This window comes from Rheinheimera sp. A13L (assembly GCF_000217935.1).
Classification (GTDB): domain Bacteria; phylum Pseudomonadota; class Gammaproteobacteria; order Enterobacterales; family Alteromonadaceae; genus Pararheinheimera.
On the sequence record NZ_AFHI01000011.1, the window covers coordinates 1 to 109,660 of the forward strand.

Consider the following 109,660-nt stretch of genomic DNA (forward strand, 5'->3'; position numbering starts at 1 on the left):
CCTGCGGGTTGGTTTTTTTTATGGGCGTTAAGCGTCGGTCAGCTTTGTGCGCTGTTAATCAGTTTTCTGCTGTAATCGTGTTGAGGCTGTTCAAAGACTTGATTGGTTGGACCGTAATCCAGTGCTTTGCCCTGATGCAAAACCAGCATGCTGTCGCTGATATGTCGTACCAGACGCAGATGATTGGTGATCAGCAGATAAGATAAACCAGTAGTTTGTTGCAGTTCCAGCAGCAGATTGACAATCTGAGCCCGTAACGAGGGGTCTAAGGCTGTTAAAGCTTCATCCAGTATCAGCAGCTTCGGATCCATAATAAGAGCTCTGGCAAGCGCTACACGCTGTAATTGCCCCCCTGAGAACATATGAGGATAATAGGCGGCGTGTTCTTCCATTAAACCAAGTTGGTGCAGGGTTTGGTGGATTTTTTGCTGTCGTTGTTCTTCGTCCAGTGCTGTGCTGTAGCGCAACACATCATCGAGCATCTGTCCTACTTTATGGTGGGGATTCAGCGAGCGGGCAGGGTCCTGAAAAATATAGCGGATCACATGATTGTATTTTTTATGGTCGCTGATAGTGACGGCCTGACCTTCCAGCAGTATTTCACCGCTGTCCGGGCTTTCTATACCCACCAGCAATTTAGCCAGGGTGCTTTTACCTGAGCCTGTTTCTCCGACTATAGCCAGCGTCTGGCCCGGATATAGACTAAAGCTGATATCGGACAAAGCCTGAACGGTTTTACGACCAAAGATACCCTGAGCCTTCTGATAACTTTTATATAGCTGCCGGATCTCGAGTAATGGAGCTGTCATGATTTTTTACCCTGCAATGGAAAATGGCAACTGAAGTAGTGATTTTGCAGACGCTCCAGCACAGGGGTTTTAACACATTCCTTACGGGCATTGGGACAACGTGGCCCCAAACGGCAGCCTATAGGCAAATGCTGTAAGGTCGGAATGCTGCCATGCAAGGCGTACAAAGGTTGTTTACTGGCCAGTTGCGGCTGGAATTCAGGCACACTTTTGATCAGTGCATCGGTATAAGGGTGAAAAGGAGACTTTAAAATAGCCGCAGTTTCACCTGCTTCAACCAACTGGCCACAATACAATACGCTTAAGGTCTGAGTATTGCGGGCCACAGTTTCAAGCTCGTGGCTGATTAATAGTATCGACATACCTTTGAGCTGATTAAAGCTGGCTAATAAGCGAAACAACTGCGCCTGAGTGGTACTTTCCAGCGCTGTTGTAGGTTCATCAGCAATCAGCAGCTTCGGCTTTTTGGCAATAGCCATAGCGATCATGATTTTCTGACAGACCCCTTCAGGTAACTGGTAAGGGTAGGAGTTCAAAATAGTCTGGTGATCTCTGATCCCTACTTTGTGCAGCAGTGCTATGGCTTTTTTACGCCGCTCAAAAGGGCGGCCCCACCAACTGCCAGTCAGCCCAGAATCCGGAATGGCTTCAAGCAACTGATCCCGAATAGGGGCTGTCGGGTCCATGCTGCGGCTTGGCTCCTGATAAATCATGGCTATATCGCGACCAATAATTTTGCGCTGTTCTTCATAAGATAAACGCAATAAATCCTGGCCCGCCCAGCTGAATCTGTCTGCTGTGATATGCCATCTTTTATTCAGTACACCCACTATGGCTTTGGCAATTAAGCTTTTGCCTGAGCCGGATTCGCCCACCAAACCACGAATTTCGCCTTCACGTATGGTCAGGTTCACTTTATCTACAGCACGAATTAAGCCTTCCGCGGTTTCCAGCTCTATCGTCATGTTTTTAATATCAAGCAAAATCATCAGTTTTCCCGCCGCTTTGTCATCGCTGTGCGTAAGCCATCGCCGACCAGATTCACCGACAGTACAGCAGCAAAAACTAAAAGACCAGGCAAGGCTATGGCCCAGGGGGCCAGATAAATCAAATCCAGCGCATCAGCGATCATCACACCCCATTCAGAAGTGGGGGCCTGAGCGCCTAAGCCCAAAAAGCCCAGGGCTGCGACGTCAAGGATGGCGGTCGACAACGCCATAGTGGCCATCACAGTAATATGTTCCCAGATATTGGGTAAGACAGCATAACGTAACACCTGCCAGTTTGAGGCGCCGTCCAGCCGGTAGGCCGCGACATAATCTTGTTTTAAGGTGTCTTGTATCGCATTACGAATGCCGTGCACAAATTGGGGCAGCAGCGCCAGCATAATGGCCCAGGTGGTGTTCCAAAGCCCTGGGCCTAACACCGCCACTATAATAATGGCCAGCAGCAGAGAAGGGATAGTCAGAGCCAAATCCAGCACATGGTTAAAAATACTGGATTTCAGCCCTTTGCTCATGCCAGCCATAGCGCCTAAAGCCAAACCCATCAGTAAAGACCCTATCACTGTGATCAGGGCGATGCCAAAGGTATAAGTGGCCCCTTTCATCAGCCGCGACATTAAATCACGGCCTAAATCATCAGTGCCAAAAGGATACTGAACTAAACCTTGCTCACTCCATGATGGTGGCAGCAGCAATAAATCAGAATTTTGTAAATAGGGGCTATGGGGCGAAAGAAGTGGCGCAAAAATCGTCAAAAGTAAAAAGAATACAAAAATGACCAGGCCAAAAACCGCAACATGCTGGCGTTGAAACTGCTGCCAGAGCTGAGTTAAAGGTCCGCGGTTATGTTCCTCAAAATACAGCCGGAATTTTTTCATCTTAAGCTTTCCTGGCCAGAGGATTAAACAAGGTATGCAGTATTTCAGTCAGCATATTCACCACTATCACTAAACAGGACACCACTAATAAGCCCCCCTGAATAGCGGGGTAATTACGCTGATAAATACTGTCCAGTAACCACTGGCCTATACCTGGCCAGGAAAAAATGACTTCGGTAATCATCGCCAGTGTGATCAAAGTACTGAATTGCAAACCAATCTGACGGATCACGGGTAACAAGGCATTACGTAAACCATGATGATACAGCACCTGAGCCCGGCTTAAGCCTTTAGCGCGAGCTGTTTTAATATAACTTTGTTCCAGCACCGCCAGCATCGAATCCCGGGTAAAGCGGATCATCACAGTAGTGGGATAAGTGGCCAGTACTATGGCGGGCAACAACAAGTGCCGAAGAGCATCCTGGGTAGCTTCTGATTTATAGGGGATATCAGAGAGCCAGATATCCGGCAACATAAAACCCGTTGTTGTAGGTATATCAAACAAGACATTAATGCGTCCTGCTGTAGGTAACAGGCCAAGGGTCAGAGAAAACAGCATGATAAGCAATAATGCCCACCAGAAAATAGGAATAGAATAAGCGACCAGCGTAATGCCGGAGATCAGTTTACCGAAAAAGCTGTCGGCTTTGACTGCGGCAAATAAACCCAAAGGAATTCCCAATACAAAAGATAAAATCAGCGCATAACTTGCCAGCTCCAATGTGGCTGGAAATACTGCAATAATTTCAGCTAAGACAGGCTGTTGGCTGGAAAAAGACAGACCCCATTCACCAGCCAGAATACGATGGACATACCCCAGATACTGCATAATCACAGACTGATCCAAAGCGTAATACTGAATTAGCGCTTGCTGCTGCTCAGGATCAATGCTGGTCAGGCCTGAAACATTATTCAGCACTTCGCCGGGGAATAAATAACTTAAACTGAAAGCCAGCACCGTCAGGGCAACAAAAACAAAAGCTATTAAAAAAGTGCGGCGTAAAAAGTAGTGCAGCATCATAAGGACTTTCTCGCTGCGGCCATGGAAATACCACCATAGGGGTTAATGGTGACCCCGGTAATTTTGACACTTTTGGCCTGAAAGCGCTTGGAGTGCGCAATACTGACCAGCGGCATTTGCTCATCAAGATAAAGCTGAGCTGTTAAATAAAAACTGCGTCTTTGCTTAATATCTGCGGTCAGCAGGGCCTGGTTAATCAGATTGTCAAAATTCGGGTCGCACCAGTTGGCTCTGTTACTGCCAGACTCTGCAGCGCTGCAACTTAACAGCGGCCGGAAAAAGTTATCAGGATCTGCGTTATCAGCCGCCCAGCCAATCAGCACTGAATCATGCTCAAACTCGGAAAGTTTGCGCCTGAAACTGTTCCATTCAAAAGAAACAATAGAGGCTTTGACGCCAATTTTTGCCAGGTCGGCTTGCATCAGTTCTGCCATTTTTAACGCATTCGGGTTATACAAACGTTGTACCGGCATAGCCCAGATGTCCATGCTAAAGCCTTTAGGGTAACCGGCTTGCGCCAGCAACTCTTGGGCTTTGATCGGATCATATTGCTGTTCAGGCAAGTCATGGTAAAAAGCCCATGAGGTGGGGGGAAGCAAAGTCTTCGCTTTGTCGGCATAGCCAAAATACACTGCGTCCAGAATGGCGTCTTTATTAATGGCATAAGCTAAGGCTTTGCGCACCAGTACATTATCAAAAGGTGGTTTTTGGGTATTAAAAGCCCAGAAACCAACGTTCATGCTGATCTGACTTTGCACTTCAACATCAGGCCGCTCAGCGATGAGTTTCAGCTCGGCATTGCGGGGGTAGGCCACTACATCACATTCATGAGTCAGTAATTTTGCCATACGTTTGGCGTTATCCGGCACTAAGTCAAATACCAGCTGAGTCAGTTCCACTTTGCCGCGCCAGTATTCAGGATGACGGTAATAACGGATAAACTGATTTTTTTTATACTCTTTAAAGAAAAATGGTCCAGTGCCTATAGGTCTTTGATCCAATAATTCCGGCTGATTTTGTTGCAGCAACTGTTCAGCATATTCAGCAGATAAAATAGCAGCAAAGTCAGTGGCGAGATTGGATAAAAATGAGCTGTCAGGGCGGCTGAGCTCAAAGCGCACTGTGTTACTGTTTTCTGCTACTACGGCTTTCACCAGGGATCCCCAGTCGACACTCTGAAAATAAGGATAAACGGCTCCACCAGTGGCATGGTAAGGATGATCCGTCTGGGTGATACGATTAAAAGTAAAAGTGACATCCTTGGCGTTTAAGGTTCTGCTGGGCGAAAAGAAAGCGGTGTGATGAAACTGCACATCAGGGCGCAAGGTAAACCAGTAGGTTTTGCCATCGTCACTTAAGCGCCATTGGGTTGCCAGAGCGGGTAACAGTTCACCGCTTGCCGGGTCTATATCCAGCAGACGGTCGTAGAGTTGCTGACTGATAGCATCAATGGTGGTGCCCGAAGTGACCCGCTGTGGGTTAAAGCTCTCCGGAGAGCCTTCGGAACAATACACCATACCTTGCTGAATAGTTTCAGGAATATCAGGTTGGCAAGCGCTGAGTATCAACACAGAGCCACAGGGGACCATCAGGCTCAGTAAGGCTTTGATCATTGTTGGCTGTCCAGCAGTTTGTACTTTTTCATATAACCACGTAACTGATGATAGGTCAGATTCAGTGCTTCAGCTGTTTTCTTCTGATTAAACTGGTTAGCAGCAAGTGCTTGTTTAATCAGATCCATTTCAAAATTTTCAGACAAGACTTTAAAATCCTGCACCTGATTAAAATCAAAGGACGAAGCCGCTTTGACTAAAGCGGGCGGATTATCGCTGCTTTGTTCTCTGATAGCTACCACTGCGTTTTCTGCTGCTGGCCTGCGGTCTAAAGTACGAACGCGGTTCCGGGGACGGAACGGAGACTCAAAAGGGTCCAACTGAATATGATGCACTGGTACATAAGGGTTGTTGGTGCGATAGACACTACGTTCCACCACGTTTTTCAGCTCCCGCACATTACCTGGCCATTCATGCTCCAGCAAAATACGTTTGGCTTTTTCGCTAAAACCGCTGAACAACTCAAACCCCAGTTCCCGTGCCATATTGACGGCAAAGTGTTCGGCAAGAACCAGAATATCTTCCTGCCGCTCGCGCATCGGCGGCAGTGTGATGACATCAAAGGCCAGCCGGTCGAGCAAGTCAGCCCGAAACTCTCCTTGTTCAGCCATGGAAGGCAAATCCTCGTTGGTGGCGCAAATTAAACGTACGTCTACTTTGACAGAGCGACTGCCGCCCACCCGTTCAAATTCTCCGTATTCGATCACCCGCAGTAATTTTTCCTGCACCATAGCTGGTGTATTGGCTAATTCGTCCAGAAATAAAGTGCCGCCATTGGCCCGCTCAAACCTGCCTTCATGGCGTTTGGCTGCACCGGTAAAAGCGCCGGCTTCATGGCCAAAGAGCTCACTTTCCAGCAGATTTTCATTCAGCGCAGCGCAGTTTAAGGTTAAATAATTTTGATCCCAGCGCTGGGACAGGTAATGTAAGCGGGCTGCAATCAGCTCTTTACCTGTGCCCCTTTCACCAATGATCAGCACAGGTTTGTGCAAAGGTGCAATTTGGGACACCTGGTCCAACACGTTTAAAAAACTGTTGGACTGACCTATTAAGTTGTCTTGCTGAAAACTTCTGCTCATCAGGGCTCACGAAGTGGTGAATTTAACTAATAAGTAGTGTATTTCATAACGAAGGCTTGGCATAGCTTTTTTCGGACATAAATAAAATCAATATAAAACAATGGTTTAAAATAGTTTGGCAAGTTGGCAAGAAACCTGAATAGGTAATAGCGAATCCAACAAGTCATTAAGAGGTAAATAGTATGGGTATCTTCTCTCGCTTTTCAGATATCGTAAATTCCAACATCAATGCTTTATTAGATAAAGCAGAAGATCCGGAAAAAATGGTCCGCCTGATCATTCAGGAAATGGAAGACACACTGGTTGAAGTACGTTCTACCTCAGCCAAAACCATTGCAGAGAAAAAAGAACTGCAACGTGTAGTGTCTAAATTAGAAGCTGAAGTGGCCGATTGGCAGGCAAAAGCTGAACTGGCTTTAAGCAAAGAACGTGAAGACTTAGCCCGGGCTGCCCTGATTGAACGTCAGAAAGCAGCAGACCAGGCCGCAGCAGTCGCTGCCGACATTAGTCATTTAGATGAGCATGTCAGCAAGTTACAAGACGAAGTGGGTCAGTTGCAGGACAAGTTAGCAGATGCCAAAGCTCGTCAAAAAGCGATGCTGATGCGTCAGAAAACTGTGTCATCCCGTTTGGATGTGAAACGTAGTCTGGACAGCAACCGTTTAAACGACGCTATGTACAAGTTTGAACGTTATGAGCAAAAAATCGATTCACTGGAAGCTCAGGTTGAATCGTACGATTTAGGTAAAAAAACCTTAAAAGATGAGTTTGCAGAATTGGCTTCATCTGAGAAAATCGATAACGAATTGGCTGAATTAAAAGCTAAAATGTCTAAAAAAGATAACGCCTGATACTCAGGCGTTGTAGGAGCTAAAGATGGAAATTAGTGAGGTCATTGGTATACCGTTCATCCTGTTCATGATTTTTGTCGCGCCACTGTGGGTCTTTATGCACTACAGAAGCAAAAACAAAATTGGTGAAGGTTTGGGTGACAGTGAACTGGCTCAACTGAATGAGTTATCTCATCGCGCCGAGAAAATGGCGGACCGCATCAAAACGCTGGAAGCGATTTTAGATGCGGAGTCACCGAAGTGGAGAGAAAAACATGACTAAAATACGCAAAGAGCTGTTGCGGGATGACCGCAACGGCAAACTGGCCGGGGTCTGTGCAGGTATTGCAGACTACTTTGGCTGGGAAGTGTGGTTAGTTCGGTTGATTGTGGTCACTTCGGTGTTATTAGGTTTAGGCGGTTTGTTACCTGTATTGTACGTGGCGGCCTGGTTTATTCTGGAAAAAAAATCAGTGTATGAAGCCAAAAAAGGTGTCACAGAACCTTCGTACGATGAACGTCCGGTTGAAGTGAAAACCCGGGTATGGCAACGCGGTGAGGCGCCAAAATCAGCTGTGCATCATCTGGTCAATCAATTTAACAGTATGGAATTACGTTTACGCGACATGGAAACTCATGTCACCTCTGCTAAGTTTCAACTGAACAGAGAAATAAGTAAGTTATAGTGAGTCTGCTCACAGACGCCACATAGGAACACTGCATGGATTGGTTAAAAAAGGCGCGCTGGCATTCAGAACAACTGACACAGCGGGCCTTTCACCGTCAGCTCAGACTGGGAGTCACAGGCTTAAGTGGTGCAGGAAAAACTGCACTCTTAACCGCACTGGTGCACCAACTGACCCAAAGTCATTCGTCTCATTTACCCTTTTTCTCTGTAATGCAAAAGCGTTGGCTGGGTGCTCGTATTGATGACAATCAATTGCCGCAGCTTCCCCGTTTTGGCTTTGAGAAAAACTTAAGTTACCTGCAGCAACAACCGGCCTGCTGGCCCCCATCTACTGTTGGCTGGAGTCAGTTGACCTTAGCATTACGTTATCAGAGCGAATCCAGCTTACGTGCCCGCTTTCAGGATTATCAGGAAACTGAACTGGTACTGGTGGATTATCCGGGTGAGTGGCTGCTGGATTTACCCATGTTGCAACAGAATTACCAGCAGTGGTGTGAACAAAGCTGGTTGCTGTTTGCTCAATCCCATAGGGCTGCCACCGCAAAGGGCTTTAAACAGCGGCTACAGACTATTGATTTAAATGATACGTCAGTGCTGGCAGTGCAGGAGTTGTGCGCTGACTACAGCACCTTACTAAAGCAATTCCGTGAAGTGGCTGGGGCTTATTTAAATCAGCCGGGCCGACTATTAGTACCTGGTGAATTTGAAGGCACCCCTTTGCTGCAATTATTGCCCTTGTTACCTGAACAGCTGGCACAAGGTGGGGCTTTGGTGGAGCTGATGCAAAAACATTTTGCCAGCTACCAAAGCAAAGTGATTGAGCCTTTTTACCGTCAGTACTTTTCAGGTTTAGACCGTCAGGTGGTGCTGGTTGATATTTTGGGCGCACTGAATGCTGGTGAAGCCGCGCTTTTAGAGCTGAAACAAAGTTTATTGCTGATTTTGCAAAGTTTTGATTATGGCCCTGAACACTGGCTGCGGCGTATTTTTAAACCACGCATCAGTAAAGTGTTATTTGCGGTCAGTAAAGCCGACCACGTCACACCGGATCAGCATCAGGCGCTGACATTATTATTACAACAGCTGTTGCTGCAACATCTGCAGAGCGTGAAATTTCAGCTGTGTCCGTACGAAGTGATGGCGATAGCGGCTATCAAAGCCAGCGAAGCAGGTTTTGTGAAACAGAATAGCCAGCAGCAGCCTTGTTTACGTGGTATCAGTGCAACAACAGGTGAAGCGCTCACCTATTATCCAGGCGACGTGCCACGTTATTGGCCTGATCATCAGCTGTTTACCGAACATCATTTTGAGTTTCAGTCCCTGGCTCCCTTGCCATGGCCTAAACAGCAAATGCTTGGGCATATCCGTTTGGATCATCTGCTCGAGTACTTGTTAGGAGATAAACTGACATGACCGATCTAAAACAAGCCAAAACCTTTAAAGAGGCCGATTTTATTGGCTCTGATGCGGTTTCAGAACTGCCTCTGACCAAGGCAGTACAATTTGAGCTGGCAGATTTTGTGGTTGAGCCACAAGTCGGGCCGGAACCATCAAAACGCAAGCCTGTGTCCGCGCTGCTATGGGCTGGCGTCAGCAGTCTGCTGTTGTTAGTGGCTATCGCTTTATACAGCGCCCTGACCAGTATCCAGCAGGCTTTTACAGCGCCAGGTATCAGTACTGTGCTGGAAGCCTTATTTTGTGTTGCTTTATTAACTTTAGGCGGCTTGCTGCTGCTGCGTGAATGGCGTTTATGGCGGCGTTTAGCAAAAACCAGAAAGTGGCAACAAGCACATCAGCGTATTCATGCCAGTATTCAGTATGGTGAAGCTGAACAGCTGTGTCTGGATATCGCCGCCGTTTTACCTGAATCAACACAGCAGGATGTGGCAGACTGGAAAGTACAAAAACAAACAGAACACAGTGATCAGGAACTGCTGGATTTGTTTGAATTAAAGGTGCTGAGTAAAGCCGATGCCCGTGTGCGGCAACAGATCCATCAAGCCTCTGCCGACACTGCTATGGCTGTGGCTGTCAGCCCTTTTGCTTTAGCAGATATGTTGCTGGTGCTCTGGCGCACCAGTAAATTGTTACGCCAGATGGCAGAAAGTTATGGCGCTTCTTTGGGGCAATTGCGTAGCCTGCTGTTGATCAAACATTTGTTTGCCGCTTTATTGTGGGCGGGCAGCTCAGAACTGGCGCTGGATTTAGGCTCAGATCTGATAGGAGCTGAACTGACCAGCAAATTATCCATGCGGGCAGGGCAAGGCTTAATAGCAGGTATGCTGGTCGCCCGCTTAGGTTTAGCTGCGCAGCAGTTGTTACGGCCTTTGCCTTTGGCGCAAAGCCAAAAGCTAAGTTTGTTGGATTTAAGTAAAGCCTTAGTGCGGCGTCTGCTGGGCAAAGCTGCTTCTTTGTCAACTTAACGTTACATCTGTTGTTGTTTTTGTTAAAACTGACGGTGCTGCTTCAGACCGTCAGATGTCTATATGCCTTGTCGCTGATCTGCCTGCTCGGTATAAAAAACTCATAAAAAATAAAACAGTAGTAATGACAGGTGTTTTTATGAGTAAGCAGCAGTACAGTCATCCTGATACGGTATGTATTCATGCCGGAAAAACAGGTTTAAATCCACACGGCGCCTTAGCCACTCCTTTGTATCAGACCTCCACTTTTGTATTTGACAGTGCCGAACAAGGCGCAGCGCGTTTTGCCGGAGAAGAGCAGGGTTATATCTACACCCGTTTGGGTAACCCAACCACAAGAGAGCTGGAATTAAAAGTCGCAGCGCTGGAGGGCATGGAAGATGCGGCAGCTACTGCCACTGGTATGGGGGCAGTGGCTGCTGCCACTATGGCCTTTTTACAGCAAGGTGATCACCTGATCGCCAGCAAAGCGATTTATGGTTGTAGTTTTGCACTCTTTAACCATCAGTTTGCCCGTTATGGCATAGACGTCAGTTTTGTCGATATGACAGATCATCACGCCATCAAACAGGCGCTGAAAGCCAACACCAAAATGATTTTTGCGGAAACACCAATTAACCCGACTCTGACCGTGCTCGATTTAGACTTTATTGGTCAGTTTGCTAAACAGCACCAACTGCTCTCAGTGATTGATAACACCTTCCTGACGCCTCTGCTGCAAAGACCAGCTGACTATGGCATAGATCTGATTTTGCACAGTGCCACCAAGTACCTGAACGGCCATGGTGATGTAGTGGCAGGTATTATTGTTGGCAGTGCTGAACACATTACTCAGATTAAACTCACCACCCTGAAAGATATGGGCGCGACTATCAGTCCCCATGATGCCTGGTTGATTATCCGTGGCCTGAAAACCTTATCAGTGCGGATGGAGCGGCATTGCCAGAATGCGCAAAAAGTTGCGGAATATCTCGAAGCGCACCCGGCTATAGGGCAGGTGTATTACCCGGGGTTAAAATCTCATCCCGGCCACAAGTTTATCGGCAAGCAAATGAAAGCCGCTGGTGGCGTTCTGGCCTTTGAGCTCAATGGCAGTCTGGATGATGGCCGTTATTTTATTAATCAGTGTCAGTTACTGAGCCTTGCCGTCAGTCTCGGCGATGCAGAGTCACTGATCCAGCATCCGGCGTCAATGACTCATAGTCCTTATACGCCAGAAGAACGTCAAATGGCGGGTATTAGTGATGGCTTGATCCGTATTTCTGTAGGGCTTGAGCATGTCGAGGATATTATTGCTGACCTTAAGCAGGCACTGACATTAATGCAGCAAAAGCAGCAGAAGCCCCCCTTGTCGTTGTAACCATAGCTTTACAAAAACAGCAGAGTTGACGTTCACGTCAACTCTGCAATGGGTTAACAGCTGTTGTCCAATCCTCTAGTATCTGCCGCAACTAAAGGGTTCTGCCCATATAAAAGTGTTGAACAGGGTTCTATGAGTAAATCAAGCAAGTATGTATCGCATCAGTCGGATAAAGATGGCTTTATTCACTGGTCGGCTGAAGAAAACCAAATCTGGTCTGAGCTTATGCAGCGTCAGCTTTCCTGTATTGAAGGCAAAGCCTGTGACGAATATCTGGATGGCCTGAAGAAGCTGAATTTGCCTGTGGATCGTATTCCACAGCTGGCTGAAATTAATGAGGTATTAGAGCCAAGCACAGGCTGGAAAGTGACTGAAGTGCCGGCCTTGATTAGTTTTGATCGGTTTTTTCAGCTGTTAGCCAACAAAGAATTTCCGGTTGCCACTTTTATCCGCAGCAGGGAAGAGTTTGATTACCTGCAAGAGCCCGATGTGTTTCATGAAATATTTGGCCACTGCGCTATGCTGACTCATCCGGCTTTCGCTGAATTTACTCATACCTATGGCAAACTGGGCTTAGCCGCCAGCAAAGAAGACCGTGTGTATCTGGCGCGTTTGTACTGGTTTACTATTGAATTTGGCTTATTGAGCAGCAAAGATGGTTTACGTATTTATGGTGGCGGTATTTTGTCTTCACCAGGCGAAACTTTATACGCCATCAGCTCTGACGTACCAGAGCGCAGAGTGTTTGATGTAGTAGATGTGCTGCGCACGCCTTACCGTATCGACATTATGCAGCCTGTGTATTTTATGATTAATTCGATTAACGATTTATTTGATGTATCCCAACTGGATTTAATGGCTATGGTCCAACAGGCCCGTTCCCTGGGTTTACATGCACCTAAATTTCCGCCTAAAGAAAAAAAGGCGAGCTAAGCTCTGCCTATAACTGAGAACACACTGATGTCTGAATTAAAACAAGCCAAATGTGAAGCCTGCCGTGCTGATGCACCAAAGGTATCGGATGAAGAATTAGCCCAACTGATGCACCAGATCCCGGATTGGACCCCAGTGGCCCGTGATGGAATTTTACAGCTGGAACGTGAGTTTAAGTTTAAAAACTTTAAACTGGCCTGGGCTTTTCATCAGAAAGTGGCGCAGCTGGCTGAAGATGAAGGCCACCATCCGGCCTTGTTGCTGGAGTGGGGCAAGCTCACAGTGACCTGGTGGTCGCATTCGATCAAAGGCCTGCATAAAAATGATTTTATTTGTGCAGCGAAAACGGATGCGTTGTTAGTTTCTTAACAGCTTCTGTTGTAGGGGATGGGCTTGTCCCATCCCGTTTTCTCTCCTCTGCTACACACTGTCCCCACACTGTGCTCCCTTCCTGCCGCGATTCCCCATGCTACGTACAAAGTACGAAGCGGATGTGCATATTTCTTTACAAATAGTACTGGTCTGCCTGAGCCTCTTTACCGTATGATTAAGATTAAGCAAAAGCTTGAGGTGGTTTTTTATCATGAGGTTAGAAATTCATTGCCAGGACCGACTGGGTATTACTCAGGAAGTGTTAAATATCCTGGTCAGCTATCAGTTGGATTTACGTGGTATTGAAGTGGACCCGATCCTAGGCCGGATTTATGTGTCGTTCCCGACTGTCGAGTTTGAAAAATTCCAGGAATTGATGGTGAAAATTCGCCGCATTCCCGGTGTCGACGATGTAAAAACTACGGCTTTTATGCCATCGGAGCGGGAGCACAATGAACTGACCACCTTATTACGCACTCTGCCGGACGGCATTATTGCGGTAGACACCCGTGCTAATGTGACCATTATTAATGAAGCTGCGCTTGAAGCTTTATCTATGGAGCGCAGTGATATTGAAGGACAGTTGCTGACCGCTATGGTCAAAGGTTTTAATTTAAGCCGCTGGCTGGAAAGTGATGATGTGCTGGCCCAAACCCGCAGGGTAGAAATTCAGAACAAACGCTTTATCGCTGACTTATTGCCTGTGTTGGTGCCGGGGGACGCGGGCAAAGATATTCTGGCCGGGGCTGTACTAAACCTGAAATCTGAAAGCCGTTTGGGTGAGCAGATGGTGGTGTTTAAAAAAGGCGATCAGGAAAGCTTTAATAATTTACATGCCCACAGCAATTTGATGCGCAAAGTTGTACGTGAAGCAAAGAAAATGGCTCAACTGGACGCCCCGATTTTGATTATGGGTGAAACAGGCACAGGCAAAGAAGTTCTGGCGCGGGCTTGCCATGCGGCCAGCAGCAGAACAGGCAAACCCTTTTTAGCAGTGAATGTGGCCGCTATGCCGGATTTAGTCGCAGAATCTGAACTCTTTGGTCATGGCCCGAACGCCTTTCCCGGCGCCAGCGAAGCAAAAAAAGGTATTTTTGAGCAAGCTAATAAAGGCACTGTGTTTCTCGATGAAGTGGGCGAGATGTCGCGTGAGTTGCAAACCAAGCTGATTCGCTTTTTGCAGGATGGCAGTTTCCGCCGTGTTGGTGATGAAAACGAAGTCAAAGTAGACGTGCGGGTAATTTGCACTACACAAAAAGACTTACCGGCTATGGTGCAGGAAGGCAAATTCCGTGAAGACTTATTTTACCGTTTAAACGTATTGACGCTGAACTTGCCACCGTTGCGTGAGCGTAAACAGGATGTTGTGCCTCTGGCCGAATTTTTTATCGCTCGTTTCGCTGCCCGCTTAGGTCGTAAAGCTCCGAAATTGACCGACTCCTGCGCACATTTTCTGCAGCATTACCCCTGGCCTGGTAATGTGCGTCAGCTAGAAAATGCTTTGTACCGGGCAGTGACTTTACTCGAAGGTTATGAGCTGGATAAAGAGCATATGCAGCTGCCAAGCTACACCAGTGACTTTGGCTATCTGGAAAAAGATTTTGATGGCACGCTGGACGAAGCAGTACGGAATTTTGAAGCGGACTTATTACGAAAACTCTATCCGGCTTATCCAAGTTCACGCCAGTTGGCGAAAAAACTCGGTTTAAGTCACACAGCTGTCGCTAATAAATTGCGCGAATATGGCATTAACCGTAAGAGCGTAAAAATTTAAATACGCTTTGTGTGATTTGCTCTACAAAGACCAGGCCCTAAAGCTCGTTTTAGGGCCTTTTTGTTTCTTATTTAAGCGAAAAGGCATTTTTGTCAGTTATTCTGTACAAAAATGCCCTTTTTTCGTCGCTCAGTCATCCGTGGAGTCTCTCTTCCATTTTTTTTGGGCAAGCGCAAGATAAGCACAAATTAGCCTGATTTTTTTCTGGAGATACTGATGTTTGACCCTATTAACCCTTTGGGTACCGATGGTTTTGAATTTGTTGAGTACACTGCGGCCACAGAGCAGGGTATTGAGGATTTGAAGCAACTCTTTAGTTCTTTAGGTTTTACTGAAGTTGCTAAACACCGCTCTAAAGAAGCCTGGTTATACAAACAAGGTGATGTGAATTTTATTGTGAACGGTCAGCCAAATTCTCAGGCTGAACAGTTTGCAGCTGAACATGGCCCAAGCGTCTGTGCTATGGCATTCCGGGTGAAAGATGCAGCCGAAGCCTTACAGCACGCTGTGGCTAACGGTGCTAAGGCCTACCAGAATCAGGTTGGCCCTATGGAGCTGAATATCCCGGCAGTGTATGGCATTGGCAGCAGCCTGTTGTATTTTGTTGACCGTTATGGTCAGAATTCTGTGTATGACGTTGATTTTAAATTCTACGATAACTGGCAAGCTGAAATGGCGAAAAACCAGGTGGGTTTAGAGGTAGTTGACCACCTGACTCACAATGTACGTCGTGGCAATATGGCGCTATGGGCTGGTTTTTATGAGCGTATAGGTAACTTCCGCGAAATCCGTTATTTTGATATTGAAGGCAAGCTGACAGGTCTGGTGTCTAAAGCCATGACTGCGCCTTGTGGCAAAATCCGTATTCCAATCAACGAGTCGTCTGATGATAAATCTCAGATTGAAGAGTTTATCCGTGAATACAAAGGTGAAGGTATTCAGCATATCGCCATGACCACAGAGAATATCTATGAAACAGTACGGACACTGCGTCAGCGTGGCATGGATTTTATGCCAACGCCAGATACCTATTACGAACGTGTAAACGCCCGTGTTGAAGGCCACACTGAAGATCTGGAACAGTTAAAAGAGCTGCGTGTACTGATTGATGGTGCGCCAATGAAAGACGGTATTTTATTGCAGATCTTTACCAAAACAGTGATTGGCCCTGTATTCTTTGAAATTATTCAGCGTAAAGGCAACGAAGGTTTTGGCGAAGGCAATTTCAAAGCTTTGTTTGAATCCATTGAAGAAGATCAAATCCGTCGCGGAGTACTGTAACTATGCGTAAGTGGGCGTCTTTTCCGGTAAAAGAAGGCGAAATTTCCCGTCAGGCTCATGCTGATTTTCCAGACAGAGCCATTTATGAACGTGAAACCGGCCGTAGTGGCTTTTTTGGTCCAGCCACCCATTTCCATCACACCCATGCCCCAACAGGCTGGAGTGACTGGGAAGGGCCGTTAAAACCACGTTTATATAACTTTAATGACATTGCAGGTAATCAAAACGTTTCACCCTGGCAGGTGCCCACGTTGCTGCACAATGCTCACTGTAAAATGCGTACCTGGCGTTTAACAGAGTCGATGGATTATCTGGTGCGTAATGCTGACGGTGACGAGCTGTTGTTTGTGCATGAAGGTGCTGCTGAACTGTATTGCGACTATGGCCATTTAACCTTAAAGGATGGTGATTATGTGGTGATCCCACGTTCCACCATGTGGCGTTTGGAGGTCACAGAGCCGCTGTTTTTGTTGCTGATTGAAGCGACCAACGATTCATACCAGTTACCAGAAAAAGGTTTAGTTGGTAATCATGCTATTTTTGATGCGGCGATGATCGACACACCAAAAATTGATGATGCTTTCAAAGCGCAGTACAGCGAACAGCAAAGTCGGGTGCAGGTAAAACGTCACGATCAGGTGTCGGTCATTACTTATCCATACAATCCACTTGATGCGATTGGCTGGCATGGCGATTTAACAGTGATGCGGATTAACTGGCGTGATATCCGGCCTTTAATGAGCCACAGATACCACTTACCACCCTCAGCGCACACGACTTTTGTCGCGCAGCGTTTTGTGGTTTGTACTTTTGTCCCTCGTCCTATTGAAAGTGATCCTGGTGCGTTAAAAGTGCCGTTTTATCACAACAACGACGATTACGACGAAGTGCTGTTTTACCATGCAGGCGATTTCTTCAGCCGCGATAATATTGAACGTGGCATGGTTACATTTCACCCTGCAGGTTTTACCCACGGCCCTCATCCTAAAGCTTTTCAGGCCGGTCGTGAGTACAAAAAGAAATTTACCGATGAAGTGGCTGTAATGCTGGATACCCGCGATGCACTTTTTGTAGGTGATGCGGCTTTAGCCACTGAAAACCCGGACTATGTGAATAGCTGGAAAATCAAACCGGCCACTCTGTAAGGATCAAAAATGAAGTTAGCAAGTTTAAAAAATGGTCAGCGTGATGGTCAGTTAGTAGTGGTTAGCCGGGACTTATCCCGTTGCATCGCTGTACCTGCTATTGCCGGCACTATGCAACAGGCGCTGGATCACTGGTCTGTGGCCGAACCACAACTTTCTGAAGTCTATCAGGCGCTGAATTCGGCTTCTGTGCAGGGTGAACAGAGCTTTGACCAGGCGCAGTGTGAATCGCCGTTACCACGAGCTTATCAATGGGCTGACGGCAGTGCTTATGTCAATCATGTGGAGCTGGTACGTCGTGCCCGCAATTCAGAAATGCCGCCAAGCTTCTGGACTGATCCTCTGATGTATCAGGGCGGTTCAGATGATTTCATTGGTCCACGCGATCAGATTGAAGTGGTCAGCGAAGACTACGGCATCGATTTTGAAGGCGAAGTGGCAGTGATCACTGATGACGTGCCCATGGCCATCAGTGCTGAAGAAGCCCGTCATAAAATCCGTTTGGTGATGTTGGTGAACGATGTGTCTCTGCGCGGTTTAATTCCAAACGAACTAGCGAAGGGCTTTGGTTTCTTTCAATCAAAACCTGCTTCGGCCTTTAGCCCTGTAGCTGTGACTCCTGATGAGTTAGGCGGCGACTGGTTAGATGCCAAACTGCATCTGCCTCTGGTATCGCATTTAAACGGCAAGCTGTTTGGTAAACCAAACGCTGGTGTTGATATGACCTTTGATTTTGGTCAACTGGTAGCTCATGCAGCGAAAACACGCAATTTAGGTGCTGGTGCCGTGATAGGTTCAGGTACAGTGTCGAATAAACAAGGCACGGATTACGGTACTTCTATTGATGAAGGTGGTTTAGGCTACAGCTGTATCGCTGAAATTCGTATGATTGAAACCATTCGTGATGGTGCGCCTAAAACCTCATTTATGAAGTTTGGTGATAGCATCCGTCTGGAAATGCTGGATGCTAAAGGCCAGTCGGTATTTGGTGCTATTGAGCAAAAAGTAGTGAAATACGGCGTTTAATTGACGTGATGAACTAAGCCGGTCGATTTCTCCGTCAGGGGACGACTGGCTTTTTTGTATCTGCTTTACAGGGTAAATCATAAAATGAAATTACATGGTTACTGGCGCTCCAGCGCCGCCTACAGAGTGCGTATTGCGCTGAATCTAAAAGGTTTGCAGGCGGAGCATTGTCCTGTACATCTGATTAATAATGGTGGTGAGCAGCATAGTGCGGGCTATCAGCTGTTGAATCCGGCACAACTGGTGCCTACCCTGGAAGATGGTGAGCTGAGTCTGAATCAGTCGCTGGCCATTATGCAGTATCTGGAAGACTGTTACCCGCACGCCCCTCTGTATCCGAAAGAACCAGAACAGAAAGCGGCTGTAATGGCTTTTGCGCTAGATATAGCCTGTGACATTCACCCTTTGAATAACTTGCGGGTACTGCAGTACCTGACTGGGCCTCTGGCGTTATCCGAAACACAAAAAATGCAGTGGATTAAACACTGGTTGGCAGTGGGTTTTGACGCGCTTGAAAAACGTTTACAGGCAAGGGCAGGGCTTTACTGTTTCGGCGATACTGTGACTTTGGCCGATCTGTGTTTAGTGCCTCAGGTGTATAACGCTATACGCTTTCAACTGGATATGACGGAGTATCCTTTAATCAACGCTATTTATCAGCGCTGTAATACGTTGGAGGCCTTTCAAAAAGCAGCTCCGGAGCAACAGGCTGATGCTGTTTAAGTCGCCTCAGCTTAGTGTTTTTGTTAATCTGGCTTTATAGAAATAGTCACAGAGTAAAGCGAAATGAAACTGCCAAAAAAACCTGTTAATGCAGTGCTGTTTTACATCGGCGCTTTAGGATTGTTGACTCAGGTGCTGGTTAGTTTTTACTTATTGACTCAGGGCCGTACCATGGAATGGCACTGGTGGTTTCACTGGATGGCGCCTACGCTTTGTTTATTGTGGGGCCTGATCCCGAGACTGCAATTGCAAAAAGAAGAGCAGGACAGGCGGCCATAGTGACCTAGCGTCCCGGTGTAAACATACCTTCAATGCGAACTTCACTGACCCCGTCTTTATTAAAGTGAAATTTGATTTGCGCCATATTTTTGTGAAAGAAGTACGGCGTATTATCAAACATCAGTACATAACCACCACGGGCTTTATCCTGGTATTTAGGATCGGTGTTTTTACTGAGTTTAAAACTGTGTTTTCCCACTGACCAGTCAAATCCTTGTAAAGGTTTGTTGATCCAATCTGTAACCCAGATTTGTTCGTCCTGATGCAAAACCAAGGCTAAGGTATATTTGGATGGCAACTCAGCAACTTCAACCACCTGAATACCAGCCTGAAATACTTCAGTACCATTTTGCTGTTTAAAGGAAAAACCAAACTGCAGGCTTTGTTTTGTTCCGTCCAGCAAGGTCAGCTGGCCTTGTCCAGGTACAGTAAAATAGGCCCATGTGGCGGGAACCCATAGCAAAAAGAGCAACATCAGGCTCGTTTTAACCATACAACACCTCAAACTCCATGTGAGACTTCAGTCAGTTAGCTTGTCAAATACAAAGTGAGTTCTTGACCAGGCTGTAAGTACTTATTTGTTTTAATATTATTCCATTTCACGATATCAGCAACTTTTACCTTAAAACGCAGAGCTATGCTGGCTAAGGAGTCACCAGGCCTGACTTTATAGGTCATGCTTTTTGCCGCAGCTGTAGTTTGTGGCTTTGACTCACTGTAGTAGGTCAGCTTTTGGCCTGGTTTCAATTGAGCTTTGGTGCCTAATTTATTCCAGTTGCTCAGTTGCTCAGTACTGACATTTAGCTTTTTACCTATCTCCCATAAGCTATCACCACTTTTAACGGTGTAAGTTTGCCCCCCTGAAACCGTTGTACTGGATTTTTTTGTCGAACGAGCGGCTACAACGGGTTCTTCAGGTTGTACTAAGCCTGGGATGGTCAACATCTGCCCAATCTTTAGCTGACTAGAACTCAAATTATTGGCGCGCTGCAGGGCTTTTACCGAAGTTTTATGCGCTGCAGCAATCTTACTTAAGCTGTCACCGGATTTTACTTTGTAGCGGCCAGTGGAAGCAACAGGGGCTACTTTTACTTTGGGTAAAGCGGCTATCTGCTGCTCTATATCATCAGCACTGCTAAAAGGTACCACCAATGGGTAACTGGCACTGGGTACTGTTGTGGTTTTAAAACCCGGATTCAGGCGTCTGAGTTCCGCGACTCTCAGGTTTAACAGATCTGCAGCTTTGACTAAATCCAAACCTCTGTTGATTTGGAGCACTTTGGTTTGTGGCTGATTAGCCAACACTGGCATAGGAATAGCGTATTTTTCCGGGTGTTTTAAAAGTTCTGCCAACGCCAGTAATTTGGGTATATAGCTGGTATTTTGTTTTGGCAAATTTAATGACCAGAAATCCGTTGGTTTTCCTTTGGATCTGTTGCGTTCAATAGCTTTAAAAACCCGGCCTTCACCTGCGTTAAAAGCGGCCACTGCACTTAGCCAGTCCTGATCAACATTACTGTACAGATACTGCAAATAATCCATAGCAGCGCGGCTGGACTCAATCACATCACGGCGACCGTCATACCAGGCATTTTGTTTTAAACCAAAATTGCGGCCCGTACCTTGAGTGAATTGCCAGATCCCCAGCACTCCGGAAAATGAACCCGCTTTAGGATTATAGGTACTTTCAACTATAGGTAGCAGTGCCAGTTCAAGTGGCATTTTGCGTCGTTCAAGTTCTGTGACTATATGGTACAAAAAGGGCTCTGCATTATCCGAAGCAGTTTTTAACAACTTTTGATTACGGATAAAAAAACGCTTTTGGCTTTCAATATCATCGTTGTCTGGCACAGCCAGCGTCATTTGAGCAGCGATACGTTGCCACAAATTATCGTATTGAGCTAATTGTGCATCAGGTTCTAATGGTGAATTATGTCTCAATAAGGCGTTGGCGACTTGCTGCGCTGTAGCCGCTTTGTCCTGAATGGGAGCATCAGAGGCTGATGTCTGGTATTGATCCTCAGCAGAGCCTGCTGTTTTATCCTGTGAGGTTGGAACGGCACAACTGGCCAGCAGTGCAGCCGCTACAGCGACAGATAATTTTTTCAGCATTCGCTTTTCCCAAAATCAAAAATCCGCTTTATGTTACCTGCTCAGTCTTCAAAAGCAAGGTTGTCGATCAAAATCGATCTTTGGCGAATCGTAACGCGGTGAACAGGTCCACTGCATTGTGTTGTTGCCAGCGGTGTTGTAATGCCGCATCTCCAGCCTTTAAAAAAGGGTTGATTTGCCGCTGTACAGCTAAGGGGGTAGGCAAGGTGGCTTGCTGTTGTTCCCTTTGTTGTTGACACCAGTGTTGATAGTCTGCAAGTTTTGTATTGTCCGGATCGGCCCAGCGGGCAAATTCCAGATTAGCTAAGGTATATTCGTGAGTGGCGTACACTAGTGTTTGATCCGGCAAAGTCAGAATACGTGACAAACTTTGCCACATCTGCGCTGCCGACCCTTCAAACAAACGACCACAACCAGCGTTAAACAACGTATCACCGCAAAACAGAACGGGCGCTGAATAGTAGGCTATATGACCCAGTGTATGACCAGGAAGTTGCATCACCTGAAAAGTTAAACCGAAATCGGACAGTTCAATCTGATCATTGTCCTGTAACCAGATATCCGCATAAGGGATTTTTTGCTGTTCTAACGCCGGAGCATAAACCACAGCGTCAGGCCAACGTTGTTTTAGTTCGTTGATGCCCCCTGTATGATCCGGATGATGGTGAGTGATCAGGATCACTGCTAATTGCAACTGCTGCTGTTGCAGGTGGCGCTGCACTACGGCGGCATCACCCGGATCGACAATCAAAGCCAACTCTGCTTGGCGCAGGCACCAAATGTAGTTATCCTTAAAAGCGGCTAGAGCAGTGATGTCTGGCATACATAATTTCCATAGCTGATGTTCTGATAAAGTGAAGTGTACCTGATGAAGCCTGCGTTAAGTTACCACAGTACAACAGTACCCCGACAGTGGCAGCAATTGCCGCAGGGCGAACTGATGGCTAAAGCTTTGGAAAAGCAGCTAAGTCAATGGTGGCCAAAAATTTTTGGTTATCATTTGCTTAAAGTGGGTAGCTTAAGCAGTGGTTTAGACACATCCGCCTGTAATATCAAGCACCAAATTTGTTTAAACGAACATCTGGAACAAGCTTCTGTCGTGGCTGACCCTGATGCTCTGCCTTTTCTGGAACACTCAATAGACGCTGTATTGCTGGCGCATTGTCTGGAATTTTACCCGGATCCTCACCATATAGTACGTGAAGCGCATCGAGTGCTGATGCCTGACGGCTACTTATTATTAAGTGGTTACAATCCATTAAGTAGCGCCGGATTACTGAAACTCTGGCCCGGAGTTAAACAGCAATTACCTTGGGCTGGTCGTTTTTTTACGCCGTCCCGCGTGAAAGACTGGTTGCATTTATTAGGTTTTGAAGTGATGTACGAGCAACGCTTTTTCTGGTCCAGTTTACTTGGGCAGCATAAACCTGACAGCCGCTGGCAAAAATGGTGTGAAACTTATCTGGGGTATTTTGGAGCGTCTTATGTATTGGTTGCACGTAAAAGAGTACTGCCTTTAACTCCAATACGGCCAAAATGGCAAAGAGCGCCCGCTTTTCAAACCGCAGTAAAAGGCATCAGCGCACGGCAAGAGGTCAATCAGGATTAAGGCGTTTTTGGCTGTTTTTGCAGCCACTGATCCAATTGATTAGCAAATTGTTGTTTATCCTGCGCTCCTAAAGGGGCAGGCCCTGAAAGTTGCACACCGCTGTTGCGCAGTTCTTCCTGCAAATTACGCATGGTGAGCCTGTCGCTGATATTGTCTGGCGTCAGTAACCTGCCTTTGCTGGTAATACAAAGCGCTCCTTTAGCAACAACAGCTGCGGCTAGTGGAATATCATTACTGATCAGCAAATCACCTGATGCTATACGTTCTTCGATATAACGGTCTGCTACATCAAAACCAGATTCAACCTGCACAGCTCTGATATAGGGACTGCGCGGAATTTGAAAGCTGTGATTCGCAACCAGATAGAGTGGGATCTGTCGGCGTTCTGCTGCTTTAAATAAAATTTCTTTTAATACTTTGGGGCAGGAGTCTGCATCAACCCAGATTGGCATCCTGATGCTCCTTTAATAGTTGTCTGGCTTGTTTGTGGCTTAATTTCATAAAAAACAGCAGCGGGTCGGCAATACCTGGTTGTTCGGCTTCAACAAAACCTAATTGGCGATAACACTGCACCGCAATTTGGTTGTTCTGATAAACAAATAACGAAAAATCCCGTTGTGGCTGCTGTTGTAAACCTTGCGCAATCAAACCTTTGATCAGAGTCTTGCTGTGGCCCCGACCTCTGCTCTCCGGATGCACCAGTAAACGGGCAAGATGATTACAGTCAAAACGATCGCAAAGTTGACCAAAGGCAACACGTTGTCTGTGCTGATACAGCCAGTAACTTTGTGTGCCCGGCAAATACAGTTGCTGTAAAAATTGTAAGGCTCTGATGGGGAACTGAAAGCCTTCACCACCCCACTGATCCAGACTTTGTTGTGATTCAAACCAGTTATGCAAATAAGCGGATTGCTCAGGCGTGACTGGGCTTAACTGGTAAGGAGCATGCTTCATAACTTGTCCTTCAGCGGCGTGATCTGGTATCCCTGCTGAGTGAGCTGCTGAATTAAACCCTGCTCACCGGCCAGATGCAAAGCACCAACCACAACAAAAACCGGCTTAGCCTTAGGTTCAGCGACCAGCAGTTTTACCCATGCATTGTTTCTTTTAACAATAAGCGTCTGATAAATAGCTGGGTAGTTTTTTAAATCGTCCAGATATAAGTGGTCTAACTGCGCCAAATCGCCGCTACGCCAGGCTTTTCGCATTGCATCGAAGTCTTCGCTGCTGTCTTTTAAATCATCCATGGTGCTTTTTATTAACGTTTCAGCGCCGCTGCTGTTCAGCTCTGTAATCACGTCCAGATGCTGTTGCATAGTTTCAAGGCCTGCTATTTTTTTACCGGATTTTTTGGCTTCATCCTGCAAAAAGGCATCGACTCCCGGTGCTGTGGCTCCCTGGGCTTGCAGTTGCGTTGTGGTCAGCATAATGGCGGCAAACGCAGGTTTAAAGCGGGTGATCTGCTCCAGTGGGATTTTATGCACTCTGCAGTAGTCAGCCAGTTGTTTTGCTAAAGGTGCAGAGAGGTGTTGCAGCAAGTTTTCACCTGAAGGATAAGAGTTTAAAGCGATCATTTGTTGTATGCCCGAGGGACTTGATAATTGCTCTAAATCTGTTTCCAGCACTAAAGTCTCACTCTGCTGCAGTGCAAGCAGGTATTCAGGTGGTAAAGGATAGTCCCGGGCACTTAGCATATGAACAGAGCCGGCCAGATAAAAAAGTTGTTTGCCTTTGCTTACTTTCCAGACGCCATCGGCTACTACAGTGCTGCTAAGCAGTAGAGTAAAGAAGAGAAAAATACGGGTCACTGCACAAAACCTCTGGTGTAAAACATCTGACTAATCAAAAGAGCCTACTTTGCCCCGTAGTTTTTTTCGTTCTTTGTGCTGAGTTTTTTGCTTCAGCCTGTCCATTCGAGCGCCAAAAGTGGGTTTAGTTGCACGCCGCTTTTTTGCTTCAAAACTGGCACTTTGCAGCAGTTGCATCAATTTAGCCACCGCATCTTCTTTGTTCATATCCTGACTTCGATGCGCCTGAGCTTTAATCACTATGACGCCACTTTTACTGATCCTGTCATCCGGATACTGCAACAGCTTTTGTTTAAACTCATCCGGCAGACTGCTGCGCTCTATATCAAAACGCAGTTGCACCGCAGTAGATACCTTATTGACATGCTGACCGCCGCTGCCCTGAGCCCGGATAAAACTGAATTCCAGTTCATCCAGATTAAGCTCAAGGCCAGCTTTGATCTCAACTAAAGTTACCACATTAAATCGTCCGGAATTTGATAGGCTGCATACGGATCATCTTCAGCCTGCACTTCGGCACTTTGACCTGTGTTATGCAGCACTACGATAGTTTCAGCTAAACGTTGCTGGATTTTTTCCGCCACTTTCACCGGGATCACATAATACTGGTCTGCAAGTTTTGCTATTGCTGCCTGGCCTTTGGTCAGTTCTGCATGAATACGGTTGCTGACGTACAAACGTTTTACCAGGCTGCCATCGGTAAAGTTAAATGCGGTTTCACCTTTATGCGTAATAGTATTGAGCTCAACCAGTTGTTTGACCTGAGCTGCCAGTGCTTTTTTATCCTGTTCGGCTTTACGCTGACGGTTTAATTCCTGATCGCGTTGCAATTGCTGCTGTCTGGCTTGTTCGGCGAGCACTGAAGCTTCATTGACCACTGTGCCATTTTTTCCAGCCTGCACCCGCTCTTTATGTTTTTCTTTTTTAATAGCTTTTAATTTTTTCTCATTGCCTAAACCGGCTTTGAGTAATTGTTCCTGCAGTGATTTACTCATAAAAAAGTCCTGTCGATCTGATGAGGCTATTGTTTCATGTTCCGGCCACGCTGCAAAGAGCAGAAGGCCAGACTAACTGCCTATGCCAAAAATGCGTTATGATAAGGCACTTTTATTGAATTTGTCCGGGACCTTATCTTGTTATTTCACGATCTTGCGTTAGACCCTCGTTTAGTCCGTTCTATCCAGCACCTTGGCTTTGCGCAACCAACGCCAATTCAGCAGGAAGCTGTGCCTGCCGCTATGACTGGCAAAGACTTAATGGTTTCTTCGCAAACCGGTTCAGGAAAAACTTTGGCGTATTTGCTGCCGATGATGCAGCGCTTATTACGCAGCAGACCTTTATCCAAACAAGATGCCCGGGCTTTAATTCTGGTGCCAACCCGTGAACTGGCGCATCAGGTGTATGCCAAATTACGTTTGTTTGTCGCGAATACGCCGTTAACCAGCGCTTTGATTGTTGGTGGTGAAAACTTTAACGAGCAGGAAAAAATCCTGAAGCGTCAGCCAACTATAATAGTGGCCACACCAGGGCGTTTTATTGATCACCTGCAGCATAAAACCTTTTTTATTCAGGGTTTGGAAATGCTGATTTTAGATGAAGCAGACCGGATGCTGGATTTAGGCTTTATGCCACAGCTCAATGAAATCAATAAAGCCGCTGATCACCGCTTGCGCCAAACCCTGATGTTTTCTGCGACTTTAGATCACGCCGAAGTCAATGAACTGGCGATGTCGTTATTAAAATCGCCACACCGAGTTTCAGTGGGCGCGTCTTATCAACAGCATGAAGATATAGAACAGCGCTGTTATTTTGCCGATCATTTGTCCCACAAAGAGGCCTTATTGGCTTATTTGTTAAAGCAGGAACAAATAAGCCAGCTCATTATTTTTACCGCAACTCGTGAAGATACCGATCGTCTGGCCAAAATATGTGACTCTTTAGGTTATCCGGCTGTAGGTTTAAGTGGCAAGTTAACCCAAGGCCAGCGTAATGCGGTAATGCAGGGCTTTTCTGCCAATAAACATCAGGTGCTGGTCACCACAGATGTCGCGTCACGTGGCCTGGATTTGTTGCAGGTCAGTCATGTGGTTAACTTTGATTTGCCTAAACATGCTGAAGAGTATGTACACCGTATAGGTCGGACTGGCAGGGCTGGTGCCAAAGGTATAGCTATCTCCCTGGTCGGCCCAAAAGACTGGGTCGCTTTTTGTGCCATTGAAAGTTTCTTGCGCCGTCCTTTACCTATGCAAAGTGTGGAATCTTTACCTGCCAAATTTAAAGGTGTGGATATACATGCACCGGTAAAAGCAGTGAAAAAAACCAAGCCAGTGGTGAGAAAAAATAAACTAAAAGCAACGGATACCACATCGGCAATCAAGGTCGCGCCTAAACCTAATTTTTATCAGGCAGGCGATGATGGCATGACACCAGTGAAGAAAAAGATCAAATAATTTACAGTAGTATGTTTTTTATTCGAAAAATAGTGCTACACTCAAGTCGTTACTTTGTAGATTTGTTCGACAGTTTTTATTGCAAGCAATTGTTTTGGCTGAAGAATTATTTAGAGTAACTGGAACGGCCAAAACCAGAAAAACTATTTTTCTGTTGGATTAGTAATAGCTATTGACCACTTTGTCAGGTTCACTGATAATGGGGTCGTAATATGTACTAGCTCGAATACGGCCGGTAATATTTAAGTCGCCAAACAATTGGCAAATTTAGTTAAAGTAAGAGAATGTTATGTCACAATTAATTTCCGGTACCGTTAAGTGGTTCAACGAAGATAAAGGTTTTGGTTTCATCGAGCGTGAAGGCGGCAAAGACGTATTCGTACATTTCCGCGCTATCAATGGCACAGGCCGCAGAACTTTAGTTGAAGGTCAACGCGTAACTTTCGAAGTTACTGAAGGCCAAAAAGGTCCTCAGGCTGAGAACGTAACTGTTACCGGTTAATAGTTTTCTGAAAAAGAGCCAACTTTAAGTTGGCTTTTTTTATATCTGAAATTCAGAGGATTGAATTTTAACTAATTGTTTTTATTGAATAATTTTAATTTGTTGTTGAGTGGTAGTCAGAGCTCTAACGACAACTGAGCCTGAGCTTCCTGCGCTTTTAATCCAACATGAATCCCCACCAACCGTACTTTTTTGCCATGACCCCTGTTCCAGGCTTGTTCCAGCAATTGCTTTAAACTGGCCATATCCAATTCCGGTTGTTGTTTCTCTACTGTGGTTTGCTGAAAATCAGCAAATTTGAGTTTAATGCCAATTTTCTGAATATGAGCACTAGCTTCACAGCGTTCAATACGGCGCCGAAGTTTTGGTAGCAACTCGGATAAACTTTGCCGACCGGCGTCCAGATCCGGTAAGTCTTCCGTATAAGTATGCTCAACAGCGACAGATTTTCGTGGGTAATCGTTTTGTACATCACGGCTGTCGCGGCCAAAACTACGCTCTATCAAGGTTTCTGCAAAACTTCCGAAGTGTTTGACCAGCATATGCAAAGGTGCGTTTTGAATATCGACACATTTGTATAAGCCTAAAGTGGCCAGTCGTTCAGCGGTTTTTTTGCCTACTCCCGGGATTTTATGTAAAGGCAGGAATTTGACGAAATCGCTGATTTTGTCAGGCGGTAACACAAATAAACCATCAGGCTTGTTTTCGTCACTGGCAATTTTGGCGAGAAACTTATTCGGCGCTACACCAGCTGAAGCTGTTAAACCAGTTTCAGCAAAAATGACCCGGCGAATTTCTTCCGCTATAAGGGTAGCGCTGCCTGAAAACAAAGCGCTGTCACTGACATCCAGATAAGCTTCATCTAAAGACAGTGGCTCTACCTTGTCGGTATACCGATGAAAAATGGCCTGAATTTGCAAACTGGCTTCTTTGTATTTTTCCATATTGCCGGGCAACAGCAGCAGGTGAGGGCAGAGCTTTAAGGCTTGTCCTGTAGGCATAGCAGAACGCACACCATAAACTCGGGCAGGGTAATTGCAGGTGCTGATCACGCCTCGTTCGGTGCGACTACCGCCTATGGCCAGCGGAATAGTACGCCAGTCTGGTCTGTCCCGCATTTCTACCGCAGCGAAAAAACAGTCCATGTCGATATGAATGATTTTTTTCATTTATAAAGCACTGTTGGTTTATACAGTTGTATAATTGACCAGTTTTTGCATTTTGTAAAGCCGGACACTGTTTATAATTACAGTTAATCATCTGACTCAACCGACCACTGCTTAGATATTTAATTTTGGATGTTTAGATGGCTATTTAATAGCTGCATCTTTAGTAGATTCCATGTAGAATGCTGCGCAGTTTTTTGTAAATAGTCTGGCCCTTTTGGCCCACTGGGAGCAAGCATGTTAAAGCGCGAAATGAACATTGCCGATTTTGATCCGGAATTATGGCAATCCATTACCAACGAAACCCAACGTCAGGAAGATCACATCGAGCTGATCGCTTCTGAAAACTATGCCAGCCCACGTGTATTGCAGGCTCAGGGTTCTCAGTTAACCAACAAATACGCTGAAGGTTATCCGCATAAACGTTATTACGGTGGTTGTGAGTACGTGGACGTGGCTGAAGATTTAGCTATCGCCCGTGCCAAAGAACTATTTGGTGCAGATTACGCAAACGTGCAGCCGCACTCTGGCTCTCAGGCCAACTCAGCGGTGTTTTTAGCTTTATTAAATGCAGGCGATACTATTTTAGGTATGAGTCTGGCTCACGGTGGTCACTTAACGCACGGTGCATCTGTTAGTTCTTCAGGTAAGTTGTACAAAGCTGTGCAATATGGCCTGCATCCAGAAACAGGTGTGATTGACTACGCCCAGGCTGAAGCTTTAGCACTGGAACACAAGCCAAAATTGATCATTGCGGGCTTCTCAGCCTATTCAGGCATTATCGACTGGCAGAAATTCCGTGAAATCGCCGACAAAGTGGGCGCTTACCTGATGGTAGATATGGCACACGTCGCTGGTTTAGTTGCAGCTGGTTTGTATCCAAACCCAGTGGCTGTGGCCGATGTTGTAACCACTACCACGCACAAAACTTTAGCTGGCCCTCGTGGCGGTTTAATTCTGGCCCGTAAAAACGAAGAGATCGAAAAGAAACTGAACTCTGCTGTTTTCCCTGGTGGTCAGGGTGGTCCTTTGATGCATGTCATCGCAGCAAAAGCTGTTGCATTTAAAGAAGCGCTGCAACCAGAATTTAAAGTCTATCAGCAACAAGTGTTGAAAAACGCTGTGGCTATGTGTGATGAAATGATCAAACGTGGCTACAAAATTGTATCTGGTGGCACACAAAACCATTTATTCCTGATGGATTTAATCGACAAAAACATCACGGGTAAAGAAGCAGATGCATGGTTAGGTCTGGCTCATATCACTGTGAATAAAAACTCAGTGCCAAATGATCCACGCTCTCCATTTGTGACCAGTGGTTTACGTATAGGTACTCCTGCTATTACCCGTCGTGGTTTTAAAGAAGCAGAAGCCCGTTTAGTCGCGAGCCTGATTTGTGACGTGCTGGACAGCCGCGGTGATGCTGGTGTGATCGACAAAGTTCGTGCACAGGTGTCTGAAGTCTGTGGCCGTCTGCCGGTTTATGCCTGATTGCCAGCTATGACTGAACAAAGATAGAGTGTTATGATGGCCGCCTGATGCGGCCATTTTTTTCGGAGAAATTCCGTGTTTTGTCCTTTTTGTCGTGCCGACGATACCAAAGTTATAGACTCCCGCTTAGTGGCTGAGGGGTCTCAAGTAAAAAGAAGACGTGAATGTGGTGCTTGCCACGAACGTTTCACTACTTTTGAAGCTGCCGAACTGGTGATGCCCCGTATTGTGAAACGGGACGGTTCCCGCGAGCCTTTTAACGAGGCCAAGTTACGCAGTGGCGTAATGCGTTCACTGGAAAAACGTCCTGTACCCACAGAACAAATTGAATCTTTGATCAGCAAAGTAGAAAGCTTATTACGTGCCACAGGCGAGCGTGAAGTACCAAGCCAATTACTGGGCACTCTGATTATGGATGAACTGGTGAAACTGGATAAAGTGGCTTACGTGCGTTTTGCATCAGTCTACCGCTCCTTTAAAGATATCCGCGAGTTTGGCGAAGAAATTGCCCGGCTTGGAGATAATTAAGTGAGTTTTACTGAACTCGATCAGCACTATATGGCGCGCGCTATAGAGCTCGCCTCTAAAGGCCGTTTTACCACAGCACCTAATCCTAATGTTGGCTCCGTGATAGTCCGGGATGGCGAGATAGTAGGGGAAGGTTATCATCGTCAGGCCGGCGGACCTCATGCAGAGGTGTTTGCCTTGCGTCAGTCAGAGCATCTTGCTTCAGGTGCTACTTGCTATGTCACTTTAGAACCCTGCAGCCATTACGGCCGCACTGGTCCTTGTGCTTTGGCTCTGGTAAACGCTGGTGTGAAAAAAGTGATAGTGGCTATGCTTGACCCCAATCCTTTAGTCGCTGGCAAGGGCATTCAAATTCTAAAAGACGCAGGCATAGAAGTGCAGGTGGGTCTTTTAGAAGAGAAAGCCCGTGCTTTAAATCCAGGTTTTTTAAGCCGAATGGAGCGGCAAAAGCCTTATATCCGGCTTAAACTTGCCACCAGTCTCGATGGTCGTATTGCGCTATCGAACGGCAAAAGTCAGTGGATAAGCTCAGCAGAGTCCCGTTCTGACGTGCAGATGATGCGTGCCCAGTCTCATGCTGTTTTATCGACTGCTACCACTGTGCTTGCTGACAATGCTCGTTTAACAGTGCGCTCTGAAGGTCTTGCTATACCCTCTTTGGACGATGGCTCCGTGCGTCAGCCAGTTCGGATTATTTTAGACCGCAGCCTTAAATTAACAGGTCAGGAGCTTTTGTTTTCACAAAATGGCCCCATAGTGCTGGTGCATGACAAGCAATTCAAACCTGCATTTGAGCATCCGCATGTGCGTTTTATTGCGCTTGATGCGGATGAGTCAGGACTGAGTTTAAATAAATTAATGCCTGTATTAGCCGCAGAAAATATCAATGACCTGTGGGTCGAAGCCGGTGCTGTGCTTGCAGGTTCTTTGTGGCAGGCAGGGTTGGTGGATGAATTGATTATCTATCAGGCGCCTGTGCTTTTAGGTGATAAAGCCAAAGCCATGTTGCAGTTACCAAACTACAGTGAGCTGTCAGAGGCACAATATTTTGTATGGACTTCAGTCGAGACACTGGGGCCTGATTTAAAATTAACAGCAAGGTTAGAACCATGTTTACCGGAATAATCGAAGCGACTGGTCGGGTGAGCGCTATTAAAGCGTCAGGCGTGGATTTAAAGCTGACTATTGAATCCGACAGTCTGGATTTTTCTGATGTCAAACTCGGCGACAGTATTGCCAGTAATGGCGTCTGTCTGACTGTCACGGCACTCAATGGTCAAAGTTTTGATGCCGATGTGTCTGGTGAAACCGTCAAACGCACTTTGTTTGGTCAGTACAAAGCTGGTCAGTTACTGAATCTGGAAAAAGCCTTGCTGGCAACAGGTCGCTTAGGCGGACATTTGGTTAGCGGTCATGTCGATGGCATCAGCAGCGTTGAAAAAATTGAGAAATTTGGTGAAGCCTGGCAAGTCTGGATCAAAATGCCAAAAGACTTAGCACATTACATCGCTGAAAAAGGTTCTATTACGGTGGATGGCATCAGCCTGACTGTCAATGAATTAAGTTCTACCGCTTTTCGTTTAACCATAGTGCCTCATACGGCACGGGAAACCACCTTGATGAGCTTCAAAGCGGGCAGTCAGGTGCATCTGGAAGTGGATTTAATAGCGCGTTATTTAGAACGTTTGCTGCAAGGCCGCGAAGGGGCGGGCAGTAAAGGCGTGACTATGGATTTATTGCAACAACGTGGTTTTTTATAACGCAGTAAGGCCCGGGGCCTGAGGTAAAGTATGCAACTGAATACACCAGCAGAAATTATTGAAGATATTCGTCAGGGCAAAATGGTTATTCTGATGGATGACGAAGACCGCGAAAACGAAGGCGATTTAGTGATGGCGGCTGAATACGTCACGCCTGATGCTGTCAACTTTATGGCCACTCATGGCCGTGGTTTAATTTGTTTAACGCTGACGAAAAAACGCTGTGAACAATTAAAATTGCCTCTGATGGTGGATAAAAACTTATCGCCATTTTCTACTGCTTTTACCTTATCCATTGAAGCTGCTGAAGGTGTCACTACAGGTATTTCAGCGGCCGATCGCGCTCGCACTGTCAAAGCCGCCGTAGCCCGTGATGCTAAGCCGACAGATATTGTGTATCCGGGGCATATTTTTCCTTTGATGGCACAAGACGGCGGTGTCTTGGTGCGCGCTGGTCACACCGAAGCGGGTTGTGACTTAGCGCGGATGGCGGGTTTAGAGCCAGCTGCAGTGATTGTTGAAATTTTAAATGAAGACGGTACCATGGCGCGTCGTCCGGATTTAGAAATTTTTGGTAAAAAACACGGCATTAAAATTGGCACCATTGCCGATTTAATCGAATACCGTAACCTGCATGAAACCACGATAGAGCAAGTGGCGAGTTGTCAGTTACCTACTGAATTTGGCGAATTTAATCTGGTCACTTTCCGTGACACTATCGACAATCAAATTCATTTTGCCTTGGTCAAAGGCGAGATCGAAGCAGAGCAGCCGACTTTAGTGCGGGTGCATCTGCACAATACCTTCAGCGATTTATTGTTATCCGACCGTGGCGCTAATCGCAGCTTCTCTTTGCACTGTGCAATGAAGCGTATTGCCGACGAAGGTGGCGTGCTGGTGCTTTTAGGCAAAAACGAAAGCAGCGAAGAGCTGGTTCAGATGGTGCAAAACTTTGAAGCCGAAGATAAAGGTGAAAAAGCCAAAACTGAACTTTGGAAAGGCACTTCACGTAATGTTGGGGTGGGTTCACAAATTCTGGCCAGTTTAGGCGTGAAAAAAATGCGCCTGTTAAGCGCGCCGAAAAAATACCACGCACTTTCAGGTTTTGGCCTGGAAGTAGTAGATTACGTTTCTGAGTAAACATATAAATGCCATGTATAGCCAAAGTAATTGATGTTGCAGCTAGGCGACAAGTGCACGAGATCCCGGGAGCATAGTTACCTATGTGACTGGGGCGAGCAGCGCGGTCAACAACGCTGCAGCTTCAAGTACGAAGGCGATAAAGATTTACTAGCCGTGAAATGGCTATCTTGTGTTATCATGGCGCCCGTTTTTTTGAATTCTGGTTTTTAAAACCATTTTTTTGCAGCTCAATTGCAATAAGGACCTCCAATGCAGGTGATTGAAGCCGGTTTAACCGCTAAAGGTAAAAAGTTTGCCATCGTTGTGGCCAGATTCAACAGCTTTATTGTCGAAAGTTTATTAGACGGTGCTGTAGATACCTTAAAGCGTGTAGGTGACATCGCTGATCAGGATATCACTGTGGTTCGCATTCCAGGCGCTTTTGAAATGCCATTAGCGGTACAAAAAGTAGCGGCCAGTGGTAAATACGACGCGATCATCGCCTTAGGTGCTGTGATCCGTGGTGGTACACCTCATTTTGAATATGTAGCTGGCGAATGCACCAAGGGTCTGGCTCAGGTGATGATGCAGCACAGTATTCCTGTTGCTTTTGGCGTATTGACTGTTGACAGTATCGAGCAGGCTGTTGAGCGTGCTGGTACCAAAATGGGCAATAAAGGCGCAGAAGCAGCGATGTCCTCGCTGGAAATGGTTAACGTTCTCTCTCAGTTGTAGGATTTGTTGATGAAACCTAATGCACGTCGTTTGGCCCGTTCTTTGGCCGTTCAGGGAGTTTATAGCTGGCAGGTCAGCAAGAACCCTATTGGTGATATTGAACAGCAGTTATTGCTGGAACAAAACACCAAACATCTGGACGTGGGCTATTTCCAGGATATTTTGCGTGGTGTGGCCGTAAATCATCCGGTATTGGATGAAGCCGTAAAGCCGTTTTTAGACCGTCCTTTTGAAGAAATTGACCTGGTCGAAAAAGCCATATTACGTGTCTCAGCTTACGAGCTGAAATACCGTCTGGATGTGCCTTACAAGGTGGTGATCAACGAGGCCATCGAACTGGCAAAAGCCTTCGCGGCCGATGACAGCCACAAGTTTGTCAACGGCATACTTGATAAAGCCGTTAAACGCCTGCGAACCGAATAAAAAATGGAGAGCCGGCGTAAGTCGGCTTTTTTATGGGTGAATTTGAGTTAATTCAACGTTGTTTTGCCGAAGCGGGCCGTAAACGCACGGACGTTGCCATTGGTATTGGCGACGACGGAGCTGTGTTGCAGGTGCGTGAAGGCTGTGATCTGGTGATCACCACCGACAGCATGGTCGAAGGCATCCATTTTTTCCCGGACGTCGATCCGCGCTCGCTTGGGCATAAATTGGTGGCAGTTAATGTCAGCGATTTAGCCGCTATGGGCGCAGAGCCGTGCTGGTTATCTTTAGCTTTAACTTTACCTAAAGTGGATGAAGACTGGTTGCTTGCTTTTGCCGAAGGTTTAAGTGAAACAGCGGATTACTACAATTGCCAGCTGATTGGTGGTGATACCACCCGTGGGCCTTTGAGTTTAACCATGATTGCCAAGGGTTTAGTGCCTAAGGGCAAAGCTATTACCCGTGCTGGAGCTCAGAACGGTGACTATCTGTATGTGACAGGCACTTTGGGTGATGCCGCTTTGGGTTTACAACTGGTGCAAAACAAAGTCGAGATCAGCAAAAAACACCGGGCTCATATACTGCAACGTTTTCACTATCCAACAGCCCGTGTCGCTTTAGGTCAGGCGCTGCGGAACATTGCAAGTTCAGCTATGGATATCTCTGATGGCCTTGCAGGTGATTTACCTCATATTTTACGTCGCTCCAAAGTAGGGGCTGTGGTGGATGTCTGCAAACTGCCGATGTCGCAAGCGTTAAAAGACAGCTGTAGTGCAGAGCAGGCCTTGAACTATGCCTTGTCAGGTGGTGAGGATTATGAACTTTTGTTCACTGTGCCGGAGAATCGCCGGGGCTCATTAGAAGTATTACTTTCTCCTTATGGTGTGCCAGTCACTTGCATTGGTCGTATTACAGGTGCAGTGGGTAAGCTGGACTTTAAGCAGGGCGAATTGCCCTTTGTTTACCAGCATCAGGGTTTTGAGCACTTTTAATGAGATCCACACAAAAATCCACCCCTAAATTTGATTTGAGAAAATGGACGCATTTTCTTGCTTTGGGTTTTGGTTCAGGTCTTGCGCCTAAAGCGCCTGGTACTTTTGGTACCCTTGCGGCCCTCCCTCTGATTTTTCTGCAATCCTTAGTGAGTCCTCAATGGGCCATGGTTTGGATTTTGTTTGCTTTTGTATTGGGTTGCTATGTCTGTGGACAAACAGCCAAAGATATAGGTGAGCATGATCATGGCGCTATCGTCTGGGATGAAGTGGCGGGTTATAGTCTGGCCATGTGGTGTATTCCGTTCGAATGGCAATATCTGCTGATTGGTTTTTTACTTTTCCGCTTTTTTGATATCGTTAAACCCTGGCCCATTCGGTTGCTGGATAAAAAAATCCACGGTGGTTTTGGCATTATGATTGACGATATGCTTGCTGGTTTCTTTAGCTGGCTGATCCTCTTCGCGCTGGTGCAGTGGCAAGCTTTTAGTTAATATAAATTTTTCCCTGCAACCTGGTGATCTGTGTGCGTTTTCCGCTCTTGGTTTTTTTAGCCTTTTTCTCTACTGCCAGCTTAAGTCAGGGCCCATCTGGTTCTATTTATGATTTTGATATTAAGCACTGGAACAGCGCTGATGGTTTGTCATCAAATTCCGTGCGGGCTGTCAGTCAGGACCAATTGGGTTATGTGTGGGTTGGCACTTTATATGGTCTAAATCGTTTTGACGGCCATCATTTTACCCAGTTCAGTACCAAAACCAGCCGCCAGCTTGCCAGTAATTCCATCAATAAACTTTTGTTGGATCAACAAGGCTATATGTGGGTCGGCACTAAAGCTGGCCTTTCTGGTTTTAACCCCCAAACTCTGAAGTTCGACCGTTACCCTATTTTGGCTGAAGTGACCTCTATAGTGCAGGTGGCGCCGGATGAAATATGGGTTGCTGCGGAAAATTTATTTAAGGTAAAACAAGGTAAAGTCAGCCGGGTGCAAAGCATTAAAGAATCTGTAGTACAGATTGAAATGGCAGGCGACTCAGTATTAATCAGCACCACTAAATATTTATATAAATTAAGCCCAGAGGGCGAAATTCAAAAAATCCCCTTACCTGACGAACTGCAACAACATCCGCTGTACGATTTAAGCTGGTTTAACGATACCTTGCATTTCGCCAGTGAGTCTGGTTATTTCCATCTGGATAAAAAGCAGCAGGTGGTTCGTTGTGATATTCACGGCGTGGATAATTCAGCTATTTATAAGTTGTTTAAAGACAGCTCAGGCAACGACTGGATCTCTGGTTATAACAAGTTGTATCACCGCCATGCCGGACAAGAGTGGCAACATATCAGTGCGGAAGAACTGGGCAGCTCGCCCTGGTTCAGTGATATTTTTGAAGACAGAGATCATAACATCTGGCTGGCGAGTTTCAGCGAAGGTTTATACCGTGCTTCTCCCGGCAAAATGCGCCGTGTGGTCGGTGTTGGCCAGCAGGATATGGTGGTGCGCAGTGTGCGCTATTCAGCGCGTTTAAATAGCCTTCTGGTGGCAACCCAAACCAATGTTGGCTTGTTGAAAGCCGATCAGCATTTTGTTGAGTTGGTGGATCATCAGTCGCTGGGCCAAAGTACAGTTTATGATTTTTATGACAGGAGCAATCAGCTGTGGCTGGGCACTGACAATGGTTTACTGCTGTATAACTTTGACGATCGCAAGGTGAGCCGACCCTTCAAAGAGTTAGCTACAGCCTCAATTCGCGTGGTGCAACCTCATGCAGAGACGGGCTTATGGTTTGGTGGTGCCAATGGTTTGTATCACTATGATGGTGAAACACTGAAAGCCGCTCCTTTTAATGCGGATCTCGAATCGGCTTTTGTCACAGTCATTGAAAGTCAAGGCCAGGATTTACTGGTCGGCACGACCAGCGGTTTGTATTGGTATCAGCAGGAAAAACTCAACAGGGTAGGGTTAGGTACGCCTTTATTCGGCGCTTACATCACCAGCGTTTTGACCTTAGCAGATCAACAAATGCTGGTGGCTACGCTGGACGATGGTTTGTTTATCAAAACTCCGCAAGGGCAGTGGCAGCAGTACGACAGCAGTAACGGTTTGCCTTTGGATCCGGTGATTAGTTTATGGTACGACAGAGACTCGGATTATCTGTGGGCAAGTAGCTTAAAAGGTGTGTTCAGGTTTAGACCTCCTGCCGCGAAAGACAGTGGTAAGGTACTTCATTTCGAGCTGGTATTGTCGCCCTACGATCGCCAATTAGGCACTGCACCCGGTCGTTGTTGTAATGGTGCCGGTCACAGCAAAGTGGCGAAATGGCAGGACCAGCTATGGTTTCCCAGTTTAAAAGGTCTGGTGGCTGTGCCTTTGCAATTGACCATGGCACCGGACAGACCCTTACAGCCTTTACTTCAGGATGTTATAGGGCAAAAGTCTTATGCTTTATTGCCAGAGCAGCAACAATTGGTGCTGGAAACCTCAGACCGTAATATCAGTATCCGTTACAGCGCGCTGGAGTTTATTAAAGCCAATGCCATTGAATTTCGCTATCAGTTGAGTGGTTTTGATCAGGAATGGCAGCAAGTGGGTCAGAGACGCGAGGCCATTTATACCAACTTACCACCTGGCAGTTATCAGTTTGTAGTGCAGGCCCGTTATGCCAGCCAGGGCTGGACGGAGCAACAGCAATTAAAGCTGGATCTGGTGGTGCCCCGATTATTTACAGAAACCATAGTGTACAAAGGCTTATGGGCCTTGTTGGTGGTTCTTGCTTTGTATGGTTTGGCCTGGTTGTGGCGTCGTAATGCGGTGATGCAACAGCAGGAGTTGAGTAAACTGGTGCGTCTGCGTACAGCAGAGCTGGAGAACAGCAACCAGCGGTTGAGTGAGCTGAATGAGCAGCTATCGCAGCTGACGCATAAAGACACTTTAACTGGCCTTAGAAACCGCCGTTTCTTATTTGAACAACTGCCCAAAGACGTAGAGCAGTATCAGCACAACAGAGACGCCATGCTGCAACAGGGCAAATGTATAGCGTTGTTGCAACTGGATATGGATAACTTTAAATCCATCAATGATCTGTACGGCAATAGCGCAGGAGACAGCGTATTACAGCAAATCAGTGGTTTGTTATTACGTGAAAGCCGTGGTGCTGACTATGTGGTGCGTTTTGCCGGTGAGCAGTTTGTCCTGGTGCTGCGAGATGTTGAATTTGCCACAGTGCGTGATTTTGCATTGCAGCTTAATCAGTTGGTTGCACAAGCTAATTTTCAAATCCCGGATGGGCGAACCGTGTCTTTGACTTGCTCCATTGGTTACAGCTGTTTTCCGCTGGAGTTGTTAGGCGGGCAACTTATTTCATGGGAAATCTCTTTGCAACTGGCTGAAATCGCACTGAGTAAAGTGAAGGAATCAGGGCGTAATGGTTGTGCTACTGTAGGTTTTGATCCGCAGGTCGATGCCTTTGAGTTTGAAGACTCGGGGCATATAGATATGCAGATTGAGAAACTACTGGCTGATGGCCTGGCATGGTTTGAAGTAAAAAGCTACCGCCCTTAGCCGTCGTCCTTGAAGCCACAGCGTTGTTGCCTGCGCTGCTCGCCCCAGTCACATAGGACAACTATGTTCCTGGGGTCTCGTGCACTTGTCGCCTAGCTGTAACATCAATGACTTAGGCTAATAGCCGTCGTCCTTGAAGCCACAGCGTTGTTGTTTGCGTGCTTTAGCGTAAATTGGAATTTGAAACGGGCGCGGGTAAACCGCGCCCCTACGGCAGGACAGGATTAACGACTAAGAAAAGCTTCTACTTTGGCCTGAATACCGACACAGTCTAAACCCAGTTCAGCGTAGATCTGTTCCTGAGTACCGTGTTTGATAAAAATATCAGGCAGGCCGATATTCAGCAGTTTCACCTTGAGCTGCTCTGCGATGCAAAATTCATTGACTGCAGAACCAGCGCCGCCCATCAACGCATTGTCTTCAATGGTCACAAAATGGCTGTGGCTTTGACTCAGCTCTGTCAGCAACTGCTGATCCAGAGGTTTAACAAAACGCATATCCACCAAAGTGGCGTTTAACTGCTCTGCCACTGTGTGACAAGCCTGCAATAAAGGACCAAATGCCAGTAAGGCAACTTTTTCACCCTGACGGCGAACCAGCCCCCTACCTAAAGCCAATTCGCTCATGACGGCTTCCGGAGCTTCACCAGTGCCGCTACCACGAGGGTAACGCACTGCGGCAGGCCCTTTGTGCTGATAGCCTGTATACAACATCTGGCGGCATTCGTTTTCATCCGAAGGCACCATAATCAGCATATTGGGAATGCAGCGCATAAAGCTTAAATCGAATGAGCCCTGGTGAGTGGGACCATCAGCTCCAACCACACCAGCACGGTCTATCGCAAATAACACATCCAGGTTCTGGATGGCGATATCGTGAATAAGCTGATCGTAACCACGTTGCAGGAAGCTGGAATAGATAGCCACTACAGGTTTTAAGCCTTCAATTGCCATACCAGCAGCTAAAGTCACTGCATGTTGTTCAGCAATAGCCACATCAAAATAGCGATCGGGATAGCTTTTTGAGAACTGCACTAAATCTGAGCCTTCGCGCATGGCTGGGGTAATGCCCTGCAGTTTTGGATCTGCCGCTGCCATATCGCAAATCCACTGGCCAAAAATATTAGAGAAAGTGGCTTTGCCGGCTTTTTTCGCGGGCTGACACTGGGCTGCCGGGTCAAATTTGCTGACCGCATGATAACCAATAGGATCTTGCTCTGCCGGTAAATAGCCTTTGCCTTTTTTGGTCACCACATGCAGTAATTGCGGGCCTTTGAGGTTGCGCATATTACGAATAGTATCCGCCAGACCTGTGACATCATGACCATCAATAGGACCTATGTAGTTAAAGCCCAGCTCTTCAAAAAAAGTACCAGGGGTCACCATGCCTTTGAAATGCTCTTCGGCCCGGCTGGCTAGCTGATGCAAAGGCGGAACGCCACTTAGAATTTTTTTGCCGCCTTCACGCAGGCTGGTGTAAAAGTTACCGGATAAAATGCGGGCAAAATAACGATTCAGCGCTCCGACATTTTCGGAAATCGACATTTCGTTATCGTTTAAAATCACCAGCATATCGGGTTTGACTTCACCTGCATGGTTCAGCGCTTCAAAGGCCATACCTGCGGTAATAGCGCCATCGCCAATTACGGCTACAACTTTACGGTTTTTCTGTTCGACACGGGCAGCTATCGCCATGCCTAAAGCGGCACTGATGGAAGTGCTGGAATGGCCCACACTTAGGGTGTCGTACTCACTTTCTTCCCGCCATGGAAAAGGATGCAAGCCATCTTTTTGGCGGATACTGTGCATCTGATCGCGGCGGCCAGTCAGAATTTTATGTGGATAAGCCTGATGGCCTACATCCCAGATCAGCCTGTCAAAAGGGGTGTTGTAGACATAATGCAAAGCAACAGTCAGTTCAATAGTGCCAAGGCCTGAGGCAAAATGGCCACTGCTTTGGCTGACGGTTTTTAATAAAAATGCTCTTAATTCGTCGCTGAGTGCAGGTAATTGATCCTGCGGTAACTGGCGCAGTTCAGCGGGCCAGTTGGCTTTTTGCAGCAGAGGGAAATCGTGACTAGCTCGTGTCATGAGAATGCCTGTATTAAAACTGTCGGGCAATAACGTACCGGGCCAACGCCACCAGTTCGTCTGTTGCATAAGGGAGTTCGCGCAAAGCGGCCAGAGCCTCTTCAACTAATAATTGTGCTTTTTGTCTGGCTTGTTCCAGGCCCAATAAAGCCGGATAAGTGGCTTTATTGGCTTTTTGATCTGAGCCAGCGGTTTTACCCAGTACTTGGGTGTCGCCTTCAATATCCAGAATGTCGTCCTGCACCTGAAAGGCTAATCCTATGGCTCTGCTGTAGCGCACCAAGGCGTCTAAATGGGCTGCATTATCTACTGGACTGGCCAGATAAGCAAAACGCACTGAACATTCGATTAAAGCGCCGGTTTTTAACTGATGCATCTGTTCCAAAGCTTCAACCGACATTTTCTGATTGGTATGCGCCAAATCAATAGCCTGACCACCGCACATACCGTTGTAGCCCGCATGCAGAGCTAGTTGTTGCACCATTGCAAGAACACGTTGTGCCGGAACCTGTTGGTAGTCATGACTACTTAACAGTTCAAAAGCGAAGGTCTGCAGCGCATCGCCAGCCAAAATAGCTGCGGCTTCATCAAAAGCTTTGTGACAGGTCGCTTTACCACGACGTAAATCGTCATTATCCATAGCGGGCAAATCGTCATGGATTAAAGAATAGGTATGTAGAGCTTCAATAGCGCCAGCCGGCCCATCTAAATCTGCCAAAGAAGCGCCTAACATCTGACCGCAGCTATAGACTAAAAAGGGCCTCATGCGTTTGCCGCCCAGCAGCAAACTGTAAGCCATGGCCTGATGCAGGCGCGGATCGGTCAGAGGTTTTTTTTCTAATTGGTGTTGCAGCACCTGTTCCAGCCGTTGCTGGTAAGAGGTTAAAGAAACTAACGTCAAATCATTCACCTTCACTTGTCACAAAAGGCTCCAGCTGGTCCTGACCTGCATCCTGGACTAATAACTGGACTTTTTGTTGTGCAGCCTGTAATTGCTGCTGACTGGTACGGGAGAGTTCGATACCACGTTCAAATTGTTGCAAGGCTTGATCAAGGCTTAAGTCGCCTTGCTCCAGTTGCTGAACTATCTGTTCCAGCTCAGCAATGCTCTGCTCAAAGTGGCTGAAATCTGTTTTCTTTTTTGTCATATTTTCGCCTGATAATGGATGTCTGACCAAGCCCAGCGCGCTATTATGAGCAATCAGGACCGCATTAGGAAAGGATAAATTTGTTTGAGGCCAGAATTTATAGTTAACTATCCCATACTTTTGCCGATAACTCACTATAAGCTAAGATAAAACCAGCTTAATGCTGGGACAAAACCAAATATTTGCATTCAGTTTTCCGGGAGATACGCAGTGGATTTAGCAACCGTCATAGGATTAGTCGCGGTCATGGGCATGATGGGCTGGGCGATGTTTTTAAGCTCCAGCGGCAACATTGGCATGTTTTACGATTTTGTTTCTATCGTTATAGTGTTTGGTGGCAGTCTGACGGCTGTCATCATAAAGTTCACTTTTACTCAGTTGGCTGATGCAATGAAAGCCATTGGGAAAGCCTTTATGTTTAAAATTGAATCGGCAGAGGAGCTGATTGAAAAAGCTGTGCAATTGGCTGATGCCGCCCGTAAAGGTGGTTTTCTGGCATTAGAAGAAGCGGAAATTCCTAATGCCTTTATGCAAAAAGGCATCAACATGCTGGTGGATGGTCATGATGCCGATGTGGTACGGGGCACTTTAGAAAAAGACATCGAATTAACCTATTCCCGCCACAACAACGCTATCAATGTGTTTAAACAGTTAGGGGACTTAGGCCCGGCCATGGGCATGATAGGTACCCTGATAGGTTTAGTGGCGATGTTATCTAATATGTCTGATCCAAAGGCGATTGGACCCGCTATGGCAGTTGCTTTATTAACGACCATGTATGGTGCTATTCAGGCTAACTGTATCTTCCTGCCGTTGTCAGAAAAAATGGCGGTACGTAATGAGGAAGAGAAAACCAATAATGAGCTGATTCTCGATGCCATTATGGGCATACAGGATGGCCAGAACCCTAAGGTTATTGAAGGCATTTTGCGTAATTACCTTGCCGCCAAAAAACGTGAACCTGCAGCGCCTGCAGCAGAGTAGGAGTTTGTATGGCAAAGTGTAAAAAGTGTCCACCACCGGGTTTACCAGCCTATATGGGGACCTTTGCTGATTTGATGGCGCTGTTAATGTGCTTCTTCGTTTTGTTATTGTCATTTTCTGAAATGGACGTACTGAAATTTAAGCAAATCGCAGGCTCAATGCAGTTTGCTTTTGGTGTGCAAAATAAAATTGAAGTTAAAGACATCCCTAAAGGCACCAGTGTGATTGCAATGGAGTTCCGTCCGGGCCGTCCTGATCCAACCCCTATTGATACCATTCAGCAACAGACAGTCGAAATGACTCAGCAAATGCTGAATTTCCAGGCAGGTAAAGAAGACGAAGCCGGAGGCAGGCAAGAACAGCGGGAAGACAAAACCGGTGGTCAATCTACCAGCACTGAAGAAGAACCGATGGATACGGTTGCAGCAGCTGCTGAGTTACAGGAACAGACCAATGAGCTGCTGAAAAAAATTGCCGAGCAACTGGAAAAACAAATTATGGATGGCGCTATAGAGCTGGAATCTTTAGGCCAGCAAATCATTATCCGTATTCGTGAAAATGGCTCTTTTCCGTCAGGTTCTTCGTTTTTACAGCCGAGGTTTAAACCTATTATTCAGAACATCGGTGCTTTATTAAAAGATGTGCCTGGTGAAATCACAGTCTCTGGCCACACGGATGCTGAGCAAGTGTCAGATGAATTGCATAGTAACAACTGGGATTTATCGGCTCAGCGTGCTGTGTCTGTGGCGTCTGAAATGATTAAAGCGCCAGGTTTTGATAAAAACCGTCTGGTGGTGATGGGGCATGCTGAAACCCGTCCTTTGGTACCGAACGACAGTGAAAGTAACAAAAGACGAAACCGCCGGGTAGAAATTTCTATTATGCAGGGTAAGCCTAAAGAGTCAGAGCCTATTAGCCTCGAACCTGCGGCTCAAAGCACGCCTAATCAATAAAGGCCTGGTCAATAAAAACTAAACTGTTGATGCAAGGCGCGGTATAATCCGCGCCTTTATTTTTTTAGTGAGTTCTTTGTGATGGAATTTTTAGTCAAACTGCACCCGGAAATTTCGATTAAAAGTAAATCGGTCCGGAAACGTCAGACCATGCTTTTAGAGCAAAATCTGAAGACCATTTTGTTGCGGTTAGACCCATCCGTTCGCATCAAAAACAACTATGACCATTTGCTGGTGCAACTGGCGTCAAATAGCCCTAAATTACGCCAGCAAATGATTGATCACTTAGCCTGCATACCAGGCATAGTGCAGTTTATGGAAATGCAGTCTGGTACTTACAGCTCATTGCACGATATTTTTGAGCAGGTCAAAGCTGTGTTTGCGCCAAGGCTTGAGGGTAAAAGTTTTTGTGTGCGGGTAAAACGTACTGGCGAACATGAATTCAGCTCGCTTGAAGCCGAGCGTTATATAGGCGGTGGTTTAAACCAGCATATTCCATCTGCTCGGGTTCAACTGAAAAAACCTGAAGAAGTGGTGCGGGTTGAGATTAAACGTGATCAGTTGATTATTGTCAGTCAGGTGTTTGAAGGCATGGGTGGTTTTCCTTTGCCAAGCCAGAGTGATGTGTTGTCTCTCATCTCCGGTGGTTTTGACTCAGCTGTGGCCAGCTATCTGATGATCCGTAAAGGTTTACGTACTCATTACCTGTTTTTTAATTTGGGTGGTGCAGCTCATGAAACCGGAGTGCGGCAGATGGCATTTTATTTATGGCAAAAATTCAGCTTGTCGCACAAGGTAAAATTTATCAGTGTTGATTTTGCTCCTGTAGTGACTGAAATTCTGGAAAAAGTCGACAATGGTCTGATGGGCGTCATACTCAAGCGCCAGATGATGCGCGCTGCTGCTATTGTGGCTGAGCGTTTAGGCATTCAGGCCATAGTGACAGGGGAGAGTGTGGGCCAGGTAGCCAGTCAGACTATCGCCAACTTAAGTGTGATAGATAAAGCCACTGATACCCTGGTGTTGCGCCCGCTGATTTATCAGGACAAACAAGAGATCATCGATTTAGCCCGGAAAATCGGCGCCGAAGATATGGCCAAAACCATGCCTGAGTACTGTGGTGTGATTTCAAATAAACCTACTATTAATGCCGATTTAAACAAGGTGCTACACGCTGAACAGCAACTGGATCTGGCCGCGCTTGAACAGCTTGCGCTGGATGCTCATGTGCTGGACATCCGCACTGTTGAGTTTCAGGCAGAGCAGCAAATCAGCACAGTGCTGGATGAAAATGCGATGGCCGCTGACGCTGTTATTCTGGATATTCGTGCGCCGGATGAAGTGGATGTTAAACCTTTAACTGGGGTAAGCCATCAGGTGCAGCACTTACCTTTTTATAAATTGGCCAGTCAGTTTAGTCAGTTGGATCAAACTCAGCAGTATTATTTGTACTGTGAACGTGGCGTGATGAGCCGTCTGCAGGCGTTATTGCTGACGGAGCAGGGCCATGCGAATGTAGGCGTTTATCGCGGCGACTTTTGAAGCAACAGTTGATAAACCGCCTGATGTGCAGGCAGGTCCAATTGATGTAGTTTGGCCTGTCTGAGCAAGAACCCTGTAATGTACTCCAGTTCAGAGCTGCGGGCCTTAGCAAAATCCTGTTGCATTGACGAATAGTTGTCGGCAGTTTGCTTAATCACCAGCGCTACTCTTTGTTCTATAGCCTCAAGGCTGAAGTTCTGGTTTGATGCTTTTGCGACCAGCACAAATTCCTCAATCAATACCCGGATAGCTTCGGCATATTTTGTTTCACCAAGTTCGCCATTTTTACACTGATGTAATGCAGTCAGCGGATTGATCACTGCATTGACTGCCAGTTTTTGCCACAGCGCTGGCCAGATATCATCCAACACTGTGAGCGGACCTAAAGCGGCTTGCATAGCCTGTTCAATAACTGCTTGTTGTGCAAAAGCCGCCTGATTTAACGCACCTGACACCGACTGTCCCATGCCGCTGTGGATCACTGTTGCATCATCAGGCTTAAAAGCGCCATGGCTGGTGCTTAAAAACCATAATCCCTGGCTGGGTTTCAACAGCGACAGCACTTGTTCTATGGTACCCATACCATTATGGCTCAGCACCAGTTGAGCATCATCAGCCAGTAAGGGCATCAACTGCTGCAGGGCATCTATGACTGCATAAGCTTTGACAGGCAAAAGCACATAGGAATAAGGCGCTTGAGTTTGATTTGACAGATGGACCCGTTGCGAAGCCCCGGCAGACTGAAAAACAAATTGAAAAGGGCCCTTGATACGACGATGCAGTTGCACCGGATAACCAGCCCTGTGCAACCGGGCTGCCGAAAGAAGACCAATGGCTCCTTCACCTACGACAGTCCAGAGCGGAAAAACTACTGAGTTCGGTTGCGCCATTTTTTAACGGCGAAGTAACAAAGATAAAAGGCAGCCATACCTAAAACATCAGCAACCCAGTCCATAAACTCGGCTCTGCGGTAGCTGGTCAGATACTGTTGCAGGAATTCAATAGCGACACCATAACCCGCCATAATCACTACGGCTTGCCATAATTTAGGTTTGTAGCTCCATTGCAACAGAGCGGTAAGGCAGAAAAAAACCAAAAAATGCAGATGCTTGTCGTAGCTGTTTAAATTCAAACCACTACTTTTTACTTCCATCAGAAAGCCATAAGTGGCCCCGGTAAACACCAGCAAACAAATCGCATGGTAAAGATGACGTTTCACAAGATTCTCTTCTTTAAAAGACCTGGCCAGATTGTATCAGTTTTAAGGTTACAATCTCCAGCCTGAAACAAAGAGCTCTTAGTGCCTTCATTTGACATAGTGTCAAAAATTGATCAATAAAACGTCTTGAACAAGCAAGATAACCCTAAGCCTGAACTGGCCTGCGGTGTTTGTTTCCGTGCTGTACAGGCCCGCTATGAATGAACAGACAAGCAAGTCTGTATGACTGCTGAAGGTAGTGTTTCTTTAAAAAAAACTTTATAGCTCTGTTAAACGTTCATCTAAAAGCATTTGGGGCTTTTGCAGCATGGGGAGACGTTGCCGTTTTTGTGGTTCGGTGTCTTCTCCCCAGGTGCTACTCAGACCTTCAGAGAACGAAATTAATCTCTGAAGTTTTTAAACTGGAATGGCTGACCCAGGTCACTTGTTCTGACCAACTGCATCACAGCTTGCAAGTCATCGCGCTTTTTACCTGTGACACGCAGCTCTTCTCCCTGAATGGCCACCTGTACTTTAATACTACTTTCTTTGATCAGTTTAATGACCTTTTTTGCTATCTCTTTGTCGATGCCTTGCTTGATGGTGACATGGCGCGTGATGTATTTGCCGTGACGATCTTCTTTTTCAATTTTGAAACTACTGACGTCCAACTGAAGTTTGCTTGCCTTGGTGGCAAAAATATCAAACAGTTGCATCACCTGCTGATCCGCTTCAGCGGTCAGTTCTATGTGCTCTTTATTCAGCTCAATTTTGGCATCAACACCACGAAAATCGAATCGGGTTTCAAGCTCGCGTTTTGCGTTCTCAACTGCGTTTTTTGCTTGGTTCATATCAATTTCAGAAACAATATCAAATGAAGGCATGGCTCTCTCTTTTTTCCATTGAAATTTATGGGGCCATTATAAGCTAAAGAATCCAAGGAGCGAACCTCATCTGCATCGAATTACAGGTTGTTTGAAGATTGGGGGGCAGATTTCAAAGCAGAGCCAAAGCATCCGGATTTCTCTCTCAAATCAAGTGACGTCATAGCTTAGTTTTTTGCACTTATCGACGAAAAGGGACGTCTGGATTTCTATTGACTTTAATATTGCCGCCGCTACACTGAGGCCGCGTTTTTCAGGTGCCCAGAGGATGTTCTAAACATCGCAGGGTGAAACGGGAATCTGGTGAAAACCCAGAGCTGCCCCCGCAACGGTAAAACAACAGAGAGCTTTGCTCTGGCTTTAATCAAACCACTGTCTACGGATGGGAAGGGATTAAAGTGGCTTTTATATCCTTCGTACTTGAAGCTGCAGCTTTGTTGACTGCGTGCTCTCGCCCCAGTCACATAGGTTAACTATGCTCCTGAGGTCTCACGCACTTGTCGCCTCCCTGCAACTCCAATTGCTTTGGCTATAGATTGCTTGTTGTCAGCCCGGAGACCGGCCTGAAAAGTTCATTCACTATTCAGGACGCGGTGGGCGTCTTTGGGAGCTATTATGTTTAAAAAATCTTTGCTGGCGACACTTGTCGCTGGCCTGCCTGCTTTTGTTTTTGCTGCCGATTTTGCCGAAAGCCCGGACGAACCACTGGAACATATCAGTGTCTATGCCACTCGCCAGGCCCAGCCTGTGCATCAGATTTTATCCTCAGTCACTGTATTAGACCGCGAGCAAATTGAACAGGCTCAGGTGTCTGATCTACCTGCTTTGCTGCGTCAGGTGGCCGGTGTGCAAATTAGTCGTTCTGGTGGTAAAGGCCAGACCAATACCGTATTTTTACGGGGTGGATCTGCAAGCCATACGCTGGTGTTGATTGACGGCGTTCGGGTCGGTTCTGCTACTTTGGGTTATGCCTCTTTGGCTGAATTGTCTTTGCAACAAATTGAAAAAATTGAGGTGATTAAGGGGCCAAAAGCAGCTCTGTACGGCTCTGACGCTTTAGCTGGTGTGATTGCTATTAGCACCCGTAAAGCCGACAACACCTCGATACAATTAAAAACTGGTCGTTATCAAAGCCATGAAGCTGACATAGCCACCAGCCAGACTTATGGTGCTTTAACTGTTCGCAGTAATTTAGGCTGGTCTGGTAGTGATGGTTTTGATGTAAGGCCTGGTACTCAAGCGGACAAAGATAGTTTTGATCAGCGCTACGGTAAATTGGGCGCAGACTACAACACAGCTTATGGTGTATGGTCTGCGGATCATAATGTACTCCGAAGCCGCGCCCACTATGATTTTGATCCGACATTTGGGCCAGGCGCTGATCAGGTTGAAACAAGAACCAATCAAAGTCGTTTGGGCTGGGCTTTAGACAGTGATAAATCAAAGCAGAAGCTAAGTCTGTCTCAGAACCAGACCGAAGATCTAAACTGGGGTGAAGACAGTCCGCTCAGCCTGTTTGAAACAAAACGGCGGGAGTTTGACTACCAATACAGTCGTCGACTGACTCAAAGCTTAACGGCGTTAACTGGCGTGAATTGGTATCAGGAAGATGTATCGGGAAGTGATTTAGTGTATGACGTGGATTCACGTATTAATAAAGCCATTTTTGCCGGTGTCAGTTATCAGTCTGGCCATTGGCTGGCTGATGTCACCGGTCGTCACGATAAACAAAGCCAATATGGTCATTCCAATACGTACGAGTTGGGCTTAGGGTATCAACTGACGAACGAGTGGTTAGTTCGTGCCAGTCGTAGCAGTGCTTTTAAGGCACCAAGCTTTAACGATTTGTATTACCCCTCAGGTGGTAATGCTGATTTGGTGCCTGAAACTGCAACTTCCGATGAACTGGGTTTACGCTACCGTAGCAGCGATTTACAAATTGAAAGCTCTGTTTACCAGCAAAGCGTCAACAACCTGATCCAGTGGGCGCCAATGCCTGATGGCAATTGGGTGCCACAAAATGTCGGTGAAGCAAAAGTCAAAGGGGCTGAGCTGAGCGTCAGTCACAATTGGCAGCAACTGCATCAGCAACTGGCGTACAGCTACACAGACGCCAAAGACAAAACCACAGGGGCCGCTCTGATTAAACGCTCTAAGCACACAGTGCATTGGCAGGGCGCTTACCAGTGGCAGGATTGGCGGGTCTTTGTCACTTCTGATTATCAAAGCGATTTCCGCACTGGTGACTTTACAACCCCGAAACTGGGTGGCTATACCCTGTGGGGGGCTGGTGTCAGCTACCAGTTAAGTCACAGTCTGCAGATCGCAGCCAAAGCGGATAATCTGACCAATAAAGAGTATGTGTACTTACCAGGTTATGCCACTGCAGGTGCTGAATGGTCGCTGCGTTTAAATTGGACCCCTGATTTTTAATCAGTTTTTTCTGTAACAAGGTCAGAGCCCCGGCTCTGACCTAATTAAGCCTTCAATAAATTCACAAAAGTCTGGCGGAATTTTGCCAGCTTAGGTGTGATTAAATACTGGCAGTAAGGCTGACTGGTATTTTGCAAATAATAACCCTGATGGTAGTCCTCAGCCGGGTAAAAAGTACTGGCCGGGCTTACCTCTGTCACTATGGGCGAGTCAAATAACGCTTGCGCCGTCTGAATGGATGCGACTGTCAGCTGCTTTTGGTGTTCTGAATGATAAAACACAGCTGAGCGGTACTGAGTACCTATGTCGTTGCCCTGACGGTTTAACTGAGTTGGATCGTGTAAAAACCACAACACCTGTAACAACTGCTCAAAACTAACCAGAGCTGGGTCGAACTCCAGCTGCACTACTTCTGCATGACCACTGGTGCCTGTGCACACCTGACGATAGTCCGGGTTTAATGTTTGACCACCCATATAGCCGCTGAGCGCCTTTTTTACCCCTTGCAATTGATTAAAGGCCGATTCAATACACCAAAAACAACCTGCGCCAAAAGTGGCTATTTCAGTTTGACTCATAGGGGGATGCTCCATTATTGATCTTAAGCTTATGATACAGCGTAAATCTGTGACCAGTTCAAAAGAAAAAACGACGATGAAAAAAATAGCAGTTATAGGGGCGGGGCTGACAGGTGCAACAGCGGCAGCCAACCTGGTGCAGCAGGGATATCAGGTTACGGTCTTTGATAAAGGCCGTTCAGCAGGTGGCCGTATGAGCAGTAAAAGAACAGAGCAGGGGTATCTGGATATGGGCGCTCAGTATTTTACCGCCCGCACCGATGTCTTTAAGCAGCAAGTACAGTTATGGCTTGATGCGGGCCAGGCGGACGTCTGGCCTTGTACTACAGCACTTTTGTGCAATGAGGATGGCGTTGTATCACTGAAAAGTTCAAAGGACGAGCAAAGGCGTTTTGTTGGCGTACCATCGATGCACAGCCCGATAAACGCCTTATTGCTGGGCATACCCCTGATCACGGGGTGCCGGATTAGTAAGCTCGACTACAGGCAACAGAGCTGGATTTTATGGGGGGATAATGGCATTAGTTACGCTGGCTTTGATGCTGTGCTTTTAACCCTGCCTCCAGCTCAGGCGCAGCAGTTAATGACACAAAGTTCGCTACCAGAAGTTTTTGATACAGCTGCCAATTTGCTTGAACCCTGCTGGGCTGTGGCTATGCAGGCTGAAGCGTCTCCAGCTGGCGATGCTATTTTTTGTCAGCATCCGAAATTAAGGTTTATCAGCCATCAGCAGTACAAAAGTGGGCGAAACTCCTGTTTTGTCCTGCATTTTAATGCTGCTTTTAGTGCCGAACATTTGCAGCAGCCAGCTGACTTTTGGTTTGCCGAAGCCACTGCTGTTTTGCGTGATGAGCTGAATATAAAGCAGACTATTGAGCCCCTGGTGGCGCATCGATGGCTTTATGCCAGTCAAAACGATCAAACCGCTGTGCCAGGCTGTATCGAGCTGCCGGATCATCAACTCTGGCTGGGGGGAGACTGGAGTTATGGCGGTCGGGTAGAAAATGCCTATCTGGCTGGATTTGCCCTGGCCCAGGCTGTTATTCGCAACTACAAGCTGCAGCAGGAGAATGCATGAGCGCAGTACTGATTATTGGTGCCAGCAGTGCTATAGGTTCTGCTTTAGCGCAACACTATCTGCAACAAGGTAAACAGGTGATTTGGTTGTCCCGCTTTGCCGCCGATTTTACCGACCCAAAGCTTTGCAGCATCAAAGCTCCTGATTTAAACGGACAAGACGAATGGGCTTTGCATCAGGACTTTTTCAGTTCGGTGATCAATACACTGCAGCAGCATCAGGTAAGTGTTATTTTTAACTGTATTGGTTGGTTACATCAGGAAGGTGAATTCAAACTCTTGCCAGAAAAAAGCTTAAGCCAAAGCTCAGCTTTGTTGTTACGTAAAACCTTTTTGCTGAATCTGGAGCTGCCGGTGTTTTATTTGCAAGGGCTTTGGCCTTATGTAACAAAAACACCACAGCTTCGTTATCTGCAATTGAGCGCCAAAGTCGGCAGTATCAGTGATAACCAACTCGGGGGCTGGTACAGCTATCGCTCTGCAAAAGCTGCATTAAATCAATGGATTAAAACAGCAAGCATAGAACTTAAACGCAGCAATAAAACCGCAGCTCTGGTTACCTTGCATCCAGGCACTACAGATTCGCTTTTATCTGCGCCTTTTCAGCGTAATTTACCCCAAGGCCAGTTGAGGACCCCGGCTGAGACGGCTGGCTATCTGGCTGCGGTTGCACAGCAGCTTCACTCAGAGCAAAGCGGTTTGCTGCTGAACTGGGATGCTAAAGTTCTGAGCTTTTAAGCCTTGCTGTTAGCCTGATGCAGGGATAAGCTCAGGCTAAATGGGTTCAATAAAGCGTTTGGATAAGGAATAACAATGGGACTTTTTAGTGGTTTATTAGGCAATGCTGGTCAAATTGATTTAGCTGATGTTGAAGAGGAATTCGGTCAGATTTTATTGCCGGATGAAAAACTACAGCAGGCCTATAAAGTGATACGCGATTTGATCGTCTTTACTGACAAGCGTTTGATATTGGTGGATAAACAGGGCATCACTGGCTCTAAAAAAGAATTTATGTCGATACCTTATCGCTCCATAGTGCGGTTCAGCGCCGAAACCAAAGGCCACTTTGATCTGGAATCCGATCTGCATATCTGGTTGAGCAGCACAGATACACCTGTCACTAAAACCTTTAGTAAGGACGGCTCTATTTTAGAGGTGCAAAAAGCGCTGGCCCTGTATTGCTGCCGTTAACCTCTGTATGAGGTCTTTTGTTTTGTTCAGGCAGGTTCTGGTAGTGGGCTTTGCGCTGTGCCTGTTGGCTTGTACCTCTGTGCCAAAGCCTGCATGGACAGCCGTAGACTTGCCTGCAGAACTTTCCGAAAGCTCAGGCCTGCTTTGTATTGGTGATGAATTTATCAGCTTTAATGACTCGGGTGGTTTGCCTCTGTTGTACAGGATAAACGCCGACGGGCGAATTCAGCAGCAATTGGAATTGTCGGTCAAAAATATTGACTGGGAAGCCATCACATCGGATGGCCAATTTCTCTATCTGGCTGACGCGGGCAATAATGCAGGTAAACGCTCAAGCTTACTGATCTACAAAGTACCGCTGGACTGGCGTTTGTTATCACAACCTTATCAGCCTGTGACTTTGGAAATCAGCTTACCTCGTCAAGGCGAGTTAAAAGCATATCAACACGATCTGGATTTTGAAGCTTTGGTGTATCAGCAGGGCGCTTTATGGCTGATCAGTAAAAGTTGGGCCAGCCAAAAGCCAGCGCTTTATCGGCTTGATCCCAGCTTAAAGTTTCAAGCCTTAGGGAAGGCTTTACCACTGCAATCACCGGATTTTTTAGTAACAGACGCCAGTTTCAACAACAGTACTGAACACTGGTGGCTGGTGGGCTATACAGATCCACGCAAAGCCATTTGGGCCTATTTAACCAACTCAGGTTTTCAGGCGCAAATTGCCCGCTACGATAAAGAGTTTCAATTGCTGGAGGTGCAAACATTGCCAACACCAGGTCAGGTGGAAGGGCTATGTATAGATCAGCATCAGCAAATTTGGATCAGCGAAGAGGCGGGCAAACAAAAACCTGCGCGCTTGATTAAAACCGGCTTGAGCAGTCGATAGACGGCGTCTGTTGTAGCCTGTTCGCTTTGGGTGCTTATTGAGACTGCTGTATAAATGTGATGATGTCATGTTGGTATGTTCTGCCCAATCCACCATGTCCCGCGCCGCTGACTTTCAAATGCTGGCTGCGAAATTTGTAGTGATGTTGCCGCAATCTGGACATCATTCGATCAGACATCTCACTGGAAGGCCACAATTCATCGGCGGTCCCACTGATAAAAAGCACATCAGCTGTCATCTGTTCAACCGGGATCTTCGCCTGCTGATAGCGCTTTTGGTCTTGCATGGCTATCTCATAACCTCGGCGATAATCAGCTTGCATCAGAGCTGCCGCTGATTTCAGTGTAAAAGGAACAAAAGGTAAAGGCTGTTGCTGCCAGCTCCAGGACGAACTGGTGCTGTACCATTCAGGGCTGCCAAATACTGCATCACTGCCAACAACACTAATGACTGTGCTGAATTGATTAAACTTACTGGCCAGCACTAAAGCTAATTCAGCACCTTTGGATACTCCGAGCATCGCCAGTTTTTCTGCCTTGATTGCAGGGTGTTCTGTTGTGCTGTTTATGGCTTCTATAATGCCGCTCAGTTCTATCCGGTCAAGCCCGGTTGGCGTACCAGGTAAGCCAAAATAGCCAATGACCAATAAAGCGAAACCGGCATCCAGATACTGTTGCCTTTCCTGAGTGCTGCGTGAGTTGGTCATAGACATTCCTCCCTCTGAGCCGCCTAAAAACACCAGTAAAGGGGCAGGATTGGTATGACTTGCAGTTGCAGGTAAATACAGCTGAGTTTGCACTTGCCCCTGATGAGACAACGGCCTGACAGCGGTAATTAGCTGTGGCAACTGACTAAGTATCAGCAACAGACTAGTCAGTAATGCGACAAGGATAAATTTTGATGAACGGAAGAACATATAGTTTGCCTTAGATAAGATGATCAACAGACCTATTATTTCTAATTGAACAGCTGCAGACCACTGTGTTTTGTCACCTTAAGCTCATGACAAATGTCAGTATCCAGAGCCATAGTTCAGGTGATTGAGCGGCAAACCAGATGATGTGTTTGTAGGGCAGGAGAAAACAAAAAAAACTGGTCTTAACTCTGTAATACCAGTGTATAAACGGCTGGCTTCAAGGCTTAACTGAAACCAGCTTATCAGGAGTAGTTACAACAGCAGATAAACTTACACTTTCAAAGAAAAGCGCAGTTCGCTGCCGGTATTGGCGGCAACTGATTCAGTTATATCTTGACCTTCAGTGGTTTTATCCGGGTTTAAAATCATTTCCCGGAATTTAGCGAAACCGTCCTGGATCAGTGAATAGGTGCTGTCAATGTCGTCAGCAACTTTTCCTTTCAGTACACCCAAACCATCCAGAATGCCGCGGGCATCTTCAAAGCCTTTGTCTACACCACCACCTACTAAAGCGATAAATTTATCCAGACGTTCTTCTTCTGGCATATCCGGGTTTTGTTCAGAAAACTTTTGGTAAAAAGCGGTCGCAAAACCAACGATGCGATCTGCCGTTGCTTGCGGTGAAGTATCTACACCACTGTTTTTAATTTTTTCAGCCGCATTAGGGCCAAATTCAGCTTCTAATTCGCTGTTAATGCCTTCAAGCGCGGTTTTGTACAATAACTTCATCGAGTTATCGTCGTCACCTGTGCTGAGCTTCAGCTGGTTTTCCATAATGGTGGCATTCAGCTTCTGCTTGTTCATGCGTGACGATTCGTAACCTGACAGTTTTTTCTCTTCAGTCGTTTCGCTGCTTTCTGCCGTTTTGCTGGCTGCAGCCTGAGCATTTGACGAGCCGACACCGTTAACAGATGACATAACACACTCCCTTTGGGCGTTAATGAGCTTCAGTATAGTTCTGACTAATCATGCTATCGGCCTGTGCTTAAATAACTTTAGGATTTTTTGGCAAAAAATTGCCGCGCCTTATCTATGTCGGCGCAAAGTTGCCGTACACCTTGCAGCATCCTGCTGCTGGTTCTGTGCACTAAGTCGGCATCTGGCTGGCTAAACTGTTGATATTTAACAGCGGGAATAGCAGGCCATCGGCTCCAGTCGAGTAAAGCCCGTGGCTCATTCACTGACACTGGCTGAATAATAAGTTGAGGTTGGCTGGCTACCACATGCTCTAAATTGACTTGCGGATAATCTCCTGTGGCGGTGGCAAAAGGATTGGTTGCACCACAAAGTTCCAGTTGCTGCTGAGGCCAGGCATTTTGTGCCACTGTAGACAGAGGTTGTTGCCATAACTCATAAAAAACCACCACTTTAGCTTTTGAACTGTAGTTTTGGCGCAGCTCTGCAAGGCCTTGTTCCATCAATAAAGCTTGTTGTTCTGCTGCGTCTACTGCGCCTGTATGCTGGCCCAATATACGCAGTTCTTTGGCAATATCTGTCAGCTGCAAGGGGTTAGAGTCCACCACATTTAAACCAAACTGGCGCAGTTTATTCAGATCGGCGGGTGGATTGCCGTCTGTCCAGGCTAAAACCAGATCAGGTTTTAACGCCAGAATTTTCTCCACCTGCAATTGGTTATAGTTGCCCACCCTAGGGATGTTTTTCGCCTGCTGCGGATAATCTGCATGGTCAGTAGTACCGACTATTTTGTCACCCACCCCAATGCTGTAGAGCTGCTCTACCAGATGAGGGGAGAGTGCAATAATACGTTGAGCAGGTGCGGCTTGTGATTTTACTGCGAATAGCGCGCAGCAGCACAACACAATGTGTAGCACGTACATTACCAATCTACTCCTTTTTGTACTTGTATTCCTGCATCAAAGGCATGTTTGATCGACTGTACTTCACTAACGGTGTCTGCCATTTCTATTAAAGTGCGGTGTGCTGCCCTGCCAGTGATCACCACATGTTGGGTAGAAGGCCTGTTGTTTAGTGCAGTGACTATCCGGTCTAAATCAATGTAATGGTAACTGACCATATAGGTCAGCTCATCAAGCAATACCAATTGAATAGTCTCGTCCTGTAAAAACTGCTCTGCTTTAGCCCAGACCAATTCAGCGGCAGCAATATCTGCGGCTCTGTCCTGAGTATCCCAGGTAAAACCTGTATTCATCACTGCAAACTCAACGCCGTGTTGTTGCAATAAGTTACGCTCCCCACAATCCCATGTGCCTTTAATAAATTGCGCTACCGCAGCTTTTAAGCCATGACCCACAGCGCGGGCCACAGTGCCAAAACCAGCTGTAGATTTGCCTTTGCCATTGCCGGTGATCACCAGGAGCAAAGCTTTGTCGGTACTGGCGGCGGCGATCCGGCTGTCGACCTGTTCTTTCAGTTTTTGCTGGCGTTTTTTATGGTTTTGCTGTTTTACATCTGTTTTTTGTTCAGTCATATAAGTTCTCTTCGGAAAAGTTAAAAGCCAGCGCTGCCGATACACTGCACCTGCCATGGGCTTTGCTCGTTATAACGGCTGATGCGGCTGACACTGCCATAGGCAATCGACAAGTGCTGTAGCCACAGGCTTTGTTGTAAATCAATATTTAATAAGGAGGCGAGCAGTACGCGGATCACGCCGCCATGCAGCAGCCATAACGCCTGTTTGTTTTGCTCCTTGCTATGGTGCTCAAAAGCCTGCAGAACACGCCGCTGAAACTGAATTAGAGATTCGCCTTCAGGTGGCGTTATAGCAAAAGGCTGTAACCAGAATTGTTGTTGCTCTGGCCAGTCTGGGCTTTGCTCGTCAAAAGGCACGCCATCCCATAAGCCAAAATTCATCTCTTTTAAATCGGGTTCACTATGAAGTTCCAGCTGCAAACGTTTTGCCTGCTGTTCAGCACTTTTACGACAGCGCTCTAAAGGCGAAGTCAGTATATGTTGATAAGTCTGCGCAGAAAGCCACGACAGGCAAGCAGGGGATGATTCCTTTAGCTGGACATCAGTCCAACCGTATAATGCCGCTGGGCCGACGACAGGGCCATGGCGCACTAAATCAATCTGCTGCATCAGAGCCTCCTTTTAAATAAAGCGGTAAGCCGGCGGCAACAAAAATCACCTGATCACAGACTTTTGCCAGGTGCTGATTCAGCCAGCCTTGCTGATCAACAAAAACACGATTCAGCTCGCCGATGGGTACTAGCCCCATACCCACTTCATTGCTCACAAGAATGAGCTGGCCATTGAACTGACTTACAGCATCAGCTAACAGCTGGCGTACAAGAGTAAAATCCTGCTCTGGTTGATGATACAACTGATTATTCAACCAGAGTGTTAAACAATCGACCAGTACGGTCTGGCCGGAACCTGAGAGCTGCTGCAAAGCTTCAGTGAGTAATAAGGGGCATTCGAGCAACACCCAGTCTTTGGGTCTTTGCTGCTGGTGCAGTTTTATCCGAGCCGTCATTTCCGCATCAAAAGCTGTAGCTGTGGCCATATAAGTGACGCTCTCTGATGATTTCGCCAGAGTTTCTGCCAGACTGGATTTACCACTGCGGGCGCCGCCCAAAATCAGAGTTTTTTTCACTGAGCTTTTCACTGCATCCTCCACCAGATCAGCCATACCAGATATAAACTGAGTTCAGTCACTTGCTGAGCCGCCCCTAATAAATCGCCTGTGTACCCCTGTAGCTGACTACGGTAATAAAAAAACAGCAAGGCAAAACACAAGATCAAGGTAACAACCAAAGACAAAGTTAAAGATAAAGGGAAGAAATACAAAAGCGGTAATACAAAAAGCCAGATCCAAAGCAAAGCTCGTTTTTGCAGCGAAGTTGCTATAGGTTTGGTTTTACTAAGCGCATCCAGCTGCTGGTAAGGCAGGACAAAAGTCAGGCTGACTGCGGTCGCGCGCGATAATCCAGCCACCAGCACTAAAGCCCAGATGGCTTGTGTCTCCAAAGCCAGCAGGCTTTGCCATTTGACTAAAAACACAGACAACAGCGTTACTACCCCATAAGTGCCCACTCTGCTGTCTTTCATAATTTCAAGCTTACGCTCGAAAGTAAAACCACCGCCTAAGCCATCAGCTGTATCGGCCAGGCCATCTTCGTGGAAAGCGCCAGTCAGCACCAGTCCGGCCATTAAGGTCAACAACACGGCGATGGAAAAAGGCAGCAAATGGGTAGTAGCAGCCAGTACTAAAGCTTGCAGGGCGCCAAGTAATAATCCCACCAGACTTAAATAACGGCTGCTTTGATTCAACAGTTGTGGACTGTATGGCGTGGATTTGGGCACTGGAATGCGGCTGAAAAATGACAAAGCCAGACAAAATAACTGCCATTGTCTGAGCGGCCACTGCAGCATCTGCCTGATCACTGGCTTACTCCGGTTTCGACCACTTGAGTCACGCCTGCATCAGCAAAACTTGCCATATCGTTGTAAAAACTGATGGCAGCTTTTACTAGTGGTACAGCCAGAGCAGCACCAGTGCCTTCGCCTAAACGTAAACCTAAATCCAGCAATACAGTGGCGTCCAAAGCTTTGAGCACAGCTTCATGGCCAGCTTCTGCACCCTTGTGAGCAAAAATTAAATAATCACGGCAATCCGGAGCTATCTGACAAGCCAATAAAGCCGCCACCGAAACAATAAAGCCATCAATCAGCACAGGTTTTTTCAGCGCAGCAGCGCCTAAAATAGCGCCACACAGCTGGACTATTTCAAAGCCACCAAATTCAGCGAGTATCGACTGCGGATCTTTTGCATAAGGCCGCTGTAACGCCTGTTTTATCAAGGCCAGTTTTAATTCAAATTGCTCGTCGCTGATACCAGTGCCACGGCCGACACAAGTTTCAACCGGCAAATCAGTGGCAGCCGCCAGTAAAGCAGCAGCACTGCTGGTATTGGCGATACCCATTTCACCCAAGAGTAATAAGTCGCAGCCAGCCATAATGTGTTGGTTGGCGACATGACGGCCTAAAGCCAAACCTGCTTCCACCTGAGCCATAGTCATGGCCGGGCCCTGGCTGAAATCTGCAGTGCCGCAGCCTAAAGATTGTTGGATTACACCTGTTGCATCTGGCAATGGTTTTACTATTCCTGCATCCACCACAAAAAGCTCAATGCCATTAGTGCGGCAAAAACAGTTGGCGGCAGCGCCACCTGCCAAAAAATTCGACACCATCTGTTGGGTGACTTCGCTTGGCGCTATGCTAAGCCCATGGCTATTGATGCCATGATCGGCGGCAAAAATCAGCAGCACGGGTTTATTCAGTGATAAGCGGCTTTTGCTTTGAATCAGCGCAAGCTGCAACGCCAAGTTCTCCAGCAGACCCAAAGCACCTGCTGGTTTGGTTTTTAAATTGATACGCTGCCGTATAGCTGGCGTTGCCGTTTTATCTAAAGCAGGGATCACGAAACTCATCACTGGCTGTACTCCATTTCAATCGGCAATTAACCGCGACGGTATTTAAATAACATGGATAAAAAGAACAGGCTGCCGATGGCTGAAGTAAGGACGCCAATAGGTAACTCCTGATCGGGCAGAAGGATTCTGGATAAGGTATCCACTCCTGTTAAAAACACTGCTCCCAACCAGACTGAACCCAATAACAAAGCCACGCTGGATAAACCAAATAAAGAGCGCACCAGATGAGGGATCATCAAACCAACAAAAGCTATACCGCCACAAAAAGCCACAATAGCAGCGCTGACGGCGGCACAAAGCAGCAAGATCACTAAACGCAAAGGCCGTACATTCACGCCCAAGCTGCGGGCGCTTTCGTCGCTTAATACCAAAGCATCCAGTTGACGGCGATACAATAAACCCAGCAACAAAGTGATAAACACCAGAGGGCTGATCAAAGCCACATGAGTCAGACTGGCCTGACTTAAGCTGCCCATCAGCCAGAACATCACTCGGTTGGCAGCAAAAGGTTCAGATAAATACAACAAGGTCGTCGTTATGGCGCTCAGCATAAAACTGACAGCGACACCACAAAGCAACAAGCTTTCCAATCGTTGCCAGCGACTGCTGGCGCCAATAAACAACACCAGAAATACCGCCAGCAAAGCACCAAAAAAAGCGAAGAGTGGAGTGAGTAGTTGCCATTGTGGCAGCACTATAGTGGCTATTGTTGCGCCTAAGGCTGCCCCTGACACTATGCCAAATAAATAAGGATCAGCCAGCGGGTTCCGGCTGGCGTTTTGCAGTAAGGCGCCACAAAGGGCTAAACCTGCTCCAGCCAATAAAGACAGCAATAATCTGGGAAAACGCAGTTGCCACAGTACTGTCTCTTGCATTTCATTCAGTGGCGCAAGGCCCAATAATCCGCTGGTAGCAATAGGGACCGAGCCTGTGCTTAATGCACAGAAGCACACCAGCAATAACAGGACGAGCGCAAGCAAAAGACGCACAGGCAAAGGTAAAGTGGCTAATAAGGCTTTGCTCATACGTTGTCCTTATAGCCAAAACTGACGCGTGGGCAATCACCAAAAGGGTTTTGATCGATCAGACAAGGAATACGGAACACTTCTGTCAGCAGGTTTTGAGTCAGTACTTGTTCTGCCGTGCCGTCGGCCACCAGTTGGCCTTTGCTTAGCAGCAATAAACGGTCGCAGTAACGTGATGCCAGGTTTAAATCGTGAATGCTTGCGATGACGGTGACCTTCAGCGCCCTGGCAATACGCAGCACCTGATGCTGATAATACAAATCCAGATGGTTGGTCGGCTCATCCAGTAATAACAACAGGGGTTTTTGCATCACAGCGCGGGCCAGCAATACCCTTTGTTGTTCGCCTCCGGATAAATGGGCGAAGGAGTGACGTTCTTTATCAGCCAGCCCCACCAGTTCCAGGCTCTGTTTTAGTTGCTGTAGATCCTGTTCTGTGTTGGTTTGCCATAAAGCTTTATGGGGAATAAGCCCCATCAGCACCACATCAGCCACTGTTAAATCAAACAGAGGGCCAGAGAGCTGACTGACCAGCGCTACTTTGGCTGCAAGTTCAGATTGGCCAAAACGGTTAAGGGGCTGACCCTGAAATTTAATCTGGCCTGAAGAAGGTTGATATTCTTTTTGCAACAATCTGAGTAAGCTGGTTTTACCGGCGCCATTAGGGCCCAATAAACCAACAAATTGGCCTGCTTGAATAGCAAAAGTCAGCGCCATTAAAATCTGCTGCTGATCGATGTGCAACTGCACGTGCTGAAATTCGATGACCGGGGTTTGGTCCACTGAAAAGCTCCATTATAAAACGGGCAGGGACCAGGAAATAGCAGCTAAAAAACTGCAAAGTTCCGGCACAGTGTAAGCCCGCACTGTGTGTTGCAAAAAGTTGCAACGCCTGAGGTTTGTTAAGGCAGGACATCTGACTTACCGAACCCTGAACAGGTCAGAGTGGTTTACAGTTGCGGGTACAGTACAGGATTTACACCTGTTTCCCTCTTCGGTTCATTGCATTAGCCAATAGCTTTTGCAGAACACCTTAAACAAAACCAGCGCAGTGTAGCAGAGCAGGGGGCCAAACGTCAGCAGAAATGTCTGGCTGTCTGGAAGGCTTAACTGAAGTAAGCAGAGTCAAACAAGGCTACTCTGCAACCACAGTTTTTGCCAGTTCAGTACCATCGGCTTGTTTGATCAACAAAGTGACAGACTCACCCCGGCGCTTTTTCATCAGGGATTTGGCATCATCCGCAGGGCAACCTGGAATGCTGCAGTCGGCGATCTTCAGGATCTGATCACCAACCAGCACCCCGGCTTTTTCCGCAGCACCACCTGCAGCAACACCTTTCACTTTAGCACTGGCCAGGGTGGGATTAAAAAAGCCACCTTCGACAGCAATATCCAGCGCCAGGCCCATTTTCCCTTTTTCGGCAGCCAGAGCTGAACCACAAAAAACAGAGCAACAAAATCCAACAGATAACAGCAGTAATTTTTTATTCACGACTATGATTTCCTATCTTTAACTTAACGAATAAAACCAACTATTTACATCACTGACAATAAAACGAATACAAGACACAAACAAGCAGAGCCTGAACAAATTCATCAAAGCCAGAGCATCGATTCTGGTAAAGCTGTTTCGGCCGTGCAATAGTAGAGTTGTCTGATCTGAGCCATGGGATAGTCAATGCTGAAACACCTATTGTCCGCTGTTGTGCCTGTGCTGCTGTTGTACTGTGGCCTGAGCCATGCTTGTGTGTTGCGGATGGCGGCGGAAACTGACTTTCCCCCTCATTTGATTTTAAAAGATCAACACTGGCAAGGGCAGAGTATTGAACTGCTGCAATTGCTGGCAAAAGAAGTGGATTGTGAACTGCAGTTTATCAACAGCCCTTGGTTACGTTCTTTGGCACAAATTAAATCCGGCGAGCTGGATTTGGTCAGCCACCTGTCTTACAGCGAAGGCCGAAAAACCGACTTTGCGTTTATCGGCCCTCATCATATTGAATCTGTTTGGCTTATTGGTGATCCGGATAAACTACCTAAAGTCTCAAACTTAAAAGATTTAACTCAAGATGTGGATCTGGGGCGCATCGCTGAATTAAATGGCGCTTATTACGGTGAAGAATTTGCTCTGCTCAAACAAAATCCTTTGTTTGCCAGACAATTGGTCAGTATCAGCAGTATTCAGGACAAGCTGGCGTTACTTGAGGCGGGCAGGGTGAATGCGATATTGGAGGATCACTCGGTACTGCACTACTGGCAAAGCCATAAGTTTCACAATGCCGACAAATACCAGCCTTTAGTGCTGGTGTACCAAAGCCCGGTTTATTTTGGTTTCAGCAAAGCCAGCTTATCCAAAGCTATGTTAGTCAGGCTGGAGAAAGCCTGGCAGAAGTTATATGACAGAGGCGACATTACCAAAGTAGTGCAGCTGTATCAGGCAAAAAATGAAGAGCTGCTGACTCCTTCTGCTAAGTTGTAAAGGGCAACAGCATCACAGCTACTGCGCTTGCCAGCAGGCAATAGAGCGCCATAGGTATCAGAGTGAAACGCATAATTTGCCCTTCCTGACCTGTTAGTTTGACTACTGAAGCTGCAGCGACCACATTCACCACACACAACATATTACCGGCATTGGCCCCCAGCATTTGCAGTGCCAGTACCAGCTGCAGGGGCAGGTCTGAGTCTGTCGCCAGTTGTTGCTGCATACTGGCAAACATCAGATTGGAAAAGGTAGCAGAACCTGCGATAAAGGATCCCAAAGCGCCTACCCAGGGCGCACACCATAACCAGACTTGTGCCAGATGTTCACTGGCAATAGCGGCCAGATACATCGGCATAGCGGGCAATTCAGCACTGTTCAGATCTGAATGTAAAAACAACCGCACCATAGGCACAGCGCTTGCCAATGTAATAGCAGCGGGCCAGATCCTGCTTAAGCTTTCAGCTGTGGCTTTACGTAATAAGTCGCGGCGCTGGTGTTGCCATGGCAGCAGTACTAAGACTGTGACTACAAATAAAGTGCCTGGCAGATACAAAGGTTGTACGGTCGCGGATAAGGTAGAACCAAAAATAGCGGACCATTGTAATTCCACGGCCTGCAAAGCGGCTTTAAAAGGCAAAAACTCCAGTCGGCTGAGGATCAACAAAGTGGCCAACAACAGATAAGCGCCCCAGGCTTTTAGCAGATGAAGTGTGCTCAGCGCTGCGCCATCGTCTGCCACTCTTTCTTCCATCTGAGCCTGGCTGCGCCATACAGTAGCAGGCACAGCCACGCCAAAGCGCACCAATAAGGTCAGCAGTACTAAACCAGACAAAGCGCCTAACAAAGAGGGAAACTCAGGACCCAGATAACGAGCGACCAGAAAAGCAGGCAGGCTATAACAAAGCCCGGATAAAAAGGCCAGCGGTGCAATAGCTAAACCCGAACGCCAGCTTGGGGTATCACTAAAAAAACGGCATAACAACAGGCACATCAGTACGGGGATTAAACTGGCGCAAAGCAAATCAATGCTGGCCGCCATCACAGCGCTTTGTTGAATTAGCTCTGGCGACACACCGGGTAAACCATTGGTCAGTCCCACCAGGACCGGAGTGCCAATGGCACCAAAAGACACAGGCACTGAATCTGCAATTAAGGTCAACACCACTGCAGCCAGAGGTCTGAAACCTAAAGCAATCAGCAAAGGTGCGGCTATAGCGGCAGGTGTACCAAAACCTGCTGCTCCTTCTAAAAATGCTACCAGCAACCAGCCAACAAAAAGCAATTGAACACGCTGATCGCTGGATATGCTGGCAAAACCACGACGGATCATCAAAAAGCTGCCATTGTTTTCCAGCAGGTTCAGCAGCAATAAAGCACCAAACACCACCCACACTACAGTAGCTGCAATCACCAGTCCCTCTGCCATACTGGCGGCTATATCCAGGGTCGATACCGACCATACTGTGGCACTGAGTAAAGCTGTACCCAGTAAACACAGCGGCATAGCTTTACGGGCAGGCCAGCGTAAAACCACCAGAAAAAGAAACACACTCAGCACAGGAAAAAGTGCACATAACAGCAGCCAGTAATCCATTTGCCTTTGTCCCAGTCCTCACAATTTGTCTGTCGCTAAGGTAGCTGATTTTTACCTGAATAAACCAGATCTATAACAAAGTCGGATGAATTAGGCAGATAAAGGAAGTAAACAGAGGAATATCAAAGGGATAAATCACAGCCTCTGCAGCACTGTAAAGAGTGCAGAGGCTGTGATGAAAGGGATTAGTGCGGTTGTTCTGACTTAGCTGGCGCTTCCGAGTCCAGTTGCTCCAATTCCTTACTGATGGCTTGTGGCGAACCTGTATTGCGTGCCAACACCATATAAGCCACAGGCACCACATAAATCGTCAGCAAGGTGGCTACACCCACGCCTGCGAAAATCACCATTCCTATCACCATCCGGCTTTCCGAGCCCGGACCTGTAGTAACAATCAGCGGAATAGCACTGAATACAGTGGTAAAAGCTGTCATTACAATAGGGCGTAAACGTAAGGCGGAAGCGCGTTTAATCGCCTCTTCAAACTCCACTCCCGCATCACGCAGCTGGTTGGCAAATTCGACTATTAAAATACCATTTTTCGCCACCAGACCTATCAGCATCACTAAGCCTATCTGGCTGTAAATATTCAGCGTCATGCCTGCTAAATACAAACCGGATAAAGCACCCACTAAACCCAGAGGTACAGTCAGCATAATGACAAAAGGATGGATAAAACTTTCAAATTGAGCGGCCAGGACCAGATAGGTGATCAGCAGTGCCAGGGCAAAAACAAGTAGTGTCGACTGGCCACTTTCCTGAAATAGCAGGGATTCACCTTTGTAGTCTATGCCCACAGTGCCTTCGATATTGTCTTTGACTGTGGTTTCTAAAAACTCTAAAGCTTCACCTAAGCTGTAACCTGGTGCCAGGTTGGCCGTGATAGTGATACTACGCATTCTGTTGTAGCGGTTCAGACTGGACGTAGTTGCCGCTTCTTTTAAGGTGACTAAGTTATCCAAAGGAACCAGTTGACCCGACTGGGTAGAACGTACATAGACATTGCTGATGCTGCCTGGTTGCGCGAAGTCTTTGTCTTCGCCTTCCAGTATCACATCGTATTCTTTACCTCTGTCGAGGAAAGTAGTCACTCTGCGGCCGCCCAGCATAGCTTCCAGCGCCTGACCTACAGCGCCAACTGATATACCTAAATCCGCAGCCCGCTCGCTGTTAATTTCGACCAGAACCTGAGGTACTGTTTCTTTGTAGTCATGATCGAGCATTTGCAAATTGGGGTTTTGCGCCGCTTTAGCCAGCACTATATCGCGCCACTCTACAAGTTCCTGATAGGTATTGCCCTGAATGACAAACTGCACTGGACGACCACCACCACGGCCTCCACCTAAACCGCTACGCATAAAGGTGAAAGCTCTGACATCAGGCAACTCGTTGAGCTTACCGCTGACTTCCTGCATCAACTCTGAGGTCCGTCTTTTGCCGTTGGTCCAGTTTTCAGTGCCAACAATAGCTATACCACCTGAATTGCCCCAGCCTGGAACACGGATCAGTAAACGATTGAATTCACCTTCTTCATAGTAGGGCATCAGGATATCTTCAATCAGCCGCATATTGCGGCTGTTGTTGCCATAACTCGCGCCTTCAGCACCACTCATATTGACAAAAAAGGTCCCTCTGTCTTCTTGTGGTGCCAGTTCAGAAGGAATAAGTTTCAGCAGCATCAGAGTCGCAACAAAACTCAGTACTAACACGGCAAGCGTAGGCCAGCGATAATTCATCACACCATTGAGCTGATTACGATAACCCGTTTCCAGTCTGGCAAAGCCCTTGTGCATCGCAGCGCTGAATCGGGATTCACGTTTTTTGTGTGTCAGTAATTTACTGGCCAGCATAGGAGAAAGCGTCAGGGCAGTAATACCTGAGAAAACCACAGCAGCAGCTACTGCTAAGGCAAACTCAGTAAAAAGCTTGCCCAGCTCACCTTGCATAAACACCAGTGGCACAAAAACTGAAATTAGCACCAGCGTAGTGGCCACTACGGCAAAACCTACTTCACGGGCGCCACGGTAGGAGGCTAAAAGCGGATGCTCGCCTTCTTCAATACGGCGGTAGATGTTTTCCAGAACCACTATGGAGTCATCCACCACTAAACCTATGGCCAGCACCATAGCCAGCAAGGTTAATAAGTTGATAGAAAAATCGAGCGCGTAAAGCACAGTAACAGCCGCAACTAAGGCCACAGGCACAGTCACAGCCGGAATAAAGGTGGCTCGTAAATTCCCCAGAAACAGGAAGATCACCAGAACCACCATCCCCATCGCAATACCTAAGGTGTTGTAAACCTCTTTGATAGATTCAGCGATAAATAAGGACGAATCGTAGCCGGGTTCGATCGTAGTGCCTGCAGGTAAAATGGCTTTTACTTTTTCCATTTCAGCCCTGGCATTTTTCACTACATCCAGCGTATTGGCTTTGGACTGCTTGATAATGCCGATACCCAACAGGTTTTTACCGTCACCACGGAATTCGTTTTCTTCATCTTCCGAACTTAAAATCACCTGAGCTACTTCGCCCAAACGCACCAGATAATTGTCTTCACCACGTTTAATTGCTAAACGGTTAAAGTCCTGCTGGGTTTTGTAAGTTCGTACGACCCGAACTGTAAAGTTACGGTCTTCAGATTTAATATTACCTGCGGGCAGTTCGACGTTTTCCGCACGCAGCACAGTTTCAATATCCTGCACTGTGACACCACGGGCGGCCATGGCATCTTTATCCAGCCACAAACGCATGGCGTAGCGGCGTTCGCCACCAATTTGAATACGGGCCACACCATCGACTACAGAAAAACGCTCCACAATATAGCGGTCGGCGTAGTCCGATAATTCAAGGTTGGTCATGGTTTCGCTGTTCAGCACAAACCAGGCAATAGTGTCGTCATCGCCGTCAGCTTTAAATACTTCGGGCGGGAAAGCCTGATCCGGCAGATTGTCCAGAATACGGGATACCCGTTCACGCACATCGTTGGCTGCTGCGTCTATGTCACGATCCACATTAAACTCAATGGTGACATTAGAGCGGCCATCACGGCTGTTAGAGTTAATGTTTTTGATACCCTCAATACCCGAGATCCTGTCTTCAATAGGTTGAGTGATTTTGGTCTCAACAATCTCTGCGGAAGCTCCAGGGTAGTCGGTACTGACTGTGACTATAGGTGCATCAATATCCGGGAATTCACGCAGTGGCAGCATAGTGAAACAAACAATACCGAAGATCAGTAAAATCAGGTTCACTACAGTGGCAAAAACCGGTCTTTTGACCGAAACATCTGAAAGCCACATGCTTATTGCCCCGCTTTAGTGATCAGTGAGCCAGAGCGGATTTTGGTGGTGCCTTCAATCACCACTTCATCGCCAGCATTCAGACCAGAGACTATCTCCACCAGACCCGGCATCCGCTGGCCCAACTGAACTTCGGTTTGTGTCACGCTGTTGTCTTTATTCACTACAAAGACATAATGTTTGTTTTGTAACGGCACTATGGCCTTTTCAGAGATTTGCAGCGCCTGCAGTTCATCCAGGGTTACACTGACATTCAGCAACATACCTGGGCGTAATTCCAGTTGCTCGTTAGGCACTAAAGCATGAACTTTCACAGATCGGGTAACAGGGTCTAAACGGGTATCAATGGCCTTGATCTGACCGGTAAATACTTTACCCGGATAAGCCACACTACTGGAGTTGACCTTCATACCTGGTTTTAACTGAGCCAGGTAATATTCGGCAATACTGAATTCCAGACGGATCAGATTTAAATCGTCCAGCGTCGTCAGGACAGTACCAGAGGTTAAGTAGGCCCCTTCACTGACCTGGCGTAAACCCAGCACACCACTAAAAGGGGCACGGATCGTCATTTCATTTAAACGGGCTTTTACCGCATCTAACTGAGCTTGAGTGGTGTTCACTCTGGTTTGTTGCTCATCCAATAAAGATTGAGCTGTGGCCTGAGTTTTAGCCAGGTTTTTCACCCTGTTTAACTGGCGTTTTTGATCAAGAAGCGATGCCGACAATTCGGCAACACGGGCACGTTCTTCCACATCGTTTAACTGTGCAATCAGCTGACCCTTTTCAACCCGCTGACCTTCATTAATATGCAATGCTGTCAGGTAATCACTGTTATTTGTCACAATTTGTACTGACTCATTCGCAAGAGCTGTACCAAGGCTGGTCACCTGACGCACTAAAGAAGAAGGACTGACAATTTGGGTATTGACTAAGGTGGCTGAACTTCTCGCCTTTTGTTCTTCTTCAGGTGCTTGATTTTGAAGAAAAAGGTAGACAACAAATGCCGACATTCCTATCAATAAAACCCATATCAGGCGCGAATTTTTTTGCGTCACGGTAACTCCAGTCTGGTACTCTTTGAATAATGGGCTTTATTGTAGGGAATATTAGCCAATACAGTGTACTGGTTATCGCAATGACTCAGGTGTTGGTCGTATCGGAGGAGTGAATGTCGGAACATAAGTGTGAGTTTTGCCACAATATGCGTTTTTACATGGTCTGGGTGGTACTGATGATTGCTTTTTACTTCTGGTATATGGACTAATGGATAAATTGCAGTACAGAGCAGCTACAGCCCGGGGTGGTGTCAAAACCCTGTTGCTCAGCAGTACAGCGCTGCTGTTGTGGCTGCTGTTATTGCTGTTGATCCCCGGAGTGTTGCACAGCACAGCCTGGGTGTTATTGCTGATATGTTGTTTACTGGGGCTGTTTACCGGTTATGCCAAACTCACGGAACCTTTGTATGTCATAGAACTTGATCAGCAAGGTTTTGCTTACGTGCACCATAAAGGCCGCTGGTTTATTCCCTGGCAAGGCTTCTCTTTTATCTCAATTCCTGAAGTCGCGGGTGAAGAATTAGCTTACATAGGCGTTAAACTGCGGGACTACGATGAGTTCTTGTTACAACTTCAGCCCCGTTTAGCTGTTAATCTGATGGTGGAGCAGCGTCACCTGCTTGTCGCTGCCTTAGGACGCAATTGTCCGACAGGGACTTGCCCTTCTGATCTGCTGATTGAAGTGGGAGAATTCAGGACTGCAACTCGCAGCTACAAAGGCGCTATTGCAATGTTTGCCCGACGCATGCAATTATTGCGGCAATTAACTGGTTTTGATCTCTTTATTCCAATAAGTTCTATAGGCACAGAACCTGCTGATTTTTGCCGCAAAGTGAATCAAATCCGGTTACAATGTTTAAACAATACAGTCACCTAGACACTTGATGTGCGTCTGTATCATAATGACGCTATAAAATAAAATTAAAAACGGTATTACAGTTATGAATAATTACGAAAAAGCATTTTTAGTCAGTGGACGTAACACTTTGATCCACAAGCAGAAAAAAGTGGATTTAGTTATTGTTAATGATACTGGTGATCCGGTTATCGTGGCAACGCGCCATGGTGTCAAAATATTTACCGAAGAAGTTCCTTCCAGTAAAGTCGATGCTAAGGCCCGTTATCTGGAGTTGGTGGATATCGCCAGTTCAGACGTCTTCAGCGAAAACAAGACCTTGTTATTTGTGCAGGCACTCAATAATAAAGAGTACAAAGTAGATTACAGCAAAGTGGGAACAGATTTATTTATCCGTATCCACCAAGAGAACTATATTTAATTAGTTGTTGGGTACAAATCCTGCTCCCGGGCAAATACAGTCCTTTTGCCTGATGAATTTGTTTTAGTGGCGGCTTGCTTTAAAAGTGGTAATTGCTTGTGACAGTAAATGTGTTAGCGTGTCAGTTCAGCCTCAAAGACGACTTAGTCTTTATTCACATGCCCGTTACTCAGACGAATCTGACTGCTGACCTGTTAAAAGAGCAATTGCAACAGGCAGGCTACGGCCGTTGTTTGTTGTTGCCGGACCAGGTCAAAAATCTGTTGCTGGAATACCAGCAAATTCAGCAAAAAATCAAACAAAAGCTACAGGCTGAAGGTCATGTATTAAAATACAAAGTCGCTGAACGTATTCACGCTCAATTAAAAGTTGAAATCAGCAGTGACGCCATGCTGGCGGTCGCCGAAATCACGGCTGCTTATGGTGGCAACCCTATCTCAGCCAATGAGGCGGTGAAAGCCGGACAAGAAGCTGGGATAGTCTTTGGTTTTAAGAAAGAACAAATTCTGCAATTGGTAGCGCAGGCCAGCAGGGCCGAACCAGGCAGCAAGATCAGTGCAGAGATAGCCGCAGGCAAGCTGCCGACTCCGGGTCGTGATTCTGTATTTGAGCTGTTGATCCGCGATATGTCCAATCGTAATAAACAGCCTGTTGCCCGTTCTGAAGGCAAAGTTGATTTGCGTGACTTTGGTGCTATTGCCTCGGTAAAAGCCGGCGAAGCTCTGATGCGTCGCTTGCCGCCAACCAAAGGCAAAGAAGGCATGACAGTGACAGGAACCCGTTTGTCCGCACTGGACGGCCAGCAATTACCTTGGGGTACAGCTGAAGGTTCTGCTGTGTCCGCTGATAATCCGGATCTGTTAGTTGCCAGTCGCGATGGTATGCCACGTTTATTAGAAGCTGCTGTTGCAGTGGACGAAGTATTTGTTATTAATAAAGTGGATGCTGGCTCTGGCCATATTATTTTTAAAGGCGCCGTGGTTATTAACGGCGATGTGGCTGAGGCCATGAAAGTCATAGCTGGTGGCAATGTGTTTGTCAAAGGTATCTTTGAAGGGGAGCTGATCGAATCCGGTGGTGATATCACCATAGGCGGTGCCATTATTGGTCATCAGGTCAGTGAAGTCGGTGAAGATACAGTGCTGAGTACTGTGGTTCGCGCTAAAGGCAACGTACAGTGCACTTTGGCGCAATACGCCAGCATCAAATGCGAAAACCGTCTTACTGTGGCAAAACAATTGCTGCATTGTCAGGTTGAAGCCGATTCGGTATTAGCAGGCACTGAAGAAAAAGCCAATGGCAAAATTGTAGGTGGCCGTTATTACCTCGGCAATGGTTTACGTTGTGGCAATCTTGGTGCTCCCTCTGGCAGCTTGTTGCAAATTACGCTGAACAAGCAGATGGACCCCTTGATTGAAAAACAGAATGTGTTACGCGCCAGTTTAGTTGGCTTAAAAGCTGAAATGGAATTGGTGAAACAACATGTAGATCAGCTCAAGCAAATGGAAAAATCCCCGGCAGTGCAGGAACAAATGGCTGCTATGGTGGAGGAGTTTGAAGAGCACCGCAGTATAGCTTCGGCTTTTATTGCCGACATTAAACAGCTGGAAGAACAAAGACGGCAGTTATTGTTGTCGGTGTGCATTGAAGTGACTCAGCAACTTTTTGCCGGAGTGGAAAGCAGTTTTGGCAATGAAGTGTTAAAAACTAAAAAAGAGTACGGTGCTTCCCGTATTCGTTTATCTGAACAAGGTGTGGTCGTCGAACCTCTGTAACAGCTCATGCTTATACCTGGCCAGTTGCTTTATCCTGCAAAACTGGCCTGTCTTTTGCTTTGTTTTCTCTGAATTACTTCTGACGTCAATTTTTTGTTGCGACGGGCGCTGACTGGCAGTGTCATCGCTGCATCTGGTGGAATAAAGGCAATGACCCAAACACAACGATGGTTTATTTTAATTTTGCTCAGCACTGCTTTGCTCGGATGTGGCGGCGGAGGTGGCGGCGATTCTGATACAGGTGGTTCTGCCGCCAGTGTGAATGCCGGGCTTGATCAAAGTGTTGATGAGACAAACAGTTTTACGCTGAATGCTTTGGGAGATCCAACTGGTGGTACTTTCGCCTGGCGTCAGTTGTCAGGTACCAGCATCACAGGTATGCCCGCCAGCACGGCCTCTGTCACTTTGACCGCGCCTGCAGTCAAAGCCGACAGCGTTTTGGTGTTTCAGGTGACTTATACGACGCCTGCCGGGCAAAACTTGACAGATGAAACTCAGGTGCGGGTGCTGGCTAAAAATCAACCTCCAGTTGCTGTGCTGCAAATTACCCAACCCTCCATACTGCCTGTCGCTCAGGGCTTAACTGCGACAGTGAGTGCAGCATCCTCTTATGATTTAGATGCCGATGGCCGCATTGTCAGTTACGCCTGGACTCAAACTTCTGGTCCGCAAGTGGCGTTAACAGGGATCAATACCGTGAATGTCAGTTTTATTGCCCCACTGGTTGCCACTCAACAAGACATAGAGTTGGCGCTGACTATTACCGATGATGAAGGTGCTACAGGGCAGGGCAGCATCAAAGTGCCTGTTCGTGCCAGCACACAGCAAATTATTGCCGATGCAGGCCCGGATCAGCAGGTTCGTGAGTTTGCTGAAGTGTTTTTAGATGGCAGTGGTTCTCGTACTGTCGGCGGAGAATTCAGCTGTCGCTGGAGCCAGTTAAAAGGCCAGACTTTGGTGCTGAAAAATCCAGGTTCTTGCCAGGCCTCTTTTATTGCGCCGGATATTTCCGGAACCAGCCAACTCGAACTGCAACTGACAGTCACAGACAGCAACAATCAAAATGCCACAGACACTGTACTGGTAACCGTCAGTAATGCGGTGTTGGGTGATTTACCTGATACGGGAGTGACTGACTGTTACGACAACTCCGGCAAGATCCCTTGTGGCAGTGATGCATTTCCGCGTCAGGATGCTGATGGCGGCAGAGACAGTGTAGTGCAGTACCTGCGCAAAATTGGCAAAGGTGAAAAGGCCTTTGACTTCACCAAACTGGATCAATTTGGTGACGAAGTCGCAGACTCCTCAAATGAGTTCTCCTGCATCAGAGACAATGTGACAGGCCTTATCTGGGAGCTGAAAGAGCCGGTGATATCAGCTCCGCCTGCAAGTACGCTGCGAGCGGCCAATAACAGATATAGTTTTGTTAACGCAGACACGGGCAATGGTGGTGAAAGCGGTGAAGCTGCACCTGCCTTAAGTAGCTGTCCCAGTGAAGCAGATTGTGGTTTAGGTGCCTATATTGAAGAGGTAAACGCAACAGTGTATTGCGGCGGTGCCAACTGGCGTTTGCCAACCACAGAAGAGTTGATGTCTATTGCTGATTTTGGCCGTCTTGGCGAGGCGCATTTGCTGGACCCTGCGTTTTTCCGTTTTGAGCCCGACTTAGCTATCCAGAATAATTTGTTCTACTGGACCAGACAAACCAGCGCTGAAGGCGGTGGTGGTATCAGTGCATGGGTGTTTGATATCAGCAATGGCAATGACAATACCTTGCCAAAGCAGCAAACTCAGTTAGGTTTTGTGCGTTTGGTTCGTTCGCCATAAGGGATCTTTATGTCTAAATATCTAATGTTAGTACTGATAATGGCTTTGCCTGCTCAGGCAGCGCAGGTTTGTTTTGGCAATATCGAAACCACCAAAGCTTTGAGTAGTTTTCAACTGAACACAGATGGTACTGTGCTGGATACCACCACTAAGCTGATGTGGTCACGTTGCCTTGTTGGTCAAAGCTGGGACAGTTCCAGCAGCAGCTGCACTGGCACAGCACAGCAGCTGGATTGGTCTGAAGCCTTGCTGGATGCCCAGCGCAGTACTTTGGCAGGTTACGGCACCTGGCGTTTACCTAATGCCAAAGAAGTGCTGACCCTGATTGAACGCAGCTGTGTCGACCCGGCTATTAATCTGACCGCATTTCCTGCCAGCAACAGTGAAAACATCTGGACCAGTACCACCATGATCACTCAGCCAGAGCGGGCATGGGCCATTGCCATGTACAGTGGAAAAAATAACACCAAAGAAAAAATAACCCGTTTGTACGTACGTTTAGTGCGTTTCAGCGACGAATAGATGGTTTTGTCGGGTGGTCTTTTCGATGAAAGACCACCCTAATGCGTTACTTCCTGATGATCTGCCGATACTTTTCACCTAAGCTAGCCTCACTTGCCTTGAGCATTGTCCCGAATGAGAGTTGATACCTTGCGTTTTATTCTGATCCTGTTACTTATGTTCTGCAGTTGGCCGGGCTTTTCCAACGAGTGCAATATGGCATTCCGTCACGGTATTCTGATATCCCCAGAGCAAATTCGTATTCAGACCAGCAACCGCACTGTGTTTCAGATTAATCATGATCAGGACTTATTTATCCGGGGGGAGTGGATCACCTTAAACCCTGCAGAGCAAGAACTGGTGCGCCAGTATGCTCAGGGCCTGCGTAAATTTGTGCCAGAGCTGGTCAGCATAGCTGTAGATAGCGTGGAACTGGGTTTAACTGCTATTGAGAATATGCTGGCAGGTATTGGCAACAGCTCGCAGCAGCAGGAATGGCAGGCTTTAATCCGCGAAACAACCTATCAGTTGACCTCACGTTTTGTCCGAAGTGGCGATCATTTTTACCTTGCTCCCCAAAGCCTGAATGAACTGGATGCCTTTTTACATGGCGAATTAAAGACTCAGCTCAAAGATCTCGCTAAATACACTGTAGGCGCAGTATGGGATGCGCTGCGTGATGCACTGCGCCAGAGTGAAGACAACTTTGAACGCACTGAAAGCCAAAACTGGCAACCCGCCGATGAACTGCTGGCAAAAATTAACTCAGGGCTGGATTTAAAAGCCGATGAGCTGGAGCAGAAATCTGTATTGTTTTGTCAGCGCCTGACTGAGCTTGACCAGATTGAAACCCAGTTACAACAGCGTGTGCCGCAATTGCTGGCCTATGATGTTGTCACAATGAAGTAAACTGTTTTAACCCCCATCTGGTCTAAAAGTATCTCAAACAAAAGCTGCTCTATGAAACACTGGTTATTTTTGGCAACAGCCATAGTGGCTGAAACCATTGCGACTTCGTCTCTTAAAGCCAGTGAAGGTTTTACCAAATTCTGGCCTTCAGTACTGGTGATAGTAGGTTTCGCTGTGGCCTTTTATTTCCTGTCACTCACCTTAAAAGTTATTCCTATAGGCATAGCCTATGCGGTCTGGTCTGGTGTTGGCATAGTGCTGATCACCACCATAGCCTGGTTTTTATTCGGCCAGAAACTCGACCTTCCCGCCTTAATTGGCATAGCTCTGATTATCGCCGGTGTGGTGATTATGCAGGTGTTTTCTAAAGCTGTGAGTCACTAATAGCTCATGGTTGTTGGCCTTTATTTGAGCGATTTCAGCATAACCTGTTGAAATAGTGTTCTATCGACGCTAGTTTGGGCTCAGTAAACTTTATCAAAGAAAACAAGCGGTTTAACTTATCTGCCAGCAAACAGCGCTGTTGAGGACACCAAAACCCTCTGGAAACCTTCTGCTAAATGAGGATAAAAACAGCGCTCCGCTTAGTGAGGACTAACTATGGCATTGATTACTTTAATCTATCTAAGCTCAGCAGTCAGGTCGGTTACCTCTTCAGATATACAAGATATTTTAAGGCAGAGTCGTGAAGCCAACGGAGGAAAAGGCATTACGGGGCTGCTGCTTTTCAAAGACGGAAACTTTATGCAGGTCCTGGAAGGTGATGCTGAGGTTGTGGATGAATTGCATCAAAAAATATCAAATGACCCAAGACACGGCGGAATTATTACTTTATTCAGAGAGCCGATACTGAAACGCAGTTTTAGTGACTGGAAAATGGGGTTTAAAGATATAAGTCATCTTACGGAAGACGAAAAAGTCGGGCACAGTGACTACCTGGATCGGCCCTTAAACGATGCTGTGTATAGGTCCAATCCAAATGAGGCTTTTATTCTTTTACAAGCGTTCAAAAATACGGTTCGTTAGCAGTGCATTGTTTGTTCTGTGAGCATAAGCAGAGCTGACAGTATCAAGGCTGCTGACGGATGATAAAGTCATTTATCTTGTGCGCGACATCTGAAAAAGGGAGTTTATATGGGGAGTTCTACTGTTGTTGCTTTGTTAGGTTTTGTCTCATGGACGCTGTTTTTACTTATCCTTATGGAAGTGATGCGGCTGTGGTGGGTGGTAGCGAAGAAGTTTCCAGCCAACGAATTTAAGCCTGATAACGCCAATCTTTCACCATTTTTGCAAAGGCTGACACGAGCTCATGCGAATTGTATTGAGGGGTTTCCGATTTTTGCAGCTTTGTTGATCATAGCGTTAATCACAGAGCAGACTGCGATCACGGATCCCCTGGCTTATGTATTTTTGGCCGCTCGCATAGTTCAGTCTTTAGCTCATCTTCTCTCGCTTAGTGTGGTGGCGGTTAATGTTAGATTTACGTTTTTCTTAGTGCAGTTGGTCATAGGCGTTTATTGGTTGCTTGAATTAGTTTCAGTGCTCATGCAATAAAGTGCAATGGATAACCGCGCCATATCTGAGTTGCCTGAACAGGCAGAGGTAAAAATTACCTGTCGTGGCATACAAGTATGAAATTAATTCCGCTGCCAATACTGCCTGCTGGCTGTGCTTAGGATTGCCCCCCGCACATTAGTTAATTTATTTATAAAACAAATTCAACTGCTTATGCCTTAATTGGACCTGTCTTTATTCCTGAATAATAGTCTGGCCTGTTCCCTGCAACTCTTTAACTGTCCTGTTGCCCGGACGAGTTCGCCCCCGGTGGCCATCACTGGCTACCCTTTATTTTTTTTATCAAGGAGAACATTTTTATGGCACAGTTAAATACCCCTCAGATCAACCATGCATCCGATATTATCCAGGTATTAAACAGCGGTATCGAATTTTACAGCGAAGCCAAAGAACAAGTTCGTGATCCACGACTGGCACAGTTCTTTGATCGCATGCTCAGCGCACGCCGGTCGGTGAAAGAACGTTTGCAACCTTTTGCAGTATTGGAAGAGGGTAGACGTGAAGAAGGCTCAGCTTTTTCTGTTGAAGTCCGAAAAGTGTATACCAAAGTAATAAGCGCTTTATCTTCTGATACGGAACATACCTATATCAGTCAGTTAGAAGAAGTTGAAGATAAAACGCTGGAAGAGTTACGTATTGCGTTAAAAGATAACCAACCGCCCCAGTATGAAGCTGCACTGCTGCAATCTATGAGCACCATGCAGGACTGCCATGATGAAATGCGGGCGCTGAAACTAAGCATCAAGCACTAAGCAGCAGGCTGACAGCAGTCTTTTTTCGTCAGCTAAATAACAGCTGCATCGGTTATTTCCCGGCTGATGCAGCTATTTTTTTGAAGTTAGTCTTGTCTTTGATTGGCACAGGTCATTCTTCTATCCCCAATCCACCTCCTCTGGCCCCACCACTGAAGTATAAATAGTGGTATCAGGTTGTAATGTGCTGAATGACAGGGAGGGTGTATGAAAAAATTATGGCTTAATGCTTTATTGTTTTTACTGACAACAAGTAGTGCTGCCACAGAGCTGAATCTGTTATCTGCTGATGAGCTAAAAGCCAGGGTCATTGAAATTAACGATCTGCAAAATAAGGTGATGTTAAAAGGTTCGGTTCCTGCTGATGTCGACAAACTTTTTGCATTCTATACGGATGATTTTGTTTATCGCCATGATGTTTATGGTGGTCACTACAGCAAGGATGAGCTTTATAGCAATACACTGCGGCTGTTAGCTATGGGGAAGTACGATAAAACAGAACCCCGTTATCGTATTATCAGTCAAATTCCGGGTTACAACGCCATTGCTGTAGAGCGGCAGGAAAAGCACAAAGGTGTGGTAAAAAATCATCTGGCGGTATTTGAGTTTCGGCAAGATAAAGTGACCAAAATTATTGAATACTGGAAGTAGGGGGCAATCTCAGATATTTGATATGTATTAATAATAATTAACACGCCCTATAGAAGAGCCTGCAACGTGCTTCACTCATTTAGTGGGAGCTGTTAATTATGTATGGTCCTGAAGTTGAATTCATTTTTAAAGTCATTTTGTTGGTATTGGATTACCTTAAATCAAGAACCCACAGAGCAACATAATGTTTGGATACCGATCTGCGGCGAGAGCGCATTGGTCGTGCAAACCTAAGCAACATTCTAGTGATGCTAAGATTTATCTATGCGCTGTTATCAGGACAATGCTTTTAGCTTAGATTGATAGTGGGGTGGGTTTTCATCCGCCCCGGTGTTTTGACAGTTAAATTTTGCCAGAAAATAGCAGTCTTCCACTCATCCATGTAGAATGCGCGCTTATAAGCTTGTACCAGTGCATATCTGTAGGAATTTTGATGAGAAAGACAATAGCTTTAACCCACCCTAAACTGCAACCTGCTCGTTTGGTGGACTCTATTAAATATGATATTAAAAAGTATCTGAACAGAGAGCGTCGCAAAACTCTGCCTGCAGGTATGGACTACTGGACTTTCGATTGTCGCTTTGGTGCGTCAGTGGATGTCGCAGAAAAGATTTTTACTTCTGAAATCAATAAACATATCGATGCTGCCGTGGCACAAGAACTGGAGAGCTTCTACGTAGAAATTCTGGCCAGAGCCTGCAAACATCAGCCACGTGAACTTGGCTTTGACATCGACGAAGCTGACGAAGGCTAATACTAAGGGTGCTTGTCGCAGCAGATAAGCATTTCACTTTTTAACTGAAAGTAGCCCTTACCCTGGCATCACAAATAGCAGCAGTACTGCGTAAAATTCATTCAATGACAAAGAATTGTCTCTTCTACCGCTAAAATACTGTATATTCTGCGCTCATTTTTTTACTGTAGCTATTCTACAGAGGAACTCTTATGCAATTTTCATCTTTAGATTTAGCCCCGGATTTACTCCGCGCCCTTGTAGAATGTGGCTACAGTGATATGACACCGGTGCAAGAACAGGCCATAGTGCCTGCGCGTCGCGGTAAAGATTTACAGGTCACGGCACAAACTGGCACAGGTAAAACTGCTGCTTTTGCTATTCCGGTATTGCAACGCATGCTGGATAAACCAAAAGACACAGTAGCACAGCGCCCACGCGCTTTGTTTCTGACACCTACCCGCGAATTAGCTGAGCAAATAGCCGAATCTGTGGCTGCTTATGCCAGGTTTGTGCCTGTCAGTGTGACGGCACTTTATGGCGGCGTAAAAATGGGTGGTCAGGCTAATAAATTAAAAGCTGGCGTGGATATACTGATCAGCACACCAGGCCGTTTGATAGAGCATATGGCCCTTGGCAATGTGATCTTGAGTGATGTTGAATTTGTAGTGCTGGATGAAGCCGACCGTATGCTGGATATGGGTTTTGTTACAGACGTGATGAAGCTGATGCAAATGACTTCACAGAATCGCCAAACCATGTTGTTTTCGGCGACGACATCACCTGCAGTGAATGAACTGTCGCATAAAATTCTGAAAAACCACCAGCAAATCCGGGTGGCTAAAACCAACAGCACAGCGGATACAGTTCACCATGTGGTTTACCCGGTAGAAGAAAGCCGGAAAATTGAATTATTTGAGCAATTGCTGGCAGAAAAAAACTGGTTCCAGGTGTTGGTCTTTACCAGCACCAAAGAACAAGCCGACCGTTTATTAGCCGGGCTGCAACAGCGTAAAATTGAAGCAGCAGTGTGCCATGGCGATAAAAGTCAGGGCGCTCGTCGTCGTGCTATTGCAGATTTTAAATCCGCTAAGTTGCAGGTGTTAATTGCCACTGAAGTCGCTGCCCGTGGTCTGGATATTCAAGGCCTTGATTATGTAGTGAACTTTAACCTGCCGTATCTGCCGGAAGATTATGTCCATCGTATAGGTCGTACCGGCCGTGCTGGTGCTGAAGGCCAGGCGATTTCATTTGTCAGCCGTGAAGAAGAGCAAACTTTAGAGCGTATTCAAAAGCTGATTGGCAGCACTATCCAACGTGTTATCACACCTGGATTTGAAGTGAGCAATCGTCAATCCCTGTTAAAAAGTATTTCGCGTAAGGTATTGTCAGGCCGTTCAAACAAAGCCAGTGAAACGCAGATCGATCTGGACAGTGCCAATAAAGTGAAGCCAAAAGCCAAACCTAAAGCTAAGCCACGTACCGCTAAATAATCTTGTGTTCTGAAACCAGTCAAAGCCGCTGTGCTTTGACTGGTTCTCCCCACTTACATATAAGCTTTTGCAAATGCCTCTTTTGACTGCCTGATATAAGTGCGGGCTTTTTGTGCGTGTTGCTCCCATGCGGCTTTATCTTTGGCGTCAGTAAAGGGGTTTTGATCCGGCGCAACGGATCGCTCAAATTTGTCGTAGAAGGTAATAGCTGACGACGTAATTTGGTTAAAGCGTTCTTTAAATTCCTGCATGCCTTCGAGCTGCTCTGAAGTTTTCAGCATGTATTGAATAAGCTGGGTATTGTTGTTGGCAGCCAGATACCCCTGAGCTTTATTGGTGACGTTTTCGCCGACCTCGCTAATCACCAGAGCACGAATAGATTCTTCTTTACTCATCACACGACTGTAATTTTCCTGAGTGCGGGCAAGTCCTGCATGCTGTATATAATTGCGCAGATGTTTGTCTAAATCTTTACGGAACAGTTCCACCATTTTTAGCATGTGCTGCAAATCGTTTTCCAGCGCAGACACCTGCACCAGTTCACGTTCCAGCTCGGTTAAAAACTTCTCGGCCTGCTCATAAATTTTTAAGCCGTTTTCTTCGGCAAATTTGCGGTCTTTACGGTTTAAATCGGCATTTTCATAATTGGATTTATCAAAAGCTGTGGCCAGAAAGGACTTAAAAGGTTCAGCAAAAGCGGCATATAAACCGCCGCTGACCACAGTTAAAGTGGCCGTAGTTAAATCACCAAAAGGTTTCACCATCGAATTTAACCTGGCTTGTTGCAGAGGGGAGGCCACTCTTTTGGTATCGGCTAAAATAGTGCGGAACGATGAATAGGCCATAGGATTCGACATTTTATTGCGCTCAGAACTTGCCAGCGCAAAAGTAATGGTTGAATAAATAGCGTTGGCGTACTCCAGATACTGGCGCTGACTTTCCAGCTGCGCCGCATAGTTTTTACCTATAGTGCGGAACGACTCGCTTTGCAGCTCATAGTTTTTATTGGTTTGCAGCTTATCCAGAATACCGGTAATAATTTTTTGCTCATTTTTCTGCAAAGCGGTATCCAGCAGAATGCGATCCAGCACTACATCATCCAAAGCGACACCACCGTGCAAGGTTTCAATATCCAGTCGCAGGTACTTACGGCCCGGATCATCAATAGATATACGATGTGCCATGTAGTTTTCGGTGCCAGGCGGTGCTTCCACCAGGCCAACCTGTTGCCACTGTGCATCTAAAGCCACAGAAGAAGAAGTTAAAATATTAATTCGGTAACTGGTAAAAGCCGACTGAGGTTTGACCCAAAACTCCAGTAAACCTAATTCTGACACCGGATAACGGCTGACTAAAGAGCTGCTGCCATCCTGACAAAACAAGCTGCTGACACCAGTTCTGGCCATTTCGGAACTACGCTGGCAACCGGCCAGAATATTCCATTGATGAGCGTCTTGTTCAAAGTCACTGGAAAATACCAGTTCACCGGGTTTAGCCACAGCAAAACCACTGAATAAACAAAGCAAAGCAACAGACAAACTACGCATACAATCCTCAGGTGGAGTAGGGAAAAGCTTTATACAGTCTTGTGTAAGGCTGACAGAGTGAAGATTTATGGTAGCTGAATTTGCCCATCAAAACATCGCAATTTTTTGTTTTCCAATCAAAGGCTTTCACGAAAAATAGCTGTTGCGGCAATACTGATTTGCCCAGTATGCTCTGCGCTTACAAAAAGTGCCTCACCAGGGGCCAATCACAGAGACGAATTTGATGAAATCGCAGGGATTAAATTTTTACCATCCATTGGCCTTTTGGCTGGGTTGCATAGGCATTACCCTGGGAGTGCTGGCTCATATCCCCATGTTTATCCACGCTTCCCATATGAATTATCAGATGGTGGGTATGCCCATGGACAGCAACATGTTAATTGGCATGGGATTGATTCCGCTTGGCTTAGTGCTGGCCATGTATGGTTTGATGCCACGGCTGGACCAGCTGCGTAGCAACGACAGCAGCAGATTACATTTTCATGTGGCCGACCAGTTACCACTGAATAAAGAACACTGGACCTTAGTGATGGTGCTGATGGCTGCGGTGATAGTGGATGTAATGAAACCCGCCACTTTAGGTTTTGTGATGCCGGGTATGAAAGCAGAATATGGCATCAGCTCAAAAGAAGCTGGCGTATTGGCTCTGGTGGCGTTAACAGGCACCACTATAGGCTCAGTATTGTGGGGCATGATGGCGGATTTGTTTGGCCGCAGGGCTGCTATTTTATTGTCAGCCTTGATGTTTATCGGTACTGCTATTTGTGGTGCTATGCCATCTTTTGAATGGAATCTGGTGATGTGCTTTTTAATGGGCATGTCGGCAGGGGGCTTGTTACCTATTACCTTTACTCTGATGGCCGAAACTATACCTGCAGCACACAGAGGTTGGTTGCTGGTGGCCTTAGGTGGTTTTGGCACAGCGGCTGGTTATCTGGCCGCCTCGGGCTCTGCAGCTCTACTGGAACCCTTGTTTAGCTGGCGTATTTTATGGATGCTGGGGTTACCTACAGGTTTGTTGGTGATCTTTTTAAACCGTTATATTCCGGAGTCGCCACGTTATCTGGCCAGCAAAGGCTTAACCAGCGAAGCACGTTTGGTGTTGCAGCGTTTTAGCGGCGTACAGGCGCAGGATCAAAGCAGCATAGTAGTAGAAGAAGAGCCAGCAGTGCAGCATTCTGGGTTCAGGCAGTTATTACAATGGCATTATGCCGGCATTACCTTGGGTTTAGTGGCTGCAGGTGTGGCCTGGGGTCTGGTTAATTTTGGCTTTATGTTATGGCTGCCAACGAACTTAGGTGAAATGGGCATGGCAGGGCAGGCCAGCGCCATTATTACCAAATCGGCATTTTTTGCCTTGCCAGGTGTCGGCTTAGTGATCTGGTTGTATCACAGCTGGAACAGTATCAAAACCTTGCTGTTGTTTATCCTGCTGACGGCTTTATCCTTGTTTAGTTTCTGTGTATTTGACTGGCTGGACAGCCGATCGGTAACCCAGCTTTCCGTGTCTATTGCTCTGCTGCTGGTGAGTTCCAGTGGTGTGATCGCTATGCTTATTCCTTATGCCGCCGAGATATATCCAGTGCATTTACGCGGCACTGGGTCTGGCATAGTGGCCGCCAGTTCAAAATTTGGTGGCATTTTAGGTGCCTTGCTTGGCGTGATGGGCTTATTTGATCAGATGGCGTTATCCGCTTTGGTGATTATGGCTGCTTTGGTGGTCGCTGCCTTTATGTTGCATCGTCATGGCATTGATACCAGAGGAGTGCGCCTGGAAGATATGCACGCGGCACTGGAGAGAAAATCTGGACGTTAAATAAAAGCCCACGCAAAGTGGGCTTTTCGTTGAATCACAGAGTGAGCTTTAAAGTGCAGCTTTCAGCTCTGATGCCACCTCATACTGCTGAGCTATGGCTTTGTCCAGCAATACATGTCCTTGTTCCTGCTCACCTTTGAGTATTCTACTGACGCCTGCCCAGGTTTGTATCACCGCATCATTTTGTTGCAGCATGTAGTTTTCCCATTCATCTGAACGGGCTGCCATTAAACGCTGCGCTTCCAGATGACCGTTTTTGGCTGCGGTCAGTAACCAGTAATTGCTGCTGTAAAAAGGCGATACTTGTAATACTTTATGGATAAAAACCTGACCATCATTTTTGATCCCTGTGTTGATGGAATACTGACCAGCTTTGGCTTTGACATGTAACTTTTGACCAAGTAACAAAGCTTCCACTTGTGTTTTACTGAGCGGTTTGCTTTCAAGCACTGCAGTGACTTTGCCTTTTTCATCCGTACTGACTTTAGCATGACCTTTAAAACCTGCTAATTTTTTGGGGGCCAGGTACTTTTGCTGAAACAACTCAGCAGGCAGACTGAAATCCGGGGAAAATGGTTTGTTTGGTTCTTCCTCCAGTCTGGCATGGGAGTGGTCATTCACCAGCCTGAGTAAGGAGCCCAACAGGTATTGATGGCTTGGAGAGCCGGCCAGTGCGTAGTCAAACAATTTTTGCTCTTTGATCAGCTTATCCAGGCGTTTTTTGTGCAGTGCTATACCACTGAGGGTGTAGCTCAAAGACACCCTGCCTATATGTTTTTGCCCTGTCGCCTGATATTCCCATGTGCTCAGGGCATTTTTAGTGGCCGTGTCAAAGGTACCTTTAGGGTATTCGTTGATTATTTCAACGCCTTGTACTTTCCCTTTTTCATCAATCAGAAAACGGGCATCGGCAAAGCCAAACTCTCCTCTGCGGGCCGCTGACATCGGATACATGGGTTCTTTGCGGGAGATGGCTTCCGGCATAGGTCTCTCAGGCTCATCATCCAGTGCCGGATTATTAATCTGAACAGATGAAACTAACTGTTCAAAAGTGGCATTGGCCCGCTGTTGTTCTGAGGAGGGCAACTGATCGTATAAAGCTTTTGCCAGACGCTCTGATTTTTTATCGCCAAGGCTATAAGCCAATTGCAGGTAAGCCTGTGTTTTTGCCAGATCGACAGCCACACCTTGTCCTTCCTGATACATCACAGCCAGGTTAAAAGCCGCAGTTTCATTGCCAAGAGGCACTAATGAAGCGAATTCCGCCTGAGCTTTGGTGTAGTCTTTTTTTTCATAGTATTTTAATGCGTCCAGCAAATCAGCTTGTGCCACACCGCAAAACAATAAGCTGCTTACCAGCAATGATTTGTACATTGTTTCATCCCTGTAACTCATATAAATGTGACCAGAAGGTTAACACTGACGCGAAAGTGTTAGCAAGCTGGATCTGAAACAAAAATGGCCCCATTAGGGGCCATTTCAACAGCAAAGAACCTGACGTTATGCAGCTTTCACACTGTCTACCCAGTTCTGAACACGTTTTTCCAGTACCTGCAGAGGCAATGCACCGCCACCTAAGATGGTGTCGTGGAAACCACGGATATCAAACTTGTCACCTAACTGCTCTTTGGCCTTGGCGCGAATTTCTAAAATTTTCAGCATACCAATTTTGTAAGCTGTGGCCTGACCTGGCATCACCAGATAACGGCGTACTTCAGAGACCACTGCACCTTCAGCCACAGGAGTTTTCTCTTTAAAGTACTCAACAGCTTGTTGTTCAGTCCAGCCTTTGCTGTGCAAGCCTGTATCGACCACTAAACGCACTGCACGCCACATTTCTGTGATTAAACGCCCAAAGTCTGAGTAATCATTCTGGTAGGCACCCATTTCTTTGGCCAATAACTCAGAGTACAAACCCCACCCTTCGATATAGGCAGTAAAACGTGCCTGAGTACGGAAAGTAGGGACTGAGGTCAATTCCTGTGCAATAGATAACTGCATATGGTGGCCCGGGCTGCCTTCATGGTAAGCAATAGCTTCCATTTCATTTTTTGGCATTTGTTTCATATCAGACAAATGCGCGTAGTAGATCCCAGGGCGTTTGCCGTCCGGTGTGCCAGGGAAATAATGCTGAGCTGCACCAGGTTGTTCACGGAATGCTTCCACCCGTTTTACCACTAAAGGCGCTTTAGGCAGAATACCAAAGTATTCAGGCAGTTTTTTCTCGATAAAAGCTAAGTAGGCTTCAGAGTCTGTAATGTAGCTCTGACGGCCTTCGTCTGTATCCGGATAAAAGAACTGAGAGTCAGTTTTAATAAAGGTGAAGAACTCTTTGAGTGAACCTTTAAAGCCCACTTTGTCTTTGATCGCAATCATTTCTTTGGTGAGGCGGTCTACTTCAGTTAAGCCAATCTGGTGAATTTCATCTGCGGTTAAATTTGTCGTTGTTGACTGAGCTAACCTGTGGTTGTAGTACGCCACACCATTTGGCTGAGTGGATACACCAGTCACATTTTCCTGAGTTTTATCCAGCTCGCTGGTTAAAAAAGCTAATAAAGCCTGATAGGACGGCTGAAATTGCGTGGTTAAGGCAGATTTAGCATCGGCCAGCAACTGCTCTGCTTTTTTATCATCCAGTTTGTCGGCTTTTTTCAGCGCTTCTACTTTGGATTTTGCATCTGTCCATAAAGGGGCGTCTTTATCGCTTTCTTTAAAAGGCGCACCGTTCAGCAGATTATTTACCTGCTCTATCACACCTTCATAGGCAAAACGTGGTGGACGTACACCAGCTTCAGCATAGCTGGCAGCGCGTTGCTGCAAATCTGCGATAGCTTTGGCTATGCCACCAATACGCTTCACATAAGCTTCCATATCAGCCACTTCTTCTACTTTATGGAAGTTCATCATGACCTGAGGTAAAAACGAATGCAGGCCCTGCATCTGATTAAACACATAGGCATTGGCGTTAAAGGCGGCAGCATCGCGGGCTTGTTCGTATTGATAAATCCATAAGTCGTACGATGTTTTGGCTTCAGTGTCTAATTTACTGTAATCAAACTGAGTTTTTAATGCGTCCACTGTGGCAGCCTGCCATGCCAGTTGCTCTGTTTCTGCTGCTTCTGTCATGTCATCAATCTGGTCGTTTTTATCCTTGCGGCCTAAAAACGTCATGCTCAGCGGGCTCATTTGCAGCTGTTCTTCGTATTTGGTTTCAAACCACTGGTTTAAGCGTTCTGATTCAGATAACGCCGCCTGGGTTTCTGCTGCTGTAGCTGTTTCTGCTGTGGTCGTGGTGGTGGTTGATGTGTCCTGGGCCGGACTGCAGCCTGCCAGTAATGCGGCTATGCTAAGAGCTAATAATGAATGGCGCACTTTGCGTTTTCCTTTTAGTTATTAATTATGGGCATCATCAGGCCGGGTTAAAAAGCTGATGACAGCAGTACCAGACTAACCTGATTTACCGCCAGAGTCGAAACTCAATTGTAAGTTTATCTTACAAAAAGGCCTGCCAGAGGCAAGCCGGTATGGAGAAGTTACTGACTTATTTATTGTTTAGGCATCAGGTCCAGCAAGGCGACTACTGTGGCTTCCACACCTGCTTTTATAGCGGGCTCTGGCGCAATCTTAAATAATGGGCTGTGATGGCTTGGCACCGGAGCACCTCCTTGTTTCTCGCGTTCAAAGTCTTCCTTAGGTGTGCCGCCTATCTGGAAATACACACTCTGAATAGTTGGGTTCATAATCAAAAACGGATAATCTTCAGCACCCATGCCCAGGCGTTTGTAATTCTGATCCAGAATATCGCTGCCAAAGTGACTCACCCAGCGCTGCTTTAACCTTTGTGTCAGCGGAATATCATTGACTGTAGGAGGTGTGGTTTGTGGGTCTACTGTGACTTCCGGCAATTTATCTTCAGGCAAACCTGCAACACGCCCCATATTGGTTGCCACTCTTTTAATAGCGCTGATCAATTGCTCACGGGTTTCTAAGGTGTCGTTCCGTACCGTCAGCTGCAAATGGGCTGAGTCTGGAATAATGTTGTGTTTTGAACCTGCATGAAAAGAACCCACAGTAATAACGCTGGGCTCTTTGGGCGCTATTTCGCGGCTGACAATGTTTTGCAGCGCCAGTACTATTTGTGATCCTAAAACTATAGGGTCTTTACCACGGTGTGGGCTGGCACCATGAGCGCCTACGCCGTGAATATGAATATCAACCGAATCCACGCCAGAGTAGGGCGAACCTTCAACTGCGACAATTTTTCCTGCTTCAATTTCACTGGATACATGCAAAGCCATAGCGTAATCCGGTGTGCCAAAGCGCTCCCAGATGTTGTCGTCGCGCATGCTCTGAGCGCCACCTACATATTCTTCAGCAGGCTGGCCAATCAGCATCAAAGTGCCTTGCCATTGATCTTTAATTTTCACCATCTGCCGTGCTGTGCCCACTAAGCTGGTGATATGCATATCGTGACCACAAGCGTGCATCACTGAGACTTCGTTGCCGTTCCAGTCTTTGCTTTTTACTTTGGACGCATAAGGCAAACCACTTTTTTCTTCTACCGGCAAAGCATCCATATCAGCGCGCATCATCACCAGCGGGCCTTTACCATTTTTCAGAATGGCGACCACCCCTGTTTTGCCGACACCAGTAGTGACTTCAAAACCTGCAGCTTTTAACTCTTTGGCTAAACGTTCGGCCGTTTTGAACTCCATAAAAGACAGTTCGGGGTTTTGATGAAAATGCTTAAACAGCGGTTCAAGGTGCTGTTGGTAATCGGTCTGAATAGCTGTAGCTAAGTCTTTTTGCGCAGCCAGGCTGCTGGTGCTGATAAAAGCTGAGCTGATTAAGCAGGCGAGGGGAAGCAGGCGCATTCTGAAATCCTTTTTTGTTATTTTAAAAGTATGCAACTACAGCATCACAGCATAAAAAAGCAACAAAGAACACCTGGCGCTGTTGAATATGCGATTAAAGCCACGAGATCAATGATGATCTGTTTCTGCTCAGAGGATATTCAGCTTTGTTTTGACATAATTGCTGGTATAGTCAAATTGCCATCTGGAGTTGGGTTTTAACTGCGAATTATGAAGTACTTAAGTCTTATAGCCTTGTTTTTTTACTTCGCTTCATTCTGTACCGCAGTGCCGTATTCTGCTGCCGAAAACTTGCTTGCTTTACAGAGCACAAGCAAAGGAATGGCACTGGCAGCACATCTGATCGAACCAGAATTAGTCAAGCATGCTGCTTATTCGGCTGATCCTGATCATACTGCAGTGTTGTGGCATCAGTTTGGCTTTAGTTCTGTTGTAGGGGAGCTTTATTCCGTTGTCCCCGGCTTTTTTCATACCACAAGAGCCCGCTGTTTTTCCGCCAGGGCACCTCCTTTAGTGCTGAGTTAGTTCATACTTTTTGTCATGCAGACTGTGCCTTCTTAATCTGAAGGACATGGGCTGCGAAATAAGTTCTGCTGCAGGCCTGTTGTGCAGCTTTAGTGGTGAGAAAGCTATCTATGTTTGTGATTGACCAAATTATTTTATTAGCCGCGATTTTAATTATCTTCGGCATTGTTTCCAGTAAATTGTCGGCCAGACTAGGGTTGCCTGTACTGGTATTGTTTCTTATGGTGGGCATGCTGGCAGGGGAAGATGGCCCTGGCGGTATTGTGTTTGATAATGCCGAAATAGCGCATGCGCTCGGATCTTTGGCTTTAGCCATTATTTTGTTTGATGGTGGTTTGCAAACCCCAATGACCTCTGTTCGGCAGGTGTGGAAACCCGCTTCTGTACTGGCCACTTTTGGGGTGCTGGTTACCGCCATTATTACCGGTGTAGCTGCTGCTTATATTCTGGATCTGTCTTTATTTTATGGTTTGCTGATTGGCGCCATAGTAGGTTCCACCGACGCTGCAGCTGTGTTTTCATTGCTGCGTAACGCCGGTATTCACATTAATCCTCGGCTGAAAGCAACGCTGGAAATTGAAAGTGCGACCAACGATCCTATGGCGATATTTTTAACTGTAGGCTTATTAGAAGTACTGGTGAAAGGCTTAGAGCCAGGCACTGGCCTGTTGATGTTATTTGTGCAACAAATGGGTATAGGTTCAGTGGTAGGTCTGGCTGCTGGCTGGTTGTCTGTGCGTATTATTAACCGTATTCACCTGACTACTTCTGGTTTATACCCTGTGATGGTGGCGGCTTTTGGTTTACTGGCTTTTGGTGTTGCGGCTAATTTAGGGGGCAGTGGCTTTTTAGCTATTTTTATTGCAGGGGTAGTGATAGGCAACAGCAGGTTTGTGTTTCAGCGCAGTACCTTCTTATTTCACGACGGTCTGGCCTGGTTGGGGCAGATTATTATGTTTGTGATCTTAGGTTTACTAATTAACCCTTCTACTTTGCTGGATGTCTGGTTTGAAGGCTTGTTAATAGCGCTGGTGCTGACGCTGCTGGCCCGGCCTTTGTCCGTGCTGCCGGTACTGAAGTTATTTGGCTTTAGTATGCGGGAAATTACCTTAGTGTCCTGGGTTGGATTAAGAGGGTCAGTGCCTATTATTCTGGCTATTTATCCGCTGATGTATGGGTTGCCCGGCGCTGAACTGATTTTTAGTGTGGTGTTTTTTGTGGTGCTGATTTCGGCCACAGTGCAGGGGTCAACTTTACCCTTGATGGCGCGGGCTTTAGGATTAACAGAACCAGCTCCGGCAACTCCTGCTGCTACACTGGAAATTACCGCTTTAGGTGATGTAGATGCCGATATAGTGGAGTATCAGTTGGGCGACAGTTCGCGCGCTTCGGGCCGTCGTTTATCCCAAATGGCCTTGCCTGACGGCACTGTGGTGGCGATGATCACCAGAGGCAATGATGTGATCCCGCCACGGGGTTCCACTTTCCTTTATGCAGGCGATCATTTATTTATTGTGATGAAACCCGAAGTCCGCGATTTTGTTGATCTGGTCTGTTCTGGTATAGCCAAAAGTAATTACCTGCATTTACCAGCAGGTGAACTGAAATTAAAAGGCTACACCAAAGTGGAAGACTTATCCCACTCTTATGGCATAGAGCTTTCTGCTGACGGGCATTTGTCCTTGGATGAGGTATTACGTCAGGCTTTAGCAGAATCGCTTGCTGTGGGGGCCAGTAAAAACTTCGGCGAAGTCACACTTTATGTGCGTGAAATGGTAGGGCAACGTATTACCACAGTGGGTATAGCACCAACCAGCAACGCCAGTCAGACATAGCAAAACAGGTCAGAGTTTTAGCTCTGACCTGTAGTTTTACACCACGCCCAACACTGGTGGCATAGCGGCATCTACTTCGTCACTGATGGCATCCAGGGTTTTTTCTGCTTCGTCCAAAGAGCTGACTTCGGCTATATGAAACAAAGCTTCGCCTTCGTTTACCAGAGGTAAGTTGTTTCGGCCTATCACTATGCCGTTAAAGCTGGCTTCTACTGCCACTTCAAAGTCAGAGTAGGGGCTGTAGATATGGGCCAGCACGTCACCTTGTTGTACAGTTTGGCCTAAACCAACGTAATAGCGGGCTATGCCATCGTGTTCTGCTCTGATCCAGCTACTTTTTTTACTGAATAAAGAACCTGTTTTGATGGTTTTTTTGCTGGGGCTGAACATGCCTAAATCCTGCATCACGTTCATAATGCCGCGCACACCCACTTTGATCGATTGCTCATCAAAACGCAAAGCTTCACCCGCTTCATACAAAATAATAGGAATGCCCAAACTGTTGGCTGTGCCCCGCATTGTGCCTTCACGGCTGGCGGCTTTAATAATAATAGGGGCGTTAAAAATTTCGGCCATTTGCAGCGCTACTTTGTCTTTGGCGCTGGCCCGTACCTGAGGCAGGTTGCTGCGATGAATTGCACCCGTATGTAAATCAATAACATGAGTGCATTGTTTTAAAATACGTTCGGTAAACTGAAAGGCCATACGGCTGCCGAGCGAGCCTTTTTCGCTGCCCGGAAAGCTGCGGTTTAAGTCGCGTCTGTCGGGCAGATAACGGGATTGCTGCACAAAGCCATAGGTGTTGACTATAGGCACTACGACTAAGGTGCCTTTAAGCTGATTCAGCTTGGGCCATTTCAGTAAACGACGGCAAATTTCGACGCCGTTAATTTCATCGCCATGCAAAGCTGAGGTAATCAAAAGCACAGGCCCAGGTCTTTTACCGTGCACCACATGAGCCCCTATATTCAGCTCGGTGTGGGTATAAAGTTTGCCAAAAGGAATATCAACCACAGCCCGCTGGCCGGGTTCGATCACAGTGCCACCTAAAGTAAAAGCCTGTCGTTTATCCGTAAGCATGGGGTTGCCTTTTGTTATCGAAACCTACTTTTTGGCCAGTTTTTTCTGCTGCGCTTTTTGTAACATTCGAGCCTGATGAAGAGGCACATGTTTTTCCAGATGTTGGATCATCAGCTCAGCCACATCAATGTCGGTTGCGCCTTCTATGCCTTCTAAACCCGGTGAGCTGTTGACTTCCATCACCACAGGGCCGTGGTTGGATCGCAGAACATCCACTCCAGCCACTTGCAAGCCCATAGTTTTAGCAGCTGCCAAAGCCGTGCGTTTTTCATCTGCGCTGAGTTTTACAATAGAGGCTGTGCCGCCGCGGTGTAAGTTAGAGCGGAATTCACCTGCTTTGGCCTGACGTTTCATTGAGGCGACAATTTTATTGCCGATAATAAAGCAGCGGATATCAGCGCCATTGGCTTCTTTAATGTATTCCTGCACCAGAATATTGGCGTTCAGGCCCATAAAAGCTTCAATCACGCTCTCGGCTGCGGTGCGGGTTTCAGCCAGCACCACACCTATGCCCTGAGTGCCTTCCAGCAGCTTAATCACCAGCGGAGCGCCGCCGACCATATCTATTAAATCTGGGATATCACCTGGTTTGTCGGCAAAACCAGTAATAGGCAAACCTATACCTTCACGGGCTAATAATTGCAGAGAACAGAGTTTATCGCGGGCACGGCTGATGGCGCTGGATTCATTCAGCGCATAGACGCCCATCATTTCAAACTGACGTAATACAGCAGTGCCATAAAAAGTAATGGAGGCACCAATACGGGGGATCACTGCATCAAAATGCTCCAGTACTTCACCTTTGTAGTGAATGCCGGATTTGGTTTTGTTGATGTTCATATAACACATCAGCGGGTCTATCACCTCAATCTGGTGACCCCGCTCTTCCGCCGCTTCAACAAGACGGCGGGTAGAATACAACTCACTATTGCGCGACAAGACCGCAATTTTCATAACAACACCATCATCAGGCCCGGAATTTATCAGTTGAGACTATTCTAGTGTGCTTTGACTGCCAAGTATCTGTAAAAAATCAAAAAGTTTACACTAAAGCAAAAACAGTGAACCCAAACCGAGGAAAGCAAAAAAACCTATCACATCTGTCACTGTGGTTAAAATAACCGAACCAGACAGGGCAGGGTCTATTTTCATTTTCTCCAGCCAGACCGGGATCACCACACCACTGAAGGCCGCAACACAAATATTGATCACTATGGCAAAGCTGATGACGCCTGCAATAATCCAGTCACCAAACCAAAGGTAAGTGATACCTGCAATGACTAAAGCCCAGAGCACACCGTTAATAGCCCCTATGCTGAGTTCTTTGCGCATTAAGGTCCAATAGGTTTGTGGGGTAATTTGACCCAAAGCTAAACCCCGGATAATCAGGGTTAAAGTTTGGCTGCCGGCTATACCGCCCATAGAGGCCACTATAGGCATCAATACCGCTAAGGCCACCACTTGCTGCAAGGTGGCTTCAAACAAGCCTATGGTCCAGGCCGCTAAAAAGGCGGTGAGTAAGTTAATACCTAACCATAAAGCGCGGCGTTTGGCGCTGTTGACGATTGGGGCGAATAAATCTTCCTCTTCGTCTAAACCCGCTGTGTGCATAAACTGGCCTTCAAGGCTGCGCCGCACGTTTTCCAGCGCTTCACCTATAGATAAACGGCCTAAAAGTTTGCCTTCGCCATCGACAACGGCTAAAGCGCTGTAACCGGAGCGGGCTACTAAATCTGAGCCTGTATCCAGCTCCATATCACCTTGCACTACAGGGGCTTCTGCGTCGATAAATTCAACCACAGGCATATGATTGGGCTGGCCTAATAAACGAATGCCTTGCAACAGCCCAACATAACGGCCTGTGCGGTCGACGACAAACAAGGCTTCCTGATATTCGGCATCTTCGGTCAGCTTTTTAAATAGCCGCACAGCGTCCCGTACTTTGGCATTTTTACTGACAATTAATACATCGTGATCGGCATAACGGCCACATTGTTCATCGTCATAAGTTAAGGCCTGATCGAGCCAGCGCTTTTCGCTTTGATCCATACGCGAGCAGGCGTATTGATAAATAGCGTCCGGTAATTCGTCCAGTAACTCGATTAAGTCGTCTACATCAATTTCTTCAACCAGATCATGCAGCTGTGGCGTTTCGAGTTGTTTGAAGATATTGCTACGGGCGTCGACCCTCATATAGGTCAAAGAGGCAATTTGCTGCTCTTTTTCCAGCGTTAGCCAGGTGCTGACCCGCTGCTCCAACGGCATAGCTTCAAGCGCAATAGCTATCTCTTCCGGCTCTAACTGGTCCAGTTTTTCTGCCAGCTGCTCAGTTTCATTTTCATCAAAACTGTCACGGACTATTTCTTCAATATCCAGTGGGGTATTTTCAACCATTAAACCGCTCCTGCTGTCTGCTTTGTTGCTACAGCTTTACCACCAACGGCGGATCTTAAATAAGGCTAACAGGCCCAAAGCTAATCCAAGCATCAGGCCCCAGGTAATATAGTAGCCGAACGGATTATCCAGCTCCGGCATATACTTAAAGTTCATGCCGTACACACCAACAATAAAGGTCAGTGGAATAAACACAGCGCTGAGCATGGTCAGCACTTTCATTTTTTCATTAATTTGATGCGATGAGGTCGACATATAACCGTCCACCAAATCGCTTAACTGGTCATAATACATCTGCGTCATACTGTGCAGGCGTTCAAACTTTTCGTAAAAATCGCGCAATTCTATAGGCTCAAAATGACGTTTAAATGGATGACTGGCGTCTTCTTCGTACAATAGGTCGGAAAACATTTCTTTTTGGTAGGCCAGATTACGGTCAACTTTGCGAAACACTGAACGGTATTTCATAATTTGCGCCATTTTCTGGTCGTTACCGTTGCTTTGCATGCTGTCTTCCAGCTCACCCAGCTCGTCTTCAAATTGTAGTAACTTTTCCAGATAAGTACCTGATACAGCGTGAATATACTTTTTGACCCAATCTTTAAATGGGGTGGTAGCTGCAAAGGAAGAAAAGGGCAGATCAATTTTGTTGTCGGCAAGCGGGCTTTGGTATTTCACCAAAATCACCTGATCGTTAAACAACACAGAAATCTGGCTATGGCCCGGATAGTCGCTGAAATCAGAGGCAGAAAAACCACGCAAAATCAGCAGGCTGAAACTGTCGCTGAACTCCATCTTGGGAGGATGGCGTTCACGCAGGAAATCTTCGGCAATCACAGGGTGAATACGAAAGAACTCCAGCACTTGTTGCTGCTCTGTTTGGTTGGCCGCGGTTAAATTAATCCAGATTTTAGTATCGGTGAACAAGGGGTAACGCAGCGTTTGAAAATCGCTGATCTGCCATTGTTGTTGCTCTGGACAATACTGGTGAAGTTCTATCATTGCTGCGGCCTTTTATGTGCTTTTGGCAGCATAAGCAAAAAGGCTGTATGAATGCAAATGCTGTTGTGGATCTTGGACTTAGATTAAAGAGATTGGTGGAAAACTGAGCAGGTTTGCTCTGCTTCTCTTATGATGATTTGCTAAAGGTAGAGGCGTTGTATTTACCAAAAGACAATCAGTAGCAGCGCCAATACCAAAATTATGCTTCCTACAAACGCAACCCAGTTGTTTCCGAGTACAACCTCGTCGATTTCTGGTTCAAAACGCGGGTAGCGTCCTGTAGTAACAAGCCTGAAAAATACAAAGCCGACTCTGTAACTTACCTTAAAAAATAAAATATCTACTACCAGCCAGAGTAGGCCTCTTGCTATCAAAGAGAAGAGCTCTTCCATTAATTCAGCTCACGACAAGGTGCCATGCGTAAGTCGCCATCCGCCGACATTAAAATACTGCCTTTGTTGGTGTTAAGCAGTAGCTCACCGCCTTCGACCAGCCAAGAGCTTTTCACCGTACTTGGAAGTTCCAGCCAGATATCCGCCCTATAAGCTGTTTTGTTGTTTGTTGTTGAGTTATCTGCAAGCCGGATCAGTCGATAAACCCGACCATAGTCGCCACCTAAATGCGCTAAGCCAGCTGTAGCGATCAACTGATCATCCAAGCGATAAATATCCTCAATATTGTCACTGACGACGAGCTGCTTAGCGCCGGAATCTGCGATATACATTAATTCTCCACCCCATTCACCCTTTTGCCGGCCAGTTAGCCAACCGTCCGCTACACGCAGGGCAAGGTTAGGTAAGTGCTCTACACGCTTTGGATTTTGTGGCCACTTACCGAGCTGCTGCAGCACTAATGACGCATCTTCACTTACTTCTGTATCGCTGCTGAACTGTGAATTCGTTACCCAGTAAGCAAGTGCGGTTAGCTGCTTTTCATCTTCATCCTGATAAAGTTTTTGTTTTCTGGCTTCAGTAATTTTTTGTAGCGGTGCCAGCTCACACCTCACAGTCTGTAAATCGTCTTCGTCAAATCTATAGCCGCTGCGAGCATTTTTCTGCACTGCCGAATTGGAAGGCGTCGCTAGTATTGCAAGCGATTTCTGAGCTGCAGTACGTACAGGAGGATACCAATAGCTGCTGGCAACAAGCTGTAAGGCCGCTTTTACTTCTGCAGCGGGCCAATGCCTGAGTCTTAGCGCAATCAAATAACTGAGTTTTGCATCAGTGGGTTGACGCATAAGCTTTATCAATACCGGAATAGCATACTCAGGGTTGATGGAGAGCAGTGTCTCGGCGGCAACTGCTCGTAGATAGTTGTCTTCGGATGCTAACAAACCTTCGACCACTGGTGCTGCAGATTTTGCCTCTAAGCCAAATGCACTGAGTTCTTCAAGTTGCAGCCTTGCATAATATGAATTTTGCTTAGTTTGTTTTAGCTTCTTAACCAGTGTTTTCCATGCCCCTTTTACCTGAAGTCTAACCATGGCTAAGTCGCAACTGCGCGCTAAATCAAGGTCGTTATGGCACAAACTTACAATACGACTTTGTTGTGATCGCACGTAATCGACTTTGTTCACTAAGAGAGCGACGGTGGAAACAGACTCCTCTCGCACCCGTAGCGGCAGGGCAGGGTTATCTGCTAAATCCAGCAGACCATCAATCATCAATTGTTGCTGCTCAGGCGCAAATGTTTCGGTGACATAGGAAATCAAATAAAAGCTATGATCATAACAGTGGGTCTGGCAAGCTGCTGCCTCTAAAAGCAGTGGGACAGCCTGCCTCTGTATAGTTTTAAGTGCGATAGCTTCTTGGTTTGATGGGCTTGAGGTTGCTGATAAATAAGCCTCTACAAGCATAGGCGCTACCGTTGGATGCTCGATTTTGGCAATAGCGTGGACTAGTGTGCCATCACCTCTGGCATAGGCTTGCTGCAGTTGAGGTAAGTAAGTCGAATCAAGGGCGGGTCTGTTGGCAAGCCCTTCTGCAGCCAGACTGGCAAGCCCTTCATTGCTATCTGCCAACAACTGAAATAATTTGGGTAACGCAGATTCACCGAAACTGGCAAGTTGATCAACCATGGCCCGATCTGAGGTGTTTGCATATTGACCTATGCCACGCTCCTGGTCGGCATGCAGTAAAATCTGTTGGTAGCAAGAGTCAACGGTATCGCAATTGGCCTCCGAGGCGTACAGAGGTTTTTGCAGCCAAAGGTTCGCTAAGACTAATAAGGCTATTTGCCAGCACAGTTTTACTAAGTTTTCGCCTAAGCGCATTTTCAATTCCTTCTGTGATGAATTCTACAGGGCGCTTGTCGTAGAAAGACCTTTGGGTTAGCAATCTGGCGTATTGTGTAGCTGAACTAGCAGGTTGGAACTAATTTTCATCGTCATGCTTATCTTGCTTAGGCATAGTGCGAACAGCAAAAGTATCAGAACAAAATCCAGGACTAAATACTTCAAAAGGCCAGTATAAAACGTCGTAGTTCCTGCCAGATATTTGGTGCCTCCGGCAGAAATGACATAACCCTGTGCGATTTTATCCAGAACCAGATCAGCAACAAAAGCCAGAGTAATAAAAACCAATCTTATAGGCCAGACATAAGCTTTAGCAACTGGAATACTGATCATTAGATGGAGCTTTTTATGTGTGTGATTAAGAACCTTTAGGCTTTGGCTGCGGACGTCAACTCGTTGGTTAACGTGGTTTTACCCGAACCATTAGGTCCGGCAATCAGCCTTAGTCGCGGCATAAATCCTGTTCAAGCGTAGGGAAATCATTGGTGTTAGCCATAGGACGAATAATTTCAGTACGACCATCCGGATGGCGGCGCTTGATCATCCCGTGCTGAGCAAAGGTAAAGCTCACTCCATTTTCTAACGCTCTTTCACGCGCAGCCTTGGATGCCTGTCTGCCAACTGTTGCAAGACTGGCAAAATCAATCAGGGGATCTTTACGTTTTGCTTGTGAGACTTTTTTAACAGCCATACTCATAGCGTTCTCCAGTTCCTGCGTTACTGGCATTGTAGCCAGTAGCTTATAGTCTAATAACAAGCCAAATGCTTGCTGGATTTCAGGGGCCATATTTGTTTTGTTATCCATTCACTAAACGGGCGCCCACAAGGGACGCCCCTACAGTTCCTGCCAGAACCCAACACCATAACCCAGCTTAAATCGTGTTGTAGTGTGACCAACTCGCCTTGTCGAATCTCTGTATCTCTGTGTTTCGCATGCCATTAAGGTTGAAGCTGTGGCAAACCCAGGCATTTAGTTCGCCATAAAAAACATAAAACAAAAAAGTATCAACAGACAGGGGTTAGACAATGCATAAACGTAACGCACTTTCGCTTGCGATAGCGATGGCATGCGCTTTTTCCGCCGTGGCGCAGCAAGCTGATGCCACCAACACCAGTACCGAAGCCAGCACGGCACAGGCTGCTGCCAATGAAACCGCGCTGGAAATAATTTCAGTCACAGCCACCAAACGCAAAACTAAACTGATGGAAACACCAGTGGCTATTTCAGCCCTGAGTGAAACCCAGCTGCAGCAGCATGGCGTAAACAATGTGGTGGATATCGCCAATTTAGTGCCTGGCCTCGACATTTCAGTATCCTCTGAACAGGCCGCTCCTGTCATTACCATGCGTGGTATTCGTTCTACCAACATTACCGAATTAGGTGACCCTGCAGTTGGCGTGCACTTAGATGGTATTTATTCACCGCGCATGCAGGGCGCTTTGGCTTTAATGTACGACGTAGAGCGAGTGGAAGCTTTACGTGGCCCACAAGGCACCTTGTTTGGCCGTAACTCTACTGTTGGTAGCATTAATGTACTGACAGCGAAACCAGAATTAGACAGCACCTATGGCAGCGTCAATACCGAGTTAGGCCGCTTTAATGCAGTCAGCACAGGTGGCGTATTTAACCTGCCGATTTCAGATGATTTTGCTGTGCGGTTTTCCGGAAAAACGCTAAAACGTGATTCCTATGTCGAAGGTTATTGGGATCCAAACCAATACGACACCCGTTATCTGCCAGAAGGCGTGTTAAACGCCGAAGTCATTTCCGAAAACTCCTATCAGGGCATTGGCCAGACGCTGACTCAGCGCGAAAACTGGTGGATAGATGCAGCAGGCACAGATCCGGAAGCACAAAAAGTGCGTGCTTTAACACCAGCCGATAAAGGTGACTTTTACAACAATGCCAACGAGCATTCCTTCCGCGTCAGCACCCTTTGGGAGCCTTCGGCTGGCCGTTTTTCAAACCATACAGTGTTTCAGTATTATAAAAACGACAGCGCAGGCTCTGTCGAAATGGTGAACTGTGAAAAACTGCGTGGCAGACCGGCAGAATTTGGTGGCGACTGTTCTACATTTTTACCAAGCGACAATACCTATCAGGCGGTAGTCAACGTACCTGGTAAACTGGAGCTGGATATTACCTACCTGCGTAACACATTGAATTATGAACTGACGGATGAGCTGAACCTGGTCTGGTTAGCAGGTTTTGAAGATATGAAAAGGCAGTCGGCGCAGGATACAGAAGTAGGTCTGGATGTCTGGGACGGCGCTATGTTTTTCCTTGATGGCACTGGTGCCCGTTCTTACTCTACTGAGCTGCAGCTGCAATCTGATGAGCTGGGCGATTTAGTCTGGATCGCAGGTGTAAACCTGTTCCATGAAAAAACCACTACTGTAGGGTATTACGACAACCCGATGGACGATAAAGCCTTTTGGGATCAACCCGACCGTTCTACCGACGCTTTTGCTGCTTTTGGTCAGGCTACATATAACCTGAGTGAAGATTTGCACCTGACCCTGGGTTATCGCTTCAGTGACGAAACCAAAGAAGACAAAGGCGGACGTACTCTGCGTTGCTCCAATGCCGATGGTTGTGCACCAGGCTGGTTTAACCGCACCATTTTGTCTGAATTACCGACCAACGCTTTTGAAAACCCGGCTATTTATCAGTCGTCTTTTGCCAATGACAGCAAAGGCAGTTGGCGTAACAGCGACTTCCGTCTTGGTCTTGACTACGACTTCAGCGAAAACACTATGCTGTACGGTTATGTGGCTTCAGGCTTCAAAGCAGGTGGTATAGGTGATGTGTTTGAAGTCGTCAATGACAGAACAGGCGAAGTGCAGCGTTTTGAAACCCAGTTTGACCCTGAACAAGTACTGACTTATGAGCTGGGCACAAAAACCAGCTTGTTAGACAACTCACTGAATTTACAGGCCGTATTCTTTTACACCGATTATCAGGATATGCAATATGCCTCAGTCGGCTCTATCGGTAATGTGGAGCGTCTGGCGGCCATAGAAAACCCGGATGGCAACCCTGTGCTGGATGGTAATGGTCAGCCTGTGCTGGATTACCGCAATATGCCGGTGATTGCCTATTACACCCAAAACGTACCGGGTTCGACCATTAAAGGCATTGAGCTGGAATTTGACTGGAAACCTTATCCAAGTGGCCGTATCACGGGTTATGTCACCTGGACGGATGCCCGCATTACGGATGATTGGATCACCAAGTGGGACTACGACCCTGAGTACTTGTTTGACTTGTCCTATGAAGAATCCATCGATCCGGAAAACACCTTACTGACGACCAATCTGAAAGGGAATCAGCTGGCCATGGTGCCTGAATACAGTGCCAATTTAAGTTACACCCACAGTTTTGATTTAGCCGATTACGGTTACATTCACGGCTGGTTTAATGTGAATTGGAAGGATAAATCCTACAACACCATCTGGAACCTGGATAAACATCTGGATGATATGGATTTTGCCGTTCCTGATGAAGCTTTGGCTTATGTCGACGATAGCCGTGATTCATTTACTTCAGTGAATGCGTCACTGAAATACGAGCCTAAGGATCAAGTCTGGTTTGCTGAGCTTTTTATCAGCAACGCCACCAATGAAGTTGTGCAGCAATGGAGTAACACCGGCAAAGGCTTCCCGAAAGGCAGCTTTGGTATGCCACGTTATTACGGTGTTCGTGCTGGCTTTAATTTCTGATCCTAACTGACATAAGTAACACACCCACTGTTTGTATTTTTAGTGGGTGTTGTTCACAGCATCACAGGTGACCTTGATGAAACATTCACTAAATACGGTTGCAGTTCTGGCAGCTACCATGCTGCTTGCTCTGACGTCGGAAGTTCAGGCCAGTTACTTTAAAGATGATTTAAGCTGGGGCTTTAACCCTGCTCTTTGGCAAGCCAGATCTGGTCATAACGGCTCGCCTTTTGGTTGTACTTTTACCCCCGCAATGATTACACCAGCATCACATGGCATCACCCTGGCTTTAAACGCAGGCCAGTGTGCAGAATTACAAAGTAAGAATTTTTATGGCTTTGGCCGGGTGCAGGGCGCGCTGAAAACCGGCAATACCAAAGGCACTGTGTCGTCCATTTTCACCTACACCTCCTGGTGGGATGTGCCCGGGCGGGCCTGGCAGGAAATTGATATCGAATTTCTGCCCACTCTTGGCAACGTGGTGCATACCAATGTGATTTATCAGGCGGTGAATGGCCCTTATCAAAGTTGGGAGCAGGATATTGATTTAACTCAGTACGGTCTGAATATTCAACAAAACCTGCTGACCATAGGTTTTGACTGGAACACCAGCCAGATCCGCTGGTTTGTTTATGACGCTCAGGGGCAAGAGCAAACAATAAGAACTTTGTACAAGGACAATGGCGACGGTCACTTAGCCGCCAATGAAATTCCGGCCCATGCCTGGCCTGTGGATTTAACCCGGATCATGCTGAATCACTGGCATGGCGATAACTCTGAGCAGGGCTATTACTTTCCTGGCCAGTACAATCAGCAAAGCGCCTGGGCTTATTATGATTTTATCGAATATATACCTCATTAATGCTTCTTAGATAAAAAGGATAAAACAAATGATCAGCATGAAACGCAGTATTTCTCTGCTGAGCCTGTTGACTCTATCGTTATCGCCTTATGCTGCGGCGCAGCCAGTTGATAACAGCGCTGTAGAGTGGCCTTATGTCAATACAGGTTTAAAACGCGACCCGGAACTGGAAAAAGTGCTGGACCAGATTTTAGAACGTATGACGCTGGCGCAAAAAGTAGCTCAGATGATCCAGCCGGAAATTGGTTATTTGTCTGTGGCACAAATGCGTAAGTACGGCTTTGGTTCTTACCTCAATGGCGGCAACACAGCGCCTTATGGCCAAAAACGGGCGTCGGCAGAGGTCTGGTTAAAATATGCAGATGAAATGTATGAAGCCTCTGTGGATGCCAAAGAAGATGGCAGCCGTATTCCGACCATTTGGGGCACAGACGCTATGCATGGCCACAGCAATGTGTATGGCGCTACCTTGTTTCCACACAATATAGGTTTAGGTGCAGCCAATGATCCAGAGCTTATCCACCGTATTGGTGTGGCGACTGCCAAAGAAGTAGCGGTTACAGGTATTGAATGGAGCTTTGCACCTACAGTCGCAGTAGTTCGGGACGACCGCTGGGGCCGCACTTATGAGAGTTACTCAGAAGATCCTGCCATAGTCAAAGCTTATGCCGGTCAGATGGTGTCAGGCTTGCAGGGCACTTTAGGCAAAGATTTTCTGCAGGGTTTTGGCCGTATTGCCACGGCCAAACACTTTGTCGGTGATGGTGGCACTGAAAAAGGCATAGACCGTGGTGATACCCTGGTTGATGAACAAGGCCTGCGTGATATTCACGCCGCAGGCTATATGACGGCCATTCAGGCCGGTGTACAGTCGGTTATGGTGTCTTTTAACAGCTGGAATGGTGTGCGCTTGCATGGCCATAAATATCTGCTGACCGATGTACTGAAAAACCAAATGGGTTTTGATGGTTTTGTGGTCACTGACTGGAACGGCCATAAGTTTGTCGAAGGTTGTGATTTAGAACAATGTGCCGGTGCTATTAATGCCGGAGTGGACGTGTTGATGGTGCCAGAGCACTTTGAAGCCTTTTACCACAACACCATTCGCCAGGTGGAGCAGGGTATTATCCCTATGACGCGGATAGACGACGCAGTGCGACGCTTTTTACGGGCGAAAATTCGCTGGGGCCTGCTGGAGCGTGGCAAACCGTCCAGCCGGGTTGAATCTGCCCAAATGGCGGTATTTAACAGTCAGGAGCATAAAGACTTAGCCAGGGAAGCGGTGCGAAAATCTTTAGTGCTGTTAAAAAACAACCAAAAAGTACTGCCGTTATCAGCGAAAAGCCGGGTGCTGGTAGCTGGCGATGGCGCTGATAACATAGCGAAACAAGCTGGTGGCTGGAGCGTATCCTGGCAGGGCACTGACAACACCAACGCTGATTTCCCTAATGCCACTTCTGTTTATCAGGGCATACGTCAACAAGTTGAAGCTGCGGGCGGTAAAGTGGAACTGGCTGTGGATGGCAACTACAGTCAAAAACCTGATGCAGCAGTAGTGGTGATAGGCGAAAACCCTTATGCCGAATGGTTTGGCGATATTCAGCAGTTGGAATACCAGCACGGCGATAAGAGCGATTTAGCCTTAATTAAAAAGCTAAAGCAGCAGGGTATTCCAGTGGTCACTGTGTTTTTAACAGGCCGGCCGCTGTGGACCAATAAAGAGCTGAACGCATCCGATGCTTTTGTAGTGGCCTGGTTGCCAGGTTCTGAAGGCCAGGGTGTGGCTGATGTGTTGCTGGCTGATAGTCAGGGCAAAGCGCGTTATGATTTTCAGGGCAAACTAAGTTTTTCCTGGCCAGGTTCTGATGATCAGTTTGTGCTGAACAAAGGCGATGCCAACTATGACCCTCTGTTTGCTTATGGTTATGGTTTAACCTACGCCAACCACACAGAGCTGGGATTATTGTCTGAGCAGGTATCAGCAACAGCAGCAAGCAGTTCGGATCAAGACATCCAGCCGCTGTTTTTACGCAACTTATCTGCAGATATGGCCTGGGTGTTATCGGACACTAGCGCAGCGGGCTCTCAAAATAGCGCTGCGCAAAACTCTTCGGCTTTGATCACCACGCCTTATGGTGTCAGCGCAGACGGCAAAAGTTTGGCCATGCAGTCGGTGAATTTGTCTTATCAGGAAGATGGACGCCAATTGCGCTGGAATGCTGCGTCAAAGGCATCAGCCAGCCTGCGTTATATCAAGCCAGTTGCTGCATCCAAATACAAAACAGCCAGGGCATTGCGTTTTAGTTTACGCTTTGACCAGCACCTACCATCGGAGCTTAGCCTGGCTGTGCTTTGTGATCAGCAAGGCCAATGTAAGCGCCAGTTGTCGCTGACTAAACCACTTGCTCACTTAAAACCGGGCCTGTGGCATACTGTGGAACTGGCTTTGGATTGTGCTGACGCCTCCGCTGTAAAACGGATCTCAGATGCGCTGGTGTTTAGCTCAAGCGGACAGCATAGTTTGGCGGTAGCAGATATAGTGCTTGCAGCACAAAAAAGTACAGAAGCTGCTCAAGGCACTGTACTTATAAGCTGCGCTAATTAGCTGCCTGATAACAGATAAAAACGAACAGTGGTGCTGGTGTCAGCGCCGCTGTTCGTTTTTTTACATTGGAATGAAATGGTGTTGCAATCTTTAAGTCGTAATCAGCTGTTCTGGCTTTGTCAAAGTGGTGGCTGGGCTGTGTATGCAGTACTGACAGAGCTGATGATTAAAATTCCCAGTCAGGAGCCCTGGCAGGTCGCTCTGCCTCATCTGCTGCTGGATACCAGCTTTGGTTTTGTGTTAACTCTGTTGCTGCGGGCCTGGTATGGCCGCGTCAGTGCGCAGGAAACCCGCTTAAAAATTCTCTGGCATTTGCTGGTGATCCTGGTCAGTTGTCTGGTCTGGACTCAGTGGAAGTGGCTGACCTTGCAGTGGCTCTATGGTCAGATGTGGCAGTCTATGACCTGGTTCGACTTCGGCACCTGGAACTCTGCTTCTTTAACTATTTTACTCACCTGGACCGCCTTGTATTACGCCTCCAAAGCCACCTTCGAAACCATGGAGCAGCGGCAAAAGGTAGCAGAAGCTATTCATCTGGCGAAAGAGGCGCAGTTAAAAATGCTGCGCTATCAGCTGAACCCGCATTTTATGTTTAACAGCATTAACGCCATTTGCACCTTAATTTTAAAGCAGGAGAATCAGCATGCGGTGTCCATGCTGGAAAAACTCTGCGATTTGCTGCGTTACAGTCTGTACACAGATCCTTTAGCCAAAGTGACAGTGGCCGAAGAAATACTGATCTTACAAACTTACTTTGATGTGGAGCAGTGCCGGTTCAGAAATAAGCTGAATGTGTCTATAGTGGCTGACGATGACGTCAAAGGCCTGCTGATGCCCTCTTTGTTACTGCAACCTCTGGCTGAAAACGCGCTGAAACATGGCATGCGTATGTCGCAACAAAGTTATGCTATTTCAGTCAACTTCAGTCAGCAAAACGGCCAGTTGCTGATCCGTATGCTGGACAATGGCAAAGGTTTTACAGAACAACCTGAGGCTGGCTCTGCGGGCCTATCTACTGGTATAGGCCTGCACAATTGTGAAGAGCGCTTAGCGCTGATTTATCCTGGTCAAAGCTCTTTTAGTTTTGGCAACAGAGAGGACGAGGGCGCCTGGATCCAAATTAGCATCCCCCAGGAACAAACAGGCCTGCCCAGGTGGTGAGTTAGATGACGATACTAAATACTTTGATCGTAGACGATGAGCCTGCCGCCATAGAAGGCCTGCGGCTCAGGCTGGATGCTTTTCCTCAAATCCGGGTGACAGGCGAAGCCAACAGCGTGGCGGAAGCTATCACTTTGATCAACACTCAGACGCCTGATCTGATTTTTCTGGATATTGAAATGCCAGAGCAAAGCGGTTTTGATCTGATCCGGCAACTTCAGCCCGAACTATGCCCGGCCATCGTTTTTGTCACTGCTTTTCATCAACACGCGGTCAAAGCCTTTGAAGTGCGAGCCCTCGACTACTTATTAAAACCAGTGAAAATGGAGCGTTTAGCAGAAGCTATAGCCCGTGTTTGTGAAGTTACAAGCAACAGAGCCGACAAAGCACAAATGCTGGCCGCTGTTGCAGAAATAACCAAAGATCAGCTGGGTGGCATTGCTAGTGGCAGCGCTGCGCCCGGTAAAAATGAGACTGTAGTTGAGAACAGGGAAGCAGCCGAGCCGCAATACTGTATAGAAAGGCAGAAACTGGTGATCCAGGACGGACGCAACCCCATTCAGTTGATCCCTTATCAGGACATTATCTGGATAGACGCCGCCGGAGACTATATGTGTGTGCACACCCAGGCCGAGACTTATGTCATGCGTGCCCGTTTAAAAAGCCTGATCGACGAGCGCTTACCTGATGTCTTTGTCCGCATTCATAAATCAACAGTAGTGAACCTGACCTATATCGAAAAACTACAACCGCTCTGCAACTCGGAATACAACGCTGTCTTACAGAATGAAAAAGTGCTGAAAGTCAGCCGCACTTATGCCAGAGCTTTAAAGCAGAGGTTGCTGGGGTAGGGGATTGCCGCAGTATTTTGCTGATTCCACTGTTGTCTGTAATAAGCGAGGAACGGACTAAGAAATAGACAATTTCTGCAAAAAGCGAATGTCCGCAACACCTTATTTGCGGATGTTCTTTTTCCAGAACTCAACTCAGTTCACCATTACACCTCTAATCTGGTGGTAAAACTCAGTGTGCAACTAGAGTTGTAGCGTCATAACTTTTCAGTTAAAGATGTCAATTGCGCAATCGCCGTTTCAAAATCTAACGTCTCCAACGCATGTGACATCATATTCAACTCCTCTTGAACCGATCCTTTGCCTTTAAGGATATTCTTTAGCTCTTGGGCCAGATCTATCGCCTTTAGATTGCCAGCTTTCAAATAGCGTTTGAGTTGAGTTAACTTGAGTTTGATCTCTTCGGTTGAAAATTCTAACGGAGTTGCAGCGCTCTCTTCTGGTGACGTTGCTAATAAGCGATGAATGTCTGACATTTCACTCATTGCCACCTGCCTTAAATTCGAAACCAATCCAACAGACAGTGTTTCGCAACTTGCGTCTGTTCTTCCATGCGCCAGCTTAAACTCGGTCTCCAATTTGCACACCATTTGATAAAGTGAAGATAAACCAGCAGTCCCTGAGGTGCCTTTGATGGTATGCAATAAGGCAAGCAGAGCATCCCAGTCTTTTTCGTTCACAATATCTTGCAAGCTAAGCAATTGCTGCTCAAAGTTTGTTTCAAAACTGGTAATCAAGCGCCTAAAAAACGTGACGTTGCCACCAAAACGTTTGAGAATGCTTGTCAGTGTTTTATGGTCTGTTCCAGTGTTATCCTTGACCTTAGCTATAACATTTTGCTGCTCCGGTACTGATGCACTGGCAGGTTTTGCAAAATGCAAAATACATTCGATGATTTTTTCTAAATCTAAAGGCTTACTCAAATGGGCATTCATGCCTGCGTGAAGGCATGCTTCCTGTTCTGAAAGGTAAACATTCGCTGTCATCGCAATAATGGGCAGTTGTGCGAAGCCTGGTTTAGCACGAATCCGTTTGGTTGCTTCAAGCCCATCGATACCTGGCATTTGTACGTCCATTAGCACTAAATCGTAGTGAGTAACGCCTGACAACACTGCGTCAATACCTTCTTGGCCCCCTATTGCTACATCCACCGTCGCGCCTTCATTTTTCAATAATTCCGTAGCGACCAAGCGGTTAAATTCGTTGTCTTCGACTAATAATAAATGGATCCCCTGAAGACGGAGTTGACTTTGTGTCGGGAGTATTCGAGTCGACAACGCCATTTCATCACCGGCAATGGCTCGTTTTAGCAGGCTATAAAGCTGCTTTGCAGTCACTGGTTTTGTTAAATAA

At 46.8% G+C, this 109,660-nt stretch carries 105 protein-coding genes and 2 riboswitches; of the genes, 57 read left to right on the forward strand and 48 right to left on the reverse strand.

Annotated elements, in window-relative coordinates:
- Positions 1-38: 38 nt before the first annotated feature.
- From RHEIN_RS06895 to pspF, 6 genes are read right to left on the reverse strand one after another with little or no spacing between them, the layout of a single operon-like run.
- Positions 39-809: an ATP-binding cassette domain-containing protein gene (locus RHEIN_RS06895; RefSeq protein WP_008898256.1), complete on the reverse strand. Its 771-nt coding sequence runs from the start codon at positions 807-809 to the stop codon at positions 39-41.
- Entirely contained in the window at positions 806-1,798 is a 993-nt protein-coding gene (locus RHEIN_RS06900) for a peptide ABC transporter ATP-binding protein (RefSeq protein WP_008898257.1), read from the reverse strand. The genes RHEIN_RS06895 and RHEIN_RS06900 overlap by 4 nt, the downstream gene beginning before the upstream one ends.
- Positions 1,798-2,691: an ABC transporter permease subunit gene (locus tag RHEIN_RS06905; RefSeq protein WP_008898258.1), complete on the reverse strand. Its 894-nt coding sequence runs from the start codon at positions 2,689-2,691 to the stop codon at positions 1,798-1,800. The genes RHEIN_RS06900 and RHEIN_RS06905 overlap by 1 nt, the downstream gene beginning before the upstream one ends.
- Before the next feature lies 1 nt (position 2,692).
- Positions 2,693-3,712: an ABC transporter permease gene (locus RHEIN_RS06910; protein WP_008898259.1), complete on the reverse strand. Its 1,020-nt coding sequence runs from the start codon at positions 3,710-3,712 to the stop codon at positions 2,693-2,695.
- The gene (sapA, locus tag RHEIN_RS06915) at positions 3,709-5,325 is read right to left on the reverse strand and encodes an ABC transporter substrate-binding protein SapA (RefSeq protein ID WP_008898260.1); all 1,617 of its coding nucleotides are present in this window, start codon (positions 5,323-5,325) and stop codon (positions 3,709-3,711) included. Before sapA ends, RHEIN_RS06910 begins: the two co-directional genes overlap by 4 nt.
- The gene (gene pspF / locus RHEIN_RS06920) at positions 5,322-6,404 is read right to left on the reverse strand and encodes a phage shock protein operon transcriptional activator (protein ID WP_008898261.1); all 1,083 of its coding nucleotides are present in this window, start codon (positions 6,402-6,404) and stop codon (positions 5,322-5,324) included. The genes sapA and pspF overlap by 4 nt, the downstream gene beginning before the upstream one ends.
- Before the next feature lie 182 nt (positions 6,405-6,586).
- On the opposite strand from pspF, the gene pspA reads away from it, so the two are divergent.
- From pspA to RHEIN_RS06990, 14 genes are all read left to right on the forward strand, one after another.
- Positions 6,587-7,255 carry a phage shock protein PspA gene (pspA, locus tag RHEIN_RS06925; RefSeq protein ID WP_008898262.1) on the forward strand — a complete coding sequence of 223 codons (669 nt, stop codon included), beginning with the start codon at positions 6,587-6,589 and terminating at the stop codon, positions 7,253-7,255.
- A 25-nt stretch (positions 7,256-7,280) separates the two neighbouring features.
- Positions 7,281-7,517, forward strand: coding sequence for an envelope stress response membrane protein PspB (gene pspB / locus RHEIN_RS06930; protein WP_008898263.1), 237 nt, complete (start codon positions 7,281-7,283; stop codon positions 7,515-7,517).
- Positions 7,510-7,920 (forward strand): envelope stress response membrane protein PspC, encoded by a 411-nt coding sequence (pspC, locus tag RHEIN_RS06935; RefSeq protein ID WP_008898264.1) that lies wholly within the window; start codon positions 7,510-7,512, stop codon positions 7,918-7,920. Before pspB ends, pspC begins: the two co-directional genes overlap by 8 nt.
- Before the next feature lie 35 nt (positions 7,921-7,955).
- Positions 7,956-9,335 carry a YcjX family protein gene (locus RHEIN_RS06940; RefSeq protein ID WP_008898265.1) on the forward strand — a complete coding sequence of 460 codons (1,380 nt, stop codon included), beginning with the start codon at positions 7,956-7,958 and terminating at the stop codon, positions 9,333-9,335.
- Positions 9,332-10,345 carry a TIGR01620 family protein gene (locus tag RHEIN_RS06945; RefSeq protein WP_008898266.1) on the forward strand — a complete coding sequence of 338 codons (1,014 nt, stop codon included), beginning with the start codon at positions 9,332-9,334 and terminating at the stop codon, positions 10,343-10,345. Before RHEIN_RS06940 ends, RHEIN_RS06945 begins: the two co-directional genes overlap by 4 nt.
- 139 nt (positions 10,346-10,484) lie before the next feature.
- Complete coding sequence (gene megL, locus RHEIN_RS06950) at positions 10,485-11,705, forward strand: methionine gamma-lyase (RefSeq protein ID WP_008898267.1); 1,221 nt, start codon at positions 10,485-10,487, stop codon at positions 11,703-11,705.
- Positions 11,706-11,837: 132 nt separating this feature from the next.
- Positions 11,838-12,638: a phenylalanine 4-monooxygenase gene (gene phhA / locus RHEIN_RS06955; RefSeq protein ID WP_008898268.1), complete on the forward strand. Its 801-nt coding sequence runs from the start codon at positions 11,838-11,840 to the stop codon at positions 12,636-12,638.
- Between the two features lie 27 nt (positions 12,639-12,665).
- Complete coding sequence (locus RHEIN_RS06960) at positions 12,666-13,007, forward strand: 4a-hydroxytetrahydrobiopterin dehydratase (RefSeq protein WP_008898269.1); 342 nt, start codon at positions 12,666-12,668, stop codon at positions 13,005-13,007.
- A gap of 214 nt (positions 13,008-13,221) precedes the next feature.
- A complete protein-coding gene (tyrR, locus tag RHEIN_RS06965; RefSeq protein ID WP_008898270.1) occupies positions 13,222-14,784 on the forward strand; it encodes a transcriptional regulator TyrR in 1,563 nt (520 codons plus the stop codon).
- A gap of 216 nt (positions 14,785-15,000) precedes the next feature.
- Complete coding sequence (gene hppD, locus RHEIN_RS06970) at positions 15,001-16,065, forward strand: 4-hydroxyphenylpyruvate dioxygenase (RefSeq protein ID WP_008898271.1); 1,065 nt, start codon at positions 15,001-15,003, stop codon at positions 16,063-16,065.
- Between the two features lie 2 nt (positions 16,066-16,067).
- Entirely contained in the window at positions 16,068-17,210 is a 1,143-nt protein-coding gene (locus tag RHEIN_RS06975; RefSeq protein ID WP_008898272.1) for a homogentisate 1,2-dioxygenase, read from the forward strand.
- 9 nt (positions 17,211-17,219) lie between these two features.
- Complete coding sequence (locus RHEIN_RS06980) at positions 17,220-18,236, forward strand: fumarylacetoacetate hydrolase family protein (protein ID WP_008898273.1); 1,017 nt, start codon at positions 17,220-17,222, stop codon at positions 18,234-18,236.
- A gap of 84 nt (positions 18,237-18,320) precedes the next feature.
- Positions 18,321-18,959, forward strand: coding sequence for a maleylacetoacetate isomerase (maiA, locus tag RHEIN_RS06985; protein ID WP_008898274.1), 639 nt, complete (start codon positions 18,321-18,323; stop codon positions 18,957-18,959).
- Between the two features lie 63 nt (positions 18,960-19,022).
- Positions 19,023-19,238: a hypothetical protein gene (locus tag RHEIN_RS06990; RefSeq protein WP_008898275.1), complete on the forward strand. Its 216-nt coding sequence runs from the start codon at positions 19,023-19,025 to the stop codon at positions 19,236-19,238.
- Between the two features lie 4 nt (positions 19,239-19,242).
- On the opposite strand, the gene RHEIN_RS06995 is transcribed toward RHEIN_RS06990, so the two are convergent.
- From RHEIN_RS06995 to gloB, 3 genes are all read right to left on the reverse strand, one after another.
- Positions 19,243-19,731, reverse strand: a complete 489-nt coding sequence (locus RHEIN_RS06995; RefSeq protein ID WP_008898276.1) for a hypothetical protein — start codon at positions 19,729-19,731, stop codon at positions 19,243-19,245.
- 35 nt (positions 19,732-19,766) lie between these two features.
- Entirely contained in the window at positions 19,767-21,350 is a 1,584-nt protein-coding gene (locus RHEIN_RS07000; RefSeq protein ID WP_008898277.1) for a lytic transglycosylase, read from the reverse strand.
- Between the two features lie 67 nt (positions 21,351-21,417).
- Positions 21,418-22,173, reverse strand: coding sequence for a hydroxyacylglutathione hydrolase (gene gloB, locus RHEIN_RS07005; RefSeq protein WP_008898278.1), 756 nt, complete (start codon positions 22,171-22,173; stop codon positions 21,418-21,420).
- 45 nt (positions 22,174-22,218) lie between these two features.
- On the opposite strand from gloB, the gene RHEIN_RS07010 reads away from it, so the two are divergent.
- Complete coding sequence (locus tag RHEIN_RS07010) at positions 22,219-22,959, forward strand: class I SAM-dependent methyltransferase (protein ID WP_008898279.1); 741 nt, start codon at positions 22,219-22,221, stop codon at positions 22,957-22,959.
- On the opposite strand, the gene RHEIN_RS07015 is transcribed toward RHEIN_RS07010, so the two are convergent.
- Genes RHEIN_RS07015 through RHEIN_RS07035 form a run of 5 tightly spaced genes read right to left on the reverse strand, consistent with a single transcriptional unit; the run spans position 22,956 to position 25,762 of the window.
- Positions 22,956-23,411, reverse strand: coding sequence for a YaiI/YqxD family protein (locus RHEIN_RS07015; protein ID WP_008898280.1), 456 nt, complete (start codon positions 23,409-23,411; stop codon positions 22,956-22,958). The genes RHEIN_RS07010 and RHEIN_RS07015 overlap by 4 nt on opposite strands.
- Positions 23,395-23,913, reverse strand: a complete 519-nt coding sequence (locus RHEIN_RS07020; protein ID WP_008898281.1) for a GNAT family N-acetyltransferase — start codon at positions 23,911-23,913, stop codon at positions 23,395-23,397. The genes RHEIN_RS07015 and RHEIN_RS07020 overlap by 17 nt, the downstream gene beginning before the upstream one ends.
- Complete coding sequence (locus RHEIN_RS07025; RefSeq protein WP_008898282.1) at positions 23,910-24,767, reverse strand: TraB/GumN family protein; 858 nt, start codon at positions 24,765-24,767, stop codon at positions 23,910-23,912. Before RHEIN_RS07025 ends, RHEIN_RS07020 begins: the two co-directional genes overlap by 4 nt.
- Positions 24,768-24,797: 30 nt before the next feature.
- On the reverse strand, positions 24,798-25,226 hold the full coding sequence (arfB, locus tag RHEIN_RS07030) for an alternative ribosome rescue aminoacyl-tRNA hydrolase ArfB (RefSeq protein WP_008898283.1): 429 nt from the start codon (positions 25,224-25,226) through the stop codon (positions 24,798-24,800).
- Positions 25,220-25,762: a DUF2058 domain-containing protein gene (locus RHEIN_RS07035; RefSeq protein ID WP_008898284.1), complete on the reverse strand. Its 543-nt coding sequence runs from the start codon at positions 25,760-25,762 to the stop codon at positions 25,220-25,222. The genes arfB and RHEIN_RS07035 overlap by 7 nt, the downstream gene beginning before the upstream one ends.
- A 138-nt stretch (positions 25,763-25,900) precedes the next feature.
- Between RHEIN_RS07035 and RHEIN_RS07040 the strand changes: the two genes are divergently transcribed.
- Both RHEIN_RS07040 and RHEIN_RS07045 read left to right on the forward strand, forming a co-directional pair.
- Positions 25,901-27,217: a DEAD/DEAH box helicase gene (locus tag RHEIN_RS07040; RefSeq protein WP_008898285.1), complete on the forward strand. Its 1,317-nt coding sequence runs from the start codon at positions 25,901-25,903 to the stop codon at positions 27,215-27,217.
- 289 nt (positions 27,218-27,506) lie between these two features.
- The gene (locus RHEIN_RS07045; protein ID WP_008898286.1) at positions 27,507-27,719 is read left to right on the forward strand and encodes a cold-shock protein; all 213 of its coding nucleotides are present in this window, start codon (positions 27,507-27,509) and stop codon (positions 27,717-27,719) included.
- Positions 27,720-27,835: 116 nt separating this feature from the next.
- On the opposite strand, the gene dinB is transcribed toward RHEIN_RS07045, so the two are convergent.
- Positions 27,836-28,888, reverse strand: coding sequence for a DNA polymerase IV (gene dinB / locus RHEIN_RS07050; protein WP_008898287.1), 1,053 nt, complete (start codon positions 28,886-28,888; stop codon positions 27,836-27,838).
- 234 nt (positions 28,889-29,122) lie between these two features.
- Here dinB and glyA point away from each other — a divergent pair, with 234 nt between their 5' ends.
- From glyA to RHEIN_RS07100, 10 genes are all read left to right on the forward strand, one after another.
- A complete protein-coding gene (glyA, locus tag RHEIN_RS07055; protein ID WP_008898288.1) occupies positions 29,123-30,376 on the forward strand; it encodes a serine hydroxymethyltransferase in 1,254 nt (417 codons plus the stop codon).
- A gap of 75 nt (positions 30,377-30,451) precedes the next feature.
- Positions 30,452-30,904, forward strand: a complete 453-nt coding sequence (nrdR, locus tag RHEIN_RS07060; RefSeq protein WP_008898289.1) for a transcriptional regulator NrdR — start codon at positions 30,452-30,454, stop codon at positions 30,902-30,904.
- Positions 30,905-32,029, forward strand: a complete 1,125-nt coding sequence (gene ribD, locus RHEIN_RS07065) for a bifunctional diaminohydroxyphosphoribosylaminopyrimidine deaminase/5-amino-6-(5-phosphoribosylamino)uracil reductase RibD (RefSeq protein WP_008898290.1) — start codon at positions 30,905-30,907, stop codon at positions 32,027-32,029. It begins immediately after the preceding gene.
- Positions 32,014-32,664: a riboflavin synthase gene (locus RHEIN_RS07070; RefSeq protein ID WP_008898291.1), complete on the forward strand. Its 651-nt coding sequence runs from the start codon at positions 32,014-32,016 to the stop codon at positions 32,662-32,664. The genes ribD and RHEIN_RS07070 overlap by 16 nt, the downstream gene beginning before the upstream one ends.
- 30 nt (positions 32,665-32,694) lie before the next feature.
- Positions 32,695-33,804, forward strand: coding sequence for a bifunctional 3,4-dihydroxy-2-butanone-4-phosphate synthase/GTP cyclohydrolase II (gene ribBA / locus RHEIN_RS07075; protein WP_008898292.1), 1,110 nt, complete (start codon positions 32,695-32,697; stop codon positions 33,802-33,804).
- Positions 33,805-34,056: 252 nt separating this feature from the next.
- Positions 34,057-34,521 carry a 6,7-dimethyl-8-ribityllumazine synthase gene (ribH, locus tag RHEIN_RS07080; RefSeq protein WP_008898293.1) on the forward strand — a complete coding sequence of 155 codons (465 nt, stop codon included), beginning with the start codon at positions 34,057-34,059 and terminating at the stop codon, positions 34,519-34,521.
- A 9-nt stretch (positions 34,522-34,530) separates the two neighbouring features.
- On the forward strand, positions 34,531-34,944 hold the full coding sequence (gene nusB / locus RHEIN_RS07085; protein ID WP_008898294.1) for a transcription antitermination factor NusB: 414 nt from the start codon (positions 34,531-34,533) through the stop codon (positions 34,942-34,944).
- A 32-nt stretch (positions 34,945-34,976) separates the two neighbouring features.
- Positions 34,977-35,936, forward strand: coding sequence for a thiamine-phosphate kinase (gene thiL / locus RHEIN_RS07090; protein WP_008898295.1), 960 nt, complete (start codon positions 34,977-34,979; stop codon positions 35,934-35,936).
- On the forward strand, positions 35,936-36,430 hold the full coding sequence (locus RHEIN_RS07095; RefSeq protein ID WP_008898296.1) for a phosphatidylglycerophosphatase A family protein: 495 nt from the start codon (positions 35,936-35,938) through the stop codon (positions 36,428-36,430). Before thiL ends, RHEIN_RS07095 begins: the two co-directional genes overlap by 1 nt.
- 32 nt (positions 36,431-36,462) lie before the next feature.
- Positions 36,463-39,498, forward strand: coding sequence for a ligand-binding sensor domain-containing protein (locus tag RHEIN_RS07100; RefSeq protein ID WP_139056426.1), 3,036 nt, complete (start codon positions 36,463-36,465; stop codon positions 39,496-39,498).
- A 224-nt stretch (positions 39,499-39,722) separates the two neighbouring features.
- Here the strand turns inward: RHEIN_RS07100 and dxs are convergent, their stop codons facing one another.
- The 3 genes from dxs to RHEIN_RS07115 are packed head-to-tail and all read right to left on the reverse strand — an operon-like array spanning position 39,723 to position 42,736.
- The gene (dxs, locus tag RHEIN_RS07105) at positions 39,723-41,588 is read right to left on the reverse strand and encodes a 1-deoxy-D-xylulose-5-phosphate synthase (RefSeq protein WP_008898298.1); all 1,866 of its coding nucleotides are present in this window, start codon (positions 41,586-41,588) and stop codon (positions 39,723-39,725) included.
- A 13-nt stretch (positions 41,589-41,601) separates the two neighbouring features.
- Positions 41,602-42,489, reverse strand: coding sequence for a (2E,6E)-farnesyl diphosphate synthase (gene ispA, locus RHEIN_RS07110; RefSeq protein WP_008898299.1), 888 nt, complete (start codon positions 42,487-42,489; stop codon positions 41,602-41,604).
- Position 42,490: 1 nt separating this feature from the next.
- Positions 42,491-42,736, reverse strand: a complete 246-nt coding sequence (locus RHEIN_RS07115; protein ID WP_008898300.1) for an exodeoxyribonuclease VII small subunit — start codon at positions 42,734-42,736, stop codon at positions 42,491-42,493.
- A gap of 210 nt (positions 42,737-42,946) precedes the next feature.
- On the opposite strand from RHEIN_RS07115, the gene pomA reads away from it, so the two are divergent.
- From pomA to thiI, 3 genes are all read left to right on the forward strand, one after another.
- Positions 42,947-43,720: a flagellar motor protein PomA gene (gene pomA / locus RHEIN_RS07120; protein ID WP_008898301.1), complete on the forward strand. Its 774-nt coding sequence runs from the start codon at positions 42,947-42,949 to the stop codon at positions 43,718-43,720.
- Positions 43,721-43,728: 8 nt separating this feature from the next.
- Positions 43,729-44,673, forward strand: a complete 945-nt coding sequence (locus tag RHEIN_RS07125) for a flagellar motor protein MotB (RefSeq protein ID WP_008898302.1) — start codon at positions 43,729-43,731, stop codon at positions 44,671-44,673.
- 81 nt (positions 44,674-44,754) lie between these two features.
- Positions 44,755-46,215 carry a tRNA uracil 4-sulfurtransferase ThiI gene (thiI, locus tag RHEIN_RS07130; RefSeq protein ID WP_008898303.1) on the forward strand — a complete coding sequence of 487 codons (1,461 nt, stop codon included), beginning with the start codon at positions 44,755-44,757 and terminating at the stop codon, positions 46,213-46,215.
- Here thiI and RHEIN_RS07135 read toward each other — a convergent pair.
- The 3 genes from RHEIN_RS07135 to RHEIN_RS07145 form a co-directional block, all read right to left on the reverse strand.
- On the reverse strand, positions 46,197-47,105 hold the full coding sequence (locus RHEIN_RS07135; RefSeq protein WP_008898304.1) for a ketopantoate reductase family protein: 909 nt from the start codon (positions 47,103-47,105) through the stop codon (positions 46,197-46,199). The genes thiI and RHEIN_RS07135 overlap by 19 nt on opposite strands.
- The gene (locus RHEIN_RS07140; RefSeq protein ID WP_008898305.1) at positions 47,084-47,434 is read right to left on the reverse strand and encodes a VanZ family protein; all 351 of its coding nucleotides are present in this window, start codon (positions 47,432-47,434) and stop codon (positions 47,084-47,086) included. Before RHEIN_RS07140 ends, RHEIN_RS07135 begins: the two co-directional genes overlap by 22 nt.
- A 380-nt stretch (positions 47,435-47,814) precedes the next feature.
- Entirely contained in the window at positions 47,815-48,297 is a 483-nt protein-coding gene (locus RHEIN_RS07145) for a YajQ family cyclic di-GMP-binding protein (RefSeq protein WP_008898306.1), read from the reverse strand.
- A 238-nt stretch (positions 48,298-48,535) separates the two neighbouring features.
- Positions 48,536-48,878: riboswitch (cobalamin riboswitch) on the forward strand.
- Positions 48,879-48,912: 34 nt separating this feature from the next.
- Here RHEIN_RS07145 and RHEIN_RS07150 point away from each other — a divergent pair.
- Positions 48,913-50,730, forward strand: a complete 1,818-nt coding sequence (locus RHEIN_RS07150) for a TonB-dependent receptor domain-containing protein (protein ID WP_008898307.1) — start codon at positions 48,913-48,915, stop codon at positions 50,728-50,730.
- Positions 50,731-50,774: 44 nt separating this feature from the next.
- Here RHEIN_RS07150 and msrA read toward each other — a convergent pair whose 3' ends face one another.
- A complete protein-coding gene (gene msrA / locus RHEIN_RS07155; protein ID WP_008898308.1) occupies positions 50,775-51,308 on the reverse strand; it encodes a peptide-methionine (S)-S-oxide reductase MsrA in 534 nt (177 codons plus the stop codon).
- A gap of 76 nt (positions 51,309-51,384) precedes the next feature.
- Between msrA and RHEIN_RS07160 the strand changes: the two genes are divergently transcribed.
- The 4 genes from RHEIN_RS07160 to RHEIN_RS07175 all read left to right on the forward strand — a co-directional run bounded on the left by RHEIN_RS07160 (position 51,385) and on the right by RHEIN_RS07175 (position 54,459).
- Positions 51,385-52,386, forward strand: coding sequence for an NAD(P)/FAD-dependent oxidoreductase (locus RHEIN_RS07160; RefSeq protein WP_158005470.1), 1,002 nt, complete (start codon positions 51,385-51,387; stop codon positions 52,384-52,386).
- Entirely contained in the window at positions 52,383-53,123 is a 741-nt protein-coding gene (locus RHEIN_RS07165; RefSeq protein ID WP_008898310.1) for an SDR family NAD(P)-dependent oxidoreductase, read from the forward strand. Before RHEIN_RS07160 ends, RHEIN_RS07165 begins: the two co-directional genes overlap by 4 nt.
- Before the next feature lie 75 nt (positions 53,124-53,198).
- The gene (locus RHEIN_RS07170; protein ID WP_008898311.1) at positions 53,199-53,576 is read left to right on the forward strand and encodes a PH domain-containing protein; all 378 of its coding nucleotides are present in this window, start codon (positions 53,199-53,201) and stop codon (positions 53,574-53,576) included.
- A gap of 22 nt (positions 53,577-53,598) precedes the next feature.
- Positions 53,599-54,459 carry a hypothetical protein gene (locus RHEIN_RS07175; protein WP_008898312.1) on the forward strand — a complete coding sequence of 287 codons (861 nt, stop codon included), beginning with the start codon at positions 53,599-53,601 and terminating at the stop codon, positions 54,457-54,459.
- A 34-nt stretch (positions 54,460-54,493) separates the two neighbouring features.
- Here the strand turns inward: RHEIN_RS07175 and RHEIN_RS07180 are convergent, their stop codons facing one another.
- From RHEIN_RS07180 to RHEIN_RS07230, 11 genes are all read right to left on the reverse strand, one after another.
- Positions 54,494-55,375 (reverse strand): acyl-CoA thioester hydrolase/BAAT C-terminal domain-containing protein, encoded by an 882-nt coding sequence (locus tag RHEIN_RS07180; RefSeq protein WP_008898313.1) that lies wholly within the window; start codon positions 55,373-55,375, stop codon positions 54,494-54,496.
- 270 nt (positions 55,376-55,645) lie between these two features.
- Entirely contained in the window at positions 55,646-56,293 is a 648-nt protein-coding gene (locus RHEIN_RS07185; RefSeq protein ID WP_008898314.1) for a DUF5610 domain-containing protein, read from the reverse strand.
- Between the two features lie 77 nt (positions 56,294-56,370).
- On the reverse strand, positions 56,371-57,213 hold the full coding sequence (locus RHEIN_RS07190) for a cobalamin-binding protein (protein WP_008898315.1): 843 nt from the start codon (positions 57,211-57,213) through the stop codon (positions 56,371-56,373).
- Positions 57,213-57,824, reverse strand: a complete 612-nt coding sequence (cobO, locus tag RHEIN_RS07195) for a cob(I)yrinic acid a,c-diamide adenosyltransferase (protein ID WP_040554727.1) — start codon at positions 57,822-57,824, stop codon at positions 57,213-57,215. Before cobO ends, RHEIN_RS07190 begins: the two co-directional genes overlap by 1 nt.
- A 20-nt stretch (positions 57,825-57,844) precedes the next feature.
- Complete coding sequence (locus RHEIN_RS07200; protein ID WP_008898317.1) at positions 57,845-58,435, reverse strand: histidine phosphatase family protein; 591 nt, start codon at positions 58,433-58,435, stop codon at positions 57,845-57,847.
- Positions 58,422-58,988, reverse strand: coding sequence for a bifunctional adenosylcobinamide kinase/adenosylcobinamide-phosphate guanylyltransferase (gene cobU, locus RHEIN_RS07205; RefSeq protein WP_008898318.1), 567 nt, complete (start codon positions 58,986-58,988; stop codon positions 58,422-58,424). Before cobU ends, RHEIN_RS07200 begins: the two co-directional genes overlap by 14 nt.
- Positions 58,961-59,731, reverse strand: a complete 771-nt coding sequence (locus RHEIN_RS07210; protein ID WP_202797787.1) for an adenosylcobinamide-GDP ribazoletransferase — start codon at positions 59,729-59,731, stop codon at positions 58,961-58,963. The genes cobU and RHEIN_RS07210 overlap by 28 nt, the downstream gene beginning before the upstream one ends.
- 8 nt (positions 59,732-59,739) lie before the next feature.
- Positions 59,740-60,789 (reverse strand): nicotinate-nucleotide--dimethylbenzimidazole phosphoribosyltransferase, encoded by a 1,050-nt coding sequence (gene cobT, locus RHEIN_RS07215; protein WP_008898320.1) that lies wholly within the window; start codon positions 60,787-60,789, stop codon positions 59,740-59,742.
- Positions 60,790-60,818: 29 nt separating this feature from the next.
- Positions 60,819-61,817 carry a FecCD family ABC transporter permease gene (locus tag RHEIN_RS07220; RefSeq protein WP_008898321.1) on the reverse strand — a complete coding sequence of 333 codons (999 nt, stop codon included), beginning with the start codon at positions 61,815-61,817 and terminating at the stop codon, positions 60,819-60,821.
- Positions 61,814-62,599: an ABC transporter ATP-binding protein gene (locus RHEIN_RS07225; protein ID WP_008898322.1), complete on the reverse strand. Its 786-nt coding sequence runs from the start codon at positions 62,597-62,599 to the stop codon at positions 61,814-61,816. Before RHEIN_RS07225 ends, RHEIN_RS07220 begins: the two co-directional genes overlap by 4 nt.
- A gap of 106 nt (positions 62,600-62,705) precedes the next feature.
- A riboswitch (cobalamin riboswitch) is annotated at positions 62,706-62,867 on the reverse strand.
- Between the two features lie 84 nt (positions 62,868-62,951).
- Positions 62,952-63,308, reverse strand: a complete 357-nt coding sequence (locus RHEIN_RS07230) for a PDZ domain-containing protein (RefSeq protein ID WP_008898323.1) — start codon at positions 63,306-63,308, stop codon at positions 62,952-62,954.
- Between the two features lie 186 nt (positions 63,309-63,494).
- Here RHEIN_RS07230 and RHEIN_RS07235 point away from each other — a divergent pair, with 186 nt between their 5' ends.
- Positions 63,495-64,292 (forward strand): substrate-binding periplasmic protein, encoded by a 798-nt coding sequence (locus RHEIN_RS07235; RefSeq protein ID WP_008898324.1) that lies wholly within the window; start codon positions 63,495-63,497, stop codon positions 64,290-64,292.
- Here the strand turns inward: RHEIN_RS07235 and RHEIN_RS07240 are convergent.
- The 3 genes from RHEIN_RS07240 to RHEIN_RS07250 all read right to left on the reverse strand — a co-directional run bounded on the left by RHEIN_RS07240 (position 64,282) and on the right by RHEIN_RS07250 (position 70,246).
- Positions 64,282-65,889: an L-lactate permease gene (locus tag RHEIN_RS07240; protein ID WP_008898325.1), complete on the reverse strand. Its 1,608-nt coding sequence runs from the start codon at positions 65,887-65,889 to the stop codon at positions 64,282-64,284. The genes RHEIN_RS07235 and RHEIN_RS07240 overlap by 11 nt on opposite strands.
- Positions 65,890-66,074: 185 nt before the next feature.
- A complete protein-coding gene (locus RHEIN_RS07245; protein WP_008898326.1) occupies positions 66,075-69,188 on the reverse strand; it encodes an efflux RND transporter permease subunit in 3,114 nt (1,037 codons plus the stop codon).
- 2 nt (positions 69,189-69,190) lie between these two features.
- Entirely contained in the window at positions 69,191-70,246 is a 1,056-nt protein-coding gene (locus RHEIN_RS07250) for an efflux RND transporter periplasmic adaptor subunit (RefSeq protein ID WP_008898327.1), read from the reverse strand.
- 208 nt (positions 70,247-70,454) lie between these two features.
- On the opposite strand from RHEIN_RS07250, the gene RHEIN_RS07255 reads away from it, so the two are divergent.
- From RHEIN_RS07255 to RHEIN_RS07315, 13 genes are all read left to right on the forward strand, one after another.
- A complete protein-coding gene (locus RHEIN_RS07255) occupies positions 70,455-71,123 on the forward strand; it encodes a DUF2982 domain-containing protein (RefSeq protein ID WP_008898328.1) in 669 nt (222 codons plus the stop codon).
- 64 nt (positions 71,124-71,187) lie between these two features.
- On the forward strand, positions 71,188-71,523 hold the full coding sequence (locus tag RHEIN_RS07260; RefSeq protein ID WP_008898329.1) for a hypothetical protein: 336 nt from the start codon (positions 71,188-71,190) through the stop codon (positions 71,521-71,523).
- A gap of 98 nt (positions 71,524-71,621) precedes the next feature.
- Positions 71,622-73,298, forward strand: a complete 1,677-nt coding sequence (locus tag RHEIN_RS07265; protein WP_008898330.1) for a DUF342 domain-containing protein — start codon at positions 71,622-71,624, stop codon at positions 73,296-73,298.
- A gap of 150 nt (positions 73,299-73,448) precedes the next feature.
- Entirely contained in the window at positions 73,449-75,125 is a 1,677-nt protein-coding gene (locus RHEIN_RS07270; protein WP_008898331.1) for an Lcl C-terminal domain-containing protein, read from the forward strand.
- Positions 75,126-75,134: 9 nt separating this feature from the next.
- Positions 75,135-75,647 carry an Lcl C-terminal domain-containing protein gene (locus RHEIN_RS07275; protein ID WP_008898332.1) on the forward strand — a complete coding sequence of 171 codons (513 nt, stop codon included), beginning with the start codon at positions 75,135-75,137 and terminating at the stop codon, positions 75,645-75,647.
- A gap of 114 nt (positions 75,648-75,761) precedes the next feature.
- Positions 75,762-76,535, forward strand: coding sequence for a DUF2884 family protein (locus RHEIN_RS07280; protein ID WP_237704348.1), 774 nt, complete (start codon positions 75,762-75,764; stop codon positions 76,533-76,535).
- A 51-nt stretch (positions 76,536-76,586) separates the two neighbouring features.
- Complete coding sequence (locus RHEIN_RS07285) at positions 76,587-76,919, forward strand: DMT family transporter (protein ID WP_008898334.1); 333 nt, start codon at positions 76,587-76,589, stop codon at positions 76,917-76,919.
- A gap of 216 nt (positions 76,920-77,135) precedes the next feature.
- Positions 77,136-77,561, forward strand: a complete 426-nt coding sequence (locus RHEIN_RS07290; protein WP_008898335.1) for a BLUF domain-containing protein — start codon at positions 77,136-77,138, stop codon at positions 77,559-77,561.
- 108 nt (positions 77,562-77,669) lie between these two features.
- Positions 77,670-78,089, forward strand: a complete 420-nt coding sequence (locus RHEIN_RS07295) for an MAPEG family protein (protein ID WP_008898336.1) — start codon at positions 77,670-77,672, stop codon at positions 78,087-78,089.
- A gap of 320 nt (positions 78,090-78,409) precedes the next feature.
- Positions 78,410-78,862, forward strand: coding sequence for a ferritin-like domain-containing protein (locus RHEIN_RS07300; protein WP_008898337.1), 453 nt, complete (start codon positions 78,410-78,412; stop codon positions 78,860-78,862).
- Positions 78,863-79,069: 207 nt separating this feature from the next.
- A complete protein-coding gene (locus tag RHEIN_RS07305) occupies positions 79,070-79,513 on the forward strand; it encodes a hypothetical protein (RefSeq protein ID WP_008898338.1) in 444 nt (147 codons plus the stop codon).
- Between the two features lie 433 nt (positions 79,514-79,946).
- Positions 79,947-80,267 carry a DUF6172 family protein gene (locus RHEIN_RS07310; protein ID WP_008898339.1) on the forward strand — a complete coding sequence of 107 codons (321 nt, stop codon included), beginning with the start codon at positions 79,947-79,949 and terminating at the stop codon, positions 80,265-80,267.
- Between the two features lie 191 nt (positions 80,268-80,458).
- Positions 80,459-81,739, forward strand: a complete 1,281-nt coding sequence (locus RHEIN_RS07315; RefSeq protein WP_008898340.1) for a DEAD/DEAH box helicase — start codon at positions 80,459-80,461, stop codon at positions 81,737-81,739.
- Positions 81,740-81,792: 53 nt separating this feature from the next.
- Here RHEIN_RS07315 and bdpA read toward each other — a convergent pair whose 3' ends face one another.
- Positions 81,793-83,286 carry a BAR domain-like protein A BdpA gene (gene bdpA / locus RHEIN_RS07320; protein WP_008898341.1) on the reverse strand — a complete coding sequence of 498 codons (1,494 nt, stop codon included), beginning with the start codon at positions 83,284-83,286 and terminating at the stop codon, positions 81,793-81,795.
- A gap of 223 nt (positions 83,287-83,509) precedes the next feature.
- On the opposite strand from bdpA, the gene RHEIN_RS07325 reads away from it, so the two are divergent.
- Positions 83,510-85,102, forward strand: a complete 1,593-nt coding sequence (locus RHEIN_RS07325; protein ID WP_008898342.1) for an MFS transporter — start codon at positions 83,510-83,512, stop codon at positions 85,100-85,102.
- Positions 85,103-85,150: 48 nt separating this feature from the next.
- Here the strand turns inward: RHEIN_RS07325 and RHEIN_RS07330 are convergent, their stop codons facing one another.
- The 3 genes from RHEIN_RS07330 to RHEIN_RS07340 form a co-directional block, all read right to left on the reverse strand.
- On the reverse strand, positions 85,151-86,476 hold the full coding sequence (locus RHEIN_RS07330) for an energy transducer TonB (RefSeq protein WP_008898343.1): 1,326 nt from the start codon (positions 86,474-86,476) through the stop codon (positions 85,151-85,153).
- 126 nt (positions 86,477-86,602) lie between these two features.
- Positions 86,603-88,474, reverse strand: coding sequence for a DUF885 domain-containing protein (locus tag RHEIN_RS07335; protein ID WP_008898344.1), 1,872 nt, complete (start codon positions 88,472-88,474; stop codon positions 86,603-86,605).
- A 173-nt stretch (positions 88,475-88,647) separates the two neighbouring features.
- Positions 88,648-89,976 (reverse strand): amidohydrolase, encoded by a 1,329-nt coding sequence (locus RHEIN_RS07340; RefSeq protein WP_008898345.1) that lies wholly within the window; start codon positions 89,974-89,976, stop codon positions 88,648-88,650.
- Positions 89,977-90,297: 321 nt separating this feature from the next.
- Between RHEIN_RS07340 and RHEIN_RS20895 the strand changes: the two genes are divergently transcribed.
- Entirely contained in the window at positions 90,298-90,501 is a 204-nt protein-coding gene (locus tag RHEIN_RS20895; RefSeq protein ID WP_139056427.1) for a hypothetical protein, read from the forward strand.
- 110 nt (positions 90,502-90,611) lie between these two features.
- A complete protein-coding gene (locus RHEIN_RS07350) occupies positions 90,612-92,336 on the forward strand; it encodes a potassium/proton antiporter (protein ID WP_008898347.1) in 1,725 nt (574 codons plus the stop codon).
- Between the two features lie 36 nt (positions 92,337-92,372).
- Here RHEIN_RS07350 and RHEIN_RS07355 read toward each other — a convergent pair whose 3' ends face one another.
- The 7 genes from RHEIN_RS07355 to RHEIN_RS07390 all read right to left on the reverse strand — a co-directional run bounded on the left by RHEIN_RS07355 (position 92,373) and on the right by RHEIN_RS07390 (position 99,910).
- Positions 92,373-93,416 carry a succinylglutamate desuccinylase/aspartoacylase family protein gene (locus RHEIN_RS07355; RefSeq protein WP_008898348.1) on the reverse strand — a complete coding sequence of 348 codons (1,044 nt, stop codon included), beginning with the start codon at positions 93,414-93,416 and terminating at the stop codon, positions 92,373-92,375.
- A 24-nt stretch (positions 93,417-93,440) separates the two neighbouring features.
- Positions 93,441-94,370: a 30S ribosomal protein S6--L-glutamate ligase gene (gene rimK, locus RHEIN_RS07360; RefSeq protein WP_008898349.1), complete on the reverse strand. Its 930-nt coding sequence runs from the start codon at positions 94,368-94,370 to the stop codon at positions 93,441-93,443.
- A gap of 93 nt (positions 94,371-94,463) precedes the next feature.
- On the reverse strand, positions 94,464-95,810 hold the full coding sequence (gene mgtE / locus RHEIN_RS07365; RefSeq protein WP_008898350.1) for a magnesium transporter: 1,347 nt from the start codon (positions 95,808-95,810) through the stop codon (positions 94,464-94,466).
- Positions 95,811-95,846: 36 nt separating this feature from the next.
- Entirely contained in the window at positions 95,847-96,812 is a 966-nt protein-coding gene (locus RHEIN_RS07370) for a magnesium transporter CorA family protein (RefSeq protein ID WP_008898351.1), read from the reverse strand.
- Between the two features lie 391 nt (positions 96,813-97,203).
- On the reverse strand, positions 97,204-99,084 hold the full coding sequence (locus tag RHEIN_RS07380) for a HEAT repeat domain-containing protein (protein WP_008898353.1): 1,881 nt from the start codon (positions 99,082-99,084) through the stop codon (positions 97,204-97,206).
- 57 nt (positions 99,085-99,141) lie between these two features.
- Entirely contained in the window at positions 99,142-99,438 is a 297-nt protein-coding gene (locus RHEIN_RS07385; protein ID WP_040554715.1) for a hypothetical protein, read from the reverse strand.
- Between the two features lie 109 nt (positions 99,439-99,547).
- A complete protein-coding gene (locus tag RHEIN_RS07390) occupies positions 99,548-99,910 on the reverse strand; it encodes a hypothetical protein (RefSeq protein ID WP_139056428.1) in 363 nt (120 codons plus the stop codon).
- A gap of 221 nt (positions 99,911-100,131) precedes the next feature.
- Here RHEIN_RS07390 and RHEIN_RS07395 point away from each other — a divergent pair, with 221 nt between their 5' ends.
- The 5 genes from RHEIN_RS07395 to RHEIN_RS07415 all read left to right on the forward strand — a co-directional run bounded on the left by RHEIN_RS07395 (position 100,132) and on the right by RHEIN_RS07415 (position 108,307).
- A complete protein-coding gene (locus tag RHEIN_RS07395; protein ID WP_008898355.1) occupies positions 100,132-102,828 on the forward strand; it encodes a TonB-dependent receptor in 2,697 nt (898 codons plus the stop codon).
- A gap of 76 nt (positions 102,829-102,904) precedes the next feature.
- Positions 102,905-103,690 (forward strand): family 16 glycosylhydrolase, encoded by a 786-nt coding sequence (locus RHEIN_RS07400; protein WP_008898356.1) that lies wholly within the window; start codon positions 102,905-102,907, stop codon positions 103,688-103,690.
- A gap of 28 nt (positions 103,691-103,718) precedes the next feature.
- Positions 103,719-106,295: a glycoside hydrolase family 3 protein gene (locus RHEIN_RS07405; RefSeq protein ID WP_008898357.1), complete on the forward strand. Its 2,577-nt coding sequence runs from the start codon at positions 103,719-103,721 to the stop codon at positions 106,293-106,295.
- 75 nt (positions 106,296-106,370) lie between these two features.
- Positions 106,371-107,456 (forward strand): sensor histidine kinase, encoded by a 1,086-nt coding sequence (locus RHEIN_RS07410; RefSeq protein WP_008898358.1) that lies wholly within the window; start codon positions 106,371-106,373, stop codon positions 107,454-107,456.
- A 5-nt stretch (positions 107,457-107,461) separates the two neighbouring features.
- Positions 107,462-108,307, forward strand: coding sequence for a LytR/AlgR family response regulator transcription factor (locus RHEIN_RS07415; protein ID WP_008898359.1), 846 nt, complete (start codon positions 107,462-107,464; stop codon positions 108,305-108,307).
- Between the two features lie 197 nt (positions 108,308-108,504).
- Here RHEIN_RS07415 and RHEIN_RS07420 read toward each other — a convergent pair.
- On the reverse strand, positions 108,505-109,660 hold a 1,156-nt coding region (locus RHEIN_RS07420; protein WP_008898360.1), incomplete at its 5' end, for a response regulator.

Bases quoted from the DNA above. Each gene is read 5' to 3' on its own strand.
- RHEIN_RS07200 (WP_008898317.1), bottom strand. From the start codon at position 58,435: ATGCAGCAGATTGATTTAGTGCGCCATGGCCCTGTCGTCGGCCCAGCG.
- RHEIN_RS07340 (WP_008898345.1), bottom strand. From the start codon at position 89,976: ATGCGCCTGCTTCCCCTCGCCTGCTTAATCAGCTCAGCTTTTATCAGC.
- RHEIN_RS06960 (WP_008898269.1), top strand. From the start codon at position 12,666: ATGTCTGAATTAAAACAAGCCAAATGTGAAGCCTGCCGTGCTGATGCA.
- glyA (WP_008898288.1), top strand. From the start codon at position 29,123: ATGTTAAAGCGCGAAATGAACATTGCCGATTTTGATCCGGAATTATGG.
- phhA (WP_008898268.1), top strand. From the start codon at position 11,838: ATGAGTAAATCAAGCAAGTATGTATCGCATCAGTCGGATAAAGATGGC.
- cobO (WP_040554727.1), bottom strand. From the start codon at position 57,824: ATGACTGAACAAAAAACAGATGTAAAACAGCAAAACCATAAAAAACGC.
- RHEIN_RS07290 (WP_008898335.1), top strand. From the start codon at position 77,136: ATGGCATTGATTACTTTAATCTATCTAAGCTCAGCAGTCAGGTCGGTT.
- RHEIN_RS07245 (WP_008898326.1), bottom strand. From the start codon at position 69,188: ATGTGGCTTTCAGATGTTTCGGTCAAAAGACCGGTTTTTGCCACTGTA.
- RHEIN_RS07370 (WP_008898351.1), bottom strand. From the start codon at position 96,812: ATGATAGAACTTCACCAGTATTGTCCAGAGCAACAACAATGGCAGATC.
- RHEIN_RS20895 (WP_139056427.1), top strand. From the start codon at position 90,298: ATGGCACTGGCAGCACATCTGATCGAACCAGAATTAGTCAAGCATGCT.
- RHEIN_RS07095 (WP_008898296.1), top strand. From the start codon at position 35,936: ATGAGATCCACACAAAAATCCACCCCTAAATTTGATTTGAGAAAATGG.
- RHEIN_RS07350 (WP_008898347.1), top strand. From the start codon at position 90,612: ATGTTTGTGATTGACCAAATTATTTTATTAGCCGCGATTTTAATTATC.
- dinB (WP_008898287.1), bottom strand. From the start codon at position 28,888: ATGAAAAAAATCATTCATATCGACATGGACTGTTTTTTCGCTGCGGTA.
- rimK (WP_008898349.1), bottom strand. From the start codon at position 94,370: ATGAAAATTGCGGTCTTGTCGCGCAATAGTGAGTTGTATTCTACCCGC.
- cobT (WP_008898320.1), bottom strand. From the start codon at position 60,789: ATGAGTTTCGTGATCCCTGCTTTAGATAAAACGGCAACGCCAGCTATA.
- RHEIN_RS07185 (WP_008898314.1), bottom strand. From the start codon at position 56,293: ATGTCATCTGTTAACGGTGTCGGCTCGTCAAATGCTCAGGCTGCAGCC.
- gloB (WP_008898278.1), bottom strand. From the start codon at position 22,173: ATGCCAGACATCACTGCTCTAGCCGCTTTTAAGGATAACTACATTTGG.
- RHEIN_RS07015 (WP_008898280.1), bottom strand. From the start codon at position 23,411: ATGCCAATCTGGGTTGATGCAGACTCCTGCCCCAAAGTATTAAAAGAA.
- RHEIN_RS06905 (WP_008898258.1), bottom strand. From the start codon at position 2,691: ATGAAAAAATTCCGGCTGTATTTTGAGGAACATAACCGCGGACCTTTA.
- RHEIN_RS06895 (WP_008898256.1), bottom strand. From the start codon at position 809: ATGACAGCTCCATTACTCGAGATCCGGCAGCTATATAAAAGTTATCAG.
- RHEIN_RS06975 (WP_008898272.1), top strand. From the start codon at position 16,068: ATGCGTAAGTGGGCGTCTTTTCCGGTAAAAGAAGGCGAAATTTCCCGT.
- pspF (WP_008898261.1), bottom strand. From the start codon at position 6,404: ATGAGCAGAAGTTTTCAGCAAGACAACTTAATAGGTCAGTCCAACAGT.
- RHEIN_RS07135 (WP_008898304.1), bottom strand. From the start codon at position 47,105: ATGGCGCAACCGAACTCAGTAGTTTTTCCGCTCTGGACTGTCGTAGGT.
- dxs (WP_008898298.1), bottom strand. From the start codon at position 41,588: ATGACACGAGCTAGTCACGATTTCCCTCTGCTGCAAAAAGCCAACTGG.
- RHEIN_RS06995 (WP_008898276.1), bottom strand. From the start codon at position 19,731: ATGGTTAAAACGAGCCTGATGTTGCTCTTTTTGCTATGGGTTCCCGCC.
- RHEIN_RS07170 (WP_008898311.1), top strand. From the start codon at position 53,199: ATGGGACTTTTTAGTGGTTTATTAGGCAATGCTGGTCAAATTGATTTA.
- RHEIN_RS07280 (WP_237704348.1), top strand. From the start codon at position 75,762: ATGAGAGTTGATACCTTGCGTTTTATTCTGATCCTGTTACTTATGTTC.
- RHEIN_RS07235 (WP_008898324.1), top strand. From the start codon at position 63,495: ATGCTGAAACACCTATTGTCCGCTGTTGTGCCTGTGCTGCTGTTGTAC.
- RHEIN_RS07125 (WP_008898302.1), top strand. From the start codon at position 43,729: ATGGCAAAGTGTAAAAAGTGTCCACCACCGGGTTTACCAGCCTATATG.
- RHEIN_RS07390 (WP_139056428.1), bottom strand. From the start codon at position 99,910: ATGGATAACAAAACAAATATGGCCCCTGAAATCCAGCAAGCATTTGGC.
- RHEIN_RS07395 (WP_008898355.1), top strand. From the start codon at position 100,132: ATGCATAAACGTAACGCACTTTCGCTTGCGATAGCGATGGCATGCGCT.
- RHEIN_RS07400 (WP_008898356.1), top strand. From the start codon at position 102,905: ATGAAACATTCACTAAATACGGTTGCAGTTCTGGCAGCTACCATGCTG.
- RHEIN_RS06980 (WP_008898273.1), top strand. From the start codon at position 17,220: ATGAAGTTAGCAAGTTTAAAAAATGGTCAGCGTGATGGTCAGTTAGTA.
- RHEIN_RS07150 (WP_008898307.1), top strand. From the start codon at position 48,913: ATGTTTAAAAAATCTTTGCTGGCGACACTTGTCGCTGGCCTGCCTGCT.
- RHEIN_RS06940 (WP_008898265.1), top strand. From the start codon at position 7,956: ATGGATTGGTTAAAAAAGGCGCGCTGGCATTCAGAACAACTGACACAG.
- RHEIN_RS07165 (WP_008898310.1), top strand. From the start codon at position 52,383: ATGAGCGCAGTACTGATTATTGGTGCCAGCAGTGCTATAGGTTCTGCT.
- sapA (WP_008898260.1), bottom strand. From the start codon at position 5,325: ATGATCAAAGCCTTACTGAGCCTGATGGTCCCCTGTGGCTCTGTGTTG.
- RHEIN_RS07380 (WP_008898353.1), bottom strand. From the start codon at position 99,084: ATGCGCTTAGGCGAAAACTTAGTAAAACTGTGCTGGCAAATAGCCTTA.
- RHEIN_RS07255 (WP_008898328.1), top strand. From the start codon at position 70,455: ATGGATAAATTGCAGTACAGAGCAGCTACAGCCCGGGGTGGTGTCAAA.
- RHEIN_RS07355 (WP_008898348.1), bottom strand. From the start codon at position 93,416: ATGCTTACGGATAAACGACAGGCTTTTACTTTAGGTGGCACTGTGATC.
- RHEIN_RS07415 (WP_008898359.1), top strand. From the start codon at position 107,462: ATGACGATACTAAATACTTTGATCGTAGACGATGAGCCTGCCGCCATA.
- thiL (WP_008898295.1), top strand. From the start codon at position 34,977: ATGGGTGAATTTGAGTTAATTCAACGTTGTTTTGCCGAAGCGGGCCGT.
- pspC (WP_008898264.1), top strand. From the start codon at position 7,510: ATGACTAAAATACGCAAAGAGCTGTTGCGGGATGACCGCAACGGCAAA.
- nusB (WP_008898294.1), top strand. From the start codon at position 34,531: ATGAAACCTAATGCACGTCGTTTGGCCCGTTCTTTGGCCGTTCAGGGA.
- RHEIN_RS07190 (WP_008898315.1), bottom strand. From the start codon at position 57,213: ATGTACGTGCTACACATTGTGTTGTGCTGCTGCGCGCTATTCGCAGTA.
- RHEIN_RS07330 (WP_008898343.1), bottom strand. From the start codon at position 86,476: ATGTACAAATCATTGCTGGTAAGCAGCTTATTGTTTTGCGGTGTGGCA.
- megL (WP_008898267.1), top strand. From the start codon at position 10,485: ATGAGTAAGCAGCAGTACAGTCATCCTGATACGGTATGTATTCATGCC.
- RHEIN_RS07310 (WP_008898339.1), top strand. From the start codon at position 79,947: ATGAGAAAGACAATAGCTTTAACCCACCCTAAACTGCAACCTGCTCGT.
- RHEIN_RS07220 (WP_008898321.1), bottom strand. From the start codon at position 61,817: ATGAGCAAAGCCTTATTAGCCACTTTACCTTTGCCTGTGCGTCTTTTG.
- tyrR (WP_008898270.1), top strand. From the start codon at position 13,222: ATGAGGTTAGAAATTCATTGCCAGGACCGACTGGGTATTACTCAGGAA.
- pspA (WP_008898262.1), top strand. From the start codon at position 6,587: ATGGGTATCTTCTCTCGCTTTTCAGATATCGTAAATTCCAACATCAAT.
- bdpA (WP_008898341.1), bottom strand. From the start codon at position 83,286: ATGCGTAGTTTGTCTGTTGCTTTGCTTTGTTTATTCAGTGGTTTTGCT.
- ribH (WP_008898293.1), top strand. From the start codon at position 34,057: ATGCAGGTGATTGAAGCCGGTTTAACCGCTAAAGGTAAAAAGTTTGCC.
- RHEIN_RS07285 (WP_008898334.1), top strand. From the start codon at position 76,587: ATGAAACACTGGTTATTTTTGGCAACAGCCATAGTGGCTGAAACCATT.
- thiI (WP_008898303.1), top strand. From the start codon at position 44,755: ATGGAATTTTTAGTCAAACTGCACCCGGAAATTTCGATTAAAAGTAAA.
- RHEIN_RS06990 (WP_008898275.1), top strand. From the start codon at position 19,023: ATGAAACTGCCAAAAAAACCTGTTAATGCAGTGCTGTTTTACATCGGC.
- RHEIN_RS06945 (WP_008898266.1), top strand. From the start codon at position 9,332: ATGACCGATCTAAAACAAGCCAAAACCTTTAAAGAGGCCGATTTTATT.
- msrA (WP_008898308.1), bottom strand. From the start codon at position 51,308: ATGAGTCAAACTGAAATAGCCACTTTTGGCGCAGGTTGTTTTTGGTGT.
- RHEIN_RS07145 (WP_008898306.1), bottom strand. From the start codon at position 48,297: ATGCCTTCATTTGATATTGTTTCTGAAATTGATATGAACCAAGCAAAA.
- RHEIN_RS07210 (WP_202797787.1), bottom strand. From the start codon at position 59,731: ATGCTGCAGTGGCCGCTCAGACAATGGCAGTTATTTTGTCTGGCTTTG.
- RHEIN_RS07180 (WP_008898313.1), bottom strand. From the start codon at position 55,375: ATGTTCTTCCGTTCATCAAAATTTATCCTTGTCGCATTACTGACTAGT.
- RHEIN_RS07010 (WP_008898279.1), top strand. From the start codon at position 22,219: ATGAAGCCTGCGTTAAGTTACCACAGTACAACAGTACCCCGACAGTGG.
- RHEIN_RS07295 (WP_008898336.1), top strand. From the start codon at position 77,670: ATGGGGAGTTCTACTGTTGTTGCTTTGTTAGGTTTTGTCTCATGGACG.
- RHEIN_RS07325 (WP_008898342.1), top strand. From the start codon at position 83,510: ATGAAATCGCAGGGATTAAATTTTTACCATCCATTGGCCTTTTGGCTG.
- RHEIN_RS07315 (WP_008898340.1), top strand. From the start codon at position 80,459: ATGCAATTTTCATCTTTAGATTTAGCCCCGGATTTACTCCGCGCCCTT.
- RHEIN_RS07305 (WP_008898338.1), top strand. From the start codon at position 79,070: ATGAAAAAATTATGGCTTAATGCTTTATTGTTTTTACTGACAACAAGT.
- RHEIN_RS07385 (WP_040554715.1), bottom strand. From the start codon at position 99,438: ATGATCAGTATTCCAGTTGCTAAAGCTTATGTCTGGCCTATAAGATTG.
- RHEIN_RS07035 (WP_008898284.1), bottom strand. From the start codon at position 25,762: ATGAGTAAATCACTGCAGGAACAATTACTCAAAGCCGGTTTAGGCAAT.
- RHEIN_RS07260 (WP_008898329.1), top strand. From the start codon at position 71,188: ATGAATAATTACGAAAAAGCATTTTTAGTCAGTGGACGTAACACTTTG.
- ribBA (WP_008898292.1), top strand. From the start codon at position 32,695: ATGCAACTGAATACACCAGCAGAAATTATTGAAGATATTCGTCAGGGC.
- RHEIN_RS07270 (WP_008898331.1), top strand. From the start codon at position 73,449: ATGACCCAAACACAACGATGGTTTATTTTAATTTTGCTCAGCACTGCT.
- RHEIN_RS07240 (WP_008898325.1), bottom strand. From the start codon at position 65,889: ATGGATTACTGGCTGCTGTTATGTGCACTTTTTCCTGTGCTGAGTGTG.
- maiA (WP_008898274.1), top strand. From the start codon at position 18,321: ATGAAATTACATGGTTACTGGCGCTCCAGCGCCGCCTACAGAGTGCGT.
- RHEIN_RS07275 (WP_008898332.1), top strand. From the start codon at position 75,135: ATGTCTAAATATCTAATGTTAGTACTGATAATGGCTTTGCCTGCTCAG.
- RHEIN_RS07045 (WP_008898286.1), top strand. From the start codon at position 27,507: ATGTCACAATTAATTTCCGGTACCGTTAAGTGGTTCAACGAAGATAAA.
- RHEIN_RS07020 (WP_008898281.1), bottom strand. From the start codon at position 23,913: ATGAAGCATGCTCCTTACCAGTTAAGCCCAGTCACGCCTGAGCAATCC.
- pspB (WP_008898263.1), top strand. From the start codon at position 7,281: ATGGAAATTAGTGAGGTCATTGGTATACCGTTCATCCTGTTCATGATT.
- mgtE (WP_008898350.1), bottom strand. From the start codon at position 95,810: ATGGTTGAAAATACCCCACTGGATATTGAAGAAATAGTCCGTGACAGT.
- RHEIN_RS07160 (WP_158005470.1), top strand. From the start codon at position 51,385: ATGAAAAAAATAGCAGTTATAGGGGCGGGGCTGACAGGTGCAACAGCG.
- RHEIN_RS07300 (WP_008898337.1), top strand. From the start codon at position 78,410: ATGGCACAGTTAAATACCCCTCAGATCAACCATGCATCCGATATTATC.
- RHEIN_RS06900 (WP_008898257.1), bottom strand. From the start codon at position 1,798: ATGATTTTGCTTGATATTAAAAACATGACGATAGAGCTGGAAACCGCG.
- cobU (WP_008898318.1), bottom strand. From the start codon at position 58,988: ATGGCTGATCTGGTGGAGGATGCAGTGAAAAGCTCAGTGAAAAAAACT.
- RHEIN_RS07000 (WP_008898277.1), bottom strand. From the start codon at position 21,350: ATGCTGAAAAAATTATCTGTCGCTGTAGCGGCTGCACTGCTGGCCAGT.
- RHEIN_RS06910 (WP_008898259.1), bottom strand. From the start codon at position 3,712: ATGATGCTGCACTACTTTTTACGCCGCACTTTTTTAATAGCTTTTGTT.
- RHEIN_RS07070 (WP_008898291.1), top strand. From the start codon at position 32,014: ATGTTTACCGGAATAATCGAAGCGACTGGTCGGGTGAGCGCTATTAAA.
- RHEIN_RS07405 (WP_008898357.1), top strand. From the start codon at position 103,719: ATGATCAGCATGAAACGCAGTATTTCTCTGCTGAGCCTGTTGACTCTA.
- RHEIN_RS07115 (WP_008898300.1), bottom strand. From the start codon at position 42,736: ATGACAAAAAAGAAAACAGATTTCAGCCACTTTGAGCAGAGCATTGCT.
- RHEIN_RS07410 (WP_008898358.1), top strand. From the start codon at position 106,371: ATGGTGTTGCAATCTTTAAGTCGTAATCAGCTGTTCTGGCTTTGTCAA.
- hppD (WP_008898271.1), top strand. From the start codon at position 15,001: ATGTTTGACCCTATTAACCCTTTGGGTACCGATGGTTTTGAATTTGTT.